Consider the following 115022-nt stretch of genomic DNA (forward strand, 5'->3'; position numbering starts at 1 on the left):
TAGCTCAGCTGGTAGAGCACTACCTTGCCAAGGTAGATGTCGCGCGTTCGAATCGCGTCTCCCGCTCCATGTCACAAGCCGTCCCTCTAGTACTAGAGTGAGCGGCTTTTTTGTTGTTCGTTTTCTTTTTGCTCACTCACTGATTTTTCTCAGTGCCCAAGCCGTCAAACGCGGCAGTACGCGGCCATACGGCGGATACATCGCCCTAACCGGTGAAAGCGTCGGCTCACGGGTGATGGCCCGATGGTGGGAGAAAGCGCGGAAGCTGTATTCGCCGTGATAGCTGCCCTGACCGCTATGGCCGACGCCGCCGAACGCCAAGCGCGGATGCACGAACTGAATCACCGTACCGTTAACCACCAGACTGCCGCTGCTCGTCTGGCGTTCGACTCGTCGTTGTGTCTCAGCGGTTTTCGTGAATAGGTAGAGTGCCAACGGTTTTTCATGGCGTTGGATAAGATCAATGGCTTCATCGAGCGTTTGATAAGTGACGACTGGCAAAACTGGGCCGAAGAGTTCTTGTTGCATCAGCGGCATATCGGGCTGGACGCCGGTCACGAGGGTGGGGGAGATGTACCGCTCGGATTCGTCAAAAACGCCGCCATACGCCAGTTCCGCTCCGGCTTCCTGACTGGCTTTTGTCAGGCCGCGCAGCCGAGTAACGCTCTGAGGATCAATCATCCTGCCGTAGTCGGGGCCGCGCCTCTGCCAGATGGGGCCGCCATACCGGGTTTCGATGGCTTCTCTGAGCCGCTGGGTTAACTCGCTAGCAATGGCCTGATGAGCCAAGACATAATCAGGCGCGATACAGGTTTGTCCAGCGTTCAAGAACTTGCCCCAAACAATGCGCTCGGCGGCCAATTTGAGATCAGCACTTTCATCAACGAGCGCAGGTGATTTGCCGCCGAGTTCGAGGGTGGTACTGGTCAGCGTCTGTGCGGCGGCGCTCAGCACTTTGCGCCCGATAGCCGGACTGCCAGTGAAGAAAATATGATCGAATGGCAGTTCGAGAAGCGCCTCGGCCACGTCTGGGCCGCCCTCTACCACGCTAACTAGACTCGGCGAGAAGGTCGCGGCAATCAGTTCGCTCAGCGCTCTGGCGGTGGCAGGCGCTTTTTCGCTGGGCTTGAGGATGGCCGTATTGCCCGCTGCCAGCGCTCCGATCAGCGGCGTGAGACTGAGATTGACTGGATAATTCCACGGACTCAGAATCAGGGTCACGCCACGCGCTTCCGGCTGCATGGCGCTGCGGCCCCAGCCCAAACCGGCAACTCCGTTGACGTACTGCGGCTGCATCCAGCTTTTCAAATGGCGGCGAGCATACCGAATTTCTTCGAGCAACGGGTGAAGTTCGGTGATTTCCGCTTCGGCCCGGCTCTTGCCCAGGTCTTGTGCCAGAGCGGCGGCCAGTCCCACCCGCCGGCCTTTGACGGCGTCGCTAAGCTGCCGGAGTAGTGCTCGGCGCTCGGCAGCGCTGCTTTGAGCGGCCTTCCAGCGCCGTGCTTGATGCGTCTCGAAGAGCTGATGAAGTTGAGTGAGGTGAGCTGACGTCTCAGATTCAGGAATGGGTGCAATAGGCATCTAGGCTAGCCTCCAAAATAGACGGGGAGAAGTTGAACTCAGTCTAAACGCTCTTCACCTTGCTGAACGCCTTAGATAGACTTCATCCTGACTTTATCTATCCGTGAGGCGGCGCTGAGATTGAAAGTCTTGTTACCTATTGAACAGGGGTCAGTCAGCACATGATGGGGGAGTTCGATGTTTTGTACCTACCAGAAGCAAGCGGAAGGTGTCAATTCGGTGGCGAAACGTGCAACGCTTGCGCCACAAAGAGGTTAATTATGAAAAATACTATGATGTTCGGGATGGGCGTGTTGCTGCTGAGTTCTTGCTCGATGATGGGAATGGGCGCTGGCTCAAAAGACAGCACCATGACCAAAGACGGAGCCGCCATGAAAGACAATGCCATGGCCGATAGCAGCATGGCTGTAAAAACCCCAGTGGTGAACCAGAACACCGCCTCCTACGTCCTCAACCGTCAACCAGCGGCCACCAATATCGCGCCGATGGGCAACGTGGCTGTCACGATGAACGGCGACACGGTGATGACCACCACCAAGCTGACCGGCATGGCCCCTGAAACCTACTACGTGGCTCACTACCATAACCAAGGCACTGTGCCCTCGACTGATCCATGCGCCAGCAACGGCCCGGCGATTTTGCCGAGCATGATGGTTGGCCTCAGCGATAAAGGTGGCAACGTGATCTTGATGGGCAGCGTCGCCAAGAGCGCCATCATGAAAGCCACCTACTACAACGTCCACACGGCCAAAAACGCCGCTGGCGAGCCTGCTGACCCAGGCGTAGCTTGCAGCGCTGTCAAGATGTAAGACTGAGTTTTCGCACCTTCAAAACAGGGTCTGATTTCGGTCAGGCTCTGTTTTGTATTTGGGTCTGCCGTCAAGCCTGCCGCGTGACATAGCTCTGAACCAGATCAATGATCTGTGAGGCAGCAGTTTGGTTTGCCGCTTTGCCCAGCGCTTCTTCGAGCAAGCTGAGTCCCCTGCGGCCTTGCTCAGAGGCAAACTGCTGTGCATAATCGAGGCTGCCGCTTTCCCGAATCCAGTCCAGCACCTGAGCCATCTGTGCCGGGTCTTTGTCCGTTCTGGGGAGCGCCATTTGACTTAGGAAGAAAGCCCGTTGTGTGGCGGGTGCGCCGGAGAGCCAATGCAGCACGATCAAGGTGCGCTTGCCTTCGAGAAGGTCGCCGCCGATTTCTTTGCCGTAGCTGCCTTCGTCTTCCTGCAAATTCAGCACGTCGTCCCTGATCTGGAAGGCCGCGCCCAGCGCTTCCCCGGCGGGCGTAAAGGCGGGGTCGGGGAGTTGTCCGGCGGCCAGCGCTCCCAGCCGCAGGGGAATGACCACTGTGTAATAAGCGGTTTTGAGGCGTACCATCTCCAAGTAATCGGCCTCGGTGAGCTGCCATTCGTGATGGGCCACCCAAGCCAAATCGAGATGCTGGCCCTCAGCCGTGCGGTGAATCATGGTCAGGACTTCCTCGTAAGCCCCTGGCACGCCGGCCTGCTGCACAGCGGCCCACATGTAAGCGTGCAGGGCGTCGCCTGCGTTCAGAGCCAGCGGCACGCCGTGGAGGCGGTGCAGCGCAGGCCGCCCACGGCGCTCTTCGCTGTCGTCTTCGATGTCGTCGTGAATCAGCACCCAATTTTGAAACAGTTCCAGCACCGCGCCGAGCCACAACGCGCTTTGCCACTGCGGGGTGTCTTCCCGCGCTCCGTGCGCTTTGGCGCTCAGCAGCAGCAGTTCGCTGCGTAGGCCTTTGCCGCCGCGCTGAGGGTAGTCGCGCAGCATGGCGTAGAACTGAGCGAGCTCTGGATGCGAGTGGGTACGGTCTGAATCGGTGCTGGGCAGTAGGCCAAAGATAAGGTCGAGCAGATCGGAGCGCATTGGGCATTAGTTTAGCGTGGAGAAGCTCCAACTTGACCGCGCTTCAAAATCCTTTCTAGACCGTAGACCATCAGCTTTCATTGAGCGACCGCTCGGCTTTTCGTTTAATCGGATTGGCGCGGGTCAGCGGCGTTTCGGCCTGCTGGCCTCTCAGGGCCAAGTCGCTGCTGGCCGGCCCCGGCAAGAAGCGGTTGAGCAGCGTCAGTACGTCGGCGCTGAGCTGCGGCGCGAGCGACTGAAACACCCTGAGCAGTTTGGCAGGGCCGCCGATCATCACTTCAGCCTCGCCGCGAATGAGAGCCTGCACGATGCGCTGGGCGGCTTTGTCGGCGTCCAGCGAGATCAGTGGAAGATTATCTAGCGTGGCAAATAAAGCGTATTCGCGGCGGTGCTGCCCCTTGATCTGGGCGTGCCTGGGACTGCCCGTCCGCATCAGACCCGGACAAACGGTGGTCACCAGTACGCCGTCTTGAGCGAGTTCGGCCCGCAGCGCCTGACCCAGACCCACCGCCGCGAACTTGCTAACGCTGTAGCTGCTCAGGTGCGGCACGGCGGCCTTGCCCGCTATGGACGCCACGATCAGCACCCGCCCGCCGCTGGCCCGCAAATACGGCAAAGCCGTGCGCGTCAGGCGCAGCGGCGCAAAGGCGTTGACTTCCATGCTGTCCCTGAACTCTTGCTCCGTTACATTGTCCAGCGGCCCGCTTTGGATAATGCCCGCGACGTTGGCCACCACGTCCAGGTGCCCGTAGGTGCTGATTGCCGCCTCAACTGCCCGCTCCAAGTCGGCTTGCTGGGTTACGTCGCCCACCACGATCTGCACTTGGGACGTTTGGCCGCTGATTTGCCGCAGCGCAGCGGCTCTGGCCCGCAAGTCACTTTCGGCGCGGCGCAGTTCGGCTTCGTCACGGGCCAGCAAGGTCAGGTTCGCGCCGTAGCGCAGCAGCTCGCGCCCCAGCGCCAAGCCCAGTCCCCGTGAGCCGCCACTGATCAGCACGGATTTTCCGGCGAGTGAAAACGGCGCGACAAACAAACGCCGGGCGGCGGTCAAAGCGGCGGCGCTGATGAGCAGTGTGCCGCCGAGGCCGGAGCGGCGCTTGCGGGTTTTGGCATTGAGTTTGGTCGATCTTGACACCGGCTTCATCTCTTTAGTGTGCGTGAAAGTGGTGGCAAAGGCGTTTAGAGTAAAGACATGACCAACGCGCCCACGCTGTTTGAACGCATCATCGCCCGCGATATTCCCGCTGAGATCGTTTACGAAGACGGGGACTACATCGTCATCAAAGACATTGCCCCCAAAGCGCCGGTACATCTGCTGGTCATTCCCAAAAAATTCAGTGCCCGAATTGACGACATCGTAGGCGAAGCCGAGATGGGCCGCTTATGGCTGACCGCCAGCCGCGTCGCTCGCCAGCAGCTCGGCGATTACCGTTTGGTCGTTAACGCTGGAAAAGGCGGCGGGCAAGAAGTCTTTCACACCCACATTCATATTCTGGGCGGCTGGGAAGGCGGGCATCCGGTAGGCTTCGGCCAGTAGCAGCGGGTATTCGTTCATGTTTGAACTCCACTTCGGCTTCCCGGTGCCCGGAGCGCTGCGCCACGCGCACGGCTACACCTTGCGCTGGGCCTCCTGCGCTGTCATGGGTATCGTCAACGTCACGCCCGATTCGTTCTCGGACGGTGGGCGCGGCGCGGAGGCGGCCCTCATTCACGCCGAGCAGCTTCTCCAAGACCAAGCCCTGATCCTCGACATCGGCGGCGAGAGCACCCGTCCCGGCGCTGAGCCGGTGGACGCCGCCACCGAGCTTGACCGGGTGCTGCCAGTCATTCGCGGCCTGAGAGGCAGCTCAGCCGTCATCAGTGTAGATACCCTCAAGCCGGAAGTCGCCGACGCCGCGCTGAGGGCCGGGGCGCACCTCGTCAACGACGTGTCGGGCCTGCGGGACCCGCAGATGCAAGTGGTCTGCGCCCAGCACGCCGCTCCCGCCTGCTTGATGCACATGCAGGGCCAGCCGCAAACCATGCAGCTTTTTGCGCACTACGAAGACGTGGTGGCCGAAGTCTTCGGCTTTCTGCGCTCTCAGGCCGAGCAGGCCAAAGCGGCGGGCGTGCCGAGCCTGCTGCTCGATCCGGGCATCGGCTTCGGCAAAACTTTAACGCACAACCTGACCTTGCTGCGTCACTTGTCTGAGCTGACGGCGGGGGAAAGTCCGGTGTTGGTGGGCGGCAGCCGCAAGCGCTTTTTGGGCACGCTGTCGGGTGAACCGCACGCGGCGGCCTCTACCCGTGACGCGGCCAGTCTGGCGCTGCACCTGCACGCTGCCCGGCACGGCTCGGCGCTGGTGCGCGTTCACGATGTGCGCTCCCATGTCTTGGCGCTGCGGGTGCAGGCCGCTCTCGAGAGTGCATAATCGGCTTTTGTATGAGCGAGTCTTCAGTCAGGCAAAGTTTGGGAAGCAAAGTCGTGCTCAAAGGTCTGGCCTTTCACGGACGGCACGGTGTTTATCAGGAAGAAGCGGTGTTTGGAGCGCGGTTCGTGGTGGACGCCGAGTTACTCTACGATTTCTCCGATATCGGTGATGATCTGACTCAGGCCGTCAACTACGCCGCCGCCTACGACCTGATCGCCTCTATCGTCACCGGAGAGCGCTGGCAACTCCTGGAAGCCTTGTCGGGGCGTTTGGCATCGGCTCTGCTGACCGACTTTCCCCAGCTCAGCGCCGTGACGGTGCGCGTCCACAAGCCCCACGCGCCGCTGCCGGGAGTCTTTGAAGACGTTTACGCCGAGCTGCACCTGAGCCGAGCTGAGCCGTGACGGCTATGACCACCGAAACGGCCCTGATCGCTCTGGGAGCCAACTTGGGCGATCCTGAGGCGGCGCTGAAGTGGGCTGTCCACGAACTCGCCGCTCTCGGTGAGGTGCAGGCCGTCTCGGCTTTTTACCGCACTGCTCCGGTGGGCGGGCCGAGAGGGCAGCCGGATTACCTCAACGCCGCCGCTAAACTCTGCACCCGCTTGTCCCCCGAAGCGCTGCTCGACGCGCTGCTGGACTTAGAAACCCGCTACGGCCGGGTGCGCCGTGAGCGCTGGGCCGCCCGGGTCCTCGATCTCGACCTGATCGCCTACGGCCAGCGCGTCCTCAGCACCCCGCGCCTGACCCTGCCGCATCACCGGGCTTGGGAGCGCGAATTCGTGCTCAGGCCGCTGGCCGACTTCGCTCCCGATTATGTCCACCCGCTGACCGGACAGAGTGTGTCGCAGGCGCTGGCCGAATTAGATCGGGCGCAACTACTCCCTGCTCCTCATCTTCCATGAGCCGCATCTGGCCTTCGGGCGTTCTATACTCCTAAACGGATGGCGCGGATAGACGGCAAATACGAAGTGATAGAACAGCGCTCGCAAAGTGGCGGGCAAACCATTTATACCGTGCAGGCCGATCCGCTTGTGGGCGCAGAAGCGGGAGAGTTGCTGCGGCTGGCGTGGTTTGAAGTGACCACCTCCGACGAGCGCAACGCTTTTCATAAGTACCGCACGGCTCTCAAGTCTCTTGCTCCGGCAGGCCTCGCTGACGTGGTGGCCCGTCCCGGCGCGTACTATGCGGTGTGGAGGGAAGTGCCGGGCGTGGCTCTGGCAGCTTTTCAGGCTCAGCCCATCAAAAATGAAACGGCGCTGAGCAATTTGCGCGAACTCGCGGCCCGCCTCTCAGCTCAGGGCTTCGCGCTGATGGACGCTGAAATCGTGATGGACGGCGACGTTCCGAGGCTGGCTTTCCTGACACCCGCCAGCCGCACCCCAGCCGAGGCCGAGTCGCTGAGCGCTGCCGCCCTGACGCCGATCAGCCAAGGCAAAGTGCGGCGGGTACGGCCACGCGGCAGCGTTTGGTCGTGGATTCCGGGCGTGGCCTGTGTAATCGGCGCGGCCTACTTCGGAGCGCAGGCCGCTCAAATTTATCTCAATCCGGCGCTGGCCGACGTGCCCGCTGTGATGGGCCAAGAAGCCAAAGCCGCCGCAGACAAGCTCAGCGCTCTGGGTTACCGCGTGCAGTACGCCGAGGGCGATCAGCGCGGCGCAGCGCTCGGCGCGGTCATCGCCCAAGAACCGGCCCCCGGCACCACCCTGCACCTTGGCCGCCTGGTGACCCTGACGGTCAACAACCCGCCCACCCTGACCGTGCCGAGATTCGAGGAAAAAACCATTGACCAAGTTAAAGCGACTTTGGCCGAGAATTTTCTCAAGCTCGGCAGCGTCTCGCAGGTCGACGGCGGCCTGAGCCAAACCCCCAAGGGCAGGGTCGTGGCGCAGCTTCCGGCTCCCGGCGCGGTGATTCGGCGCGGCCAAAGCGTGCGTTTGCTGATCAGCAGCGGCGTGGCGGTGCAGCAAACCTGGCTCCCGGATTTGCGCGGCTTGCCGTTTGACGACGCCCGCGATCTGGTGCGGCGAGCGGGCTTGGTGGTCAACTTAACCAAGAAAGAAACTTCCGACTCCGCCGAAAACACCGTGCTGCGCCAGTCGCCGGCTGCTTTCGACAAAGTTGACATCGGCTCGCCCGTGACCTTGGTGGTGGCCCAAACCCGCTACGAAGCGCCCGCCGTAGCAACGCCGCCGCTGCCGGTGCCGCCTTTGCCGCTGCCCCCGCCGACGCCGGAGCCGGTGACCAATCCCACCTTCAATACGGGCGGCGCGGACAACGGTGGGACTGTTCCCAACACGCCGGCTGCCCAGCCTGAATTTGCGCCGGTTTCGCCTGCCACTCCTGCTGCGCCCACGCCCGAAACGGCCCCGAGCCAACCCACTCCCGCCGCGCCCCAGACGCCGAATTCGGCACAACCCAGCACGCAGCAACCCAGCACAGAGCAACCCAACGCGCAGCCGCCCGCCACCGCCAGCCGAATTGTGCCGCTGAGTTACACTTTTCCGGCCAACTTGCCTGCTGGCAAAGTCGAAATCGTGGTGCGTGACGAAGACGGTGAACGCGCCGTGCTGCCGCCTACCGACAGCGCTCAGCTCGCGGGCGCACTGGCCCAGCGTGACGACATCAGCGTGCGCGGCAATTATGTCTTTACCGTGCGGATCGACGGCAAAGACTACGCCACCTTCGGGCCGTGAGTTCCCCCGACTTATGATTTATCTTGATTACGCCGCCACCCACCCGATGACGGCCACCGCCCTCTCGGCCTACGCCCGCGCCGCCGCCGTGCCGGGCAACCCGGCGAGCATTCACGCGGCGGGTCAGGCCGCCCGCGAGCTGCTCGAAGAGGGAAGGGCGGCATTGGCGGCGGCGCTGGGCGTGCATCCGCTGACCCTCACGGCCCTGAGCGGCGGCACCGAGGCCGACAACCAGGTGCTGCTCTCCAGCTTCCCCGGCGCGGGCGGTCACCTGATCACCTCCAGCATCGAGCATTCGGCGGTGCTGGCTCCGGCCCGCTTCCTCGCGGCGCGGGGCGTGGCCGTCACCTTCTTGGAGCCGGACGCCAGCGGCCAGACTGACCCTGAGCAGCTCCGGGAAGCGCTGCGTCCCGACACCAAATTGGTCAGCATTCACCATGCCAACAACGAAATCGGCGCGGTACAGCCCATTGCCGAGCTGGCCGAAATTGCCCACGCAGGCGGCGCGAAGTTTCACACCGACGCGGTGCAGTCGCCCGGCGTGTTGCCCGTCGACTTGCTGTCTTGGAAGGTGGATTACGCCAGTTTCAGCGCCCACAAATGGGGCGGGCCGCTCGGCGTGGGCCTGCTCTATGTTCGGCGCGGCCTCGACTTGCCGCCCCTGCTGCTGGGCGGCGGGCAAGAAAAGGGTCTGCGGAGCGGCACCCAAAACGCTCCCGGCCTTTATGCGGCGGGCTTGAGCCTGCGGGAAGCAGTGGCCGCGCAGCTCCAAACCCACGCCCACCTGCGTGCCCTGAATGACCGCCTCACGGCGCGGCTGTCGGGTCACGCGAACCTGCGGGCCAACCACACCCCAGCGGGCAGCCCCAAGGTGGCGTCGTTCACCGCCCTCGGCGCAGACGGCGAGGCGCTGCTGATGAATTTAGATTTCGCGGGGGTGTGCGTCTCGGCGGGCAGCGCTTGTTCGGCGGGCACCATGCAGCCCAGCCACGTCCTGAGCGCTCTTGGTCTCAGTGACGCCGACGCCCTTGCTACCGTGCGGCTCAGTTTTGGACTTCAGAACACCACCGATGAGATTGACGAAGCCGCTTCGGCGCTGCTCAGGGCGGCAGCGGCCAGCCGCGCTTAGCGTAAACTGGTTTCTTGCGGATGAACCTGGTACTGGGCGAGCAACGCTTCGTGCCAGTGAGACGCCACCTCCACTTTATTTCGTCCGCTGATTTTGGCGGCTTGCAGCGCCCGGTCAGCAAAGCCCAAGAGCTCAACTTGAGCCGCTGGCGGCGTGTCGAGCGGGCCGGCCACGCCGAACGAAGCGGTGACGTGGCCGAATCTGAAGCTGTAGCCAGCCAAGTTGCTGCGGGCCCGCTCGGCCATTAAGCAGGCTTCTGCGCTGCTCAGACCCGGCAAGATCATTAAGAATTCCTCGCCGCCCCAGCGGGCCAGCAGACTCGGTTCGCTGAGGTACTGTCCGGTGAGTTGGCCTGCTTGCACCAGCACCCGGTCGCCTTCCGCGTGCCCGTACTGGTCGTTGATCAACTTGAAATGATCGAGGTCAAACGAAATCAGGGCGTAAGGCTGCTGGGCTCCGTCGAGGTGATCAAGCAGGCGCTGGGCCGCGCGGCGGTTGGGCAGGCCCGTGAGACTGTCGAGGTAAGCCAGCCGCCGCATCTCCTCGTACTGCTGCCGAACGCGGGCCACCACATACTGAATCAGCACGATCAAGACGTTGGACAAAAAGAACTGACTCAGCGAGGCCAGCAAGCGGTCACTGAGTTGCCCGGCTTGCCACAGCGCAGCCACCTGAAACGTGGCGATCAGTAAAGTGATCAGCAGCGTGCCGACGACGATTTGGCTGGCTGTTCTCACTTTCCACAGCACAAACGCCATCATGGAAAGCGCCGGAAACCACATCACGCCCTCGCTGAGCATTTGATGTTCAGGCACGAACGAAGAAAACTGATGGTAAAAAAGAATCACCAAATACAGGCTGATCACCAAATACGTCGCGTCCAGTGCTTGTCCGAGTTTGATCCAGCTGCGGCGCAAGCCGAGCTCCATCATCAGCACCAGCGCAGCGATCAGTGGCAACGCCACTTTGTCGAGCGAATCGACCGAGTCACGTTGGAAAACCAGTGCCAAGACGGCGGCCACCGTCGCCACCGGAGCGAGCAGCCGAAAACCCTGCCTTTGCAGGTGACTGATACTCTCCAAGTGGGTCGGATGACTTAATTCTCTCAAACGCTGCATACTGGCTCACTATTGTAATCGCTCGCCTCCGAGTTGAATATTCTTAATCTAATATTAATCATTTTAGGGTACAGTTTGCTTTTGAACAAAGCCCGGTTCATCTTGGCAAACTGCTAGTCTGAACTTATGTTTTCCCGTCCCAATGCCCGCGCCGCCTTGCCAGACACCGGGCCAAATCGACGCGACCCGGCCAATTTGCTGCGGCTGCTGCACTACGTCAAGCCTTACGTTGCATGGCTGTCGCTAGGCATTTTCAGCACCCTGATTTCAGCGGGCCTGAGCTTGGTGTTTCCCAAATTGTTCGGCAACTTGATCGACGCTTCATTTCTCAAGCGGGCTGGGAGCGGCGTGGCCGACACTGGGCCGCTCGACCGAATCGTGCTGCTGCTGCTGGGGGTGTTCGCGGTGGTGGCGCTGTTTACCGCCCTGCAATCGTTTTTGATTTCGCGGGTGGGGGTGCGGGTGGTGGCCGACCTGCGCCGCGCGGTGTTTTCGCATCTGCTCACGCTCAGTCCGCGCTTTTTTGCCACGCGGCGCACCGGCGAACTCACCAGTCGCCTGACCAGCGACGTGTCCACGGTGCAGACGGTGGTCAGCAGCGCTCTGGCGCAACTGCTCAGCCAAGTCGTAACGCTCATCGGCGGCGTCACCTTGATGGTGCTGACCAGTTTTCAGCTCAGTTTGTTTACGCTGGCGGTCATTCCGCTGATTATCGGCACGGCGGTGGTGATCGGCCTCCAGATCCGCAAAGCCGCCCGCGAAGTGCAGGACAAAGTGGCCGCCGCCAACGCCAGCGCCGAGGAAGCCATCAGCGGCGTGCGGGTGGTGCAGAGCTTTACCGCCGAGGACGTGGAGCGGGAGCGCTACGGTGAAGGCGTCGAGCAGTCGTTCGCCGCCTCGCTGCGCCGCATCAAGCTTACGTCACTGATGGCTGGCATCATGACCTTTTTGGCCTTTGGCAGCTTGGCCGGGGTCCTGTGGTACGGCGGGCGGCAAGTCTTGGTGGGGGCCATCACACCGGGCAAACTGGTCAGCTTTTTGTTTTACGCGCTGCAAGTCGGCATCAATGTCGGCGGCCTGACCGGCATTTTTTCGCAAGTTCAAGAAGCGTTGGGCGCTTCCTCGCGCCTCTTCGAGCTGCTCGACACCAAAAGCGAGTTGCCCGTCAGTCCTGCGCCGCAGCCGCTGGACCGAGTGGCTGGCCGCGTCCAATTTGAAAATGTCTCGTTTCGTTACGGCGACGAAGGCGAGCTGCCCACCCTGTCTGGCCTTAACTTGGACGTATCGCCGGGCCAAACGGTGGCCCTGGTGGGGCCGAGCGGGGCCGGAAAATCCACGCTGGTCAGCTTGCTGCCGCGCTTTTACGACGTGACCGGCGGCACCCTCAAGGTGGACGGTGTGGACGTGCGGCAAGCCGACTTGGAAGAGCTGCGCCGCCAAGTCGGCTTGGTGCCGCAGGAGACTTTGCTTTTTTCCGGCAGCGTGGCCGAGAATATTTTGTACGGGCGGCCCAGCGCCAGCCAAGCTGAAGTGGAGGGCGCAGCGCGGGCGGCCAACGCCGAGGAATTTATCTTGCGCTTGCCGCAGGGCTACGCTACGGCAGTCGGCGAGCGCGGCGTGAAATTGTCGGGCGGGCAGCGCCAGCGCGTCGCCATTGCGCGGGCCATTCTCAAAAATCCCCGCATCCTGATTCTGGACGAAGCCACCAGCGCCCTAGACAACGAATCCGAAGCGCTGGTGCAGGACGCCCTCGAAAAGCTGATGGTGGGCCGCACCACGTTCGTGATCGCCCACCGCCTCAGCACCATTCGCAGCGCCGACTTGATCGTGGTGATGGACGCGGGCCGCGCCGTGCAGCGGGGCACCCACGCCGAACTCATCGCGGCAGGCGGCCTTTACAAAGACCTCTACGACTTGCAGTTTCGCGCCGAGCGCCGTGAGCAAGGCCCACTGGCCGTGCAAGGCGTTTAAGCCGCAATGCTGCGGCCTTGAGCCGTGCTAGCCTCGCTCATGACCCCTACCCTGATCTACTTTGATTTCCTGTGCCCTTATGCCTGGCGCGGTGTAGAACTGGCCGATCTGTTGCGGCGCGAACACGGCCTGATGTTCGAGCTGCGCCACTTCAGCTTGGTGCAGGGCAACCATCCCGAGAATGCCCAGAGCCGTCATCAGCCGGTCTGGTGGCTGACCGACCAAGCGCCGCAGGAAGGCAGCGCGGCCCAAGTCGGCAGCTTAGAGGCCTTTTTGGCCGATCAAGCGGCGGCGCGGCAAGGTGAAGAAAAGCGCTGGGCCTTTGCCCTGGCGCTCTTTAGGGCTGTGCACCGTGACAAAGCCGAGCTGAGTGCTCAGACCATCCAAGCTGCCGCCCAGACAGCCGGACTTGATATGGGCCAGTTCCAAACCGACCTGGCAGAGGATGGGGCCCGCCGAGCCGAGCTGCGAACCGATTTGGCGGCGGCGGCGGAGCAGGGCGTCTTCGGCACGCCGACTTTCGTGCTGCCGGAACGTCACGCCGCTTACTTCCGTTTTGCCAACCTCGTTTCGCCCGGCAAAGCGCTCGAAACGTGGCAGCTCTACGTCTCGGTACTGGAAAGTGACGCCCGCATCGAAACCATCAAGCGGGCCAAGCGGGCCTGAGCTGTGGCGCAAGGTTCAGCGCTGCTTCCTGAACTCACTGCTTTTGCTGCCAAGTTGCGCCGCGCCGGATTTTCTGCTGGCCCCAGCGAGCTGGCCGGAGCGCTGCGGGCCGCTGAAGCGCTGGGCCTGCTGGATCTGGCTGCGCTGCAAACGGCTTGGGGGATTGTGTTCGCCCGCAGCAAAGAGCAGGCTGAGCTCTTCGGGCCGCTGTTTCGGGCACATTTTTTAAAGCCGGACTTGCCCGCGCCGCCTCAAAGCGACGCCGTTCAACCCCAGCCGAGTGAATACGACAGCCCCCCTTCAGGCGACGCCGAACCGCTGCCGGTCCAGCAGCAAGGCGCAGCCGAGGGCGGGCCGCTGTCTCCAGATGTTGAAAATGCCAGCGAAGCCGCCCAGTGGCTGCAAACCCGCCTGAGTCCCCACGCCGGACAGGGAGCGCCGCCTTCCTTGTCTGGCGACGCCCAGCTTTACGCCCAAGCTGCCCGCGCTCTCCTCGGCGTTCGGCTTGGGCATTCGCGGCGGTTTCGGCCCACTCCCCTGGGCAGGCGCATTGATCTGCGGGCCACTTTGCAATCGGCGCGGCAAACTGGCGGCGAGGCGCTCCGGCTGCGCCGCAAAGGTCGCCCGCCCCGCCCGCCCAAAGTGGTGCTGGTCTTGGACGGCAGCCGTAGCATGGCTCCCTACGCCGCGCTGCTGCTGCGCTACGCCGCCGCCCTCTCGGCCCGCAGCCGCTCGGTCGAGGTGTACGCCTTCAGCACCTCGCTGACCCGCCTGACGCCCCTGCTGCGGGCCGGGCAAGTCGCGCCCGCCATTCAATTGGGCCAAAGCTGGGGCGGCGGCACCCGCATCGGTGAGAATCTGGAGCGCCTGCTGCGGGAAGGCAAAGCCGCGCTGCGGCCCACGACCTTGCTGCTGATCTTAAGCGACGGCCTCGATACCGGCGAGCCAGCGCAACTGGCCGGGGCGATCAGTAAACTGCGCCGCCGAGTCGGCGGGGTTATCTGGCTCAATCCGCTGGCCGTCCAGGACGGTTATCAGCCGCTGGCACGCGGGATGGCGGCGGCTTTGCCGACCCTAGACGTGTTCGCGGGCGTTGAGGACGCCACCGACCTGCTGGCCCTCCCCAAAAAAGTGCAGCGGTCACTGCGATAATTTTGGGACGCTGATTTTCGTTTGCGGCTGGGGCGTTCGGGCCATGTAACTTGAACTGCACCCATACGGACTCCGGCCATTCTGTTCTCTTTCGGAATCTGTCAAGGTTTAGTCAAGCGCCGCGCTCTACACTGAGCGCCAATGGCTCCAGACTCCAGACTCCATTTGCCTCTGCGCGACCCTGACGGCGAAGCGGGCCGCCGCCGCATCTACACCGCCACGCTGAGCTTCGGGTTGGTGCTGATGGGCGTCAGCGTGCTTTGGCAACGCCTGACCGGCGCTTCAGATTTGTATTTGATCTACGGCGCACCGACGTTGTGGCTGCTGGGCGTCTTTAACCTGTGGTGGCTGCTGACCAAGCGCTCCTTGGTGGTGTCCGAGCGCCTGGGCATCGGGGTGCTGGCGGCGGCCAACTTGGCACGCATCACCTTGCTGTGCTTTGAATCACCCGTCAGTGGCTCCATCAACAATGGGCCGTACTGGGGCATGGTGGGAGTGTGCACCTTGGTGTTTTTGGCGTTCGTGCCCAGACAGTTTTTTATGTTCAACTTGGCGTATGCCGCGCTGAGTCTGGTTTTGCCCTGGCTCCTGCCGGGATCGGCGGCGCTCCACAACGTCTTCGAGTGGTTGAGGGTGCAGCTCAATGCGGTTGTGGTGCTGTCGCTGATTTGGGGCTTGGCGTGGTTCCGCACGCAGCACGCCGCCCAGGCCGTCACCCAAGAACAGCTGCGGCAGATGGCCTTCACCGATCCCCTGACCCAGCTTCCCAACCGCCGCGCCGTGTATCCGGCAGTCGACGCGCTGCTCAGCGCCGCCGCTCGGGGGCAGACCGGTTCACTGCTGCTGATCGACCTCGACCACTTCAAACGTGTGAATGACGAGTGCGGCCACGGCGTCGGGGATGAAGTTCTGGTCGCGGCAGCCAGAGTGCTGCAAAATGCCGTCACCGAAGTGGGGGCCGCGCCGCCGACAGTGGGGCGCTGGGGCGGGGAGGAATTTATCGTGGTGATGCCGGGAGCCGCCGCCGAGCGTGCCAGGTTCCGTGCCGAGCAGCTCTTGGCCGACTTCCGGGCGCACGCTTGGCCGCATCATCTGCGCCTGACCATCAGCATCGGCATCAGCACGGTGCGCCCCAGTGAGGATTTCAGCACGCTGCTGGCCCGCGCCGATGAGTCCATGTACGCGGCCAAGTCGGCAGGACGCGACCGCGTGGGCGTTGAGCGCGTCAAGATGGATGACGCGGAGGCCGAGTACGGCCCAGCGCATTGAGGCGCGTGCCATACTCGACGGACTATGGAAGCCGTTCCGATTCTGATGGTGATTTTTGGTGGCATCTTCGGCGGTATCGCGCTGATTACCCGCGTCGACGGCCAAAGCAAGCTCCGTATTCTCCAAGAAAAGCGGGCCATCGCCGAGCTGGAGCAAGCCGCCAAACAGCCTGCTGCGTTGCCCGCGCCCACGCCGGCAGACCCCAACGCTGCGCCGGTGCTGGCCCTGCGCTTGCCGGAACCGCAGCGCTCACGGGCGCTGGCGCTGCTGTGCTTGGTGCAGGACGCGCCCAAAACGCTGGACGCCCGCAGCGCCTTTCTGATCAAGCAAACCCAAGCCGACTACCTGCCGCAAACGTTGCGGGCCTTCCTCGATTTGACGGCGGGGGCACGGCAGCGCCTGAGCGCACAGGGCATGGACGCCGAAACGTTGCTGAGCGAGCAACTCGACCTTATAGAGGCGGGCGTCAAAGAAGCGCTGCGCTTAGACCACGCCGCCGCCGATAGGATGCTGACCCAGGGCCGCTTCCTGCGTGAGCGCTTCGCCGCGTCTGAAGCGGGAGAACTGGTATCGTTGGAGAAGGCCTGAGCGGAACGCCCGTTAAACTGACTGCATGTCGCCGGATGCCAACACCAACCCGCAAGATATTCCGCTGGGCCGCTTACACGGCCTGAGCGACGGGGTCTTTGCCATCGTCATGACCCTGCTCGTGTTGGAACTCAACGTGCCTGGAGTGGCCCGCACCCTCAGCCAAGCTGCTCAGAGCGCCGCCGTCAACCAAACTCTCCTCGACCTGATCGGTAAAGTGGGGATTTACATTTTGACCTTTTTGGTCACGGGCCTGAGCTGGCTGAGCCACAACCGCTTGTTCGTCTACGTCAAAAGCGCCGATCAACGTCTGGGGTTTCTCAACGTCGTCCATTTGATGATGGTCTCGCTGCTGCCGTTTACCGCCGCGCTGCTCGGCTCGTACGGCAACGTGGCCGGGGGCGTCTGGCCGTACGCCCTCAACCAGTTGCTGATGAGCCTCACCTATTTGCTTTTGTTGCGGTATGTGCGCCAGCACGCCCTGGCCGAGGCCCACGCGCCCATTCGAATGCTGGCGGTTCGCTCGGTGCTCAACTCGGCTGTTTTTGCCGTTATGGGCATTCTGGCCTTTATCCAGCCGTCCATAGCGTGGTTTGCGCCGGTGCTGCTGGGCATCATCCAGCCTCTGCTCACCCGCTGGAAGCCCAAAAACTGAGCCACCCTACGTCACTTGGCCCGCCCTCACAAACTCGCCTGCTAGAATGCGGCCCGTGTATACCAACCGCCGCGCACATTACGACTATGAACTGCTGGAACGGTTCGAGGCGGGCATCAGTTTAACCGGCAGTGAGGTCAAAAGCATTCGCGCCGGTGGCGTGGATTTCCGCGACGCTTTTGCCCGCTTGCAAGGCCACGACCTTGACCTCGAAGGGCTGTACATTCCTGAATACAAAGATGCCAGCTACAACAACCATACTCCCCGCCGCACCCGCCGCCTGCTCTTAAACCGTGAAGAGATCGGAAAAATAGAACGCCAACTCAAAATTAAAGGGCTGAGTCTCATTCCCACCCGCCTTTATCAAAAAGGCCGCTTCTTTAAGGTGGAAGTGGCGCTGGCACGCGGCAAAAAGCTGCATGACAAGCGCCGCGCCGAGGCTGACAAAGAAGCCCGCAAAGAAATCAGGAACGCATGAAGCCCGGTCTTCAAAGAAGTCTGTTTCGGGATTTGCGCCTGCGGGCCGGACTGCTGGCCGCCCTTTTTTTGCTGGGCGTGGCCGGAGCGCAGTACGCCTACAGCAAGCTGACGCTGGGGGGCCGGGACGCTCAGGCCATCGTGCTGGGCGGAGCCGAGTACGCCTCGCAGCTCACCGTCGAGGGGCTGAGCGCCGTCAAAGTCAGCCGCGAAGACCCTTACGTGCGTGTCAGCGGCCTGGGCCACGAGCTGATCTTGCCGATCGACCAAGATTCCGAGCGGGCCGCCACCGACTTCAACACCGTGCAGCTCGACAGCACCCGCCTCAAAGCCCGCACCGCCACGCTGGTGAACGGCGAAGTGTATTTGCCGCTCGACACCCTGGCACGCGGTCTGGGCGCGGACTACCGCACCGGCGATTTCTCGCTGCCCGCTGCGGCGCTGACCAACGTGTCTTCGCGGGCCGGAAAAGACACTGACCGGATCGTGCTGGATTTCAGCCGCGACCTTCAGTACGCCGCCAATTTCAGCGGCAACACCCTGACCCTGACCCTCAAAGGCGTCAACGCCAATCCGCGCACCTACGCCACGCGCGGCGCGTTCGTGCCGCAGTTTGAGGTCAAGACCGCCCAGGGCAACGCCAGCATCGCCATTCCTCTGGGCAACGGCGCAGGCTACCGGCTGTTCAAGGTGATTCGCCCCGGCAGCGTGCGCCTGGTTCTCGATGTCGGCCCCGGACTGCCGCGCAATATCGCCGCGCTCGCGGATGTGCCGCGCTCGCCGCTGATCGTCCTTGATCCGGCTCCCAAAGGCGGCGGCAGCGTGGATATTCCACTCGAAGTCGCCCGCGCCACCGGTGAGCTGCTCAGCAAAGCGGGCTGGCAAGTCCAGCTCACCCGCAGCTCGGCGGGCCGGCTTCCGGTGGCCCAGCGAGAAAAGCTGGCCCGTCAAAGCCAAGTCTTTGTGACGCTCAGTGTGGGGCGCTTTCCCGGCGCGGGCCGAAAGGGCATCACCCTTTATCAGCCGGTCGGCGACCAAAACGCCCAGATCATCAACGCGTTTCGCAGCGGGGCCGGCGGCAGCGACCTCGTGCGGGCAGCGGTGGGCGACGGCGGCGAAACCAAGCGGCTGGCCGAACTGCTGATGGGCGAACTCGGTTCACGCGGCCTCAAAGCCGGAGCCGAGCAAATCCCGCGCCTCTTTTTGCCGGGTGAGGCTCCGCACGCTTCATTTGAACTCGAACTCGGCTGGCCGCAAAACGCCGGCGACCTCGCCAACCTGATCACGGCCCAGCGCACCGTCAAAGTCTCGGAAGCGCTGGCCCTGAGCGTGGCCACTTTCCTCAAAGCGCGGGCCACCAACCTGACCGGAAGCGGCCAGTGAAGCGCCTCTTTACGCCCATCAACATTTTGGGCTTGCTGCTGTTGGCGCTCTCGCTGGCGGTTCGCAACTGGGTCTCGCAGCCGCCGCCCGCGCCGACGCCGCCTGCGCTGCAACTCGAAGTGGTGCAGCCGATCACCGTCACGCTTTACTTCTCAAACGGCAACGTAGACAGTTTCGTGACCGAAGACCGCAGCGTGAGCGTTGAAGGCCAGTCGCCGGGCAAAGTCGCGCAGGCCGAGCTGAACGCTTGGGCGCGTGGCCCGCTCAAGGGCAAAGGGCTGCGGGTCATTCCGCAGGGCAGCGCCGCGCCGGACGTGTGGGTGCGCGGCCCGCACTTTTATGTCAACTTGCCCAGCAGTTATTCGCAGTTCAATTACGGCGTCAGCGGCGAGCGAATGATCCTTTGCTCGCTGACCCGCAGCCTGCTTGAAAAAACTGGCAAAGACGTGCTGTTTTTAGTGGGCGGTCAAAGTGCGCCGACTCTGCTCGGCCACATGGATTTGACCCGCCCGTACGGCAAGGCGGATTGCCAAGACTGATTGCAGGCCGTGGTTCCTTCTGCTTCTCATTCCAACCCCACTGCCCATGATTGAATCCATCACCCTGCAAGGCTTCAAAAGTTTCGCTGAGCGCACCCGTCTGGACTTCGGCCCCGGCGTGACGGCCGTGATCGGCCCCAACGGCTCGGGCAAAAGCAACGTGGTCGAAGCGCTGCGGTGGGCCTGCCACCAAGCCCGCGCCCGCGAACTCAGGGCCGCCAAAGCCACCGAGCTGATTTTTCACGGCTCCGGCGGCAAAGCGCCGGTGGGCCTCGCGGAAGTGCAAATTGAACTGCGAACCCCGCAGGGCCAGCTCAGTTTCAGCCGCCGGATTTACCGCGACGGCAGCGCCGAGCAAGACCTCGCGGGCCGCCCGGTGCGGGTGCGCGATGTTCAGCAGGCGCTGCGCGGCACGGGCCTCGGCCCCGGCGGGCTGGCGGTCATCGGGCAGGGCGAGGTCAGCGGGGTGGTGCAGGCCGAGGGCAAAACCCTGCTCGGCTATCTTCAGGAAGCGGCGGGCCTGAGTAGGGCGGTGGCTGCCCGCGAGGACACCGAGAGCCGCCTTGAAGGAGCGCGGCGCTCTCTGAGCGAGCTGCAACGCCTTGAAGACGAACTGTCCGCCCGCACCCAGCGCCTCCAGATCGAAGCGGCGGCGGCCCAGCTCGCCCGAACCCTCGCCCTGCGCGAACTGGCCCTTGTCGAAGCGCTATTCCGTCACCGTCAGGAAACGCTGAGGGCCGAACTTCAAGCGGCTCAGGCCTCCGCCGCCCAGCTTGAGCAAGAATCGCTGGTTTTGGCTCAGCGCACCGTGCTGGCGGGCGCTCAGCTCGAAACCGCCCGTGAAGCGGTGCGGGCAGTCCGGGCGGATCAAGCCGGCCACCGCCAAGCCCTAGAGCTGCTGGAAGCCGCCCAGAGTGCCGAGCGCCAGCTCAGCCGCGCCGTGACGCGTCTGCAAGGTGAGCGGGAAAGCTTGGAGCGGGAGCGGTCTCTCCCCGAACTGGCTGCGCCGCCGCAACCCGCCCCCGACGCTTCCGACTTGCAAACCCAGCTTCAAACGACCCGCGCCGAGCTGAGCCAAGCCGAAAGCCAGTGGCGCAGTCTCAGCGCCGAACTCGGACGCGCCCGCCTTTTGGCGGCCCAGCACGCCGAAGCGCAGATCCGCAGCAGCGCTCAGCGCTCCCTGCTGCAAAGCGAGCAAACGGAGCTGGAGCGCCGCCTGAGTGAGCTGGTTCCCGCCCTCCAAGAAGCCCAAGCGGTGCGGGGAGCCGCCGCCACAGAGCGCCAGCAAGCCGAAACTGAGGCTCAGCAAGCCGCCCAGCACCGCGCCGAACTCGAGGCCCAGCTTAGCCGCTCAGAGCGCCAGCTCAGCGAACTCAGGGCCGCCCGTAAGCCGCTGCAAAGCGAACAAACCCGCTTGGAGACCTTGCTCCATTCGTACACCCGCTACGGCGAAGGCCCCCGCAACGCTCTGACGAGCGACCACCCCGGCATCATCGGGTCGGTGGCCGACGTGCTGAGCGTCAGCGCCGAGTACCAAACCGCCGCCAGCGCCGCGCTGGGCCGCCGATTAGAGCAAGTGGTGGTGCAGACTTCAGACGACGCCCGCGAACTGATCGACCTGCTTAAGCAGCGGGGCGGACGCGCCACCTTTTTGCCACTGGATTTGCTGCGCCCCCGCCCGCGCCGCGACTCGGGGCTGCTCGGCGAAACTGGCGTGCTGGGCAACCTCGCCGACCTTTGCCCCAGCGATCCGCCGCAAATCAGCGAGGCGCTGCTGGCCGATACCCTGCTGCTGGAAGACTTGCCCACCGCCACCCGCCTGGCCCGCCGTTTCCAGAGCCGCCCGCGCTTAGTCACGCTCGGCGGCGAGCTGCTGGAACCCGGTGGGGCCCTGACCGGCGGACGCCTGCGCGACGGCGGCGCGAACCTGCTCACCGATCAACGCCGCTTTGAAGACTTGGCTGGTGAACTGGAAGCGTTGCACGTCCAAGAACGAAGTCTAGAAGCCGCTCACGCCGCGCTCAGCGCCCAACGTGCCGCCCTGCCGCTCAGTCTCCTGCCCTCACCCGCCACTCTCCAAGCTGCCGAGCGAGAAGCGGAGCGCCGCGTCACCCAACTCGCAACGGAGCTGAGCGCCGCCCAAACCCGTCAACGCGGCTTGCTCAGCCAACTTCAGCAAGCTGCCGATGTCACTTCAGCGCCCGCCGACCTTGCCTCAGCCGACCCAGAACAGCGCAGCCGCGAGTTGGAAGCCTGCCTTGCTGACCTGCGCCAAACCGAGCGCCAACGCAGTGAACAGCTCGCCGAGGCCCGCCAACTCGCGGCGGCTTGGACGCTTTACCACGCAGCTGCCGAACAGCGCTTGGCCCTGAACCTGCGCCTGAGCGCCAACAGCGCTGCCCTCGCTGAGCAAAGCGCCGAGCAGCAGCTGGCAGGAGCTGAAGTCTCGCGCCGTCAAACGGAAGCCGAGCAGCGCCGCCCAGCGGGCTTAGAAGACGCCGAGCGCCTGCAAGCTGGAGCCAGTCAAAGCTACGCCAACTTGCTGGCCCGCCAAAACAAAGTTCGCGCCGACTTGGAAGCCGCTCAGCTCACCGCCGCCCGCCGCGAAGGCAGCCTCGAACCTCTGACCGACGCAGCACTCCTCCCCGGCACACCCCGCGAGTGGAGTGCCGAGCTGGGCCGCGTGCGCTCGCACCTCGCCGAGCTGGGTTTGGTCAATCCGCTGGCCGAAGCCGAACACGCCCGCGAAGCCGAGCGCCTCGCTGACCTGCACACCCAAAGAGAGGATGCCCAGGCCGCCGCCACTGAACTCAGCGTCCACCTCGCCGAACTCGCTCAGCAAGAGCAGGTGGCCACCCTGGCGGCTTATGGGCGGGTCAACGCCGCCTTTGCCGACTACAGCCGCGAGCTGCTCGGCGGCGTGGGCGAGCTCGAAGCCGAGCGCAACGAGGACGGCAGCCTCTGCGGCCTGCGCTTGGCCGTGCAGCCGCAGGGCAAGCGCACCCGCAGCCTCACCCTGCTCTCGGCAGGCGAGCGCACCATGGCGGGCCTCGGCTTTTTGTTTGCCCTCAACCACGCGGGCACAGAAAGTGCCAGTGGCCTGCCTCTGGCCGTGTTGGATGAGGTGGACGCCCCCCTAGACGAAGCCAACATCCGCCGCTTTACCCACTTCCTCAAAGTCTTTGCGGCGCGGGGCGCACAGTTTGTACTGGTCACCCATCAAAAGGCGACCATGGAAGTGGCCGAGGCCATCTGGGGCGTCACCACCGACGCCAGCGGCGCTTCAAGGGTGCTGAGCATCAAACAGGGCGAAGCCGTTTAGAATATATATAACAGCTTCCCGCTATTCCTCCAAGCCCTCCAACTCCTCCAAAAATCCCCAGCCGCAGCCCTCTTGATTGGCCTCCACCCGCCTGAGGCGCGTCCACGGTATCTCATCTCTGGGCAAGCTCAGGCAGCGCTTCATCAACGTCTGCCACATGCTCTCTAAGCTGCTCCGGGCACTCCCACTCACATCACCGTAGCACTCCATGCAGGCCAGGCCCGCTTCCACGAAGTCCAGCTCAGCGTGAACGAGGGCGGCGGGCGGCGCGAATTTGGCGTAGTGCTGCAAAGCCGTCCGTGCTGCTCCTGTCTTGAGGCTCGGGCACCGCTGGCTTTGCGCCGTGCCAAAAGCCTTTTCAATTTCCTGCGTCACTTTGATTTTCAGGCCGCTGCTGTCGTCCTCCAGCAAAGCGCTGAGCAGCCGTTTGTTGTCCGCGCTGGCCGCGTACATCTGCCGCACCAGTTCGCGCAGTTCAGCCGCTTCAAGTTCTGCCAAGCTTTTTCTCAATTGCGCGGCAGTGAGTACACTTATGGCCCTGTCCTCGAGCGCTCAGCCCAAAAGGCCATCCGGTGCGAATCCAGTGACTCGGCAAGCGGCGTGGGCACGCCTGCCTCACCGCGCAAAAACGCCAGCCAAGCGCTGACCAGGCCAGTGTCGCCGCCACCGTGGTTGCCGCTGGCGTCTACTCGAACTAGGCTCACCGCGCCGCTGACAAAATCGTAAACCTCCACTTCGCCGCGCTCCATCTGCCCGCGCAACTCGCCGTGAGAGCCGAGCAGCTTGAGCGTCCGGGTGTTGTTGTGGGTAAAGGCGCTGGAAGTCAGCTGCGCCGTTACGCCGCTTTCAAAGGTGACGCTCACGGTTTGATGGTCGGCGACAGTGTTGAGGCCCAAATACACGCACTCGCCGTATGGCCCACTTTCCAGCGCTTCTTCTAAGCTCAGCCCGCCCGCCGTCAGCACCGTCACCGGCCACTGATCCACGGGCCGGGAGCGGTAAATCTGCCGGGCGTCGAAGGGGCAGGCCACCGCGCAGTCTACGCAGCGGTCTGCCGCGTCCACAGGCCGGTTCTCGGGCCGGAAGTGATGCAAGCCCCCCTGAGACTCCACCCGCACCGGCGCGGAGGCGGCCAACCAGCGCAGCACGTCCAGGTCATGCACGCTTTTGGCCAAGACAAACGGCGCAGTGGGCGGTGAGCGCCGCCAATTGCCGCGCACGAACGAGTGGGCGTAGTGCCACCAAGCCACGTTTTCCGATAAGGTGATGCCGACGAGTTGTCCCAGCCGTCCGCTGCGCACCACTTCAGCCACCGCCTGAAAAAATGGCGTGGTTCGCAGCACGTGGCAGACCGTGACCTGTCCGCTACTGGCGGCCTCGGCGGCGAGCAAAGTCTCCAACTCCGCTTCGCTGAGGCACACCGGCTTTTCGAGCAGGACTTGATAGCCGAGGGCCAGCGCTGCCAAGCACGGCTCCAGATGCTGATGATCCGGCGTGGCGATTACCACCGCGTCGGCGACTTTGCCCAGCTCGAAAAAGGCGTTCCAATCGCTGAACTGCCGCTGCTGATCCACGCCGCAGCGGGCCGCGACTTCCAAGAGCCGACTGGGGCGGGTTTCCACCAGATGGGTGATTTCTGCGCCCTGCGCCGCCAAATGCCGCGCGTAGACGTCCGCGCCCCGGTTGCCGCAGCCGATGATGGCCACCTTGGTTTTGCCCGCCCTGCTCACACCGGCCACCGCCCGAATCCCAGCAAGCCCGCCTTTAGCCGTTTGCCGTACTCGCCCTCCCCCAACGTCTCCACGCTGACGGCCATCTGCGTGGCGTTGGCGTGAACCATCCGCTCTGCGCCGAGCATCACGCCGACGTGTCCAGCAAAAAATGCCAGGTCGCCGCGCCGCGCCGTGCCGACTGGCCTCAAAGCGGCTTGCTGCTGATCGGCGTCACGCGGCAGGCCGCGCCCAAAGGCGGCGTACACCAGTTGGCTCAGGCCCGAACAATCCAGCCCCCAGGCGCTGCGCCCGCCCCAGACATACGGCGTGTCCACAAATCTCAGCGCCAGCGCCGCCGAGTCCGTGTCTGACAGCGGCTCAGCACAGACGGCCTGTACGAAGCCGCCCTCCACAGCGAGCCACTGCCGCCCGCCCTCGCTCACCATTTCACCGCTGCCGCCCGCCAACTCCGCGCCCAAGCACACCTCTGCCACTTTCTGGGCTTTGATGCTCGGCTGGGCGTAGACGTGCCCGCGCAGCGCCGTGATCTTGAGCGGCGGTCTTTGCAGTGGCGCTACAGACTGCTCAGCCAAGCCCTCTACCCGCGCAAAGCCCAGATAGCCGTCGTGCAAGGTTCTGAGCCAGGCCCAGCCGTCAGGCCGCTGCACGATGATTTCCAGCGCCTCGCCCGGCAGCGCTTCGCTGACCTGCGGGCTGAGGGCGTCAGGCCGGGCCCGCAGGCTCAGCCGCGCCGCGCCGCAGCGGGCCGCCACCGGCTCCACGAACCGGAACGAAGTGTCCAGCCTTCCCAGCAGTGAAAGTTCGGCGAGCCGGCCCACTTCGTCGTAAGCGTGAATCCGGCTGTCCAGTTCGCTCACAGGTTGGCCCCCAGCCACCTCAGCCAGTTGCCGCCCATCACGCCGTCACGCGCTTCATCCGGAAACACCTCGGCCAAGCGTCCCAAGTCGCTGGCCTGATCAATTCCCAGCGGCGTTTTCTCGTTGCCGAAGCCGCCGTCGAGGTCGCTGCCCAGCCCGACTTTGTCCCAGCCGATCAGCTCGGCGTACCGCTCGGCGTGGCGCAGCACCTGCTGCAACTCCACACGCGGGTCGCCCAGCACCCAGCCGCCTTTTAGGAAGCTGTCGACCAGCACCAGCCCGATGATCCCGCCGCGCTCTCCGATGGCGCGGGCCATCTCGTCGCTCAGATGCCGGTTGCCCTCCGCCGAACCGAGCTTCAAGACCGCTCGGCTGTTGCTGTGTGAAGCAAAGCAGCGCGGTTGGAGTTCTACAGCCTCAAAAAAAGCCTGCTCATCGAGATGTGACAAATCCTGAGCCACCCCGAGTTCGCGCATTCCGGCGAGCAGCTCGCGCCCGCGCTCAGTCAGTGGCCCAGCCGCCGCCGTGCCGCCCGCGAAGCGCGTTTTGCCCCAGCTCAGCCCGATGGCCCGCACGCCCTCCTTATGCCAAAACGGCAAGTCGTCCACGTCTCGCAGCGGATCAGCGCCTTCCATCAGCAGCACCACGCCCAGCGGGGAAGCCGCCGGATCGCCCAGGTGTTGGTCATACTTCGCGGCGTGCGCCGAAATCTCGGCTCCGCTGCCCAGCAGCCGAATAAACCCGCCGTCCTGCCAGCGCTGGTACTGCTCCAACTGGCTGATGGCCTGCGCCCGCGCTCCGCGCCAATCGGTGTAGCCGGCGTGGTCATTGGTCTGCGGCGCGGCAAACAGCGTGCCCAAACACAGCCCCACACCAGCCCGCCGCAGCTCCTCAAAGCTGACGGTGGCGGTCTGCCCCTCCACCGGATCGCACGCCCGCAGTGCCCCGAGTCCCAACGTCAAATCCCGTCCCAGTGAAGCGTTGTACGCCAAATCCAAATGCCCATCAATCCACATATTCACTCCTTGAATATATACAAGACCACAAGTATTTAGACTCTCACACCAACTTCAACACCTCTTCCAACTCCCAAATCGCCCCCTCCGCCTGACCGCTCAAGTCCACCAGCTCGGCCCGCATGCCCACCGCCCGCGCCGCCAAGACATTTTCCAGCTTGTCATCCAAAAACAACACCGCCGCCGGCTCGACCTCCAGCACCTGGGCCGCCAGCAAAAACACTTCGGCCTCGGGTTTGTGGACGCCCAGCAAGCAACTGCTCAGCGCCACGTTCACCACGTCGGCCACCCCAATCGCCTGCAAGGTGGGCCAGATGTCGGGCAAGGTGTTGCTCAGCACCCCGGTTTTCAGGCCACGCCGCCGCAGTTCCAGCAGCACCCCACGGGCCTGCGGTGCGGGCTTCATAAAAGCGTGATAGGGAAACTGTGCCACCAGCGCCGTTCCCTGTTCGGCTCTCAGGCCCAGCCCCGCCGCCAGCCGCGCCGCGTAGTCTTGCCAAAAGACCTGCTCATCGCCGAGACTGCGCAGCGCCCACCAACCGCCAAACTCGGTTTCCCAGTGCCGCCGCATGACGCCGAGCACCGTGCGGGCCTCCAAGCCAAACTGCTCGGCGGCCCACTCGGCAGCCTGGTGATACACCGAGGCGTCCATCACGCTGAGGGTGTCGTCGCGGTCAAAGAGAACGGCTTTGATCCTCGTCACAGTTTCCCCAGTATGAACGCCGCCGCCGTCTTGGGCGGCAAACTCAGGTGCAAGTACCCGCCTGAAACGCTCATCTTGGCGCTGCTGAGCGTTTCACCCGGATCGAGAAACAGCCCCCGCGTCAGCGCTTGAGGGGCCAGCGAAGTCTTGACCGAGTAGCTGGCCCGCCCATCGCCGTTATGCCAAACCACCAGCACCCTTTGTCCGCTCTTTTTGTCTTCGCGCAGCAGCACCATCAAGTTTGCGCTGAGGCTGTCCGGCAGGTTCAAGCGCGTCTGTGTTCCCAGCGAAAGCGCTGCCGAGGCCCGCCGCACCTTGATGGCGTTTTTCGTGACTTCAAAAACCTGTTTCTCGGCTGGCGTCCACTGGCTTTCAAAACGCATATCGCGGCGGTTGTCGGGGTCTGCGCCGCCGCGCATGGCGATCTCGGTGCCCTGCCAGATCACCGGCACGCCGCGCAAGGTCATCAGCGCCCGCAGCCCGTACTTGGTGCGCTGAATGCCGGTGTCTTCAAATAAGCTGCCCTGCGCGAAACGCGGCAAGTCGTGGTTGTCCAAAAACAGCGCCACCTCATCCGGCTTGGGTACGCTGTTCAGGGCGTCGAGGGCGCTGGCCACCCGGCTCAGCCCGCTGCCGCCCATGACGCTCTGCTTCATAGCGTCTTGAAGTTGGAAATCGAACAAGCTGTCAAATCCGGCTTTTTGATACTGGGCAACGCTCAGCGCGTCGGCTCCGTAATACTCGCCGAGCGTCCACGTCCCCGCCGCTTTATCACGGGTCAGCAGCGCCGTCAAAAAGTCTTGCGGCACATTCTTGATGGCGTCGTAACGGAAGGCGTCTACTCCCTGGCCGCGCCAGTACGCGTCATTCTGAAACAAAAAGTCCTTCACGGCCGGGTCTTCTTGCCGCAAATCCGGCAATCCGGCCAGCGGGCAGACCACGTCTTTGTTGGTCGCCTTGTCACAGTCGGCTTGCGTGTGAAACCAGCTCGGCTGGGCCTGCACGGCAGGGGCCAAGTACCCGAAGTGATTGATGACCTGATCCAGCACCACCTTAAAGCCGCCCGCGTGCGCCGCCTTGACCAAGTCCTCCCACTGCGCCTGCGTGCCGAAATGCGAATCCACCTTCCTGAAGTCGGCGGGCCAGTAGCCGTGATAAGCGTCGGTGTCAAAGCTGCGGCCCGTTTGCTGCTGATAAATTGGCGTCAGCCACACCGCCGAGACCCCGAGGTCAGTCAGGTAACTCAGCTTGCTGGTCAAGCCCGCCAAATCCCCGCCGTGCCACGCCCGGGGGTTTGCGAGATCCGCATCGCCGTCGTTGCTCGGGTCGCCGTTAAAAAAGCGGTCGGGCATCACCTGGTAAATGACTTGTCCAGCAAATGACGCCGCCGAAAGTGACGCTGCCGAAGCAGGGGAGAGCAGCGCGGCACTCAGGAAAGCGAGTACGGGGAAAGAGCATTTGGCCATGCCCAGCAGTTTACCCGCCCTGCTCCCTGTTATACGCTCCGCCCGTTGCCCGCGCCGCATGCCGTAAACTGCTGGGCATGCCTGAACAGCCCTCACTCCTCGTCATGAAATTCGGCGGCACCAATATGGGTGACGCCGCCGCCATTCGCCACTCGGCGTACCTCTCGCAGCGCAGCTCTAAAGAAGGCGTCAAGGTGGTGGTGGTGGTTTCGGCGATGGCGGGCGTGACCAATCAACTGCTCGGGATCGCCGAAGCCGCTGAAAAAGGCGACATCGCGCTGGCCAACGACCAGATCGCGGGCCTGAGAACCCGCCACTTCACGGCGGCCCAAGACCTCGGCGCGGCTCCTGACAGCGGAGTGGTGCGCGAAATCCGTGAACTGCTCGAAACCCTGCGCCAAGCTGTCTACGGCGTGTACTTGCTGCGCGAACTCACCCCGCGAAGCCGCGACCTTATCGTGGCCTTCGGCGAGCGTTTATCGGCTCCGTTGATGGCGCTGGGGCTGAGTAGCCTCGGAGCGCGGGCCCATCACCTGACCGGCGGGCAAGCCGGCATCGTCACCGACAGCCATTTCGGCAGCGCCCGTCCGCTCAGCACGGCGGCGGGGCGCATCCGTGACCGGCTCAGCGGTCTGCTCGACGCTGGCCTGACGCCGGTGATCGCGGGATTTATGGGCGAAACCGAAAAAGGAGCCATCACCACGCTGGGGCGCGGCGGCACCGACTTTTCGGCGACCATCGTGGGCGCGGCTCTGCACGCTGACGAGGTCTGGGCCTGGAAAGACGTGGACGGGGTGATGTCAGCCGATCCCCGAAGCGTGATGGGCGCACAAAATATTGCCCAGCTCAGTTACGGCGAGGTGATGGAGCTGGCTTACTTCGGAGCCAAGGTGCTGCACCCGCTGGCGGTCACGCCGCTGCAAGAAGCGGGCATTCCGCTGAGGGTCAAAAGCGCCGCTGACCCTGACTTTGCTGGAACTCTGGTCACCAGCGAGGCCCAAACCGACGGCCAGCACCCGGTCAAAGCGGTCACGGCCATTCGCGGGGTCAGCATCATCAACGTCTCCGGCGCAGGCATTTTGGGTGTGCCGGACGTGGTGGCCGACCTCTTCGCGGCGCTGGCCAGAGAAAACATCACCCTGCTGATGGTTTCGCAGTCGAGCAGCATGAGCAACGTCTCGCTGGTGATTTTGGGCAGCGACGAGGAGCACACGCTGGCGGCCCTGACTCCGCCGATGGGCGGCCGGCACCTGCAAGTGGACGTGCAGCGCGGCGTGGCGGTGCTGGCCATCGTGGGCGCGGGAATGCGCGGCACCAAGGGCGTCTCGGCCAAGCTGTTCAGCGCCCTTGCAAACGCGGATATCAATATCTTGATGATCTCGCAGGGATCGAGCGAGCTGAATATCAGCGTGGCGATCGAAGGTGCGGACGTAGAACACGCCACCCGCACCGTGCACAGCGCCTTTGGCCTGGACGCCGAGCCCGTCACCGACAAACCTGTCACCGACACGCGCTGACCAGCCAATTTTTTTGGGCAGGGCGTGGCCACAGTAGCCACGCCCTGCTGTCCTTATGACCTCTGGCTAGGTGTAGGGAGGCGATCCCTAAGCCGAGTGAGCTTTATTCTAAGCCAAAGCGCTCAGCTTATTGCTGCGCCGTCTGGCTGACGCGCTGATCACCTCACAGGCGGATGATAACGGCACACCAAAGGACGGTTCACTCCACCGCCCACAGGGAGCCCGTTATGTTCGCTGATTTCCACCGTCAACACCTGATCGCTCAGGAACGCATACAGTATCTCCGCGAGGAAGCCAGCTGCGCCCGCCTGCTCAGGCAAGCGCCGAGCCAAAGCGCCCCCTGGAGCTTTTGGAACTTCCTGCGTCCCCGTACGCCGCGCCCTGTCTCGGCTTGATGCCCTGCCCACTCTTTAGCTCATTTTCTTATCTTATTGAAAGCGGCGAACCAGGATCAAAGGTTCGCCACATCTTTTTTTGCTTATTTATCCAGCGCTCAGCCGTGCCCGCACAACCGCTCCAAGCAGCTGCGGCAACACTTCAAAAGCATACGGCTGATACACCCGCTCGGCACGCTGATGGTAATCGCGTCCCCACGGGCCGATGTTGACCACCGGTAAGCTGAGCCGCTCGCCTGTTTCTTCTTCTAATCGCATCCGGACTGTCCAAGCCGGGGTGTTGGCCCGTAGCAGTTTTGCTGAGGTGCTCTGAGGATCCTCCTGACTCAAAAAGCTCATGTCCGAGACACCGGGAAAAAAGGGGCGGGCTGTGACCTTGACGCCGAACTGGGCTTCGGCGGCCCGGATGCCCGCTTCCACCGCGCTGAGCAGGGCCAGTGACCCCGCATCCTGGCCGAGTTCCACCGCCGGATACGGCAGCGAACCGAAGCCGATAACGGCGGCTGGGCCGGTGAGGCCTGCTTCCTGCACCGCCGCCAGGGTCAGCTGCTGACACAGGCGCGGGGTGTCCAGTTCGGGCGCGGCCGCTCTGGCCAGAGCTTCCAACCGCCGCAAAGCCGCTGTTCCGCCCCGCTTCTCTACCCGTTCCAGTAACTCGGCATAGGTCAAGGTCGGCATGCCTTCACTGTTCATTTCGGCAGCCGCGCCGCAGGCCCGCGCCCGTTCTGCGATGTTTTCCAAAGCCGCCGTCATCCCGGCTTCCACCGCCGCCCGGAACTGCGCCAAAGCCTGCTCGGGCGTGCGGGAGCGCAGCAGCATGTTAAAGGCGCACCACATCCCCGGCGGCGTGGTCACGTCGTAGGAGGGCTTGAGGTCGCTGAGTTGCAACAATACCGGCGGCGGCCCGGGTTCTGAAGGATGCGGGTCCATCAAATCCGGATGCAGTTCGACGCTCCGCAGCACTTCCGCGAGCAGCAGCGCCGCGCTCACGCCGTCAAACGGCGCTCCGGCGTGGGTCGGGCGTCCCAGCAGCAACGCCGTGGGCAAGACTTTGCCGACGCTGCCCAAAAAGACGCTGCGGCCGAGCTCGCCGCTGCCGCTGTCCACCTCGGCGTCCAAGTTGAGGGCGCACAGCAGCTTGAGTTCATGTATGCGCTCAATGTCCGGCAGCTGCCGCACCAGCGAGCGCATGCCGTGCGAATTCTCTTCTTCGTCCGGCACCGCCACGAACAACAGGTTGCCGCGCTCGCCGCTTTCAGCCCACTCCTCCAGCAGCGCTAGGCCCGCCGCCAGCCCGCTTTTCATGTCCAAGCTGGCCCGCCCGAACAGGTACTCGCCGCTGGCCAAATCCGCTAAAGCCAAAGCATCAGTCTCAGCAGACAAAACGCTGGGCAGCGCAGCGGCCAGTGCGTCCGGCGAGAAGGCCAGCGCCTCCAGCTCGCCGTAATTGCTGACGCTCACCACGTCGTAATGCCCGGTCAGCAGCACGGTCGCAGCGACACGATCTTGGCCGCGCACCAGAGCGCAGACGCAAAAGCGCTCAAAGGGGTCGTGTAAGGTTTTTTCGAGCCAGACTTGATCCGGACGCTCAGCGAAGTACGGCAATTTGAGCAGCTCTCTGCGCAGCCAAGGCCCAAAGGCTCCTTCTCCCGCCGTATTGGTGACGCTCGGCTGGGCCACCAGTTGGCGTGTCCAGTCTTCAGCCCGCCGGCGCATGGTTACGGATACATCCGCGTGAGCATCCTTGGGAAGGCGATCGCCTCGCGGATGTGATCGATGCCGCACACCCACGCCACGAAGCGCTCGAGGCCCATGCCGTAGCCAGCGTGCGGCACGCTGCCGTAGCGGCGCAAATCCAAGTACCATTCAAAAGCGTCGAGCGGCAAGCCCTGCTCGTCGATCCGCTTTTTGAGCAACTGGTAGTCGTGAATGCGCTGAGAGCCGCCGATGATTTCGCCGTAGCCTTCCGGGGCAATCATGTCGTCGCACAGGGCCAGGCGCGGGTCTTCGGGGTCAGGCTGCATATAAAAAGCCTTGATCGCCGCCGGATACTTCTCGATGATGACGGGCCGGTCAAACTTGGAGCCGACGATGGTTTCGTGCGGCGCTCCCAAATCGTCGCCCCACTCGACGGGCTGGGTCTCCGGCGAGACATTGGGCGGCAACTCGCCGGAGGCCAAGGTCTCGCGGATCAATTCCAGCGCCTGCGTGTAGCTCACGCGGGGAAAGTTGCCTTCGGCGGCGGGCTTCAGCTTCTCGGTGTCGCGCCCCAGCAAGGTCAGCTCCTCGCCGCACTGCTCCAGCACGCGGCGCACCAAAAAGCTGACCATCCGCTCTTGCAGCGCCATATTTTCAAGGTGAGTGCTGGGAGCCACTTCCGGCTCGATCATCCAAAATTCGAGCAGGTGACGGCGCGTCTTGGATTTCTCGGCCCTGAAGGTCGGCCCGAAGGTGTAGACCTTACCGAAGGCCAGCGCTCCCGCTTCGGCGTGAAGCTGCCCGGTCTGAGAAAGGAAGGCTTTGTCTTCACCGAACAGATCGATCTCAAAGAGCTCGGTGGAGTCCTCGGCGGCATTGGGCGTAAAAAAAGGCGCGTCGAAGCGGATAAAGCCTTCCGCGGCAAAAAAGTCCACGATCCCGCGCTCGACGGCGTCACGAATGCGCAAAATGGCCCAGGGACGGCGGTGACGCAGCCACAGGTGGCGGTGGTCTTGCAAAAACTCGATGCCGTGTTCTTTGGGGGTAATTGGGTACTCGCCGGAGCCGCCCACCACTTCCAAGTTGCTGACCGAAAGCTCAACCCCGCTGGGTGAGCGCTCGTCGGCCCGCACCACTCCGGTCAGGCGCAGGCTGCTTTCCTGCGTCAGGTGCTTGGCGACTTCAAAAGTCTCCTCACTGACGTCGGGCTTAAATACGGTGGCCTGCACAAAACCGCTGCCGTCGCGCAGCTTGAGAAACTGCAATTTACCTTTGCCGCTCTTATCGGTTAGCCAGGCGTCGAGGGTCACGCTCTGACCGATCAATTGGGGAAGTTCACGAATAGAGGTCATGGACTCAAAGTATAAAGCGCCAAACTCCTCCAAGAAGCGAAACCTGCTGATAGAACCTATTTTCACAAGCTAATTTATAAAATATTTATTTCACAAATTCGGAACCAAAAAAGAGCCGGGGAGATTCCCTCGGCTCCTGACAGGGCGGTTTAAGCTTGCGGCTGGGGCTGGGTGATCTGCACGCCTTCGAGGAACGCGTAATCGTCTTGGAAGTGCATCAGCACGCCGCCGAAGAGGGTGTCGAAGGTTTCTTGGGGCATTTCGGTCAGCGTGGGGTAAAAGCCGACGTATTCGAGCCAGACGTTGCCGTCGTTATCGATGCTGCGGGCAAAAGCGCGTTCGCGGTTGCGCTCGTTGAGAATGCCCATGATCTCGTCTTTGCGCTCGGCGTAGGTCTTTTGGGTCACGCAGGTGACTTCGAGGCGCGAGGTGTTGTTGGGGCCGTCGTTGACGCTGACCAGCACGGCGGCGTCGCCCATCTCAAAGCGCCAGCCCATGCGGATAAAACGCTGGCCATTGTTTTCTTCCATATCCAGCTGGACTTCGCGCTCCTTGAGGTACTTGGCGATGGTTTCCAGCGTGAGCAATGCAGTTTCGGTCATGGGGTACTTCCTCCTGAGAATTGATGCCTGCAAGATTCTATCGCAAATAGGTGCTGTATGGAGCCATCCCCACCATCGCTAAAGAATATATATACATAAAGAGCCATACACATACAGAGGAGGCCAGCCCCTCGCATGAGACTCAGCTCTCCTCCCTATAACACTCCCCCCTTGAAATTTAGTTTTAGGTAAGCCTAAAATCGAAGGTGTGAATATCCGCATGAACAAGCAAGCCAACAAAGAAAGTGGCTGGCGTCAGGAAAGTCTGGGCGAGTCCTTGAGCGACGTCGCCCGCATCAAGGTGGATTACAGCCAGCCGGCTTGGAAGCGCTTTATATCTTTTCTGGGGCCGGGGGCGCTGGTGGCGGTGGGCTACATGGACCCTGGCAACTGGGCCACCTCCATCGCGGGCGGCAGCGCCTACGGCTACACCCTGCTGAGCATGGTGCTCATTTCCTCATTGATGGCCATTTACTTGCAGGCCCTTTCGGCCCGCCTGGGTATCGCCACCGGGCGCGACCTGGCGCAGGCTTGCCGCGACCACTTCAGCAAACCCGCCGCTATCATGCTGTGGCTCTCGGCGGAAGTGGCCATCATCGCCACCGATCTGGCCGAGGTGATCGGCACGGCGATTGCGCTCAATTTGCTGTTCGGGATGCCGCTCGTTCTCGGCGTGTGCCTGACGGTGGCCGACGTATTGCTGATCTTGCTGCTGCAAAACAAGGGTTTCAAATACGTCGAAGCGCTGGTTATCACCTTGATTGCCACCATCGCCGTGGCCTTCCTCTTCGAAATGATCTTTTCCAAGCCTGAGCTTGCGCCGCTGCTGGGCGGTCTGGTGCCTTCCAAGCAGCTGCTCGACCCTGCCGTGCTCTACGTCGGCATCGGCATCCTGGGCGCAACGGTGATGCCGCACAATTTGTACCTCCACTCGGCCATCGTCAACACGCGCGGTTACAGACGTGACCAGGAAGGCAAGCGAGAAGCCATCAAGTTCGCCACCTGGGACTCGAGCATTGCGTTGACGTTCGCCTTTTTTATCAACGCCGCCATCCTGATTCTGGCTGCCGCCGCCTTCCACTACGCCGGGCGCACCGACATCGCTGAGATTCAGGACGCTTATAAACTCCTCTCGCCGATGCTGGGGGCGGGCGCGGCCAGCATTTTGTTCGCGGTGGCGCTGCTGGCTTCGGGCCAGAACAGCACCCTGACCGGCACGCTGACCGGGCAGATCGTGATGGAAGGCTTTGTCAACATCCGCCTCAAGCCGTGGATCCGGCGGCTGATCACCCGGCTGATCGCTATCACGCCCACCCTCGCGGTGGTGCTGATCTACGGCGAAAAAGGCACCGGCAGCTTGTTGATCCTCTCACAGGTGGTGCTCTCGATGCAGCTCTCGTTCGCGGTGGTACCGCTGATGATGTTCACGACCGACAAACGCAAGATGGGCGAATTCGCGGTCAATCCGTTCTGGAAGTGGGTCGGCTGGTTCATTACCGCCCTGATTATTGGCCTGAACGTGTTCTTGCTGGAGCAGACCTTCTTTCCGTCGGCCTGATTCCCGCAACTCAAAAGCAGGAGGCCAGGGTCAACGCTAACCCCGGCCTTCTGCTCTTTGTTAATTACCGCCGCCCGTACTTCAGCACCCGCACGTCCACCGCCGCTATGCCCTGCGAGAGAATGCCCAGCCTGGCCGCCGCCGTGCGCGACAAATCGATGATCCGGCGGCTGTTGCCGAACGGCCCCCGGTCATTGATCAGCACGTCCACGCTATGCCCGCTTCTGAGCGTAACCCGCACCCAAGAACCCAGCGGCAAGGTGCGGTGGGCGGCGGTCATGCGGGTATAAGGATTGTATTTGCCGCCGTAATAAACGGCCTGTCCCGGCACCGCCAGCGCCAAAGAAGCGGACGCCAACACCACAACGAGTATTCCTTGAAGTGCCACTTTCTTGAAGATCAAAACCGCTCCTTGGGACTGTGCGACAGCACCCGCGAGCCTTCGTCTGTCACCAGCACCAGATCTTCGATGCGCACGCCGCCGAGGTGTTCGATATACACGCCCGGCTCGATGGTGATGACCATTCCGGCTTGCAAGACTTCTTCGGAAGTGCTGCGCAGGCCAGGCCCCTCATGGACATTCAGGCCCACGCCGTGGCCCAGCGAGTGCACGAAAGCGTCGGCCAGGTCGTAGCGGCCTAGCACCTCGCGGGCCAGCGCGTCCAGGTCGGCAGTTCTGACACCGGGTTTGATGGCCGCCAGCGCCGTTTCCTCAGCTTCGAGAACCGCCGTGTACATTCGCCGCTGACTTTCACTGACCTCGCCCAGCGCCAACGTGCGGGTGGAGTCGGAGAAGTAGCCGCCGAGCCGAGCGCCGAAATCGATGGTCACCAACTCGCTCTCCGCCAGCACCTTGTCCGAGGCCCGGCCATGGGGCAATGCTCCGCGTACGCCGCTGGCGACGATGGTCTCGAAAGCGGGGCCGTCCGCGCCCAAACGCCGCATGGCACTTTCTAAAGCCAGTGCCAGGTCTTGTTCCCGCGCTCCGGCCTTGATCAGCGGCAGGATTTCGGCGAAGGCGGCGTCGGCAATCGCCTGAGCCTGCTCGATCAGCTGCACTTCCGCTTCAGATTTGATCAGCCGCAGTCCCTCCACCACGCCGCTGAGCGGTGCGGGTTCAGCGGGCCAGTGCGCCTGCAACTCGCCAAGCTCCGCTACCGTCAGGTGCTGCATTTCAAATCCGACGTTCAGGCCCGAGAGGAGCGGCGCGGCGTGCTGCAAAGTCTCGGGCGAGCGGGCGATGAACACCGGAATGGCCGATTCCTGAGCGGCCTGCAAGGTGTAGCGGCCATCGGTATACAGCCACGCCCCGTCCGGCAAAATCAGCGCTTTGGCGTCTTCAGGACTGGAAAAGCCGCTGAGATAGTTCACATTCTCCGGCTGACTGACCCACAGGGCGTCCACGCCCGCTGATTTGAGGGCCGAGCGAACGGCAGTTAGGCGTGCTGAAAAATCTGATTGGTGCTTTGACATGCTTTAACACTCCTTTTTAAGTTCAACGACGTGGTCGTCTTTACTCAAGGACAGCCACGCCCAATTCGGCAAGCTGCGCGGCGTTGACGCTGGACGGGGCCTGCGCCATGAGGTCGCTGCCTTTGTTGTTTTTGGGAAAGGCGATCACTTCGCGGATACTGCTCGCCCCGCTCATCACCATGATAAGGCGGTCAAAACCCCAAGCGACGCCGCCGTGGGGAGGCGTGCCGGAAGCCAGCGCGTCCAGAAAAAAGCCGAACTGGGCGTGGGCTTCTTCTTCGGAAAAGCCGATGGCGCTGAACATCTGCCGCTGCACTTCGGGGTCGTGAATCCGCACCGAGCCGCCGCCGACTTCAAAGCCGTTGAGCACTAAATCGTAAGCTTGGGCGCGGATTTCGCCTTGCCGCTGGGTGCCGAACAGCGCCAAATCCTCGGGGTGCGGCGCGGTGAAGGGGTGGTGCATATACGTCCAGCGCTGATTGTCCTCATCGTATTCGAGCTGGGGAAAATCGGTGATCCAGACGGTTTCAAAGCCAGCAGACGCCAGATTCAAGAGGTCGCGCAGCGCCGTGCGAACCGCCCCAAGTGCCGTCACTGACTTTTTCCACTCGCCCGCCGCGAAGAGGAGCGTGCCGCCCTGCTCGACGCCTGTTCGGCTGAGCAGCTTCCCACTGACTCCCCCCACAAATTTGCTGATGCCGCCGGTGAAACCCTCGCCGTCTCGCCGCAGCCAGGCCAGTCCCCCAGCTCCGTTCTGCTTAGCGACGCGCTCAAGCTCATCAATTTGCTTGCGGGTCAGTTCACCGGTCGCCAGCACCTTGACGCAGGCCGCGTTTGCAAACGCCGCGAACTCGCCGCCCGCGAACAGATCGGTCACGTCTACAAACGGCAAACCGAAACGCAAGTCGGGCTTGTCGGAGCCGTAAGTGTCCATGGCCTGCTGATAGGTCAGGCGCGGGAAAGGGGAGGGCAAGTCCACGTCGAGCGCCGTTTTGAAGACGTGGCGCAGCAAGCGTTCGTTGAGATCGAGAATGTCTTCCTGGTTCACGAAGCTCATTTCAATGTCGAGCTGGGTGAAATCCGGCTGGCGGTCGGCACGCAGGTCTTCGTCTCTGAAGCAGCGGGCCAGCTGAAAATAGCGGTCCACGCCGGCGATCATCAGCAGCTGTTTAAAAAGCTGTGGGCTTTGCGGCAAGGCGTAGAACTCGCCGGGGCTGAGCCGGGAAGGCACCAGAAAATCGCGTGCGCCCTCGGGGGTGCTGCGGGTCAGCATCGGCGTTTCGACGTTGATAAAGCCTTCCGCTGTCAGAAAAGCAGTGATGGCGGCGGAGACTTGCGAGCGGATCAGCAGTTTTTGGAACATCTCCGGGCGGCGCAAATCGAGGTAGCGGTATTTGAGGCGGATGTCTTCGGACACGTCCTCGCCTTTACTGAGTTCAAACGGCGGCGTCACGGCGGCGCTGAGCACTTGGGCCGCATCGGCGATCAGTTCATACGCGCCCAGCCCTTCCTTGCGCTGGCTTTCGGGGCGCAGGCGCAGCGTGCCGGTAAATTCAGCCACGTATTCGCCGCGCATCCGGTCGGCTTCGGCAAAAGCCGGGGAGCCGGGTTCGACCTGAACTTGCAGCAGACCGCTGCGGTCACGCAGGTCAATGAAAATCAGCTTGCCGAGGTCGCGCCGCCGCGCCACCCAGCCCTGTACAGTGACGGTTTGATCGAGGTAAGGTTCGAGGTCGCTCAGGTACGCGGTGCGCTTCATCGGGTCTCCAGTGCTGGTGGGGTGGGTGCGGAGTCTGGGCTTGGCATTTCAGAGAACAAATCGGAGAGCAAAAGGGCATTCAGTTCGGCCACCGGCACTTCGCGCTGAACGCCGCTTGAGAGGTGCTTGAGCATCACGCTGCCGCGCCCGGCTTCCTCGCTGCCGATCAATGCGGCGTAAACGGCTGTGCGCCGCTCGGCTTCTCTGAAGACATTGCCGGGTTTGAGTGCCCGGTAAGCGAACTCGGCGCGGGCGACGGCGCGGATGCCCAGTGCCACGCGGGCCGCCAGATCCACTTGCTCAGCGTCCAGCGCCGCGACGTAGACCAGCGGGCCGGCGGTGAGCGGCCACTTGAGGCCCTCGGCGTCCATGGCAATCAGGAGGCGTTCGATACCGAAGGCCCAGCCCACCGCCGGCGTCTCGGGGCCGCCGAGTTCTTTGGCCAGCCCGTCGTAGCGCCCGCCGCCGCCGAGGGCCGACTTGGCTCCGACGCCCTGGTGGTGCAGTTCCCAGGCGGTGCGGCGGTAATAATCCAGGCCGCGCACGATGCTGGGGTCGAGGTCATATGGCACACCCCAGGCGTCCAGATAGCCGCGCACTTCCTGAAAATGGGCGCTGGCTTCCTCGCCTAAAAAGTTGAGCATCGGCTCGACGTTGAGCTCTACGATCAGGGCCTGGTCATCTCTACTTTTGGAATCCAGAATCCGCATCGGATTGCGCGTCAAGCGGTCTTGCGAATCGGCAGAGAGGCGCTCGGCGTGTGGCGTGAACAGCTGGCGCAAATAAGCGTCGTAGCGCTCCCGGTCCGCCGGGTCGCCCACCGATCCGAGCTTGATCCTCGCGCCGGTCAGCCCGAGTTCCTGCACGACCTGCACCATCAACCAGATCGCTTCGGCGTCCACCAAGCTTAGCGCACTGCCGATCACCTCATAATCGACTTGGTGAAACTGCCGCAGGCGGCCTTGCTGGACATTCTCGGCGCGGAACATCGGCCCGTGTGTCCAGAGTTTTAAGGGGCTGGGAAGCTGCTTGAGGCCGTTTTCCAAGTAGGCCCGCACGATGCCCGCCGTGCCCTCGGGGCGCAGAATATAGCCGCCGTGCTCTCCGGCATAGGTGACGGTAAACATCTCTTTGCGCACGATATCGGTGCTGCTGCCCACGCCGCGCTGCACCAGATCGGCGTATTCGAACAGCGGCGTTTCCATCCACTGCGCTCCGCCGCGCTCCAGCACCCGCGCGGCCGTTTGGGTCACGTGAGAAAAAGCGGAGGCGCTGAGATCGGCTCTTAACTTGGGACTGCCATCCGGCAAGTGGTCTTGGGTGCCTTTGGGACGCTGAAGTGACATAGGGGAGAGTATAGACGGTGAGCGGGGCGCAGGCGGACAGCTTTACTCTGTCCCCTGCGCCCCGCTCACCTCTGCTCACGAACGGCCGCTCTTACTGACTGCTTACGCTAAACGGGAGGCCGGTGCTCTGCCGTCCGTTGACTTCGATATACAGCCAGCTTCCGCCGGCTGGGGCGTTCGCCGGAACGTTGAAGACGATTTCGCTGTCGGTCCACGACACCACCGACGCTGCGGGAATCAGGTAGCCGCCTGAGCCGTTTTCGTCCGCGCCCAAACGGATGCGCCCGGTGGCAGGGCCGCCGAGGTAGCGCCCCTGAATCATCACGGCTGCGCCTTTGGCCGCGCCGGACGAGACTTTGACCAGAACCGGCGTTTGGGTCACGCCCATCACCGTACCGACACGCGGCGCACACGAAGAGAGTGTGCCCACCAACAATAAAGAACCCAGCAAGAATATACGCATGACTTTACCTCCGTCTCCGCAGTCTAATGGCTGGATGAACGCCAAGCCTACCCCCCCCAAACGCGCCCTGCTGATCTTTAATCCCAAATCCGGCAAGGGACCGAGCCCACTGCCGCGCTTTATCGCCGCGCTGGGTGAAAGAGGCTGGCACGTTGACGCCGAGGAACTTCCCCAAAAAGGTGAACTGGAAACCCTGCTGAGCAGCGCCGAGCACTACAGCGCCGTGATCGCGGCGGGCGGCGACGGCACCGTCAGCAGCATCGCGTATGTCCTCAGAAACCGGGGCGTGCCGCTGCTGGCTTATCCGGCAGGCACGGCGAATTTGATTGCTCAAAATTTGAATCTGCCGGAAGATCCGCAGGAGCTGGCACAGGTGGTGGACGAACTCAGGGCTGTGTCTATCGATCTGGGCGAGTTGAGTGTCGCGGGCAAATCGCACGGCTTCGTGCTGCTGGCAGGCGCGGGAGCGGACGCGGCCATGATCGAAGGCGCAGAAGGCCTCAAAGACCGGCTGGGCGTGTTCGCTTACGTGGTCAGCGCCCTCAAGCAGCTGAGTCCCAAGACCACCACCTTTCACTTGACCCTTGACGGCAAAGCGCAGGATGTGGACGCCATGGCGGTGATGGTCGCCAACTTCGGGATGGCCAATTTCCGTTTGCCGATTGCGCCGGGGGTCAGTCCCAACGACGGGCAGTTCGCAGTGCTGGTGCTCAAAGCTGGATCGGTTTTGGAACTCCTGCCCAATTTACTCGACTCGCTGCGGGCCAAGCTCAATTTGGGCGAGCCGGTGTTCGGCAAAAATATCGATGTTTTTTCGGCCAGTGAAGTGGAGGTCAGCACCGAGGAACCGTTCCCACTGCAGTACGACGGCGAAATTCATGATGAAACCACGCCGTTTACCGCCCGCGTTTTACCGAAAGCGGCGCTCCTGCTGACCGGGGCAAGTCAGGAAGAATTGGAGACTTGAGGACGTGAAGCGTTTTTCTTGACTCGCCCCAGCATAACTTCAATGGTTGACCTTAAAACGCTTGCTGGCATTCCCATTTCCTACGTTCTATAATTTCACTTATGAAACCTAAGAGATTCCGTTGACCAGTTCAACCAGTTCTGCTCTCGTTCTGGCTTCTCGCTGGGCTTCGGCGTCTAATCGCCGCCGTGAAGGCCTCCGGGCGGCGCATTCCCAAGATGCTGAAGTTCTTACCGATCTGCTCCACACTTACTTGCGGCTCAAATCCAGCAAAGGCGGTCGCATCAGTGAACTGACCCTGGCGCACTACGCCGAGTCGCTTAGAAAGTTTTTGGCGTTTACAGGGCCAGCCGCGTCGCCGCAACACGCGTTGACTCAACTCGAGCCGGAGGTCTTCGAAGTCTGGCTGTTGGACTTGCAGGCACAGGGGCTGTCGGCATCCAGCGTCAAACGCCACTTCTACGGCGTGCGGAATATGATGCGGGCTTTGGTGTGGGCCGATGTTTTAAAAATCGATCCCAGCACCAGTGTGCGCCCGCCTGCCGAGAGCGAGGCGGCCCACACTCGCAAGTCGGCCCTCAGCGCGGCGACGTTTAGAGCCCTCTTGGCTTTGCCTGCCGCCGAGCATCCCAGTGACCCCACCCGCGCCGCCCGCGATTACGCTTTGCTGCTGCTGGGCGGTCAATTTGGGTTGCGGGCCGCCGAATTGGTCGGACTGAATCTGGACGACCTCGACCTCAGTCTCAGTCACGTGGTGGTGCGCGGCAAAGGCAAAAAGACCCGGCAGGTGCCGCTTACTGCGCGGGCCTTAGAAGCGCTCGGCACTTGGTTGCGCCTGCGCCAAAGCCTGGTGAGCGCTTCGCCCGCGCTGCTGCTCTCGCTGAGTCACCGCAACGCGGGTGGGCGGTTGACCACCAAGGGAGCGCGGGACATTGCCGGACGTTATTACCTTGCTCTTGGGCTTCCACCTGCGCTGTGGGGCCTGCATACGCTGCGGCGCACGGCGGGAACGCAGCTCTACAGAGCCACCCGTGACTTGCACGTGGTGGCCGACGTACTGGGACACGCTTCGGTGAACACCAGTGCGATTTACGCCAAGATGGATACTTCGATTCGGCGGGAGGCTTTGGCGGCAGTTGAAGAGTTGGAGTAAAGACTCTTATATATATTACTGGGTACGGCGGCGGTCGAGCCTGAGTGCGTAGCCGAGCAGCAGCAGCGCGGCGATCAGGGCTGGAACGTCACCCAGACGCATATAAAGGGTGGTGGCGCTCAGGAGCGGATATTCGGCGTGAAGGACGCCTTCGCCTTCGGTGAGGGTTTGTACCGGCTCACCGAGATCATTGATCACGGCGGCGACCCCTTTGTTGACGCTCCGCAGCACGTAACGCCGTGTTTCGATGGCCCGTACCCGGCCCATATCGAAGTGCTGCCAGACGCCCCAGCCGGTGTACCAGCCGTCGTTGCTGACATTGACCAAGACCTGCGCTCCCTGAAGGGCCATCTGACGAGACACGTGGGCCACGATGCTGTCATAGCAGATGTAGACGCCGTAGAGCACGCCGCCGAGGGGAATGGGCGCGTAGGACTGACCAGGAAACTGGGGATTGAAGCTGCCCAGATTCAGCGATTGGTAGATCGAGCTGTAAAGACCGTTGAACGCCCCACTCAGCGGGTAATACTCACCCATCGGCACCGGGTGGGCTTTGTCGAAGCTGCCGGTGATGCGCTGCCCGTCCCAACCGATCGCGGTGTTGCGCGGATACTGATACATGCCGTAGAGGCCGGGCGCGGGGACTTCTCCAATGCGCTCCGGATACAGCAGCGCCGTTTCACTCCAGACGGTCACCTCACCCGCTCGGCGCTGCTGACTGAGTTGGAGTTGAGCTTGCCACTGCTGCTCTAAGTCTTGACCGGTGACTTTGGCAAACGAATCGAGATTGGTGCGGAGTAAGAGCGCCTTGGCGGGCGGCCCCTCCCCTGCCGTGCGGGTGAGGCCGTAGCCGAGGGCCGCCAGCCACAACACCGCCATCAGTGCAGCGGGGCGCGGATTTTTGGTTTGCGCAAGCGTGACCAGCGCCGCTGCCGAAGCGGTCAGGAGCGCCGTCAGCAGCAACACGCCGCCGAGGTCGGCCACCTGGATGAGTGGGGTTCTGAGGAAGGTGTAGCCCAAGCCCGACCAGGGAAAAGCCAGCGCCCCCAGCGTCCTGAGCCATTCCAGAATCACCCAGCCGCCCGCCAGTCCCCACAAGCGGCCCTGCGGCGTTTTGAAGGCGGCGGCGACCAAGAACGCCATCAGCGCCCAGAAGATGCCTTCCAGTACGAACAGCAGCGACAACGTCAGCGCCGAGAGCGGCCACGCCAGTACCGAAGGCAAGCTGCCGTCTTTGGACATCAGGTCTTGCATAAAGACCACCAGCCAAAAGAGCTGGGCGGCAAAAAAAGCGCTGATGGCGATCAATGTCTGCAACGTAAGTTGTTTGACGCTGGGCTGGCGGCTGAGATGCCCGAGTAAAAGGGCGAGGGGGACAACAGTCAAGATGCTCCAAGCCAGCGGCAGACCGCACAGAGCCAGACACACGCCGAAAGCGGCGGATAAAACAGCGGGGGGAAGGCGCGGCATCAGCTTTGAAGTGTAGCAAGGGCCCAGATGTGGAAAAATGGGCATATAGGGAAAAGGTCAAGCCAGGAAGCTGTCAATGCGGCCGCTCCTTGAGGTAATCTGGGCTTACCTTGCGAATTGCTTTTATCAGTGACCTCCACAGCAATATTCACGCGCTGACTTCAGTGCAGCGGTTTTTGAGCGAACATATCGTCAACTCGGTGGTGGTGGTGGGCGATTTGGTCGGCTACGGCGCGTCGCCCGGGCCAGTCATTGACTTCGTGCAGCAGGCAGGCTGGAAAGTTGGCCTTGGCTCGAGCGATTTGCGGGTGTCGATGGCGTTCGGTGAGCGCGAATCGCGGCGTGGGATCGCCGATCAGGTTCTGAACTGGACACGCGAAACCCTCGCACCGGAGCAGCTCGAATACCTGCGCCGTTTGCCGGTGGGCGGACGGATTATGACGCCAGTCGGGCGCATTCGTTATTTTCACGGTGCGCCGCACGACCCCGAGGCCCGCCTCGATTTGATGGCCCCCGAGGCCCAAATGCAGGAACTGGCCGAGCAGCTCAGTTCGCGGGTGGTCGTCTCGGCAGGCACCCACGTGCCGTTTGTGCGCACCATCGGCGACACTATTTTCATTGATCCCGGTTCGGTGGGCTTGAGCCTGAATCACGAACCCGGCGCGGACGTGATTATCATCGACGCCGCTGGCCGCAGACCCAAAGTCAGCATGCACAAAGTGCCGTATGACTACTCGTCGGCGGCCTTCGACATCATGGCCTGGAATTTGCCGCCAATCATTGCCGACGTGATCCGCAGCGGGAAGATGGGGAGTTGAGGGAAGAGGTGTGCGCCAACAGGTACAGTTACATACCCCTTGCTCCTGTCCGAAGGTGTACCGAGTACACTTGTCCAGTCGATACCGACGCCGACTTGACGAAGCTGCGGTAAACTGGTGGTTGAGTGAACAACCAAAAGCGGCTGGGCAGCGCACCTTAAGCGCTCAGTCACAAAGGGGCAACATATGAAAGTAGGCATTAACGGATTTGGCCGGATTGGCCGTTTGGTGTTCCGGGTTCTGGAAGCGCGTGGCGTGGAAGTCGTGGCCATCAACGATTTGACCGACAACAAAACGCTGGCGACCTTGCTCAAGTACGACTCCACCGCTGGGAAGTTTGACGGCACCGTCAGCTACGACGACGACTCGCTGACCGTCAACGGCAAAAAGATTCACGCCTTGGCCGAGCGCGATCCCGCCAACATCAAGTGGGGTGAGCTGGGCGTGGACATCGTCATCGAGTCCACCGGCATCTTTACCAGCCGCGAGGGAGCCAGCAAGCACCTCGCCGGCGGCGCGAAGAAAGTCCTAATCACCGCGCCGGCCAAAAACGAAGACATCAGCATCGTGCTGGGCGTCAATGAGCAGGATTACGATCCCAAAAACCACCACATCATTTCGAACGCTTCTTGCACCACCAACAGCTTGGCCGCGCCGATGAAACTGCTCGACGAAGCCTTCGGCATCGAAAAAGCCATCATGACCACCGTCCACAGCTACACCAACGATCAGCGCCTGCTCGACTTACCGCACTCTGATCTGCGCCGCGCCCGGGCCGCCGCTGTCAACATCATCCCCACCTCGACGGGCGCGGCCAAAGCCGTGGCGCAGGTCTATCCCAAGCTCAAAGGCAAGTTTGACGGTACCTCCCTGCGCGTGCCGACGCCGGTGGGCAGCATCAGCGACGTGGTGGTCATTCTGGGCCGCGACGTGACGGCGGACGAAGTCAACGCGGTGTTTAAGAACGCCGCCGAGGGCAGCCACAAGGGCATCATCAGCTACACCGAAGACCCCATCGTGCTGCAAGACATCGTGGGCGATTCGCACAGCGCCATCATCGACGGCGGCCTGACCATGGCGATGGGCAATCTGGTCAAGTTTTTCAGCTGGTACGACAACGAGTGGGGCTACAGCAACCGGATCGCGGATTTGACGCAACTGGTGAGCGAGAAAGGCGTTTAAGTCAAGCAAATCGAACGTTGAGTCGTGAAGGGTGGGCTATGGGTGAAAACAGCTCATGGCCCATCACCTTTGTAAGGAGTAAACATGAAGAACTTAGATTCGTTAGATGTAAAGGGCAAGCGCGTACTGGTTCGGGTGGATTACAACGTGCCGATCAAGGACGGCGTGATTCAAGACGACACCCGTATCACCGCGTCTTTGCCCACCTTGAAGGCGCTGCTGGCCGGCGGCGCGTCACTGGTGCTGATGAGCCACCTGGGACGGCCCAAAGCGGGCCCCGATCCGAAATACAGCCTCGCGCCTGTGGCCCAGGCGCTGAGCAAGGTGCTGGGCCTACCGGTCAAGTTCATCGCCAGTTTGCCGAGCAGCCCTAAGACATTGGCGGCGGTGCAGGCGCTGGGAAGCGGCGAAGTGGCCCTCTTAGAAAATGTGCGCTTTGAAGCGGGCGAAGAGAAAAACGATCCGGCCCTTGCCCTCAAGCTGGCCCAGTTGGGCGACGCCTTCGTGCTGGACGCTTTCGGCAGCGCCCACCGCGCCCACGCTTCGGTGAGCGGCGTGGCCGGCAAGTTGCCGCACGCCGCCGGAAGCTTGCTGCAAACCGAAGTGGACGCGCTGGATAAACTGATCAACACCCCCGCACACCCGTATGTGGTGATTATCGGCGGAGCCAAAGTCAGCGACAAGATCAAGGTCATCGAGAACTTGCTGCCGAAAGTGGACAAACTGCTGATCGGCGGCGGCATGGCTTACACCTTCATCAAGTCGCGCGGCGGCCAGATCGGCCAGAGCATTCACGAAGACGACCAATTGGCTTTGGCGGGGCGCTTGCTCAGCGAGTACGCCGATAAAATCATGCTGCCCACCGACGTGATTGCCGCCGACGCTTTTGACGAGGCCGCCAACACCAAAGTGGTGCCGAGCGATCAGATTCCTGACGGCTGGCAAGGCTTGGACGCTGGCCCCGAAACCGTGAAGGCTTACATCGCCGCGCTTCAGGGCGCAAAAACCGTGTTCTGGAACGGGCCGCTGGGCGTCTTTGAATTTGCAAAATTCGCGGGCGGCACCAACGCGGTGGCTGGGGCGGTGGCCGAGTTGGGCGCAGATACCTACAGCGTGGTGGGCGGCGGCGATTCGGTCAGCGCCATCAACAAGAGCGGTCAGGCCAGCAAGGTTTCGCACGTCTCCACCGGCGGCGGGGCCAGCTTGGAGCTGCTGGAAGGTCAGCCGCTGCCGGGCGTCGAAGCAATGAAGTAATGATGCAGCGGCAGCCCCTGCTTTGTCTGATTCTCAGCGTGGCCGCGCTGTCGGGTCAGGCCTGCGCGGATTATCTCAAAGGGCAGCAAGCCTACGACGCTGGACGGTATGCGGAGGCCTTGCCTGAATTCCAAACGTCGTTTCGACAAGGCGACGTGCGGGCTGCGGCCAGCTTGGGCGTGATGTACCGAAATGGTCAGGGCGTGCCGCGTAATGTGTACCTTGCCAGGCAGCGCTTTACCCAAGCGGCCCAGAGTGGAAATGCCAAAGCCCAAAACGGTTTGGGCAACTTGTTCAAGGAAGGCCAGGGGGTAAGAGTCAACCGCGCCGCCGCCCTGCGTTGGTATCAGAAGGCGGCGGCGCAGGGGTATCCGCCGGCCATCTACAACGTGGGGCGGTGGTACAGCTCGGCGGGCGACGACGCGGCAGCGGCCCAGTGGTACACCAAAGCGGCGACTTTAAACTATCCCGCCGCACAGATCAATCTGGGCAATCTTTACCTTGACGGCAAAGGAGTCGGCAAAGACGCGGCGCGGGCCGTTGCCTTCTTTCAGGCCGCTGCTGATCAGCGAGCGCCGATGGCATTGATTCGGCTGGGCACTGTCTATAAAGATGGACTGGGCGTTGCGAAGAATTATGCCAAAGCGGCCAAGTACTTTGAGCAGCCCGCCACGCTCGGCGATGTGTACTCACAGGCCAGTTTAGGCTGGCTTTCCTACCAGACCCGGCAATATCAAGAAGCGTTTGTCTGGTCTGATCTGGCCGCCCGGCAGGGAGACAAATACGCTCAGCACACGCTCGGCATCTTGTACGAGGGCGGCTTCGGCACCGCTCGAGATCTCGGCTTGTACGAGGGCGGCTTCGGCACCGCTCGAGATCTCGGCAGCGCCGGGGTGTGGTATCAAAAAAGTGCAGAGCAGGGCTACCCCCTCGCCTCGGCCCGACTCGGCCACCTGCTTTTGGATCAAAAAAAGTATCCGGAGGCATTTAAATACAATGCCTTTGCTGGGCAGCGGGGCAATGCCTATGGGCAAGGCCAACTCGGGTACATGTATGAAGCTGGTCTAGCCACGAGAAAATCACTCGACTCGGCGGTAAAATGGTACAGGCTCGCAGCGCAACAAGGCGATCCGTACTCCATCAGCCGCTTAAAGGAACTGGGGAAATAACCATGAAAAATCTACTCGCGCTCAACTGGAAAATGAACAAGACGCCCTCGGAAGCCGTGCAGTGGGCCAAAGAGTTGCGGGCCGCCTTGCCGCAGACCTCGGCGGAGCTGGCGATTATGGCTCCCGCAATTGCCCTTCAGGGTTTGAGCTTGGAATTAGAAGACAGTCCGGTCAAGCTGGGCGCTCAGGACATCTCGGCGCATGAATCTGGCGCGTACACCGGCGAAATCAGCGCGGCGATGCTCAAAGATGTGGGCGCGATGTACGCAGTGGTGGGCCACTCCGAGCGGCGCGAGTATCACGGCGAGAGCTCACAAATCGTGGCGGCCAAAGCGGCGGCGGCCATTGCGGGCGGCTTGGTGCCGATCATCTGCGTCGGCGAGGGCTTAGACGTGCGCGAAAAAGGCGAGCAGGTGGCCTACACCTTAGATCAGTTGCGCGATTCGCTCTCGCAGGTGCCAGTGTTGGGCGCGGATCAAATCGTGATCGCTTACGAGCCGGTGTGGGCGATTGGCACCGGAAAAACCGCCACCGCTGCCGACGTCGGCGAAATGGCCGACGCGATTCGCGGGGCGCTGGGCGGGCTGTACCGTGAGTACGCCGACGGCGTGCGGATTTTGTACGGCGGCAGCGTCAAGTCCGCCAACATTGCCGAAATCTGCTCCCAGACGAATGTCAACGGCGCACTCATCGGCGGCGCGAGCTTGGACGTCTCCTCGGTGGTGGGCCTGGCTTCAGCGCTGAGCTGAACATGAACGGCGGGGAGAAGTCGGCCCCGCTTTTTGGCGAGACAACAAGTGAAGAAAATCACTTAAGTTTTGTTTTGTGAAATAAAATCCTAAGAATAGACGGCACCTTCAAGAAAGGGGCGCTGCGCCGTTAGACTGCTCAGCATGTTGCAGATGATTTGTGTAGATGTAGACGGCACCCTCGTCGGAACCGGCAATAAAGTGCTGCCGGAAGTTTGGGAAGCGCTTAAAAATGCACGGCTCGCGGGCATCAGAATCGTGTTGTGTTCGGGCCGCCCCGCTGTGGGACACGCGCTGGAGTATGCCAAGCGGCTTGATCCTGACGGCTGGCACGTCTTTCAAAATGGAGCCAGCATTGTCAAGGTGGACACCGGCGAGTCGCGCAGCGAGGAATTGCCGCACGATTTGTTGGTCGGCCTCGTAGAGAAAGCGCGGGCGACGAAGCGAATTTTGGAGACGTATACGGACCGCGAATACGCCGTGGAAGATACTTCGCCAGTCTCGGCGGAACATGCCAAGCTGCTGGGCGTGCCGTTCCAGCCGCGTGATTTGCTGAGCCTCAGCGGGATGGTGGTGCGGGCGCAGTGGCTGATTCCTTACGCCGAAAAAGACGCGCTGCTGAGTGAGGCGCACGAAGGCTTGCAACTTCATCCGGCCAGCAGTCCGGTGATGCCGCAGACCCTGTTTGTCAGCGTCACCCGTGACGGCGTGAACAAAGGCAGCGCCATTCGGAAAGTGGCGGGCTTTTACGGTTTTGATCTGGAGCGCGTGATGATGGTCGGTGACGGCCACAACGACGTGACGGCGCTGGAGGTGGTCGGCTATCCGGTGGCGATGGGCAACGCTGACAAAGAAGCGCGGGCGGCGGCCAAGTACCACGTGGGTGATGTGGACAGCGGCGGATTGGTGGAAGCGGTGGAGCTGGCAATGAAGGAATGAGTGGAAGGTGGCGGTTTTTGCGGTGTTGTCTGCCGCAGGAAAAGCAACCCCCTACTTCCTACTGACCACGATCTGTTCACCTCTTTTACGCCTTGACCATAACGCCATTCTGTTATAGACTAAATCCATGAAACTGAGCGATGTCCAGAAACGACTGCAAGCGCCGTTTCCCGCCCATCTGGTGGGCTTTAAGCCTGCCAGCTTCAGCCGCGATCACAAGCGGGCGCTGCTCTTTGCCCACATCGACGCCCGCGCCGTGCAAGACCGCCTCGACGCCATTTGCCCCGACGAGTGGAGCTTTGAACTGGAAGTCGTGGTGGGCGCGGCCCGTCCCACCGTCAAAGGCCGCCTGACCATTTTGGGTGTAGTGCGTGAAGACATCGGGGAAGGCAGCGAAGGAGAGCTGGGGACTTTGAAGGCGGCGGCGAGTGACGCCCTCAAGAGATGCGCGGTGCAGTTTGGTATCGGGCGCTACCTCTACGATTTGCCCAAACTGTGGGCCGACTGGGACGATGAAAAACGCGCTCCCGTCCACGATCCCGAATTGCCCGAGTGGGCGCGGCCCGACCACGAGCGCACCCCCGGCGGCGCTCACCTGATGCAGGCCATGGAGCAGCTCAAATATGAATTGCCCGATGACTTGGAGTTGCAGCGCGAAATTTACAAGCACCTCAAAGCCGCGCTGATGAGCCTTCATCCCACTGGGCGGGCCGCGTGATCTCGCCGCGTTCGGGCGTGCCGCTCCGTGATCAGGTCAGGGAAGAGCGTGAAAGTCCAGCCGCGCTGATGTTGATCGTCGGCTTGTTGCCGCTGCTGCTGCTGGGCGGCTGGCTGTCGCAGTTCGTATAAAGCTGCTAGCAAAAGAAGCGGGGCACTTGAATTATGTCCAAGTGCCCCACTTCTTTGTCTGCTCACGCAGGCCACACGCCTATTTTCGGCAGCCCTCCACGATTTCGCGTGCCAATGCGCCCACGTCTTCGCCACGGCTGACCGCGTTGATAAAAGCGCTGCCGACCACCACGCCGTCGGCGTCGGCGTCTACCGCGACTTGGCGGGCGGTGGCGGTGTCTTTGACGCCGAACCCTACTGCGATGGGCAAATCGGTGTGCTGCTTGGCGAGGGCCACCAGTGCCGGAACTTCGCTCAGGGCGTTGCCTTCTCTGGCTCCGGTCACGCCGGTGACGCTGACGGCGTAGACGAAGCCGGTGCAGGCGGCGGTGACGATTTTGACCCGCTCAGGAGTGCTGGTCGGGGCGATCAGGAAGGTCAGGGACAAGCCCGCCTGCGCCGCGAGGTCGCGGATTTCTATGTCTTCGTCGGGCGGCAAGTCCGGTAAGATCAGTCCGTCCACGCCCGCTTCCACTGCGAGGCGCATGAATTCACGTGGCCCCACGGCGTAAATAGGATTGATATAGGTCATGACGACCAGCGGCTTATCGGTGTGCGGGCGCAGCGCTTTGATGAGTTCCAAGGTGCGCCGCGTGCTGGTGCCGCCTTTGATGGCCGCTTCGCTGGAACGCTGAATGGTGGGGCCGTCACCGAGCGGGTCGGAGTACGGCAAGCCGATTTCCATCATGTCGGCGTGTTCGAGGAGCTGCAAGGCCACGTCATGAAAGCGCTCGGCGTCGGGATAGCCAGCGGTCATGAACGGAATAAACGCGGCGCGGCGCTCAGCTTTGGCCGCACTGAACGCGGCGTGGATGCGCTCGGCGCTCGGCGTTAAGGGTTGAGTCGTGGTGGTCTGGGTCATGCGTTGGCGCTCCCGGTCAGGAGGCGGGCCACTTCGGCCACGTCTTTGTCACCGCGCCCCGATAAGTTGACCACGATAATTTTGCCTTCGCCGATTTCACGGGCAGTGATGACGGCCTGATGGATGGCGTGAGCCGTCTCCAAAGCGGGAATAATGCCTTCCAGACGGGCGAGGAGTTGCAGCGCTTCTAGGGCCTGCGCGTCGGTCACGGGAACATATTCGGCCACGCCCATGTCGCTGTAATAGCAGTGCTCGGGGCCGATGCCCGGATAATCGAGGCCCGCGCTGATCGAATGGGCTTCGGTGATCTGGCCTTCGGGGTCGTTGAGGAGGTACATCATCGAGCCGTGCAGCACCCCGACTTTGCCTCCGGCGACGCTGGCGGCGTGGAAACCGGTGTCCACGCCCTGACCCGCCGCTTCGGTGCCGATCAAGCGGGGGCGCTGGCCTTCAGGAAGGTAAGCGAACGGCGCGAAGATGCCGATGGCGTTGCTGCCGCCGCCCACGCAGGCGATCACCACGTCGGGAACTTCGCGGCCCTCCAAGTCGGCGAGCTGCCACTTGGTTTCTTCACCGATCACACTCTGAAAGTCGCGCACCATCGCCGGATAAGGGTGCGGTCCCACCACCGATCCGAGAATATAAAAGGTGCCGCGCACGTTGGTGACCCAGTCACGGATGGCTTCGTTGGTGGCGTCTTTGAGCGTCGCGCTGCCGGAAGTGACTTCCCGGACTTCTGCGCCGAGAAGCTTCATTCTGAAGACGTTCAGTGCTTGGCGGCGGATGTCCTCCGCGCCCATGTAGACCACGCATTCCAGGCCCAGCAGCGCGGCGGCGGTGGCGCTGGCCACGCCGTGCTGTCCGGCTCCAGTTTCAGCCACCACCCGCTTTTTGCCCATTCTGACGGCCAGCAGCGCCTGCCCGAGGCAGTTGTTAATTTTGTGTGCGCCGGTGTGGTTGAGGTCTTCACGCTTGAGGTAGATTTTGGCTCCGCCCGCGTGCTTGGTCAGGTTCTCAGCAAAGTACAGGCCACTGGGACGGCCCACGTAGTCGCGCAGCAGGTCTTCAAGTTGCTTGAGGAATACAGGGTCTTGCTTGGCCTCGGCGTAAGAATCTTTGAGGGTATCGAGGGCCGGAATCAGGGTTTCGGGAACGTAGCGCCCGCCGTAGATACCGAAGCGCCCGCGTTCGTTTGGCAGCGGATAAGTGGGAAGTTGCATAGCATTAGAGTAGGACTCCGGTTAAGGGTTTGAATGTGAAACTTAGACAAGTTGTCTAATAGTTATTTTGTTACAATTCTAACACAATGCGGAGGCACTGTGCCGGACTGCCTAAGCAAGTGAGCTCAAGTAAACCGGCAACAATTCCGCCGCTGTCACTTCTTCCGGCACTTCCCAGCCCAGCGAGCGGGCCAACTCGGAAAGGATTTTTTCTGGCGACGCGCCCGTTTCGCGCAGGTCCTTCAGGCTGGGCGCTCCACCGCGTTTGGCGAGGCGCTCACCTTTGTAATCGGTCATCAGCGGCACGTGAAAGTAACGTGGGGTCGCCGCGCCAAGGGCGCGTTGCAGCGCGATCTGGCGCGGGGTGCTGCTCAGCAGATCAGCGCCGCGCACGACGTCGGTGACCTGCATGGCGGCGTCGTCCACCACCACTGCCAAATGGTAGGCGAATACGCCGTCGCCGCGCCGCAACACGAAGTCGCCCACCTCGGTCAGCAGGTTTTGACACAGCGTCTGCTTGGTCCAGTGGTCAGTCAGGCAGATGACGGCGTCGGGAACGTGCCAGCGCAGGGCGGCGGTTTTGGACGGATCGGTGTGTTGATGGCGGCACGTGCCCGGGTAAACGGCTTCGGGGCCGTGCGGGGCGCTGGCGGCGGCCGTCATTTCGGCGATTTGGCGGCGGGTGCAGGTGCAGGGGTAGATTTGGAGGTGCGTTAAGGCGGCTTGGTAGTGGTCTATCCGCTCTGATTGTATATATTCAGTGTCCCAGTTTAGGCCGAGCCACGTTAAATCTCGGCGGATCAGGTCGTAGGCGTAGGGACGGACTCGGCTGACGTCCAGGTCTTCTATTCGCAGCAGGTGCTGGCCGCCGTGAGCGCGGGTGTGGAGCCAAGCCAGCAGCGCCGTGCGGGCGTTGCCGAGGTGCATGGCTCCGGTAGGACTGGGGGCGTAACGGCCTATCACCCCTACAAGTTAGCGTTCCAAAGCCGCTTCGAAGCGCTTCACTAGGCCCGGCGCGTTCAGAATGTCTTCCAAAGCGCTCATTAAAATGCGGTACGGCGCGGGTCGGGCCGCTTCGCCCATCAAGCCGAGCCGCCAGATCAGGCCGGCAGTGGGGCCGAGGCCGCCAGTGATGCTGATCTCGCGCTTGCGGAGTTCTTTTCGCACAGCCGCGTCGTCCAGACCTTCCGGAAGGCGCAGCGCCAGCACCGTCGGCAAGCGGTCTTGTTCGCGCCTGACATAAGGTGAAAAACCCAGCGGCGTGAGGGCAGTGGTAATCGCCGCCCCCATCATTCGCACGCGGGCGGCACGCTCAGGCAAGCCTTCTTCCAGTGCGGCGCGGAGCGCTTCGGCAAACGCAAAGTGCAGATTGACCGGCACAGTGTGGTGGTAGGTCTGCTCCAGCCAGTACCCACGCAGACCTTCAAAGTCGCAGTACCACAGCGGCGTGGGCTGGCGGCGGGCGGCAAAGCGGGCAAAAGCGCGTTCGCTGATGGCGACTGGCGCGAGTCCCGGCGGGGCCGACAAGCACTTTTGCGCTCCGGTGTAGACGTAATCCACGCCCCAAGCCTGCATTTCAAACGGCTCCATGCCAGCGGTGGTCACGGCGTCGACCGTCAGCAAAGCGCCGCTGCGCCGCACGATTTCGGCAATTTCCGGCACTGGATTGAGCACGCCGGTGCTGGTTTCACCGTGAACGACGGCCACCATCTGCGCGTTACCCAACTGGTCGGCCACGTCACCCGGGTTGATGGCTTCGCCCAGGGGAGCGGTGACCAGACGCACGTTCGCGCCGTAGCGGGCCGCCATTTCAGCCATTCGGCGGCCAAACGAGCCGTTGGCGCAGATTAAGACTTCATCGCCTTGTTCGACCAAGTTGGCAAATCCGGCTTCCATGCCCAGCGAACCGGTTCCGGCCAGCAGCGCCGTGAAGGCTCCGGGCGCGGTGCCGTACATCTCGCGCAAGTCGGCTTGGATAGCGCGGTTGAGCTTAAACACTTCTTCATCCATGTGACCCAGCATCGGGCGGGTCAGCGCTTTCATGGCGCGGGGATGAATCGGCGTGGGGCCGGGAGTCAGCAACGTGTGTTCGGGATAGTCGGTTTGGGGTCGGGAGGGTCGGGAGATCTCTAGCAACTTCATAGAGGCAGAATACCATAAAACAATTTTAAATTGCGTCTGCTTTGGGTATAAGAATCTCAAAAGCAATTTTATTGCTCAAATTATAAGAACGGCGCAGGCTTCGTTCAGCGCTGAATCTTTTTTACTCTTAGAGCAGCAGCGTCAGCCACCACAGACACAGGCCGCCGCGCAGCAACCAGACCAGTGTGCGAAACCAGTTGCCGACCACCAGTTGGCGGTGCAGTCGGGCGTCAAAAGCGGCAGACAAGCGGCCATGCAGCGGGGACTGAACAAGAGCGGTGGACAGCCAGATCAGCAAAGTGAGCGCGAGGCCGAGCCAGACACTCCAACTCGGCAAGGGGGGCGGCGGGTGCAGGGCCAGCCACCCCGCGCTGAGCAGTTCGGCGAGCATCAGCGGGCCGACCAGGAACGTGATTCTGTTTTGGTGTTCGCGCTCATACGCGGGCCAAGTCGTCGCGCCCACCCGTGCAAACAGCGGGTAATGCACCAGTTGAACCGTGAGAATCAGCCCGACCAGCATGAAGGTAAGGGCGGCGTGCACCAGCAGCAGCATCTACCGGCCCACCACTTCCTGCGTTTGGCGGGCGATTTCGCCTTCCTCGTCGGTGGGAATGACGAAAGCGGGCCTACTCTGCGGCGTGGTGATGCGCCGCTCTTTCCCGCTGACACGGTTGGCCGCCGCGTCCACTTCAAAGCCGAGAAAGCTCAGGCCGCTCAGCACGTCGGCGCGAAGTTGGACGTCGTTTTCGCCCGCGCCGCCTGTGAAAACCAGCGCGTCTAAGCCGTTCATGGCCGCCGCGTAAGCCCCCACCTGTTTGATGATGCGGTAAGTCATCACCGCCAGAGCGAGGCGGGCCTGCTCGGTGTCTGCGGCCCGCACGTCGCGCAGGTCGTTGGAAACGCCGGAAAGTCCCCTCAGGCCGCTCTCTTTGTTGAGCAGGGTCGAGGTTTCTTGAAGGCCATATTTTTCTGAGAGCCGCAGCACCGCGCCCGCGTCGATATCGCCGCTGCGGGTGCCCATCACCAAACCTTCCAGCGGGGTCAGGCCCATGCTGGTGTCTACGCTTTGGCCGCTTTGCACGGCGGCAGCGCTGGCTCCGTTGCCGAGGTGAAGCGTCACGAGTTTTTCCACACCGCCCAGAATTTCGCTGGCCCGCCGCGAAACATAAGCGTGCGAGGTGCCGTGAAAGCCGTAGCGCCGGATGCCGTCTTGGGTGTAGAGCCGGTACGGCAGAGCGTAAAGGTAGGCTTTCGGCGGCAAAGTAGCGTGAAAAGCCGTATCGAAAACAGCGACGTTCGGCACGCCGGGCAAGCTGGCGAGGGCCGCCTCGATGCCCTGCACGGCGGGCGGGTTGTGCAGCGGCGCGAGGCTGGAGAGCTCGGCCAGAGCGCTGAGGACCTCCGGCGTAATCAAAGTGGCTTGCCGGAAGGCTTCGCCGCCGTGGACGACCCGGTGGCCGACGGCCCGCACCGTGACGTCTTCTGGGAGTCCGGCAAGGATGCGCCTCAGGGCAACGGCGTGGTCGGGGTCTCCCCCAGGCTCGCCGATACGCTCCACTAAGCCGCTCAGGAGACGCTCGGAACCGCTGATCAGTTGGTATTTGAGGCTACTGGAGCCAGCATTGAGAACAAGGACGGCGCTGCGGGTCATGGAGAAGATTTTACACATGGGTGCGGGGTTTCACGGTGACCTTAAGTGGTGAAGAATTTGTTTTTCGCCGAAAAGCGCTACCCTACTCGGCATGGACGAATTTTATTTAGGCCACCGCATCAAAATTGAGCGCCCGCAACTGCCGCAGTTTACCAGTGGGCCGCTGAGAGGCGGCGCGGCGCAGACCTGGAAAATCAGCGTGGACGGGCGCGACGTATCCCGGCACACCGTCAAGCGGAAAATGGACAGCATGGAAGACGCTCTGGCAGCGGCGAGGAAGTACGTGGACCGGCTGGGAGAGCGGCCAGCAGCAGAGGCCTAGAGGAGAAAAGAGAGAAGAAATGCCCCCTCGCCATAAAGCGAAGGGGGCATTTTTTTGAAGACAGGTTTCAGGTTCTCTCGCTCAGCAAAACTTCCAGCCGGTCCACGTAACCGCTCAGCACCTTGAAGGTCTCCTCCACTGGGCGGGCCGTGCTCAGATCCACTCCCGCCGCGCTGAGGGCGTCGAGCGGGTCAAGCCTGCCGCCTTCCGAGAGAAATTGCAGGTATTTGGTGCGGGCCGTTTCGGGATCAGCGTCAAAACCGGCCCGGAGTTGGTGGGCGGCGCTGATGCCGGTGGCGTACTGGTAAGCGTAAAAATTGGCGTAGAGGTGGGTGGAAAATTCGCCCCAGGTGATGCCGCTGCGCTCGCGGTCGACTTGAACGCCCTCACCGTAGCCGTCTTGCAGGAGGTCGGCCATTAGGGTGTTGAGGTCGGGGGCGCTCAGACTCTCTCCCGCTTCTATGCGGCGGTGAATTTCCAGCTCGAAGCGGGCCAGCGTCGGCATAATGAAAAAGTAGCGGTGAAAGTTGGACACGGCTTCTTCAATCAGAGCCACTTCAAACGTAGGATCGGTATTGGTCGCAAACAGGTGGTGGCGCACCATCGCCTGATTGAAATTGCTGGCGACTTCGGCGGCAAACAGCGTATAGCGCGGCACGCTGCTGGCCTGCGCCTGCTGGGCGAGGTGCGAGTGCATACTGTGGCCGATCTCGTGGGCGAGGGTGCTCATGCTGCTGAGTCCGCCCTGAAAGCTCATGAAAATGTACGGCTTGACTCTGGCCCCGCCATTGCTGTACGCGCCTTGACGCTTGCCCGCGTTGTTGGCGTAATCGACCCAGCGCTCGGTGGTCAGGCCCGAGCGCATCTGCGAAACGTAGTCGTCGCCCAGCGGCTGCATCCCGGCGCAGATGGCGTCCACAGATTCCTGGTAAGACAGTGGCGGTGGGCTGACCAGGGGCGCTTTGACGTCGTATTCGCGCAGTTGATCCAGGCCCAACCAGCGTCGGCGCACCTGCCAGTAGCGGTGCCAGATGTGAATATTGGCTTTGTACGTGTCGATCAGGGTGTGAAAAACGGCCGTGGGAATGTGGTCGGACGTCAGGGCAGCTGTCAGCGCGTCGGGGTAGCGGCGGGCGCGGGCCATAAAGACGTTTTGGCGCACGTGCGTCGACAGGGCAGCTGCCATGGTGTGCTGGGCCGACAGGTGGGCGTCGGCGTAGGACTCCCAGGCCTGCTGGCGAATTTGGCGGTCTGGGTCGGCAATCAAGCGGTCGATGTTGCCCTGACCGATTTGGACGCCGCCGACTTGTCCAAAATCTAAATCCATGTTGGCCAAGGCCGGATGAATGCCGCGCTCGCTGGCAAAGGGGGCCTGCACCAAGCCCAGCAGTTCTTCGACTTCAGCGCTGCGAATGTGCGGACGGCCCCGCCAGACGCGCTCGACCATCACCGCAAAGTCCGCAAGGTCGGGACGGGTCAGCCACGGGCGCACGGCCTTTTCGTCGAGGGCCAGCAGTTCGGGGCTTTCAAAAGCGGTCGCGGCAGCAAAGACGCTGCCGAGCGAGGAAGCCCGGTCACGGCGAGCGGCGGCTTCGGTGTCTTTTCCGTCCACGCTGGCGGCCATGCCGGCATACGACATCAAGCGGGTCAGGCGCATCCTGACCGCTTCACAGGCGCTCAGGTACCCGGCGAGCGCTTCGGGCGATTGGCCCAGCGTTCCCGCGTAGCGGCCCAGAGACGCCGCGTCTTGGGCCAGCGCCGCCGCTTCGGTGTCCCAGTCTTGGGGCGTGGCGTAGAGGGCTTCGATGTCCCAGGTTTGCTCGCGGGGCACGTCTTTACGGGCGGGCGGGGTGGCAGTCATGCCAGCAGTCTAGAAGCTGGTGGATGAAGGCAGCGTTGGTAAATTGCTCATCCTTTACTTCATTACAGCCCAAATGGACTCGGCCCGTACATGGCTGAGTCCGTAAGATTAAAGCTGAGTTTAGTTGGCGGCTGCCGGTTTGGTTTTGATTAAACTGACGACCACGCCGCCGAGGAGCAGCGCCAAAGTGACGCTCAGACTGATGGCCGGATCCAGCTTGCCCCAGAGTTGAGAATAAAAGATCTTGAGGCCAATGAAGACCAACACCAGCGAGAGGGCGGGCTTGAGGTAAGCGAAGCGGTGAACCATCGCGGCCAGCGCGAAATACAGCGCCCGCAGGCCCAGAATGGCGAAAATGTTAGAGGTATAAACGATGAACGGGTCTTGGGTGATGGCAAAGATGGCCGGAATAGAATCTACTGCGAACACCACATCAATGAGTTCCACCATAATCAAAGCCAAAAATAGCGGTGTGACGAAGGTTTTCAGCTTGCCATCAACAGTCCTTTTGATGATGAAGCGCTCGCCGTGTAGTTCCTCAGTGATCGGCAAGCGCTTTTTGAGCCAGATCAGCAGCTTGTTATTAGAAAAGTCGTGGTCGTCGCCACCGTCTTTGAGCATTTTGATGCCGGTAAACAGCAAGAACGCGCCAAAAATCCACAAGACCCAATCAAATTGCGTGACCAAAGCGGTGCCGAGGCCAATCATGATGGCCCTGAGGACAATCACGCCCAGAATGCCCCACAACAGTACGCGGCGCTGCAACGTGATAGGAATAGCGAAGAAAGCAAAGATCAAGCTGATGACAAAGACATTATCTAAGGCGAGGGCTTTTTCTAGGGCGAAGCCGGTATAAAAAGCCATGCCGGATTCGCGGCCTAAAGAAAGCCAAAGCCATGCGCCGTAAATGAGAGCAATTGCGATGTAAAAAGCCGAGAGCTTAAGGCTTTGCGCAATCCCCATACTTCCGTCGTCGTCTGGGGCGAGTTTGTTTTTGCGGCGCTTTTCTAAGACGCCTAAATCAAAGGCCAGCAGCGTGATGACCACACCCAGGAACATGATCCACATCCAAGCGGGTTTGCCGAGCCACTCTAGCGTTGTCAAAAAGTCCATTGCCGTTTCCCTTTGCACGGCGCTAACAGCACAGAAATATTCGACACGTCAGCGCGTGCCGAATCTCGCCTATTGTGGATGTGCCGGGGCTATACGCCCGTACTGACGACATCATCCCCTACCTCGGTAGGTGGCTACTCCCTCGTTGAAATAAGTTTAAAACACAGTGGCCATTGGCGCATAAAGCTGGCCTTCATGTTCCGCTGGCACGGTTTGGACGTACCGCTTTGGCTAAAATCAGACTATGCATTTTGATGATTTGCCGGTGTTGCCGACCACGCCCGGCGTGTACATTTTTCGCGGCAAAACCGGCACGCCGATTTATATCGGTAAGGCCAACAACCTGAGAAGCCGGGTGGGTCAGCACTTCAAAGCGGGCGGCAAATCGGGGAGATTCACCCGTGAGGCGCTGGAACTCGAATTTATTTCGGCCAAAAACGAAGTGGAAGCGCTGGTATTGGAAGCCAACCTGATCAAGCAGCATCGCCCTTATTACAATGTGCTGCTGAAAGACGACAAGCATTACCCGTTTTTGAAGCTGACCCACGAGAAGTTTCCGATGCTGGTCATCACCCGCCGGGTCATTAAAGACGGAGCGAGTTATTACGGGCCGTATCCAGATGCTTCGGCGGTTCGGCGGGTCAAACACTTGATCGACACCATGTTTCCGCTGCGTAAGAATTCAGGCTTGCCGATGCAAAAAAAGCCGCGCCCGTGCCTGAATTACCACATGGGCAGGTGTCTGGGGCCGTGCGTGGACAGAGCAGATCCGGCGGAGTATGCGCGGGTGGTCGACGACGTCAAAGCGCTTCTCGAAGGGCGGGCGGCGGGCGTGGTGGCTCAGCTCAAAGTGGACATGAAAGAAGCTGCCCAGGGGCAAGATTTCGAGCAGGCCGGGCGGCTGCGTGACCGCTTACAAGCAGTCGAGAAACTCTTCGGCACCGAGCAGGCCGCCTTGCAGACCAGCAGCGAGGATTTGGACTTTTTGGGCTACGCGCAGGCCGGCGAGTTTGCCATGGTGCAGCTGTTCCGGATGCGCGGCGGGCGGGTGGTCGGGCGCGACAAGCGCTTTTTGACGGGGGCCGACGAAAGTGAAGGCGGCGAAATTCTGGGGGCCTTCGTGCAGGATTACTACGCGCAGGCCACCCACGTGCCGCCGCTGATTTTGCTGCCCGCCGAATACGCCGACGCGCCGCTGTGGACGCAGGTGCTGAGCGAGCGCTCGGGGCGCAAAGTCGAAATGCGGCTGCCCAAACGCGGCGATAAAACGGAGCTGACCGAGATGGCCCAGCGCAACGCCCAGACCGGCTTGGAATCCGAGCTGGCCTTACTGGAGCGCCGGGGCGATCATCCGGGCTTGGACGCGCTGCGCGAGGTGTTGGCCTTACCGGAGCGGCCCTGGCGAATCGAGGGCTACGACAATTCCAATTTGTTCGGCACCAATATCGTCTCAGGAATGGTGGTGTTTGAAGGCGGGCGGGCACGCAAGAGCGAGCACCGCCGCTTCAAAGTCAAAGGATTGGATCATCCCGACGATTACCTGGCGATGCGCCAGACGATTGTCCGCAGGTTTTCCGGCAGCTTGTCGGATAAATTGCCGCTGCCAGATTTGATCTTGATCGACGGCGGGCGCGGGCAAGTCAACGCGGCGCTGGACGCCATGAAGGAAGTCGGGGTCAATGTGCCGCTGGTGGGGCTGGCCAAGCGCGAGGAAACCCTGATTTTGCCCGGACGCTACGGCGCACAGTTTTGGCTGACCGGCGGCAGCGAGGTGGGCGTAAGCCGCGAGCTGCTGCTGCCCAAGACCCATCCGGCGCTGCGGGTCCTGATCGGCGTGCGCGACGAAGTTCACCACTACGCTGTCACCTATCACCGCAAGCTTCGCGGCCAGGACATGCTCAAAAGCGTCTTCGACGATCTGCCGGGCATCGGTGAGAAGCGCCAGTTTGCGCTGATGGAGCATTTTTCCAGCTTGGAAGACTTGGGAGCGGCCAGCCTGGACGATATTGCCCGCATTCCGGGCATGAACGCCCGGGCCGCGCAGAGTGTCAAAGCGTTTTTGGCGGCGCGGGAAGCGGGCGGCAGGCCGATCTGAGCAGGCCGGGCTGGAGCGCGGGTGAAGACAGGAGCGGTCACGACACTTGCGTGGAAGTGGACGGCGGTTCGGTTAAGGGCAAGTCTTCGGCAATGTCGGTAAGGTCCATCGCCCGCAGTTCGGGGGCCAGATAAGCGGTGACGCCCACCACGATCAACGTCACGATGCCGCCGAGCCAAACACTGCGGGCGGTGCCGAGCAGCTTGGCCGCCACGCCGCTTTCAAAAGCGCCCAGTTCGTTGCTCGCACCGATAAACATCCCACTGACGGCATTCACCCGTCCGCGCATGTGATCGGGCGCTTTGAGTTGCAAAGTGGCGCTGCGAATCACCATGCTGATCCCGTCAAAAATGCCGGTGGCGATGAGTGCGGCCACGCTCAGGTAAAAGTTGCGCGAGAAGCCGAACACCATGATGCTGAGGCCAAAGCCGGCGATGGCGCTCAGCAGGATGCGGCCTGCGCCTTTGCCCGGCGGGTGCTTGGTGGCGTAGAGCATCACCGCCAGTGCGCCCACGCTGGGAGCCGACACCAGCACGCCGAGACCGGTGGGGCCGACCTTGAGAATGTCGGAGGCGAAAATGGGCAGCAGCGCCACCGCGCCGCCGAACAGCACGCTGAACAAATCGAGCGCCATGCTGCCGACCAAGACTTGCCGCTGCACCACGAAAGCCAGTCCTTCTTTGATGCTCTGAACAAACGGCTCACCCACTTTGAAGCGGGGAACGGGCTTGGACTTGACGAAAGCGACGCAGCCCAGCGAGACGAGCAGCAGCACGAAGGCGAAGGTGTAGGAGCCGCCCGCGCCGATGCTGGCGTAGAGGACGCCGCCGAGTGCCGGGCCAGCGATGGAAGCCGCTTGACCCGCGCTGGAGCGCCACGCCGAGGCCCGCAGCAACAGTTCACGCGGCACCACCTGAGCCTGAAAAGCGGGCAGCGCCGGATCCGAGAAGCCGCGTGCGAGGCCGAGGACAAAAATCAGGCTCAGCAGCGGCCAAATGCCGGAAGTGGGAGCGTGCGGAGCGTAAAGCGCAAAGCACAGGGCGCAAATGACTTCCACGCTGATGGTGAAGAGGAGAATGCGGCGGCGGTCATTTCTGTCGGCGACCACGCCACCGAACAGAGCGAGGCTGAGCGCTGGGATAGCTTCCACCAATCCCAACAGGCCCAGCGTCAGCGGGTTTTTGGTGATCTGGTAAAGCTGATAGGCCAGCGTCAGGGCCACCGCGCGGCTGGCCAAAGTGCTGGTGACGGCGGCCAGCAGCATCGCGCGGAATTCGGGTAAGTCGAGGACGTTTTGGCTGGAAGGCGAGCTCACGGCGTTAGTTTAGACGTGCGCGGGCGCTCCTGGGCGCAGGACAGCAGCGCTTGTAAGTCAGCTTCCACTTGCGCCCGGGTTTGAATTTCCGCGCCGAGCTGGGTTCTGGCCCACGTCAACTGACGCTTGGCATATTGGCGGCTCTGGAGACTGATTTGAGCGGCGGCTTGGAGCTGGGTCAGTTCTCCGCGTGCAAGGGCCAGCGCAGCCGTGTAGCCGAGGGCTTGCCAAACGGTGGCGGAAGATTCAGGCGAAATTTGGCTGACCAGCCACGCCGCTTCCTCCGGCCAGCCTGCGGCCAGCATGGCGTCTACGCGGGTTTTGATGCGCTGTTCTAAGTCGGGCTGTGTAAAGGCAAAGACTCGGTAAGTGTGGGCGGGCTGGGTGGTGCCGAATTCAACCGGAAATTTTCCAGTGCGCCGCTGAATTTCTAGGGCGCGGACGACTCGGCGCGGATTGCGCTCCATCCTGGCGGCCTCGGTGGGGTTGAGGGCGGCGATTTCGGCCAGCAGAGCGTCTAGGCCGCGCTCACTGAGTTCAGCTTCGATTTGGGCGCGGGCGGCGGGGTCGCTGGGTGGGGTCAGCGGCAGACCGCGCATGAGCGCTTTGAGGTAAAAGCCAGTTCCGCCGACGATCAGCGGGATGTTTTGGCGGCTGAGGACATCGGTGATGGCCGCTTCGGCCCGGCTCAGCCACTGGGCCACGTCAAAAGAGTCTTGGACGTTCGTGACATCGATCAGGTGATGCGGGACTTGTTGTTGCTCGGCGGCGCTGGGTTTGGCCGTGCCGATGTCCAGTCCCCGGTACACGGTGAAGGCGTCAGCAGCCACGATTTCGAGCGGGAAGGCCTGGGCCAGTTTAAGGGCGAGGGCCGTTTTTCCGGCGGCAGTGGGGGCAGTAAGGATGGGGAGCAGCAAAGTGAGGGCAGTTTAGCTTACTTACAGCCAGCGCCTCTCTCAGGTAAAAAAGCGCTTCAAAACCATTGGAGGAGTGCGACGGTGGCCAATCTGCCCTTGCGTAGTGATAAAGCCAGTTATATATATTCCTTGACTCTCCCCTTTTGCCCTTAGACTGCGCTAGTATTCCTGCTTGACCCGTGGCTCTGGAATCCATCCAGCTCGCCCAGGAGGACGCATGAAAGCACACTTGATTACTTACGGCTGCCAGATGAACGAATACGACTCGCATTTGGTTCAGTCTCAACTCGTCTCGCTCGGCGCGGATATGGTGGATTCTATCGACGCCGCCGACTTTGTGCTGATCAACACCTGCGCGGTGCGCGGCAAGCCGGTGGACAAAGTTCGCAGCGTGCTGGGCCAGCTCCGCAAGGAAAAAGCCCTGCGTCCACTGGTGATCGGGATGATGGGCTGCCTCGCCCAACTCGAAGAAGGCCAGCAGATTGCCCGCAAGTTTGAAGTCGACGTGCTGCTGGGGCCGGGCAGCCTGCTCGATATCGGCAAGGCGCTGGAAAGCAACCAGCGCTTCTGGGGCCTGAACTTCAAAGACGAACTCCACGACCACATTCCACCGCCACCGACCGGAAAACTGCAAGCCCACCTGACCATCATGCGCGGCTGCGACCACCACTGCACCTACTGCATCGTGCCGACCACGCGGGGGCCGCAGGTCAGCCGCCACCCTGACCTGATTTTGCGCGAACTCGACAGTTTGCTCGGCGCAGGCGTCAAGGAAGTCACTTTGTTGGGCCAGAATGTCAACGCGTACGGCTTTGACGCGGGCGCAAAACTGGCGGGCTATCCCAGCTTCGCCGAACTGCTCAGGATGGTGGGCGCGAGCGGCATTCAGCGCATCAAATTCACCACCAGCCACCCGATGAATTTTACCGAAGACGTGGCGGCAGCGATGGGCGAGACGCCAGCGGTCTGCGAGTTCGTGCATTTGCCGGTGCAGAGCGGCTCAGACAGAGTGCTGCGCCGGATGGCCCGCGAGTACAACCGCGAGAAGTACCTGACGCACATTGCCCAGATCAGAAAGCACATGCCGGAAGCGGTACTGGCCACCGACATTATCGTGGGCTTTCCCGGCGAAACTGAGGAAGATTTTCAGGAGACGCTGAGCTTGTATGACGAAGTGGGCTACGACTCGGCTTACATGTTCATCTACTCGCCGAGGCCCGGCACGCCGAGTTACCAGCACTTTCAGGACTTGCCGCGCGAAGTCAAAACCGAGCGGCTACAGCGCCTCATTGCCGTGCAAAAAGACTGGAGCGCCAAGAAAAACGCCCGTTTTCAGGGCAGTATTCAGGAAGTCTTGCTGCGTGGCGACGCTTACTCGGAAGGCCACTTGGAAGGCCACACGCGGGGCAACCACCCGATCGTGGTTCCCAAAGCGCTGGGCGCGGTTGGTGCAGGGCTGTATCAAGCGCGGGTGACGGCCACCACGCCGCATATGCTCTACGGCGAACTCGTCGGCGTAGACGGTCAGACGCTGCCGATGGTGCCCAACTTCTTGCCGGAAGCGGCGGCGCTCTCTAGCCCGCTGACGATGCTGTGAAGCGCCTCACCGCCCTGATTTCCGGAACTGTGCAGGGGGTGGGCTACCGCTTGTACGTGCAGCGCTACGCCCGCGACCTCGGCTTGTCGGGCTACGCCGAGAACACCGACGATGAGCGGGTCGAAGTCGTCGCTGAGGGCCACCAAGAAGACTTGGAACGGCTGCTGCACCAGCTTAAACGCGGTCCCAAGCACGCGGTGGTGGAAAGTGTGGACGCCCAGTGGGCCGAGAGCAGCGGCCTGAGCGGGTTTCATATTTACTGAGCGTTGGCTTGACCCTCCGCTGCCCAGCCGCTAGACTACCCGAGTTCTCCAAGCGTGAGAACACTCTTATCCAGAGCGCCTGAGAGATTTGGCTCAGTGACGGCGCAGCAACCGGCCCTCATCGCGGCAACGGTGCTTCATCCAAGGCCCAGCGCAAGCGTTAACGATGACCGCGCAGGGACGACGATAAGGGCAGGGTTTTTTTTCTATTGACTCCCTCCCGATGTAGGCTGGGGGGCTTTTTTATATTGGCTCCCAGCAGTTCTCTCAGCCCACCGGAGGGCCACTTTATGACGTATAAGCACTTTGAAACCCTGCAAGTTCACGCCGGACAAAGACCCGATCCTGCCACTGGCGCTCAGGCCGTACCGATCTACAACACCAATTCGTATGTCTTCGAGTCTACGGATCACGCCGCCAAGTTGTTCGGCTTGCAGGCCTTCGGCAATATCTACTCGCGGATCATGAATCCCACTACCGACGTCTTGGAGCAGCGCGTGGCGGCCTTAGAGGGCGGCGTGGCGGCGCTGGCCGTCTCCAGCGGACACGCCGCGCAGTTTCTGGCGATCACCACGCTGGCACAAAATGGGGACAACATCGTCAGCACGCCCAATTTGTACGGCGGGACGGTCAATCAATTCAAAGTCACTTTGGCAAGACTGGGCATCGAGGTGCGCTTCACTTCCGGCGAGGAAAGAGCCGAAGAGTTTGCCGCGCTGATCGACGACAAGACCCGCGCCGTGTATCTGGAAACGATTGGCAACCCGGCGCTCAATATCCCTGATTTTGAAAGCATCAGCGCTGCCGCGCATGCCAAAGGCGTGGCCGTCATCGTGGACAACACGTTTGGCGCGGGCGGGTACTTTTGCCAGCCGCTCAAGCACGGCGCAGATTTGTTGGTCGAAAGCGCTTCCAAGTGGATCGGCGGGCACGGCAACGGCATCGGCGGAATCATCGTGGACGGCGGCACCTTCAACTGGGGCAACGGGCGTTATCCGCTGATGACCGAAGCGAGTCCCAGTTACCACGGGCTGAATTTCTGGGAGGCCTTTGGCGAGGGCAACGCGCTGGGCTTGCCGAATATGGCGTTTATTTTGCGTGCCCGCACCGAGGGCCTGCGCGACTTGGGCCCGACCCTGGCTCCGCAGCAAGCTTGGAATTTTATACAGGGCCTAGAAACCCTTTCTTTGCGCGGCGAGCGGCACGCCCAGAACACGCTGGCACTCGCCAAGTGGCTCTTGGAGCAGCCGGAAGTCAGCAAAGTCACTTATCCGGGTTTGGAGGCGCATCCACACTTTGAGCGTGCCCAGAAGTATTTGCCGCGCGGTGCAGGCGGGGTGCTGACCTTTGAACTTTCCGGCGGCAGGGCAGCGGGCGAAGCGTTTATTGAACGGGTTAAGCTGGCCCAGCACGTCGCCAACGTGGGCGACACCAAAACGCTGGTGATTCACCCGGCCAGCACCACCCACTCGCAGCTGGATGGAGCCGCGCAGGCCGCAGGCGGCGTCACGCCGGGCTTGGTGCGGGTGTCGGTGGGCATCGAGCACATTGACGACATCAAAGAAGACTTCGCGCAGGCGTTCGTGGGTGTGTTGGAGTCGGTATGACGGCGGTGCAAAGAGAGCCGAGATTTGTTCAGCCGCCCAGCGAAACGCCGGAGCGATGTTCGGTCGTCTTGTTCTGTGACGCTCCGCTGCTGCTCGACAGTGGACAGGTCGTCAGCGACGTGCGGGTGGCTTACCACGCGTATGGGCGGCCCAGTACGGACGCGGTGCTGGTGCTCCACGCCCTGACCGGCGACAGCGCCGTGCATCAGTGGTGGCCTGCCGTGTTCGGGCGCGGCAAAGCGCTTGATCCTGACCGGCAATTCATCATTTGCAGCAATGTGTTGGGCGGCTGCGCGGGCAGCAGCGAACCTGCGGAGCTGGGGCTGGGCGAGCTGACTTTGCGGGATATGGTGCGGGTTCAGCGCGAACTGCTGCGCTTTTTGGGCGTGGAGAAAGTCAGCGTGGTGGGCGGCAGCATGGGCGGCATGCTGGCTTATGCTTGGCTGCACAGTTTTCCTGATCTGATCACCAAAGCGGTGATGATCGGCGCTCCCGCACGGCACTCGCCCTGGGCCACCGGACTGAATACCGCTGCCCGTAGCGCCATTTTGGCGGCTCCCGGCGGCGAGGGCTTAAAAGTCGCTCGTCAGATCGCCATGCTGAGTTACCGCTCACCGCAGAGTTTTGCGCAGACCCAAGCGGGGCCGAGTTCGCGTCAAGCTGGCAGGGCGGCTATTTCCACTTACCTCGAATATCAGGGGCAAAAGCTGGCTGAGCGCTTTTGCGAGCGCAGTTATTTGGCCCTGACTCACGCAATCGACACCTTTGAGCTCAGCGACGCCGATTTGAAGTTGATCGGAACGCCCGCTTTGGTGGTGGGTATTTCCAGCGATCAGTTGTATCCAGCTTCAGAAGTGCGGGCACAGGCGATGAACTTGCAAAATGTGCAGTATTGGCAGCTCGAAAGTCCGCACGGCCACGACGCTTTTTTGATGGACGGCGCAGAGATGAACGAAGTCGTCAAGAATTTTTTGATGAGCTAAGTCTACCCGCGCAGCAACTGACTGAATTCTGTGCCCTCTGAGAGCAGCGGCGGCAAGTCAGCCAAACTTCGCAACCCAAATTCCAGCAAAAAGCGCTCCGTGGTGCCGTAGAGCAGCGGCTGGCCGAGCGCTTCAGAGCGGCCCACCACTTTGATGAGTTCGCGCTCCTGCAAAGTGACGACCGTACCGGCGCTGCCGCCGCGCATCGCTTCGATTTCGGCCCGCATCACCGGCTGACGGTAAGCGATGATGGCCAAAACTTCGAGCGCCGCGCCTGACAGACTCGGCAGCGGCGGCGGGGCGAGCAGGGGCGCAAGTTGCTGGGCCAGTGCGGGCGGCACCACCAAGCGGTAGCCGCCCGCCACGGCTTCGACTTGAAAGCCCAAGTCCGCTTGCTGAACTTCGCCAATGAAGCTTTGCAGCGCCGCAGCGACCTGAGCCTCCGGGAGTTCAAACAGCTTGGCGAGTTCGGCAGCCCTGACCGGACGGCCAGCCGCCAGCAGCGCCGCGCCGATCAAAGCTCTCACCGCTTTGCCAAGAACTGAGCGGTGAAAGTATGAATGACGCTGGCCGGAACAGCTCCTTCACGCAGAATTTGTCCGGTTTGACAGTCCACGACGGTGCTGGGCAGTCCGCCAGGCTCAGTTTCGCCGCTCAGTAGCACGCTGGCCAACCCATAACGCTGCGCCTCAGCCCATGTCAGAGCGCTCGGCTGACCCGCTGGATTGAAGCTGGTGGTCGCCAGCGGGCCTTCCCAACGCTGGAGGAGTTCTTGCGTCAGGGCGTAGCGCGGCACGCGCAGACCCACTTTGCCTTCAAAACTCAACCAAGGCGGGCAAGCGGAGGAGGCTTGGGCCACCAAGGTAAGCGGACCGGGCAGCAGCGTAAGGAGCGCTTCAAAGAGAGGCTGCCCTGACTCAGCGAGGTGGCGGGCCTGCTCAGTATCGGCGCAGCAGACTTGCAAAGCCTTGCCTTCGGGGCGGCCTTTGAGACGCGACAAAGCTTGGACGGCGCTGGGAGAACGGGCATCTGCGCCCATTCCCCAAACGGTTTCGGTGGGAAAGCCGATGACTTGGCCGCTTGCCAAGGCTGCTAAAGCTTGCGGCCACGGCTGTATTAAGTCGGATTTGGGGGAAGGGTTGGGCGGCATGAATAAAGTTCTCCAGTTTGAGTCGGGCCTTGCGGGCGGCTGTAAGTCCAGCGCAAGACTTCACCGACTATACTCACTGCATGCCGGTCTTTGAATACCGCGTGCGTGATCGCAGCGGCAAGATTCTCAAATCCCAAACTGAAGCGGACACCATTGCTCAGGTGCGCGACTCGTTGCGTGCCAAGGGTCTCCTGATCGTCGACATCAAAGCCCCCAAAGGCGGGATGCAGACCGATCTCAACGACCTTAAGATCCCCTTTCTGAGTGACCGCCCACCAGGCCTCAAGCCGATTGCGATTTTCTCCAAGCAGCTCGCCACCCTGATTAATGCCGGGGTGCCGCTGGTGCAATCGCTCACTATTTTGCAGCGTCAAATCGAACATAAGGGGCTGCAAAACGTCGTTCGCAAGGTTCGCAATGATGTCGAAGCGGGGACGCCGCTGTCTGAAGCGATTGCTAAGTTTCCCAAGGTCTTCAATCGCCTCTATATCAATTTGGTGCGCGCAGGCGAAACCAGCGGCACGCTCGACAGCGTGTTAGAGCGAATCGCTGAATTCCAAGAGAAAGATTTGGCAACTCGCGGGAAGATCAAGAGTGCCATGACCTATCCAGTGATTGTTTTAGTCTTTGCGCTCTTAATTACTTATTTTCTGCTCACTACCATTGTTCCGCAGTTCGGGGGAATGTTGACACAGCTTGGTGCAGAATTGCCTCTACTCACTCGGGTCTTGATGGCGATGTCTGACTTCTTGAAGACGAAAACCATTGTGATCGTTCTGATTGTTGCGGCCCTCGTTTTTGCCTACCGCTATTATTACGCGACTAAAAAAGGTCGGCGTGTCGTTGATGATTTCAAATTAAAAATTCCTGTTTTCGGTACCTTGATCCAGCGGAGCGCCATCGCCAGCTTCGCCCGCACCTTTGGCCTACTGATCAACAGCGGCGTCAATATCATTGAAAGTTTGGAAATCACTAAAGGTACGGCTAATAACGCCATCGTGGAAGACACCATCGAAAATGCCAAAAACGTGGTGATGGTCGGCGAACAGATGAGTGGCAGCCTCGCGGCCAGTCCAGTGTTTCCGCCGATGGTGGTCAGCATGGTGGCGATTGGCGAAGAAACCGGTGCCCTCGATACTATGCTTGCTAAAGTCGCCGACTTTTATGACCGCGAAGTAGAAGAGGCCATTGAAGGCCTTACTGCCGCTATCGAGCCGATTATGATTGTGTTTCTCGGGGCCATCGTCGGATTAATCGTGGCCGGGATGTTCCTGCCAATGTTCAGTATTATCAGCGCACTGAGTAAGTAAGGGGGGAATCATAAACGTTGGGCGAATCTCTAAAACAGATTCGCCCAACGTTTATACCTTCAGCGCCGTTTGCTTACTGATTTCTCCCAGTGGCCCTACCTTCTTGGGTTCGCGGAAGGTGATGTTTTCCCACTCGCCTTGTTCAGTGACTTGCAGTGCGGGATTGAGAACTCGGAAGTACTCCACCACAGCCTGCACTAGGTCGTCGGGCGTGCTGGCGGCGCTGCTGATGCCCACCGAACGCACGCCGCTCAGCTCCAGCGCCCGCACATCGTCAGCCGTCTCCAAGCGGTACGTGCGCGGGCACAGCTCCGCCGCCAACTCCAAGAGGCGCATTCCGTTGCTGCTGTGGGTACTGGTCAATACCAAAAAGGCGTCTACTTTCGGGGCAATCCGCTTGATCTCGTCTTGGCGGTTTTTGGTGGCGTAACACAAATCCTCGCTGGGCGGAATGAGGAGGGCTGGAAAACGCGCCTTGAGAATGTCCACCGTGCGGCGGGTATCGTCTACGCTGAGGGTCGTTTGGGTCAGCACCACCAGCTTTTCAGGGTCGGGTACCTCAACGGTGTGAGGATCGCTGAGGCCCTCGCCGGTCTTGCCCAAAACGCCGACGATGATGGTTTGCTGCGGCGCTTCGCCCAGCGTGCCGATGACTTCTTGGTGGCGGGCGCTGTCGCCGATCAGCAAAATGGTGTAGCCTTCGCGGGCATATTTTTTGGCTTCGGTATGCACCTTGGTGACCAGCGGACAGGTGGCATCAATAGTCGAGAGGCCCAATTCACGGGCACGCTGCCGGACTTGCGGCGAAACGCCGTGCGCCGAAAACACCAACGTTTCGCTGCCTGCTGGCAACATCTCTAAGCTGTCCAGCTCTTCTACAAAGTGAACGCCGTGGCCCTCTTCGAGCCGCGAGACGACGGTGTGGTTATGGACGATGCTGTGATAGACCGTCAGCGGCTTGGTTTCGGTTCGGGCGGCCTTTTCGACGGCTCCGATGGCCATCACCACGCCCGCGCAAAAGCCTCTAGGTTTGGCAAGAATAAGCTGTTCAACGCAGGATTGAGGCATCAGGCGCTTAGTTTAACGTCTGTGTCTGACGGGGAGGGTAGCGCGTCTTCCTTAAGTCAACTCCGACGCCGCCTCGGTTTGTCGCTTTTCTCGCTCCTCCCCTCTTCTTTACGGCGTGCCTCGATGACCAAGCTGGCGTCCACACTCCCGAAATCGGTGGGCTGCACCAAACGCAGGAGGCGGTGCGGCGCGGTCAACTCGCTCGCCACATACGCACCGCCAGGGCGCAGATAATAGGTGCGGGCAGCCTGACCCGCCACCTCCGTTACCGGCAGCGGCTGGATATGCACCGCGCCGCCGGTCAGGGCCGCCCGCCAAAGGTGCTCGGGCGCGTCAGGACTCCGCAGAGCCATCACCAGACTGACCGGATCGTAATGAGCGGTGAGCAGCGGCGCGGTGGCTTCCTCGCGGTTTTGGCGCAGGGTAATCAACGCCGCCTCCACGTCGAAGAACGTCTCGAAATGCGGTTTATTGCGCCCGTCGCTCTCGCTGTAGCTTAAACTGGAAAAGTCCGGCCAGTAGCGCGACACCTGCACCTTTCGGATGACCGGTAACACCCCGCCGAAATCGGTTTGCACCCGCGTTTGGTAGCCCACGCCCTGAGCGCCGAACTTCTCCGGCTGGGTTTGCCAGATTTGCTCCCCGGCAAAGCGCCCGCCCAAGGTGAGTGTCAGGCGCAGCGACTCGCTGCCCAACCAGCGGGGACGCTCAGCAGGGGGCGCGGCCTGAATCACTGAATCAGATTCCAGAAGCTCTCGCCGGGGCCGTTCCACTTGACGTTCAGGGCCTCGGCCACCGTCGCGCCGATGTCGGCAAAGGTTTGGCGGTCGCCCAGATGCACCCCAGCACCTTTGCCGGCTGGTCGGTAGGCCAGCAGCAAGCCGTGTTCGCGGGTGTGGTCGGTGCCGGGCCAAGTCGGGTCGTTGCCGTGATCGGAAATCAGCAGCAAGCAGCCATCGGCGGGCACTTCGGCCAAGAGTTGCGGCAGGGCGTCGTCAAAGGCCCGCAGCGCCTGTGCGTAGCCGTGCGGGTCACGGCGGTGGCCATATTTGCTGTCGAAGTCCACCAAGTTGGTGAAGACCAAACCGTTAAAATCTTGGTGCATCCGGGCCACCGTTTTGCGAATGCCGTCGGCGTTGTCGTCGGTGTGGTGCTCTTCGGTAAAGCCCTGATGGTCGTAGATGTCGGGAATTTTACCGATGCCGATTACGTCTTTGCCGGCGTCCTTGAGGGCGTCCAGCACTGTGCGGGGCGGAGTCAGCGAGAAGTCGCGGCGCAGTTCACCGGCCCGCTCGAAGGGATATTCGCCCCGGAAGGGACGGGCGATCACGCGGGCCACTGCGTATTCGCCCTGCAAAATCTCGCGGGCGGCCTGACACCAGGCATAAAGGGTTTCAATCGGCACTTTGTCGAGGTGGGCGGCGATTTGAAACACGCTGTCACCAGAGGTGTAAACAATCGGGTCGCCGGTTTTGAGGTGCTCGGGGCCGTAATCTTTGATGACCTCGGTGCCGCTGTAAGGCTTGTTGCACAGGTAGCCGGTGCCGGTGGCCGCCGTGAACTGATTCATCACAGCGCTGGGAAAGCCGTTTGGAAAGATTTGGAAAGCGTGTTCGAGCTGCACGCCCATAAATTCCCAGTGACCGGTGGAGGTGTCTTTGCCGGGACTGACTTCCCTAAGCCGGCCAAAGCTGCCGCTGGCCTGCGTTGGAGCAGGGGTGGCGAGTTCAAGGGTGGGAACTTGGCCCAAACCCAGCGCGGCGAGGTTGGGCAGCTCTACGCCGCTGGCCTTGAGGGTGTGGTTGAGGGTGTGCGATCCCACGTCGCCAAACGCCTGCGCGTCGGGCAGCTCGCCCGCGCCTACCGAGTCCAGCACGATGATGGTAAATTTCATGCAGACAGTTTAGAGCATTGTCCGGGGCGCAAAAGGCCACGACGCTTGGTGAACGCGCTCACCGCCCTCAATTTTGGCCGTGCTAGGCTGTGCCGCGTGACCGCTGCCGCTCCCCAAGTTGACCTTCACTTTCCCGCCAATGGACAAACCGATTTCGAGGCGAGAGGCCTCAGCAAAACCTACGGCCGCCGCCAGGTCGTGCGCGGCGTGGATTTGCGCGTCACGCGCGGCGAAATCGTGGCGCTGTTCGGCCCCAACGGCGCGGGCAAAACCACCACTTTTTACATGATGGTCGGCTTCGTGCGCCCCGGCGGAGGCCGCATCACCTTGTCGGGTCAAGACGTTACGCGGCTGCCGATGCACCAACGCGCCCGGCGCGGGATCGGCTACTTGCCGCAGGAACCCAGCGCTTTTCGCAAGATGAGCGCCCGCGATAATTTGCTGGCGATTTTGGAATATCAAAACCTCAGCAAAGCGGAGCAAGAAAAGCGGGCCGACAGCTTGCTGGAAGAGTTTGGCCTGACCCACTTGGCGGCTTCGCAGGCCTATCAGTTGTCGGGCGGGGAGCGCCGGCGCTTGGAGCTGGCCCGAGCCCTGACCACCGATCCTGATTTTTTACTGCTGGACGAGCCGTTTACTGGCGTCGATCCCAAAAGCATCCGTGAAATTCAGCGCTTGATCCGTGAGTTGCGTGACCGGCGCGGCATCGGGGTGTTTATCACCGACCACAACGTCCGCGAAACCATTGCGCTGTGTGACCGGGTGTATTTGATGTATGACGGCGAAGTTAAATTTGAAGGCACGCCCGCCGCCTTTGCCCAAGATATCGACGCCCGTAACCACTACCTCGGCGACGACTTCGAGCTGTAAGGACTAAGGCAAAGGCGTGCTACTCGGCTTTCTGATTTTTGTGGTGCTGCTGTCGGGCTTGGTGGCCTACAGCGCCGATACCATTGCCCGCAAAGCCGGGCGCAAACACCTGCGCCTCTTCGGACTGCGGCCCAAGACCACCGCGCTGATCGTGGCAGTGGCCTCGGGCATGGGCATTAGCTTGGCCTCGGTGCTGGCGTTTGGGCTGATTAACCGCAGCGCGATCAACAACATCGTTCAGGCCGACAAACTGCGGGTGGAACTCAAGCAGCTCAAAAAAGACGTGAGCGCCACCACCGCCGACCTCACGGTGGCCGAGCAGGAGCGCGACGCCGCCAATGCCCGCGTGCGCCAGTCCAAAGGGGAAACCGCCGCGGCGCTGGCCGACCTTACGGGCGCTGAAGACAAGCTCAAAACGACCCAAGCCGCCCGCAGCAAGCTGCAAAGCGAAGTCAGCGGCTTGCAGGGCCGAGTGACCGAACTGGCAAACCTCAAACGTGACCTCGAAGCGCAGGCCGCCAAAAACCGTCAGGCGCTGAGCAACTCGCAGCGAGCCCTCGAAGACAGCCGCCAGCGCGAACTGGCTCAAGCGGCACGGGCGAATTTGCTCGGTACACAGATCGTCGACCTCGACAGGCGCAGCGCTTCAGCTCAGCAAGACGCCAAAACGGCTCAGGCCCAAGCGGAAGCATTTCAGGGCCAAGTGCAGGCGCTGCAAGACCAAACCAAGACGCTTGAGGCCAGCCGTGCCAAAGTCGGGACGCAGCTCCAAGCGGCTCAGCAAAGCCGCGATCAAGCGACGCGCGAACTCGGCGCGTTGCGAGAAGAGCGGCAAACCCTCTTGGCCGGAAGGGACGCGGCACTTTCACAGCGAAATGTGGCCAATGCCTTGCGCGACCAAGCCAACGTGGAGCGCAATAAGGCCACAGTGGAGCGGAACAAAGCGGCGGCGGAGCGCGACCTCGCCAACCAAGCCCGCACGGCGGCCACCAAGACCCTCAATCAGGCACTCAGCGCCCGCGACAGCGCTTTGCAGGCCCGCGATTTGGCGCAGGCCCAGCGCGAAAGCCTCGCCGCCGAGCGCGACCAACTGCTTAAGCAGCGCAGCAACCTGACAGCCCAGCGCGACGCGGCCGCCCAAGACCTGAGCAGTATCCGCCGCGAGCTGAGCACTTTGCAAAACATGATTGGCACTTTAGACAGCCAGCGCCAAAATCTGAGCGCCGCCAACGACACCCTTAAAAACAGTCTCAGCAGCGCCCAAGCCAACTTGTCCAAGCTCGAAGTCGACTATTCACGCACCAACAGCGAACTGAGCGCCAACCGCAACACCGATCTTATTTACAGCCGCAACGACCTGGTGTATGCCGGCGTGGTGGCCAGCGTCCGCAACGTGCCGGACTTTTTGAAAGCTGCCGCCACCGCCGCCCAGAAGCAGGGCGCTCGCGGCACCCCCGCCGCGCGGCTTTCGCCGGATGCCCGCGCCCAACTCGACACCAAACTACGCGGCCTGAACACCAACACCTTCGTACAGTGCCGCGCCGCCGTCAACGTCGCTACCGGCTTTCCGGTCGACCTCAACTGTGACGCCAAGCCTCAGACCGTGCTGTTTCGGCGCGGTCAGGTTATCCGCCAGGTCAGCATCAACTTGCAGCGCGGCACCGACAACCTCAGCTCGCAGCTCACCGATTTGATCCGCGATACGGTCTTTGATCTGACCTCCAAAGGCGTGCCGCTGGAATACATCAACGATCTGGGCCTGAGTGACAGCGAACGCCTCGACGTACTGGGCAAACTCGGCGCTCAGAGCGGTGCGAGCGCGGTGGTGGGCCTAGCCGCCCGCGACGACATCCGCCCCGGCGTGCCGGTGGATTTGTATCCGGTGTTGAAGTAGGGGAAGGAGAGGTGATACTGAGCTGTATTGATAGGCTTCCGAATGCCGCTCTAACTCCGTAAAACCAAAAAAGCGCCCCACCACTTTCGGCGGGGCGCTTTGGTCGCTTAATTTACTTGATGTTGCCGTTGATCTCTTTGACGGCACCGTCCAAGATGCTGGTGTAGTTCGGGTTGGCTTTCTGCACGCTCTGGGCCACGGCGTTGCTCCAAGGCCCCCACACCGCGCTCATTTGCGGCACGTTGGGCATCGGGGTTCCGGCGCTGATGGACTTGCCGAAACCTGCCACCACGGGGTCACTCTTGAGCTTGACACGGGCCGACAAGCTCACCGGGATGCGTCCACCGGCTTTGTTGAAGGCCACCTGAGCGTCGCCGCTCACCAGCGCTTTGGCAAACTGCGCCGCCGCCACTTTGTTTTTGCCGTAGGCGTTCATCATTACGCCCTGCACGCCGACGAACGGCGACCACTTGCCGGTGGCTCCGGTGGGCGTAGGCAGCGCAGCGATGCCGTAATCGATGTTGGCTTTCTTGATGTCGGCCATGTCCCAGGGCCCGGTCAGCAGCATGGCGAGGCGGCCCTGCACAAAAGCGTCTTTGGCCACGCCGCCGTCCACGCCTTCGGGCACCAGGTTGTACTTGTAGCGCAAGTCGTTGAGCATCGCCGCCGCTTTGTCGGAACCGGCGTTGGATAACCCCACGTCCTTGACGTTGACGGTGCCGCCAGTGGTTTTGAAGACGTAGCCGCCGTAAGCGCTGAAAATGCCGTAGTTCATGTAAGCGTTGGAAAGGTCAACCAGGAAGCCGAACTTGCCGCTGCCGGTGTTGGCCTGCGCCGCCTTGATAAAGCCGTCCCAGGTGCTGGGCACGCCATTGGGGAGGATTTTTTTGTTGTAGACCACTGCGACGGACTCGGCGAACATCGGCAAGCCGAAGAGTTTGCCTTGGTAGGTCATGGCGCTCACGGCCGTTTTGTCGAGGTCGCTCTTGGAAGTGACGTACTTGTCCATCGGCTCGATCACTCCGGCGGCGGCGAGTTGGCCGAGGCGGTCTTGCGGCAACGTCACCACCAAATCTGGGCCTTGGCCCTTGGGAGCGCTCTGAATCATCTTGTCGGGCAGTTGGTCAAACGGCACGCTGACGATTTGCACCGCGTTGCCGCTGGTCTTGGTGTAGGCGGCGGCTTGTGCTTTGAGCCAGGTCAGTTCGCTGTCGCCAAAGTGAGTCCAGACGGTGAGGCTGGCCGCAGAAGCGCTGCTCAGCAGGGACAGAGAAACGATGGTCAGGGCCGACTTAAACACTTTTTTCATAAATCTCCTCGGGGGCGGATGAACCGCTTCCAGTTTGTTTGTCTCTTTCTGCGCTCTGAAAATGAGAGCAGCGCAGCACTTCAGCGGAGCAGAAAAACGTTAGAAAAAGAATTGTTGTTCGGCAAGCAGTATACGCCTGCTGCTGGGGCGAAGGCAACGCTTGTAAGCCCCCAAAAGCCCATTAGGCCCCCAGCCGTGTGCGGGCAGGTACAATTGCAGGCGTGATCTTGAACACTTTACTCGCCCTGGTCTTCGCTTATTTGCTGGGAGCCTTGCCGGCCGCCGCCTGGATCGCGCGTTCACGCGGCATTGACATCCGCACGGTCGGTTCCGGCAACGCTGGAGCCACCAATGTGCAGCGCACCCTCGGCTGGGGGCCAGGCTTGGCGGTGGCGCTTTTCGACGTTTTCAAAGGCGCGGCTGCTGTCTGGCTGGCCCGCTGGCTGGGTCTGCTGCCCGAATGGGCGGCGATGTGCGGCGCTCTGTCCATTCTGGGCCACAACTACAGCCCCTTCTTGGGCTTTAGGGGCGGCAAAGGCGTGGCCACCAGCTTCGGCACCATCGTGGCGATTGACCCGTTGGTCGGCTTATGCGTCGTTATTCTGGGCGTTTTCACGGTGGCCATCACCCGCTACGTTTCGGCAGGCAGCATGATCGGCGGCGCGGTGGCCGTCACCACTGCTTTCGCTTTGGGCCGCCCGTGGTGGGAAGTGATTTTACTGCTGCTGCTGTGCGTTTTGGCAATCTGGCAACACCGCGAGAACATCAAGCGGCTGCAAGCGGGCACCGAGCGGCACATCGGCAAAAAGGGCGGAGCGGCAAGCTGAATCAGCTCCGTGCTTCGACTTCCACCTGCGCTTTTTCCCAGTGCTCCATGCGGGTCAGGAGTCGCTCCTCCAGCTCGGCGGCCTGTTGTCCCAGTGCGGCAAAGTCAGCGGTAGGAGAGGCGTGGGCCAGCGCATTCTGGGCTTCGTCAAGTTGAGCTTCCAACTGGGCGACTTCCACCTCTAAGCGCTCCACCTCGCGCTTGAGGTGCCACAGGCCCTTGCCTTTGGGATTGGCCGGATTTTGCCTCACGGGCGCGGCCTTGGCTTCCGCTTCTTTTTCAGCGGGGCGGTGCTTTTCGCGGTAATACTGCCAGCCGCCGGGGTACTCGTAAAACTGGCCGTCTTCGAGGAGCCAGATGCGGTCGGCCAGATGCTCGATGAGGCGTCTATCGTGGCTGACCATCAGTAGCGTGCCGCCAAAATCGTCGAGCGCTCCCTCCAGACTTTCGAGCATCTCCATATCGAGGTGATTGGTCGGCTCGTCGAGCACCAAGAAGTTGTGGTCTTCCTGGGCCAGCTTGAGGAGCGCCAGCCGCGCCCGCTCGCCGCCCGACAGCACTTTTACGGATTTGTCGTGGCTCAGGTACGGAAACATATAGGTGCCCAGCAAATCGTGGGCCTCGGCGTCTTTTTCGACGTATTCGCGGGCCTCATGGTAAAGGGTGCTGCTTTCGTCCACGCCCCTGAGCTGCTGATCGTAGTAGCCCACCGTGACTCTGGCTCCGGTGCGGCTCTCACCCCTCGGATCGTCGCTGGGCATCAGGCCGAGCAGCACCCGGAAGAACGTGGTTTTGCCCGCACCGTTGCGGCCAACCAGCGCCACCCGCTCGCCCTGGCGAATTTGCACCTGAACATTTTCAAAGAGGGTTCGCCCGGCCAGGCGCTTGGTGAGGTGGCGGGCGTCGAGGATGATGTCACCGCTGGGCGGAGCGTGAAAGAGAATCCGGGCGGTACGCTCGGCTCTGGGCGGAGCGCTGGCCGCCGACTTCTTGAGGCGCTCCAAGCGGGTTTCCATACTGCTGGCGCGGCGGGCCAACTTGGACATACCCAGCCCCCAGATTTTCATGCGGGCCGCCGACGCGGCGAGGGTGGCCACCTTTTTGGCGTCTTGCTCGGCGCGGGCCTGCTGGCGCATGAGTTCTTCGTCGAGGAGGGTGCGGAAGGCGCTGTAGCCCGCTGGATAGACTTTGACTTCACCGCGCCACAGGTGAGCGGTTTCGTTGGTGGCGGCGTCAAGAAACGCCCGGTCGTGGCTGATGACCAGCACCGCGCCCGGATAGCGTGACAAAAACGCTTCCAGCCACTCCACCATCACGATGTCGAGGTGGTTTGTAGGCTCGTCGAGCAGCAAGACATCGGGATTTTCAACCAGCAGCGCGGCCAAGCCCAGCCGGGTGCGCTCACCGCCGGAGAGCTTGGACGTGGCGTCGTGTTCGCGGCCCCGGAAGCCGAAAGCCAGCGTCACGGCGTCTTTGCGCGAGCGGCGCTCGAAGCCGCCCCGCCGGGCGTAGTGTTCGAGCAGTTCGGCGTGGTGCTGAATGCTCTCGGGCGTGCCGAGATGCATCGCGGCGGCAGCTTCTTCCAACTCGGCTTCGAGGGCGTCGAGTTCGTGAAACGCCGCTTCCATCACGCTCGACACGGTGCTATCCGGCGGGAAGCTGGGGTCTTGGGTCAGGTTGCCCACCCGCACCCCGGGAAAAATCCGGATGGTTCCAGCGTCGGCTTTCTCCGCGCCGAGCAGCAGCCGCAGCAAAGTGCTTTTGCCTGCACCGTTGCGGCCCACCAGGCCGATGCGGTCACCGGGATTGATCTGCAAACTGACATTGGTCAGCACCGGCTGAGCGCCGTAATCTTTTTGAACATCTTCTAAAGCGAGCAGCACGGCGTAAAGTATGACATGGCCGCGTGGGAATACCCACCCCGACTTCAGTCAGTGACCAAATAAGCCCAATCGGTGGGAGCCTTCCCCAGCCCGGAACGGACATTACTGGCGCACTCAGCCGCCCCGGCCCCCCAAAGCACAAAGCTGCGAACTCTCTTCACCCACAGGATTTTAATCTTGAGCAAAACGAGACGGTTAGGCAGCCCACCCGCCTGCATCACCTGTCCACTTCTTCATCGTCAGCGCTCACCCCACCTTGTAAAGTCAGCGCCGGAACACGGAGGCCGCTAAACTGTGGATGTGCGTTTGTTAATTTTTCTTCTTTTTGATTTGATCCTTCTGCTCCCCGAGACAGCCAGCGCTGAAACGGGAGCGCCGCCGACGCTGCAAAAGGTCAGCGGCAGTGTCGAGAGCCTCAGCAGCACTTGGCAAGCCGCCGTGACTGACCAACCCGTTAAGCAGGCGCTACGAATCGGGGTGGGGCGGGCGCAGTTGCAAAGCGCGGGTGGGCAAGTCTTGGCATCAAGCGGGTCAGCGCTGCGGATTTATCAAAATGAACCGGACTTCCAAACGGGGAAGTTTTATTTGACTGGCCAAGTCAGCTTCTTCAGTCAAAAAGCTCACCTCTCGGCAGCCGGCCAAGTGCGCGTGGACGTGACGGCACCGACCCGCCGGGTGGCGGTGATCGCTGGCAAGGCCCGCATCTCGGTGGGCAGCAAGCTCTACACCCTCGGGGCCGGTCAGCAGTACGATTTCGGCACGCAGAAGATCACGGCTTTTGCTGAGCGCGACGCTTGGTACCGCTCGCAGTTCAGCGGCGAAGGCGAAGCGGTCATTGAAGCCGCCACCGGGCCAGTCAGCATTCAAGACGCGCCCGCTCCCAACGCCAGCGCCGCGCCGGTTAAGCGCCCAGTCAAGCTCGGTGAAAAGCTCAACGTCGGCCAGCAGTTGCTGACGGGCGCTTCAGCGTGGGCCGAAATCGGCTTTACCGGCGGCGGCTATCTGCGCCTCCAGCCCCAGAGCGCTCTGAGCGTGCTGAGCATTGACCAAATCGTTGACCGTACGGGCCGGACCAAGCGCCAAGTGGTACTGAAACTGCTGCGCGGCAGCGCTTGGAATGTGGTGGCCAAGCGGCAGGGCGGCTACGAAATCACCACCCCGATTATTACCACGGCGGTGCGCGGCACAGTCTTCCGGGTGGATGACAGCGGCCTCGTGAAAGTCTTTGACGGCCAAGTCGAGCTGCCCAGCAGCGCGGGCTTGCTGCTGCTCAGGGGCCAGCAGCGCACCGCTGCCGGAGAAGTGCAGCCGCTCGTCACCGACGCGGCGGACGCCGCCAACCTCGCGCTCGATACTCAGCGCTCAGGGCCGATTCAACTCGACTTGAGCTTGGCACCGAGTTTGCTGGATTTGGCGCTGGTCGTCCGCAGCCAGCCAGAGAATCGCCTGAGCGTGCAGGTGGCGGGGCGCGACCTTCCCATGATTGGCGACGCCGAGGGCAATTTCAAGCTGCAAGGCGGCGATAGATTGCAAGGCCGCTTGCCCGAAGGCCGCTACGACGTGACCATCCGCGCAGAGCGCGGCGGCCGCCAAAAAACGATTAGCCGCGTCCTGCTGATTGACCGCACCCCACCCCTGCTGCTCGGTGTCCAATCGAGCCGGGCGGGACGGTTGATCCGCTTGAGCGGCCAGATTCAGGATGTGTCCGGCACGGTTGTGCTGAGCGCACAAGTCGGTGGGCGCAGCTACGCCCGCACCCTACGCCTGCCGCAGCAAGCCGACTTCGATTGGACGCTGCCGCTGCCGACACCCGGCGCAGCGGTGACGCTTCAGGCCCGCGACACTGCTGGCAATCTTCGCCGGGTCGAATTCAGTGCCGGCGCTGCGGGCGAGGGCGGTGTGGGTTATGCCGCGCCCTGAGCGCCGCGCTGTTCTCGCTCCACTGGCCGCGCTCCTCGCCGTGGGGCTGCTGATGGGCTTTCCAGAAAATGTGCGGCTGTGGAGCGTCCTTGACCGCACGTTCACCCGTCCCCCAGACCCCAGAGTGGTGGTGGTGGGCATCGACGACGCCTCGCTGCGCGATTACGGCCGGCTGAGCGATTGGAACCGCGACCTCTACGCCCGCGCCCTCGGCACCCTGCGCCAAGCCGGAGCCAAAGCAGTGGGGTTTGACATCTTGTTCGGCGCTCCAGCGGCGGGCGACGCCTCTTTGTCGGCTGCTGTGGGTCAGGGCGGGGTGGTGCTGGCCAGCAGTCCACAACTGCCGCAGGGTGCCCGCGCTTGGAAAGCCCTGTACGGCGTGGCCAGCCTCAATATCGAAGGCGGAGCGGTCAGCCGCTTTCAAACCGCTTACCAAAGTACGGACGGTCAGCTTTGGCCCAGCTTCAGCGCACAGCTTGCTCGGCTGGCAGGAATCAGTCGGACACTCGACACGAGTAAGCAACTGCTGCGCTCACTGCCTGCCGACTCAGGGACGCTGCCTGTCTACTCATTTCGGGACGTGGTGGGCGGCAATGTGGCGTTTTCCGAGTTGCAGGGCAAGGTCGTGCTGATCGGCTTAACGGCCAGCAGCGTTCCCGGCACCACTTTTCCTGATTCACGCCTCGATCCGGTGCCGGGCGTGATCTTGCAAGCGGGGGCCGTCTCGTCGCTGCTGGGTGAGCCGCTGAGAAGCGTGCCGTTTTGGCTCAGCGCCCTGATCTGCGCGGCGCTGGCGGCCTCAGCAGTCTGGCTGGGCGATATCTGGGGCTTTGGACTGGCGCTGGTGGGAGTGGGCCTGAGCGTGCCGCTGTTTTTAGGCAACTGGCTGTTTCCCGGCACTGCCGCTTCACTCTCGGCCATTATTGGCACCGCTTTTGTGGCGGGCGGGCGGTTCTGGACGCTGCGCCGCTTCAAGACCCTCGACCCGCTGACCAGACTGGGCAACCGGCTGGCTTTTACCCGCGCCGCCGAGAACCGCTGGAACCAAAGAGCGGCGCGGCCACTGGGCCTGCTGCTGATTGATCTGGGCGGCTTCCGGCGCGTCAACGAGATGTATGGCCGCGCGGCGGGCGACGAAGTGCTGCGCCGGGTCGCCGAGGTGCTGCGGCAAGGGCGCACGCGGCGCGACATGGTGTTCCGCTGGGGAGCCAGCGAGTTCGCGGTGTTGACTGAACCGGCCGGCCCAGATTTGACGCCGCTGGCCCGGCAGCTTCAAAGCGCTTTGGCCGGCACCAGCTACAAAGACATTGCGCTGCGGGTCAGCGTGGGGCAGGCCGTCAGCACGCCGCAGATGAGTCAGCCGAGCGAACTGATCGAGCAAGCCTCTCAAAACCGTTACCGCATGAAGTACCAGCTCGAAGAGTAGTCGGAAACTTTTACGGCAAACGCCGGTCACTGCTGTGGCCCGGCTTGGCTTTTTGGTCAGGGTGCACAAAATGCACGGCGTGGTTGGCGGCCAGCGCGGCTTGAGCGAGGCCCACACTCAAGAGCTTGAATTCGCCGCCCGTCAAGCTGACATCACCTGCCACGAAGACGCCGGGCAACGCCGTGCGCTGAGCCGTGTCCGCCGGAATGTACTCGCCCTGCCAGCCCAGCGGCCAGCTTTGCAGCGGCGTCAAATCTGGCAAGTGGCCGTTCAGGACAACCACCGTATCAGCGGCGACATGCTGCGGCCCGTCTCCCCTGTCCAGCCACGCGCCGGTTGCGTCTAAGCGGCTGAGTTCGGCGGGCGCGTAGATATGCAGTTGCCCACTCTGCCGCAGGCTTTGGAGTTGCGCGAGCTGGGCAGGACTGCCGCGAAATAGGGCGCGGCGGTGCGTCAGGCTCACCCGTGCGCCGCTGGTTGAGAGCTTCAAAGTCGCCTCCACCGCTTGAGGCACGCCGCCCACGATCAAGACCCGCTGGCCCCCCAGCGTTTGCGGATCAGGCGGCAAAGTCCGCAGATCAGGATGCACGCCGCTGAGCTGAACATCACGCGGCAGCAGCGCCCCCAGCCCCGCCGCCACGATCACGGCGCGGGCCGGATAACTGCCCTTTTGGGTTGCGACTGTCCAGCCTTGGGGAGTCTGGGTGAGCTGTTGAGCGACCTCGCCGAAGCGGAAATTAGGCTTGAAGGGAGCGAGCTGGGCGGCAAGTGCGGTGACAATCTCAGCGGCGCGGATAGCCGGGAGGCCGGGCCAGTCATACACCACTTTGTCTGGGTAGAGGGCGCTGAGCTGGCCGCCGATTTCAGGCTGGGCTTCCAAAAGGCGCACGCTGAGGCCGCGCAGCCCCGCGTAAAAGGCCGCGTGAAGACCCACCGGCCCCGCGCCGATAATCAGCAGGTCGGTGGGTGAAGTGTTAGTGGATGAATGGAGCAAAAAAGACACGCTCCATTAAATCAGGTGTGTGCAGAGCGAAAGGGTATGCGTTGCCTGAAAAGCCTCCCTGAGCAGGCTCAACCGTACCGGGAAGGCAAGGTACTCGTCACCACCCGTATCAATTTCGAGCAGCTCGTAGCCCCGTAAACGCAGCCAAGCTGCCGCTGCGATCAGCACCATCGGCACGCAAACACCCGACTGATGAGCCACCTGACTGACGAAGGGAGGTTCGCGCAGCCCCAGCGTGTGTGAGATGGCCTGTACTTGCCACTCCACCTCGTCCACAGCTTTCCAGTCCACCCGCAAGCAAAGCCACCAACGGCTCAAAACCGGATTGAGCCACCACTCCGGAGGATAGACTTCGGGGTAATCCTGAAGAGCAGCGGCCAAGCTATCAAGTTCGCTGCTGTATTCCGCGTCTTCGGGGCTCCGCCTTTGCCAGCGCTGCCTGACGGCTTGGCAGTGCGGCTCAGCCAACGGTGTCAGCAGCCGTTCCAGCAGTTCATCCACGCCGATTGAACCTTCAGCGCCCGGAGCGAATCACTTCGAACATGGCCCCACGCTCGGCCACTTTGAGGCGCGGACGGCCCGCCGCTTGACCTCCGGCGAGTTCGTGGGCTTCCAAGGTCAGGTGATCGCTCAGCGTCACCACGTCGACCTCCCTAGCGGCCAGCAAAGCGTCGATGGCTTCCCGGCTGCTTTCAGGAGCGGGCGTCAAAGTGCCGAGGTCGGCGAGCAAGGTGTTCACAGTTTCCACCGAGTCGGCTTTGTTGGTGCCGATCACGCCGCTGGGGCCGCGCTTAATCCAGCCGGAGGTGTATTCACCGCTGCGCCCCTCCACCCGGCCCGCCGTGTTGGGAATCACGCCGCGCTTGTCGTCAAACGGGACGCCGGGGAGCGCCACCCCCTGATAGCCCACGCTCCGCAGCACCATCTGCACGTCCAGGGTTTCAAATTCACCCGTGCCCACCGCGTTGCCCTCTTCGTCCAGCCGGTTTTTTTCGAGCTTAATGCCACCGACATGGCCCGCTGCGCCCTCCAGAAGTGCTGCGGGCGACACCAGAAAGCGCAGGTGAACTCTGCGGGGCTTGCCCGCCAGCGGCTTGGCGGCAAACCCGCGCAACACGTCCACATTACGCCGCACCACGTTGTCGGTGATGGCGGCGTAGTCCTCGTCACTCACAGCGATTTCTTCTGGAAGCACCACCACGTCCGCGCCCTCCAGCTCGCCGAATTCGCGCAGCTCTTTGGTGGTGAACTTGGCTTGCAGCGGGCCGCGCCGCGCCAGCAGGTAGACGTCTTTGACCTGCGAGTGTTCCAGCGCCGTCAGCGCGTGGGCGGCGATATCAGAAGTGTGCAGTTCGCCGGCAGTTTTAGCCAAAATGCGCGAGACGTCCAGCGCCACGTTACCCGCACCCACCACCGCCGCGCCAGCCGCGTGCAGCAGCATGGTGCGGGCGGCAGCGTCAGGGTGGCCGTTGTACCAAGCCACGAACTCGGTGGCGCTGAGGCTGCCCGTCAGGTCTTCGCCCGGCACCCTCAGCCGCCGATCTGACGACGCGCCCACCGTGTAAATGACGGCGTCGTAGTGCACCCTCAGGTCGTCCACGCTGAGGTCTTTACCGAGTTCGACGTTGCCCAAAAAACGCACCCGCGTGTCGCTCAGCACTTTCTGGAAGAGGGTGGTCACGCTCTTGATCTTGAGGTGGTCGGGAGCCACGCCGTAGCGCACCAAACCGTAAGGGGTGGGCAGGCGGTCAAAGACGTCCACCTCGGCGGGGACTTGGCTTTGCTTAATAAGCGCTTCAGCGGCGTAAATCCCGCTGGGGCCGCTGCCGATCACGGCGACGCGCAGCGGACGGGCAGGAGTGAAGATGGAAGAAGACATATCACCAGAGTCTACAAGACACGCTCAGCAAAAGCGTACGAAAGAAGCGTAAGCCGCCCCCCCCGACACGCTCTAGCCTTCTTCACACCGCGCCTTCAAAAATCCGCTAATCTGTAAGCTGATGCGCGTTTTCTGGTTGCTGGTGGCGGTGGCTCTGGCCGCTCTCTACTTCACGGTGGGGCTGCGGGCCGGCAGCTTGACCTTCACGCCGCTGTATCTGCTCAATGCCCAGGGCAAAAGCACTTACACCTTTCCCACCTATGACAGCGGCAAATTGGAGCTGACCGGCAGTTGCCAGGGCCAGAGCGGCAACGTCACTTTCCGGTTTTTGGCTCCCGACGGCACCGAACTCAGCGCGGTGCGCTGCCCGCCCGGCAATTTCAGTCTCAATCTCAGCGGCGCGGGCGATCCGGGAACCTTTACCCTCAGCGCCAATTATCAGCACTACACTGGAAAAGTAGAAGTCAACGCCGCACATTAGCGTGGTGTGGCCTCCCTCAGGCCCGCTTGCCTCTATACTGCTGCGCATGGACGATTTGCTCAAAGGACGCCTCGGCGGCGCGGATGGATACACCATCCGCTGCGCCATCGACGGCGATAAGATTGTGGGCCGTGCGGGCGGTAAGCTCAGCGGCAAGGACATTGAACTCGAAATCACCGAGCGCGGCGTGGCCGGAACGGTAGGCGACGAAAGCGTACTGATTGAGCTGCAAGACGGCGAGTTGCGCGGCAACGTGGGCAAAGAAAGCCTGACTCTACGCGGCGTTGACCGGGTCAGCGGCTACCTCGGTGCACCGATCGTCGGCTGGAACATCTCGGCCCAGCAAACCGGTGAGAAGCTCGAAGGCCGGCTCGGCAGCACCGTACTGGGGCGCGAATTCAGCTTCGATCTGGGCAGCGCTCCCGGTTGGGTGGGAACATTGGTGGCCGTCGTCGCCTTTTACGCTTTGGAGCCCCGCGCCAGCTTGAGCCACTAAAACCAAGCCAAAAAAGCCCGCGTCCGTAAATGGAGACGCGGGCTCTTTTTGGATCGTGGCATGCGAGTAAGCAGCAGGGGCCGTTTCCTTTGGGAGGCGGCTCCTGCTGCGCTGACTGTTACTGGTTGCTTCTCGGGTCGAGGACGTCTCTCAGACCGTCGCCGAACAAGTTAAAGCCCAGCACAGTGAGCAAAATGGCCAAGCCTGGAAAGATCATCGTCCAAGCCGCTTGGGTGTAGTATTCACGGCTGTCGGCCAGCATGGTGCCCCATTCGGGGGTCGGCGGCTGAGCGCCCAGCCCGATAAAGCCCAGTGCGGCGGCCTCGATGGTGGCCGTGGCGATGCTGAGCGCTCCCTGCACGATCAGCGGCGTCAGGCTGTTGGGCAGCACGTGCTTGAAGATGGTGCGGCCCTGCCCCGCGCCCAGAGCGCTGGCGGCCTGCACGAATTCGCGCTCGCGCACGCTCAGCACCACACTGCGGGCCAGGCGCAAGTAAATGGGAATTTGCACCACGCTCACAGCGATCATGGCGGTGGTCAGGCCGGGGCGGTTGGAGATGCTGACAATACCGATAGCCAGCAAAATACTCGGAAAGGCCAGCATCACGTCGCTGAAGTAGCCCAGCACCGTATCGATCCAGCCGCCGTAAAATCCGGCCAGCAAGCCCAATAAACTGCCCGTCACCAGCGCCAGCACCGTGGCGAAAATCCCGATCTGGAGGCTGACCCGTGCGCCGTGCAGCACCCGCGTGGCGATGTCGCGGCCCAGATTATCCGTGCCGAACGGATGCTTGAAATACTGAACCTTACCGCTGACGGCGTCGGTGTATTTCTCTTTGGTGTCATTGTCCCACAGCGCGGAAATGCTCGGCGGCGCGAGGCGGAAGCGGTAATCGATGTCGGTGGATGGGTCGTAAGGCTGCAAGACCGGCGCGAGCAGCGCGATCACCACAAAAAACAGCACGATCACGGCCCCGACTTTGCCGGGGGCGCTCTTCTTGAATCTGCGCCACAAGATGTTTTCCTGCTTTTTGCGCTTGGGAACGGCGGCGACAACAGTCATATTGCTTCTCCTGAGCGTGTTTTTCCTGCTTGGACGGCCTTCATCCGTACTGAATCCTCGGGTCAAGGAAAGCGTAACTGAGATCGACCAGCAAATTCACCAAACTGACGATCAGCGCCGCAAAAATGACCCCGCCCTGAATCACCGGATAATCGCGCAGCGCAATGGCGTCGTAAAGCCACGACCCCAATCCCGGCCACGAAAAGATGGTCTCGGTCAGCACCGCGCCGCCGAGGAGCGCTCCTATTTGCAGGCCCACCACCGTGACCACCGGCAGCAGCGCGTTGCGCAGCGCGTGCTTGAGCGTCACGCTGCGCGGGGGCAGACCCTTGGCACGCGCAGTCCGCACGTAGTCCTGGCCCAGCACCTCCAAGAGCGAGTTGCGGGTGATGCGGGCAGTGATCGCCATTGGAATGGTGCCCAGCGCGATAGACGGCAAGATCAGGTGGGTAAAGGCGTCCCAAGCGGCGGCAAATTGACCGCGCAGCAGGCCGTCTAGGACATCTAGGCCGGTGATCGGCACAATACTGTAACCGATACTCAGCCGCGCACTCGGCGGCAGCCAGCCCAGCACCACCGCAAAAAACCACGACAGCAGCAGCCCCAGCCAAAACACCGGCATGCTCACCCCCACCAAGCTGACGGTAGTGGCGAGGTTGTCCCAGGGCGTGTTGCGCCTCAGCGCGGCGACGATGCCGGCTGGCAGCCCGATCAGCAGCGCGAAGAGAATCGCGCCGATGGCCAGTTCGGCGGTGGCCGGAAAGCGCACCTTCAGCTCGCTGGCCACCGGAATCTGGCTCTTGATGCCGTTGCCGAGGTCGCCGCGCAGGAGTGCCCCCACATATTTGGGATACTGCGCGTCAAACAGGTGGGCAGGGTCTTTGTAATTGATGAACCAAGGCTGGTTCAGGCCAAGCTGCTCGCGCAACCGGGCTGAGGCTTCGGGGGTGGCCCGCTCGCCCAGCATCGCCACTGCCGGATCGCCGGGAATCGAGCGCACGAAGGCAAACACCACCACGCTGATGCCGATCATCACCAAGAGCGTTCGGAGGAGTCTGCGGATAAGGTAAGCGGCCAAGTCGGAACTCCTTTAGCACAAAAAGAAAGTGGGCTGTGATGTGCGGGAAAGCAAGCAGAGAGGACGGAGCCGCACCGGCGCTCCGCCCTCTCTCATCAAGCGTTACTTCCCAACGATAGAGATTTTGTTGAAAGCTTCGCTGCCCAAGGGGCTCGGGACCCAGCCCTTGACGTAGCTGCGCTCAGCGGCCAGCGGCTGGCTGTGCACGATCGGCAGGCGGTAGGCCGCTTTGTAGGTGATGTCGTGAATCTGCGAGTAGATCTTGGCTTTGGCAGCCTGACCCACAGCGGCGCGGCCCTGATCGAGCAGGGTGTTGAGTTCGGGCGACTTAAAGTTGATGTCGTTGGCGGCGCTCGGGCCGTAGTAAGCGGCGTAGAAGTTATCAGGATCGCCGTAATCGCCGGTCCAGCCGATCATGTACATATCGAAGCCCGGCTCTTTATTGCGGTCGTCGAGGTACTTGGCCCAGTCCTCAGTTTTGAGGTTAACTTTGATGCCGATGGCCGAGAGGTCGGCGGCCATCGCTTCGGCAATCGGTTTGGGATTGGGGAAGTAGGGGCGGCTGACCGGCATGTACCACAAGTCGAGGCTCACGCCGTTGGGGTAGCCTGCGTCGGCCAGCATCTTCTTGGCGGCGGCGGGGTCGTACTTGTAATCGGCGGGCACGTTCTTGGAGTTGGCCCAGCTCAGCACCGGCGGCAAAAAGCTGGCACTGGAAACACCCAGACCGTTCCAGAAGGCGTCCACGATGGCTTTTTTGTTGATGGCCATGCTGATGGCCTGACGCACCTTGTCGTTCTTGAGGTACTGGTTGGAGTTGTTGAGGCTCAGGAACCCGACATTGAAGCTGGGCTTGCGAACTGCCACCAAGGTCTTGTCGGAGGTGACTTGCTTGAGGCTGTCGGGCGACAGGTCGGCGGTGAAATCAATCGTGCCGGCCTTGAGTTCGTTGAGGCGCTGGCTGGCGTCTTTGATCGAGCGGATCACCAGTGTGTCGACTTTGGGTTTGGCACCCCAGTAAGCGGTGTTGGCCTTGAGGGTGACTCTGTCGCCGGTCTTCCACGACACGAAGCTGAACGGGCCGGTGCCGACCGGCGTGCTGGTGGGGGTGCCGTACTTGGCTCCGTCTTTTTTGATGGCCGCTGGCGAGGCGATTCCGAAGTAGCCCGCGCCGACCACCGAAGGCAGCACCGAGCTGGAGCCGGTCAGATCAAAGCGCACCGTGTAGTCGTTGACTTTGACGATGTCTTTGATGACGGCTCCCTTGTCGCCCTTGAAGCCGCCGAGGAGTTGCCCGACGATTTCGTAGGTACGGCCCTGATCGCGGTAGCCGTACTGGTTTTTGGGATCGAAGAAGCGCTGCCAGTTAAAGACCACCGCGTCGGCGTTAAATGGAGTGCCGTCTTGGAATTTGACGCCCTTACGCAGATTAAACGTCCACGAAGTCGCGTCGGCGTTGGCCTTCCACGAGGTCGCCAGACCCGGAATGGTGTCGGTGGTGCCGTCTTTGAAGTGAACGAGGGTGTCGTAGATCTGGTGCTGCACCAAAATCGAGATGCCGTCGGTGATGTTGCCGGACTCCAAGCTGACCGGGTCGCCGTTGTTGCCGTAGACCAGGGTGGCGGCTTGGGCGCTCATGCCCGCTGAGGCGGCCAGAAGGGCAGTTAAAAGAACGTTTTTCAGGGTACGGTTGTTTCGTTTCATGAATCCTCCAAAAGAATGTGAGTTGAGCGGTGAGCCGCACTATAGCGTGTGCGCTCCGTCTTTGCTCGCTGCTAGTCCTCGCCCAAGTAGGCTTTTCTGACGCTCTCGTCTTCGGCAATGTCCGACGCGTTGCCCGACAACTTGACTTCACCGGTTTGCAACACGTAGGCGTGCTTGGCCACCGAGAGCGCCATCTGGGCGTTTTGCTCCACCAGCAAGATGGTGGTTTTGCGCTTGGCGTTGAGTTCGACGATGATGTCGAAAATCGCTTCCACGAACAGCGGCGAGAGCCCCATGCTCGGCTCGTCGAGGAGCAGCAGCTTGGGATTGACCATCAGGGCGCGGGCAATCGCCAGCATCTGCTGTTCGCCGCCGGACATGGTGCCGCCAAGCTGGTTCTCGCGCTCTTTGAGGCGCGGGAAATAGGTAAAGCCTTCTTGGATGCGCTCCTCGACGACTTTACGGTCAGTGACGGTGTGCGCTCCGATCTCCAAGTTCTCGCGGACAGTCAGCTGCGGGAAAATGCGGCGACCTTCCGGCACGTGGCTCATACCCATCTGCATAATCTGGTGCGCCGGCATGCCCGAGATGTCTTTGCCCTGCATGGTGACGCTGCCCTGCTTGGGCTTGAGCATTCCGCTCACCGTGCGGAGTGTAGTGGTTTTGCCCGCGCCGTTGCCGCCGATCAGCGCCACGATTTCGCCGTCGGGCACCAGCACATCGATGCCCTTGAGGGCGTGAATGTGGCCGTAGTAGGTGTGAACGCCCTTCAGTTCAAGCATTCGCACTCCCTTTAATCACTTCTTCTTTGCCGTACTCGCCCGCCACCGCGCCGCGTCCCAAGTACGCTTCCATGACTTTGGGATTGTTGCGGATTTCATGCGGCAGCCCTTCGGCGATCTTGGTGCCGTAATCGAGCACGGTGATGTGTTCGCTCAGGGTCATGACCAAGCGCATATCGTGCTCGATCAGGCAAACGGTCACGCCCAGATCGTCACGGATGCGGCGAATCAGGCTTTTGAGTTCTTCGGTTTCGCGGGGGTTCATGCCTGCCGCCGGTTCGTCGAGCAGCACCAGTTTGGGACTGGTCGCTAGGGCGCGGGCGATTTCGAGCTTGCGCTGATCGCCGTAAGGCAAGTTGGTGGCCAGATCGTGCCGGAAACGGGCCAGACCGACAAACTCCAGCATCAAATTGGCCACGTCTTCGGCTTCTTTTTCCGATTCGTGAAAACGCTTGGTTCGCAGCAACGAATCGATGTAGGTGGCCTTGAGGCGCGAGTGACGGCCCACCATCACGTTTTCTTGGCTGTCCATCGAGGCGAACAGCCGGATGTTCTGAAAAGTGCGGGCGATGCCTGCCGCCGTAACCTGATCGGGCCGGAGGCCAACCAGATTTTCGCCGTCGAGATCCACCGTGCCGCTGGACGGCTCGTAGATGCCAGTGATCATGTTGAAGAACGTGGTTTTGCCTGCGCCGTTGGGGCCAATGACGCTGACGATGCTCTGGCGCGGAATTTCGAGATCGACGTTGTTGACCGCCGTCAGGCCGCCAAAGATTTTGGTCAGCCCTTTGATGCTCAAGATGTTGCCGGAAGCCGCCAACTTGCCGAGGTTGGGACGCGCAGCAGCCGTCATTGTGTACCTCCGCCGCGCTCGTCGTCGGCCCGGGTCGCCACGCCCGGCGAGTAGACTTCCGCCGCATTCTCGGGATTGAGTTCGCCCGCGATCGAGTCCTGCGGGGTCTGGTTATCGGTCGGGTCGTCGTCTTCGTGCATCATGCGGCGTTGCCGAACGCTGGGCAGCAGGCCCTCTGGCCTAAAGAGCATCATCGCCACCAAGATGCTACCGAACACTAGGCGCTGCAACTGAGCCGGATTAACCTGCGGCGGCAAATTCAGGCTAGCCGTAGCCTCACCCAAAGAAGGCAGCAAGCTGATGTTGAGAATGGTCACGACGGCAGCCCCCAAAATTACGCCGGGAATGCTGCCCAGGCCGCCGAGCACCACCATGCTCAGCACCGAGATGGACTGGTTGAGAATAAACGATTCGGGGCTGATAAAGCCCTGCTTGGCCGCAAAAATCACGCCCATGACGCCAGCAAAGCTCGCGCCGGTGGCAAAAGCGATCAGCTTGGTCTTCACCAGCGGAATGCCCATCGCCTGCGCGGCAATTTCGTCTTCGCGGATGGCGATCCAGGCCCGACCAATTTTGGAGCGGTCAAGCCGCATATTGGCCAGAATGATAATGGCGATGATCGCCAGCACCACGAAATACAGGAAAAACAAATTGTACTGTGCCGGTGAAAAGCCCAGCGCTCCAGCCAGAGAATTAAACCACGGCACCGAGGCCGAGCCGATGGGCGTGATGCCCTGCGAGCCATTGGAATAGGTGCTGAGGTTGTTGGCCAGCACCCGGATCACTTCGCCGAGGCCCAGCGTGATAATGGCCAGGTAATCGCCTTTGAGCTTAAGCACCGGCAAGCCGATCAGCACGCCGACGCTGGCCGCCGCCGCCACTGCCAAAATCAGAAACAGCCAGAAGAAATTGGGGTTGACGCCGCCCGCAAAGCCCGCCGCGTTGGCCGAAGCCAAAATGACGATGCCGCGCACCAACAAAGTCACGCCGGCTAGGAGCCCAAACGCCGCCAGCAAAAACGCCGCACTGGTCAGCGGTGGGCGTTTGCCCTTGACCCGGTTGATGGCCCGCAAGCTCAGCGCGGTAATGATGACCAGCACCAAGCCGCCCAGCGCCACCGTAGGGCCGTTGTTGCCGCCGTTGTCCTTGAAGTAAGTCAGGACTTTGCCGATCTGTCCGCTGCCGAAAATGCCCCAGGTGTACGCGCCCACCGCAAAGAAGGCGATATAGCCGAGGTCGAGCAGTCCGGCGAGCCCCACTACGATGTTGAGGCCCAGCGACAGCGCGGCAAAAATGCCGATTTGGATCGCCAAGTCCAGCACCGAGGTGTTGTCGCGCCCAGCCCAGGGCAAAATCAGAAACAGGCTCAGCCCACCGACCAGCAGTTTGGCCCAGAGGTGGGCTTTCCAGCGGTAAGCGAACAGCAAATTCGCCAAAAAGAGGGTCAGAACCAGCGAGGCGACCAAAGGGTTTTTGAGAAAATTGCTGACGACTGAGGGAAGGGCGGCCAGCCAATTTTGCTCCTGGCTCACCAACAAGAGGGCGCTGCTGATCACCGCGATGACGATCAGCCAAATGCTGCGGTCAGGCGCACTGATGGGCAGCTGCGAACCTGGACGGATGGCGGTCATACTGTCCCCGCGTTCATACTTTCTCCACATTGCTGCGGCCCAGCAGCCCGGTGGGTTTGAAGATCAGGATGAGTACCAGCACCAGAAAGCCGCCGATGCGCTGATACGACGAATCGATGACGCCGAGGTTGGCGATGCCCAGCGCGTCGCCGAGGATGTTGGTCACGCCGATGAGGTTCTGGATCACGCCCAGCACCAAGCCGCCCAGCACTGCGCCGGGAATCGAGCCGATACCGCCCAGCACGGCCGCCGTGAAAGCGATGATGCCCGGATCAAAGCCCGAGTACGCATTGACGGTGCCGAACTTGAGGCCGAACAGCACGCCGCTGACGCCGCCGAGCGCTCCGCCGATCAAAAAGGTCAGGCTGATGATGCCGTTGGCGTCAATGCCCATCAGGCCAGCCGTAACGCGGTCTTGAGCAACGGCGCGGATGGCGCGGCCCAGTTTGGTGAAGTTCACCAGGTAATTGAGGGCGGCCAGCGAGAGCAGCGCCACCAAGACCATCACAACTTCTTTGATCTGGAGACTGATGCCGATTTTGGCCAGCAGACTGCCGACGCCGGAGCAAGTGCTTTCAGGGCCGCAAAACGGAGTGCTGAAGCCCTGCGGCAACTGATACGTCAAATCGAAGCGCCCCTGAAAGCCTTCGATAATGCGGATCAAGTCTTGCAAGATCAGTGAAACCCCGATAGCGGTAATCAGCGGCACCAAACGGGGCGCGTTGCGCAGCGGGCGGTAAGCCAGGCGCTCGATGAGGACGTTGAGCCCGCCCGACGCCGCCATCGCCGCGACCAGCGCGATCAGAAGCTTGAGATACCCGTTAATGGGGTTGTCGGCCAGCACCCGGAAGATCTCGAAGCCCACCACTGCGCCGGTCACGAAGACTTCCGAGTGAGCGAAGTTGATGAGCTGCAAAACGCCGTACACCATGGTGTAGCCCAGCGCGATAATGGCGTAGACAAAGCCGAGCACCAAGCCGCTGATAATCACTCCGACCAAAAATGGCGCGAGTGTTGCAAAATCCAAGTGAGTTCCCCCTTTGCGGCGCACAGGCCGCTTCCACAGTCAGTTCAGCGTCAGGTTTGGTTACTCAAAAAAGGGGCCGGGCACATTGCCCAGCCCCTGTTGCGCGGCCTGTGTTGAAAAGCCGCGAAGCCTACAGGGTTTAGTTGACGGGAGACTTGACGTTGATGGTGGAATCGAGATTGAACTTGCCCGCGCTGATGTTCATGATGTACATCTTGGCGGCTTTGCGGTCGCCCATGCTGTTGAACTGCACCGTGCCGGAAAGCAGGCCGGTGGCGCGGACTTTACGCATGGCTGTTTCGACTTGCTCGCGGCTGGGGAGCTTGTTGCCGTTGTCTTTGGAAGCCAGCAAAATGCCCTGCAGCACCACTTTGGCCGCGTCGTAACCGAAGATACCGAAGCCCTGAATGTCCTTGCCGTAAGCCTTGCTGTACGCGTCGGCGACTTTCTTGGCGGCGGGGAGCGCGTCGGCAGGGGCCGCCACGGTGGTGTAGTAGACGTTGTCCGAGCCTTTACCGCCGATGGTGACCATCTGCTCGCTGTCGAGGCCGTCGCCGCCGACCAGCGGAACGGTGACGCCCGCTTCACGCAGCTGCTTGACGAACACGCCGACTTGGTTGTAGATGCCGCCGAAGTAGATGGCGTCAGGCTTGGTCAGCTTGATTTTCTGGATGATGGCCGAGAAATCGCTCTTTTCTTCGGTGCCTTCGTCGCCGGAAATCTTGGTGTTCTTGGCGAGCAGAGCCTTCTTGACTTCCGCCGTCAGACCTTCGCCGTAAGCGGTTTTGTCATTGAGGAGGTACACGCTCTTGGCTTTGAGCTTGGTCAACATGAAGTTGGCTCCGGCTGGGCCTTGGGCGTCGTCACGCGCCACGATGCGGTTCATGTTCTTGAGGCCGCGGTCGGTGACCTGGTTGGCGGTGTTGGCCGGGCTGACCATAGCCACGTGGCTGGGAGCCAAAGCGGCGCTGGAAGGAATCGCCACGCCGGAGTTGAGCGTGCCCACGACCGCCAGAATGCTGGTGTCGGCGGCAATTTTACGGGCGGCGGCGGTGCCGGTGGCAGGATCGGCTTGATCATCGTAGCCAGTCAGGCTGAGATCGTAGCCGAGTTTTTTGAACTGGGGGACGTATTCGTTGACGGCGAGCTGAGCGCCGTTCTTGATTTGCGAGCCGAGGTCGGACTGGCCGCCGGAGAGCGGGGAGAGGCTGGCGATCTTGAGAGAGGTTTGGGCGCTGGCCGAACCTAAAGCCAAGCTACCGATCAACGTCAGGGCAAGAATACTGGTTTTTTTCATAAGCCTCCAAGTGCCGTCAAAGCGGCAACAGGTTAAGTGGGAACTGGGGACAGTGTATGAGGTACTTAATGCGATGTCAATGTTGGACTCATGGCCTGCCACGCAATTGTCGTTAAATAAACATTGATTGGAAGGTATATTATTGCGAGCTGATCAAGGACTGAGCAATTCTCACTCATTTAACGCTCCAATACTCATCGGCTGGCCTGTTCAGCGCCAAATTCAAAGCTGGCCTCAGACCAATTCGAGGTACTGCCCAATTTCCCAGGGATGAACCACCGAAGCGTAGCTGCGCCACTCGGCCCGCTTGGCCCGCAGGTAGTGCTCGAGGGCGTGTGCGCCCAGCGCCCCGGCGATCACCTCATCGCGCTCCAGGTCGTCGAGGGCGTCGTAGAGGTCACGGGGCAGCTCGCGGACGCGGTGGTGGCGCTTTTCGCGCACCGTCATTTGGTAGATGTTGCGCTGGATAGCTGGTGGCGGCACCGTTTTTTGCGCGATGCCGTCGAGGCCCGCCGCCAGCATCACCGCTAAGGCCAAATACGGATTACAGCTCGGATCGGGCAAGCGGAACTCGGCGCGGGTGGAGTTGCCGCGCTTGGCCGGAACCCGCACCAGGGCCGAGCGGTTGGAAGTGCTCCACGCCACGTTGACCGGCGCTTCAAAGCCCGGCACCAGGCGCTTAAATGAATTGACCGTCGGGTTGGTCACGGCGCACATGCCGGGGGCGTGTTCGAGCAGACCGCCGATAAAGTGCAGCGCGGTGTCGGAAAGCTCGAATTCGCCGGCTTTGTCGTAAAAAGTATTGTCGCCGCCTCTAAAAAGAGAGAGGTGAACGTGGAGGCCGCTGCCGTTGACGCCCGCCACCGGCTTGGGCAAGAAGCTGGCCAGCAGACCGTATTCCAGCGCCACCCGTTTGACCACGAACTTGAAGGTGCTGATGGCGTCGGCGGCGGCCAGCGCGTCTTGATAGCGGAAATCGATCTCGTGCTGGCCCGGCGCGGCTTCGTGGTGAGCGCCCTCGATTTCAAAGCCCATCTCGACGAGTTTGTTGGTGATTTCGCGGCGGATACGCTCGCCTTTGTCGATTGGGGCTAAGTCGAAGTATCCGGCCTGATCGTTGGTCAGGGTGGTGCCGCGCCCGCCCTCGCCGCGCTCGAACAAAAAGAATTCCGGCTCGGTCCCTGCAAAAAGCTTCAACCCACTTTCGGCGGCTTTGGCGATCTGGCGCTTGAGGACGTGACGCGGATCGCCGGTAAACGGCTCGCCTGACGGCAGCAACACGTCGCAGATGATCCGGGCGACTTTGCCGCGCTCGCCTTCTTCGCGCGAGAACTGCGGGTAAATCAAAAAGGTGGAGAGGTCGGGCGAGAGCAGCATGTCGGATTCTTCGATGCGGGTAAAGCCCTGAATGGAAGACCCGTCAAACATCACGCTGCCGGAGAGGGCTTTTTCAAATTGGCTGCGCGGCACCTCGATATTCTTGACGGTGCCCAGCACGTCGCTAAATTGCAGGCGCAAGAAGTTGACGTGGCCATCGTGCAGCCGCTGCAAGATTTCGGCTTGGGTCGGTGAAACGGATTCGGCTGAGTTCATAAAAACCTCGCAGCGAGTAAAAGGAGGTGAGGGTGGGGGAAACGGGGATGAAGGTGAAGGCTCCATTATTTTAGCCAACTGGCCTGCTGGGGGCGCTCAGGCTCTTGGCCGCCAAGTTGATCAGGGGCGCTGAAAGCCAGCTGCACCTTGCAAAATGTAGCAACAAAGCTGTCCCAATGTTCGGATTCAAAGAGTCAAAACGCGCTAAGACTTGAATCAGCACAGAGAAACGAGCCGGAAAGAGGCAAGTTGTCTGACAAATCGTTGACGCCATTTTATGCTGTCCTTTATACTCACACGAAGCCGGAAGACGTTGCGACCTTTTACCCAAAAGCGCGACTCCTTTCCAGAAAGGCTCAGACCTGCTCAGTCCTGCATCCTCAGCACCGCACCCAAGGAGAACGCATGAATCAAGACTTTGAAGTCGTCGCCGCCGCCCGCAACTGGCGGGTTGACGTTGAGCAGCATTACAGCCCCAGCCAAGTGATGAGCGAAGTGTTCGGTTCAGATGTTCTGACGCTCGAAACCCTGCGCCAGCGCTTATCGAAGCCGATGTTCAGGAGCCTGCAGGCCACCTTGGAGCGCGGCGAGACGCTGGATTCCAAAATCGCCGACGCGGTGGCGCTGGCCATGAAAACCTGGGCGATGGACAAGGGAGCCACCCACTACACCCACTGGTTCCAGCCGCTGACCGGCGGCACCGCCGAGAAGCACGACAGCTTTTTGACGCCCAGCGGTGACGGCACGGCGCTGGCCCAGTTTTCCGGCGGCGAACTGATTCAGGCTGAGCCCGACGCGTCCAGCTTTCCTTCGGGCGGCCTACGGGCCACCTTCGAAGCGCGGGGCTACACCGCCTGGGATCCCTCCAGCCCGGCCTTTATCATGCGCCACGCCAACGGTGCGACCTTGTGCATCCCCACAGCCTTCGCGTCGTGGACCGGCGAAGCGCTCGACCTCAAGACCCCGCTGCTGCGCTCCATAGAAGCGCTCAACAAAGCGGTGGTTCCGGCGCTCAGTTTGTTCGAAAAGCCGGTGAGCCGGGTCAGCAGCAGCCTCGGCGTGGAGCAGGAATACTTTTTGATTGACGAAGACTATTTCTACCGCCGCCCCGATTTGGTGATGACGGGCCGCACCCTCTTCGGCGCAAAGCCCCCACGCGGCCAAGAACTCGAAGACCATTACTTTGGCGCAATTCCTGACCGGGTGCTGAGCTTCATGACCGATTCGGAGTTGCAGCTCTACGCGCTGGGCATTCCGGTCAAGACCCGCCACAACGAAGTCGCGCCGGGCCAGTTCGAGATCGCTCCGGTTTACGAGCACAGCAACGTGGCCGCCGACCACCAACAACTGATTATGCAAATTCTGCGTAACACCGCCCGCAAGTACGGCTTGGTGGCTCTGATGCACGAAAAACCCTTCGCGGGCATCAACGGCTCCGGTAAGCACTGCAACTGGAGCATGGGCACCGATTTGGGCGACAATCTTCTTGAACCCGGCGCGACCCCGCACGAAAACTTGCAGTTTCTGTTTTTTTGCTCGGCGATCATCAAAGCGGTGGACGAACACCAAGACCTCCTCAGAATCAGCGTGGCCTCAGCCAACAACGATCACCGTCTGGGTGCCAACGAAGCGCCGCCTGCGATTATCAGCATCTTTTTGGGCAGCGAACTCACTGAAATCTTGGACAGGATTTCCAGCGGTGTGGGAGGGCGCGGCGCAGCAGCGGGCTTTTTGGGCCTGGGCTCTAATGTGTTGCCGCAAATTCCGCGCCACGCTGGAGACCGCAACCGCACCAGCCCGTTTGCCTTCACCGGCAACAAGTTCGAGTTCCGCGCGGTGGGCAGCTCGCAGAGTGTTTCCTTTCCAGTCACGGTGCTCAACACCGTCGTGGCCGACGCGGTGCAGGCGCTGAGTGCCGAACTCAAAGCCAAGCTCGATGGCGGCATGGACCTTCAGGCGGCGGTGGGCGAATTGGTCAAGGCGACTTACGAAAAGCACAGGCGCATCGTCTTTAACGGTGACGGCTACGCCGACGAGTGGCACCAAGAAGCCGAGCACGAGCGCGGCCTGCTCAACATGCGAACCAGCTTGGACGCCATCGCGCATTTGACCGACGCCAAAAACGCAGAGCTGTTTGCCAAGTACCAAGTTCTGAGTGACCGCGAACTGGCCGCACGCCAAGAGATCATGTACGACATCTATTTCAAGAGCGTCAACATCGAGGGCGAAACCACCGAGTCGGTGGCCGCCACCCAGATCATGCCCGCCGCGCTGGCGTACTTGGCCGAGCTGAGCGGCATCAAGCAGGGCAGGGCCGCCGCCGCCATCTCTGAAGAAGTGGCCGCCGCCGCCGACGAGATGTATGACGCCGTGTGCAAGTTGCGCGTGGAGAATGCGGCGGAGGGCGGCGAAGAAATTCAAGACAAAGCCCACCACATGCAGAGCAACGTGCTGCCCGCCATGCAAGCGGTGCGGGTGGCTGCCGACAAACTGGAAAAAGTCGTCGCCGCCAAACACTGGCCGATGCCGACTTATCGGCAGATGTTGTTTGTCAAATAGGGCGGACAAGTAGAACGAAGTTGGAGGCAGGGTGCCGACTTACAGGCAGATGTTGTTTGTGAAGTAAGATTTTAGCGTTAATGGGGCCACTAGAGGAAAGCTTGGCGGCCTCTTTTTGGTGCTTGGCTCGGAGCTTGTCGCCTTTACGGAAAAGAACTGAAACCAAACCCCTTAGGGCTTGGCCATTTCTTTGGCTTTTTGACTGGCGACTCACTCCCGCTCATACGCCGCTTTCGCCTCCCGCTTTCCGCGCTAAACTGCTGTTTATGCTCAACATGCTGCGCCGCCCGCAAGTCACGCCCGCCATGCTGGCCGAGGGGCTATCGGCGCTCGGGCTTGACGGCACTCAGCACGCCATTGTCCACGCCAGCCTGCGGGCCTTCGGGCAAGTCGAGGGCGGAGCGCCCGCGCTGCTCGGCGAACTGATGCGCCGCACGGCCACTCTCAGCGCACCTTCGTTTACTTACGCGACTTTGCTGCGTGCGCCGACCTCGACCATTTATGCCCATTTTAGCCGCGAAAGCCGGGTCAGCCGCGACATCGGGCGGCTGCCGCAACTGCTGGTCGAGCGGCCCGACGCCCTGCGCTCTTTTCATCCGGCGCTGAGCTTCGTGGCGGTGGGCCAAGAAGCCCGCGCCGTCGTGGAAGCCCAGTCGCTGCTCAGTCCATACGGCCCGATTGGAGCGCTCTACGACCTCGACGCGGTGGCTCTGCTGCTCGGCGTGGATCATTCCAGCAACACCACTTTGCACTACGGCGAGTATTTGGCGGGCGTGCCGCTGCTGACGCGCTACGTGCCGCTCAGCGGCCAGGTGGTGCCGACGGCTTTTCCCAATTGCTCGGCAGATTTTGAAAATATCGCGCCGCATGTGCAGGGCCACCACGTCACGGTGGGCCGCGCCCAGCTCAGCGCTTACCGCGTGCGCGACTTGGTGGACGGCGTACAGGCATTTTTGGCTCGGCATCCCGAGGGCATGCTCTGCACTTATCCGTCTTGCCGCTGCCAAGAAGTGCGCCGGATGATCCGTGCTGACGGTCTGACCCCCAGAACGCAACTGGGACGGGCAACCGGAACGCTCGAAATCGCGGGAGACTGAACCACGCAAGACTAGAGGAGGAGAAGGTGAACTGGACGCTTGAAGTGGTGGTGGTTCCCGTGAGCGATGTCAGCCGTGCCAACGCTTTTTACTCGGAGCAACTCGGCTTCCGGGTAGATCACGACACCCAAGTCAGCCCGACTTCCCGCGTGGTGCAGTTGACGCCGCCGGGGTCGGGCTGTTCGGTGGTGCTGGGAAACGCTCTTCAGCAGATGGCCGCTGGCTCACTCAAGGGACTGCAATTGGTGGTCAGCGATCTCCGCATCGCCCACGCCGAGTTGACCCGGCGCGGCGTGAAGGTCAGCGAAGTCAGCGTCATCGGTGCGGGAGGGCGGCGCACTGCCCAAGACGGCGAGGCGCTGAACTACGTCGGCTTCATCTTCTTCAGCGATCCAGACGGCAACGCTTGGGCGGTTCAGCAAATCGATTCGCGTCAGTAAATCATCTGCGCTGAGTCATCCGCGCTGCCCAGCGCTCTAAATCTCGCCCGAATCGATGAGTGCTTTGGCCCGCTGAACGTGGGTTTCGAGGTCGCCGCCTTCCACCGCGACTTGGTCGGTCACGTCTACGCCGTCCACCTTGATCCAGCCCTGCGGCCCGTCATCTCTGCCACCCCACGAGGAGGGAAGCGCCACGTCCACTTGATCGGCTTGGATCAGGCGGCCTTTGTATTCGGTTTGCATGGCCCTAGCCTAGCGTGAGCGCCCTGACCAGACCTAAAAAAAGATTGGCCCAGCATTTACATTTACCAACGGCCCCCGACTCGTTTTGCCTCCCCCACCGGCCCCCAGCTTGAACTCACCCTTATACTGCTGAAATGATTTCATCTTCCCCCACGTCTCAAGTGCCGGTACCGGGAGCGGGCGGTGTGGTGCTGCGCGGCCGCCGGGTGCTGCTGGTGCGCTACAAAAGCGGTGACTGGGCTTTTCCCAAAGGTCACCTCGAAGCGGGCGAAAGCGCCCAGCAAGCCGCCGTGCGTGAGGTGCGGGAAGAAACCGGCGTGCAGGCCAGCATCGCCGGCGAGTTGCCCACCACCCACTACACCAATGACCGGGGCGAGGCCAGAGCCATCACTTGGTTTTTGATGGAGGCCAGCACCGAAGCGGGCGAACTCGAAAGCACGTTTATTGAGGGCGGTTTTGTAAGCGCCGACGAAGCGCTGAGCACGCTGAGCTTTGATGAAGACCGCGAGCTGCTCCGCGCCGCTCTCAAGCAAGCTGGACGTGAAGGATGAGCCTGCACAGTTTGGAAGGCTTTACGCCGCAGATTGACGAATCGGCGTTTATTGCCCCCAGCGCCGACGTGATCGGGCGCGTGGTGATCGGCCAAAACGCCTCGGTGTGGTTTGGCGCGGTGCTGCGCGGCGATTTGGAGGCGATCACAGTGGGAGAAGGCAGCAACGTGCAAGACGGCGCGGTGCTGCACACCGACCCCGGCTTTCCCTGCACTCTCGGCCAGAACGTGACGGTAGGCCACCGCGCCATCGTTCACGGCGCGGTCTGCGCAGACGGCAGCTTGGTAGGGATGGGCGCGGTGATGCTCAACGGCAGCCGCCTCGGCAAGGGCGCGGTGCTGGGCGCGGGGGCGCTGCTCCCCGAAGGCCGCGAAGTGCCGGACGGAATGCTGGCGGTGGGCGTGCCGGCCAAAGTCATCAAGGCCGTGGACGCAGCAGGCAACGCCGCCAACTACGTCGCCAATGCGGCCCGCTACCGTGCTGAACTGAAGAGTGCTAACTCAGCCAAAGCCCAAGGAGACGGCTCCCGTGACCAATAATCCTCAGCCAGAAGGTGAAGGCAAAGACGCCAAGCGCCGCACAGCCCCGCGCCGCAACGCGCCCGAACAGCCCCTCACCGAAAAAACACCGCAGCCCGAGGCGGAAAGCGGCGAAAGCAGCCTGGCGGGCTTGCTCGACGGTTTGATTTTGCCGGAAGACCTGCTGGTGGAAGGCCGCGAAAGCAGCGCCAAGTCCCCTGTAGACACGGACGGCAAAACAGAGCTGCACCTCAGCGTCTCGCCCCAGACACAAGCGCAGGCGCAAGTGGGGAGCGCAAGCGCCATGATGGTCACGGCGCTCACACCGATGTTTCCCGGCACCACGCCGTTTCTGGCCCGCTTTCTGCCTGCCGTGACGCCAAGCCACACCGGCATCCAAACAGGATTTTGCAACTTACACGACTTCCTGCGCTTTTTGCACGACCAGAATTGGTACGGCTTTTTGCACGCGGGCCTCGGCGAGCAGGCCGCTTACGTGCTGGTCTACGAAGGCCGCACCGTGGCGGCGGCGGGCCTGAGCAGCACCGGAGAGCAGGCGCTGGGCGAACTGCTGCACCTCTACGACCAGGGTGCGCCGCTGTCGGCTTATCCGCTCGATCAGCGCCTCGCCCACATTCTCAGCGGGGTAGGCAGCCGGGCGTGGAAGTTCAATCTCACCGACGATTTTACCGGGCTGCACTCGCGCCCCGGCGAAGCGGTGTTTTACGATCAGGGGCAAGTGGTGGCGACCTTACCCGCCGGCCTGTCGTATGAGGGGGCTTTTCCCGCGCCGCTGCGCCCACAAACCCTGATTTTGCCGCGCAGCTTGGCCGGCTGGGCGCATCACGGCTACGTAGCGACTTTGCGCGGACGCGACGCGGTCAACGCCATTACTGCCGCTTACCAGAGCTTCCGCGCCCGCTATGGCCAAGATGGGCTGAGTTTCCAAAAAGCCTTGGTGGACGGCCTGACTCCCGCCGAATACGCCCTGCGCCGCGACGTTGCCCTGCACGATCTGGAAGCCCTCCTCAAAGAACTCATCGGCGCTGGATATTTGAAAGAGGACTGAATAAGGCGCTGCATGTTCTTAACCAACAGCACTCACCGAAGGCCCCAACCCAAATGAACTTATCTCCTGACCCCATTACCCTTGCCATCGAAACGGCCACGCCTTATCTGGCGCTGGGATTGCTGACGCCGCACGGCGAATTTTGCGAAGTGCGCCAAGTCGGGCGTGCCCACGCCGAGCAGCTTCCTGCCGCTCTGGAAATGTTGTTCGCGGCAGCCAATCTGCCAAAAAGCGCCGTGCAGCAAATCGTGATCGGCACTGGGCCGGGGTCGTATACCGGCGTGCGGGTGGGGGCCAGCTACGCGCTAGGACTGGGCCGCGCCATCGGTGCGCCCGTGCTGGGCATCGGCACCTTGGAGAGTTTGATCGACGCCCAGCACGAGGGAGAGCAGGCCGTCTCGCTGGACGCCCGCAAAGGCCAGCTTTACGGCGCGGTGTACCGGGTCAGCGGCGGCAGCATCGTTCAAACGCTGCTGCCCGCCGCCAAGTACGACCAAGCCGACTTTGCCGAGCGGGTCAGCGCTTATGTGTGGCGGCAAGACCCCGCTCCCGACGCTGCGGCTTTGGCCCGCGCCGGAAGGCTGAGCGGCGCGGCGAAATGGACCCTACAGTATTTGTGAAAGCCGACTTGTTCGAGTCCACTTTTTCTGATGAGGCTGTGAGTATGAGGCGCACTCGGCTCATCACGCAGACCTTAGAATGAGCGCTGTGATTCTGCGCCGCCTCGCTCAAATTTTTGCTGTGTTGCTGGTGGCGGCGCTCCTGCTGATCGCGTTTGGCCCGGCCCTTTACGGCCCAGCCCTGCTGGCCAGAGTGGGCGGACCTTATCAGCTTTCGGCGGCGTCCGTCAGCGGGCCGCTGTGGAACGTCTCGGCGCAGGGTTTGAGTGTCAAGGGGCCGGGGGTGAGCGTACGGGCCGAGCAAGCCCAAGTGGGCCTCGCGGCGCTGAGCCTCGGCGACAAAACGGCGCGGCTGAATCTGGCCCTCAGCGGCGGCGTCATCAATTTGACACTCAAAGACCTGTTCAAGAAAAGCGCGGGGGCAACGCCCAGTTTGCCGCTGACTATCTTGCCGGGAAACGTCTCCATCAAAGATGTGCGCCTCAACTTCAACGGAAAGGGAATGGAGATTCCCAACGGGCACTTTGCCGTGTCGGGCAGCAGCACCGGCGACAATCAGGGCCAACTCAAGCTCAGCGGGCAAACCGACTACGGCGACGTGAACGCGGCCCTGAACTACGCCGAGAAGAACGGCGAGCTGAGTGGCAAAGCCGACTTTACAGCCGACGCCCGCTTGGTCAATTTTTACTGGCGGCCCGGCGGCGTTACGGCGGGCCGGGTCACGGGGCAGTACCGGCTCAGCGGCGGCCAGTTGGAAGGCGATTTTAAACTGGTCGGCGGCGCGGTGCGGGTTCCTGAAGCCAAGTTCGTGGAAATTGGGCCGGTCTCAGGCCGGTTCACCCACCGGGGCGACGTGATTCAGGGGCAAATCAGCGGGCAAGGCTTGGGCGGCCCCGTCACGGCGCAGGCCAAAGTGGATCTGGCCGCCCAGCGCTTTGAGGTCAGGGCCCAAGCCAGCCCGACCTTGACCGCTTTGGGCAAAGCGCTTAAGTTGCCTGCCAGCGGCGCAGTGCAGCTCTCGGCGCAGGTCAGCGGCTGGAAGACCGTGAAGGCCAGCGCCCAGCTTAAGAGCGCTCAGGGCCAATTCGTCAATATTCCTTACCGTGAGCTGGGAGCCGATTACGCTTTCGCCTTTGCCAAAGGGCACATCCAGCAAAACACCTTGCGGTTCGGAGCGCAGGCCCGTTTGTTGGGTGAACGCCAGCAGATCGCGGGCAACTGGACCTTCAACAAAAGCGGCGCAGTGACGCTGAGCGGCCGCCTGGCCCAGAAGCCGCTCAACTTGAGCGGCCAGATCAATGCCAAAAACAAACTGACAGTGGCGGGCACGGGCCTCGGCGGGCCGGTGGAAGCCAGTTATCAACTCACCCAGCGCGAGCTGAGCGCGACGCTGCGCCCCGACGTTTACACCCTGACGGGCCGGCTCTCGGTGGCGGGCAAAGTCAACGATTTGGCGCTGAGCGCTTCGCAACTCAAAGTCGGGCCGCTGACGTTCAGTGGGCGGGGCCGCCTGAACGAAAAAGGCTTACAGGCCAGTTTGGACGAATCGGCGGGCGGCTCCGTCTCGGTGGAGACTGACCGCCGCTTCGTTGGAACGTGGCAGGCTGACGGGTTGGGCTTAGCGAGCATCAAGGCGGATGGCAGCGGCGCGATTGATCTCATCAAGGGACTCAGCGGGCAACTCAGCGCCGAGGTGACCAGCGTCTCCAGTTCGCTCAGCGGCCCGGTCAAGCTTAATTGGCTGACCCGCACAGGCACTTGGCAAGCTGGAGATCAACGCCTGACCTGGAACGGTGAAACGTTTGGCGTGATCGCCAGCAACTTAAAAGCCGCAGGCCTGATTGTCAACGGGGCGGCCAATTACCGCACCGACACCCGCCAAGCCAGCATGCAGGCCACCACCAACTTGCTAGGCGAAGTGCAGAAGCTGGCGGGCCAGTGGACGGCGAATCGGGGGGGACGTTTTAGCCTCGTCGGGCAACTTCTCAAGGAACCTTTGAATTTGAGTGGGAAACTCGGCGCGCAAAATCAAGTGAGCTTACAAGGTCGGGCCATCGGCGGGCCAGTTCAGGCCAACTTCAATCCAGCCAGCTTGCAGCTCAGCGCTCAGCTTGAACCCAGCCTTTACGGCGTCACCGGCAAAGTCGCGGTCAGCGGCCAGCCGAACGACTTGGCGATCAAGGCCCAAGCGGTCAAGGTCGGGCCACTGACCCTGAACGGTCAAGGGCAATTCAAGCAAGGCCGGGTGCAGGCCAATTTCAGCGAAACGGGCGGCGGCGTGCTGGGTGTGAGTGGGCCGCTCAACGATCTGACGTTCAAAGCTCAGGGCGTCAAAATCGGGCCATTGACGTTGGCGGCGCAGGGCAAACTGAATGATTCAGGCTTGCAGGCCAGTGTGGACGAAGCGGGAGGCGGCACGCTCTCCGTGAGCACCAACCGGCAATTTGTGGGAACGTGGCGAGCTGACAGGTTGGGTTTGGTGGGGATCAGCGCCAACGGCAGCGGGGCGATTGACCTCACCAAAGGCCTCAGCGGACAGCTCAGCGCTCAGGTGCCCAGCGTCTCCAGTGCGCTCAGCGGCCCCGTCAAGCTCAATTGGCTGACCCGCACAGGCACTTGGCAAGCCGGTCAGCAGCGCCTGACTTGGAACGGCGATACCTTTAGCCTCAAAGCCGACCACCTGAAGGTGCAGGATTTCAGCATTGGCGGCCAAGCGGCTTACCGCCTGACCGACCGCCGCGTAACGGGGCGACTGACCGCCAGCGGCAACGGCGTCAACGTGGTGGCGACGGGCCAAGGGCAGCAAGCCAGACTCAGCGGCACCGTGCGCGGCGTGGGGGTGCAGGCGCTCAGCGATTTGCAAGCGCCCTTCACGACGCGGGTCCAAGTCAACGGGGCTGACCTCGCGGGCAAGCTGAGTCTGAGCAGCACAAACGGCGTCAACTTCAATTTGCAATCCGGCAAGCAGAGTGCTCAGGGCAGCCTCGAGGGCCAAAACTGGAACGTCACCGGCGGAGTGGATTTGGCGGCGCTGCGCCCGCTGCTCGGCGTGGGCACGCCCGCACTCAGCGGCAACCTCCAGCTCAATCTGGCCGGACTCGGCGGCACGGCCAAGCTGCAAGCCAGCCTCGCGGGCGCTCAGGTCGGCGGCACCTTGACCCGGCAAAACGGTGCGGTGTCGGCCAACTTGAGCGGCCAGCTCAGCGACCTCACGGCGCAGCTCAGCGGCCAAGTCTATCCGCAAGTTCAGCTTTCCGGCCCAGTGACTTGGCGCGGCGTGGGCGGCCCGCAAACCGTGAGCGCCCAGCTCAGTGGTTCTTACGGCGACCTGCGGGTGCGGGCCTCCGGTCAAACCAGCGCCATCGACACCGGCAGCGTGGCCCTGCCGTCTCAGGCGCTGCGGCTGGAAGGCAGCCTGACCCCCACGCTGGCCCTCAACAGCAGTTGGGGCGACCTCGGCCTGATGTACAAGGGCGGCGAAGTCTCGGCGCGGGGTCAGCAGACGCTGAGCGCGGCGGGACAGGCCGGGCAAGTCCGCGTCGACGCCACCTGGAAACCGGATTACAGCGGCAACCTCAGCGCAGCCGGCCAGCTCGGCGAGTACGCCTTCAGCGCCTCCGGCCCTTGGACGGCCCTGAAGGTCAACCTCAGCGGCGCAGGCCTGACGGCCACAGGCCGCGCCAACGCCCGCACCCTCGATTACGTTTTAGATGTCGGCGGCTTGTTAAGCGGCGTGAATGTCAGCGGCCAAGTGCGCGGCCAAAAAGCGGCCCTGATCGGCACACTCAAGGCCAGCGACGGACAAGGTGGACAGGCCGACATCAAAGTCAACTCGCTGAACAGCTTCACGCTGGACGCCCAAAACTTCAAAGTGGCGGGCCAGACTTTGCAGGGCAAACTGAGTGCCAAAAACGGCCAGCTCAGCGGCTCGGCCAAGCTGGGGCCGCTTGATGTGAAGGCCAAAGACGGACGGTTCACGGCCTCCGGCACGCTCTATCAACACCAAATCAACGCCAGCGGGCGGCTGAACTTGCCCACGGCGCTCAGCGATCTTAAGCTCAAGGTGGACGGGCCGTATCTCAGCGCACAGGCCAGCGGCAGCGGCAGCAAGCTGCTGGGAAGCGTGCGGCTCAAGGCCCAGCAGTACGGCAGCGGAGCGCTCAGCGCCCAACTTCCGGCGCAGGACTTGCCGCTGGAGGCGTCGCTCTCTCCCCTGTCGGTCAAGGTAGGCGGACTGCGTTACGCGGGCGCCAACTGGAGCGGCGACACCCGCGTGCGCTACTCCATCAATAAAAAGCCCAGTTCTTTGCGCTTGATCGGCAATGGAAAGACGCTCAGCGCCGCGCCGCAGGGTACACTTTTGGCGGGTCAAGTCAAGGTCTTGCCAGAATTTGGCGGCACACTCAAGGTGAATTTGGCCGAGTTGGAAGCCGCGCTGCCGCCCACTTTGTTGCCCGCCAGCGTCAAAACCAACCTCGTGCCGGGCGTGCTGAGTGCCCAACTCTCCCTGAGCGGTGCGGCGCTCAGCCTCAGCGGTGGGCGCTGGCAAGGTGAAGTGCTGGGCCTGAGCGGACAGGTCGGCTGGAGCGGGAAGCTCACCGCCAAAGCGCTGCTGACTTTGCCGACTTCGCGGCTGCCGATCAGTTACGACGGACAAGACCTGCGCCTGCAAAACGCGGTGCTGGACGCTCAAGCTCTCAGGCCGGTCTTGGAAACTTTGAATGCCTCTTTGGCCGACTTAAAAGGCCAGCTCCGGGCCGACGTGACCGTGCCCGGCCTTGACTTTGCACGGGCCAGCGGAGAGGCCAAGGTGGATTTGAGCCTCAATCAGCAGGCCGCACGGGGCCAACTCAATCTGCGTGGGGGCCAGCTCAGCGCCGCGCTCCGCAGCACCTTGGGCGGGCAAGCGCTTTCGGTCACAGGGTCGCTGTACCCACAGGCCGACGCTACTTTTGAAGTTGGCGGCGTGCGCGGCACCGTCACAGGGGACGCCCGCAGCTTGGACGCCAACACCAGTTGGATGGCCCAAGCCGCCGGAACGTTTACCGCCGGCCCCCTTCAGGGCCGTTCAGTGACAGCAAGAGCCAGCCTCAGCCCCCAGATCGCCAGTCTCAGCGGCGTACTGGACGGCCTGAATCTCGATTTAAGTGCTCAGAAGGCGGCGAGCGAGTGGACGGTGGAAGGCACCTTCAACGCCGCCGATCTCAAGCCTCTGACCGGACAAGTCGGCCAAGTGGCCGGAACGCTTTCCGGCACGCTCAGCAAGCTCACGGCGCAGGCCAGCGGCGACTTTGCGGGCGTGGCTTTTGAAGTCCCGGCCACCTATCAGAGCGGCGTCGTCACTCTTCAAGACGCTCAACTGAGCCGCCCACTCGGCAACTCACCCAGTGACGGCTCAGCGCGGGCCAGCCTCAGCGGGCAAGCTTATCCGGCGCTTGATTTGAGCGGCAGCGCCACCCTAACGGCCTACGCCCCCGGCACCTACAGCCTCAGCGCGTCGGGAGCTTACGCGGCTCCCCGACTGGCGCTCGGCGGCGTGCTGACTTCGGACGTGCTGGGCTTCGGCCTGACTGGAACGCGCTTGGATGCGGTGTTAAAAGGCCAAGACTTCGTGGTGACGGCGCAGGGCGGGCCGCTGGCCGGAGTGGCGCGGGGCCGCACCGACGCGCCCAATTACCTTCAGACTGCCAACCTGACTCTGCACGCACCATACCGAAACGGCGACACCAAATTGCAACTCGATGGCCCGCTGAGCTGGAACGCCAAGACCGGCTGGGGCGGAGCGCTGAGCGTGGTGGGTGACGCGCCGGGCGGAGCTTTAAGCGCCCAACTCAGCGGCAACGGCCCGCTGAAGGTGCAGGCCAGCCTCGGCCCAGCTCAGCTCAGCGGCCAGTTTTCAGCCAGCTTGCCCACTTCGCCCAACGGCAGCCTCAAACTGGCTTCTCTGGACATCGGCGCGTTTTGGCAGCGGCCACAACTCCTGCGCCTCAGCGGAATAGCCGACCTGGGCGGCTCCAGTTGGGCCGACCTCAGCGCTCAGTTCAGCGGGCAACTCGAAGACGCCGACGGGCAACTCAGCGGCGACCTCAGCGGCGAGTATGCGGCGGGGCAAGCCAAGCTCAGCTTAAACGGCCAAGCCCTTCAGGGTTCGGCAAAGCTGAGCGGCGCTGAGTTCACGGCCTCGCTGAACGCGGCTGGGGTCACGCTCTCGCGCTTGCTGCCGCCCTCGCTGGGGGTCGGCTCGCTGCGCTTGTCTGGTACGGCGCAGGCCAGCGGTTCCACTTCGGCAGGTCTGATCAGCCTGAGCGCTCAAAACCTCTCGCTCAGCGGCCAGCAAAGCGCCGTCGGAGACTTCAGCGTCAGCGGCTCAGCCCGCTACAGCGGCGGAGTGGCGCGGGCCGATTTGACCGGGCGGGCTTACGGCGGCGATCTCAGCGCGACCGGCAGCTTTCAAAATGGCCTGCGAATCAAAGCCAGCGGTCTGACTTTAAAACAGTACGGCGTCACGGCGGCCAGCGGCGACCTCGTTTTGCGCGGCGATTATTCCAATCCCACGCTCAGCGGCGTGCTGCGGGCCACGCGGCCTGAAGGCGAGGCCACGGCCACTGTGTCGGGCCAGTTGCAAGACCCGCAAATTCACCTCAAAGCTGCTCTGACTGGCCCTTACAGCGGCACGGTTTATGCCGACGCGGCGCAGCTCAACCTTGCCCAGCAAACAGCTCAGCTTCACCTCTACGGCAATGTGACGCAGGCCAAAACGGACAGTGCCCAAAAAGGCAGCAACTGGCTCAACCTCGATCTGCGCGGCGTCTGGCCCAAGCTCAGCGGAGAGGCCACCGCCCGCCTCGTCAGTTTGCGCCAACTCGGGTTCAACGAACCGGTCAAGCTGATCGGCAGCGGCGACGGCTCGTACCAACTCAGCGCCGGCAGCCTCGGCAGCGGGCAACTCAGCCTTACTGGCCTCAACCCTGTGGTGAAGGCCAGCGCCACCCTGACACCGCTCGCCCTGATCGGCGCGGAGGGCAACGGACAACTGAACGCCAGCTTGAGCGGGCCGCTGACCGATTTGCGCTTGGTGGCCAGCGGCACCTTCAGCAAGCTCAGCCGCAGCGGGGTGAGCCTCCCCACCACCTCGCTGAGCCTTTCCGGTTCGCTCACCGCACTCCGGGGCGAGGTGCGCCAAAACGGCGCGGCAGTCGGCAGCTTCGACGGCCAGCAACTGCGGTTCACCAATCTCAAAGCGGCGGCAGCGGGCCTTGATCTGACCGCCAGCGGCAACGCCAACCTGAGTGGACAGAACAGCGGCGAAATCAGCGCCCAAGTCAGCGCAGCGGGCGCGGCCAACGGCGCGGCCAAGCTGACCTACGGCGCGGCGGGCCTCACGGCGGCGGGGCAACTGACGGCGGCAGGCTTTGCAGGAGCGTTCGACGTAGCGGCCACTCAAAAAAGCGGTTGGAGCGGCCAGGTCTCGCTCAGCGGCGGGCCGGTCATCAGCGGGGTGGGAGCCGTGCTGAGCGCGGGCACGCCGCTGAGCCTCTCGGGGCCGTTTGCCGCCCCGAGGCTCAGCGGCACACTGGGTTTGGTGGGCGCACAAGCTCAACTGACGGCCAGCAGCGGCGGCGCACGCCTCACCCTTCAGGACGGCCCCACCACGCGGGCCAGCGGTAGCCTGAGCCTACTCAAAACAGGGAGTGGCTATGTCTGGGAAGGCGAAGGCCGCCTCATCCGGCCGGAAGGTGAACTGGACTTGGGCCTGAGCGGAGAAGCGGCCAACCCGCAAGCCCAGCTCAGCTTCCGGCGCGGCGAGTGGACGGCGCACGGCGAGGGCAACTTGAAAGGTGCTCAGCTCCAATTGTCAGACGGCGTGAAGAGCGGCAATTTGAGTTATGACGGCCAGACTTTCAGAATCAGTGCAGAGCAGCTCGATCTGGCCCGCCTGCACATCGGCGACCTCAGCGGGCAAGTCAGCGCGGTGGGGGCACTCGACAACAAACTCAGCGGCTCGGCCAGCCTCAGCTTCAGCAATCTCAGCAGCGGAGCAGTTTTGCCTTATTTTGAGTTGCCGCTCACCGGTTCCGGCTCTGCCCAAGTCAAATTCGCCAACGGCAAAGGGCAAGTGCAGGCCAATGTCACCGCGCCTTACGGCCAAGTTGTGCTCAGCGCCGAGCAAAAT

99 protein-coding genes, 1 pseudogene and 1 riboswitch (1 of these 101 running past the window's edge) are annotated in these 115022 nt (G+C 62.1%); of the genes and pseudogenes, 51 read left to right on the forward strand and 49 right to left on the reverse strand.

The genetic code is table 11. The annotated features are described in order from the left end of the window. Nucleotides 1-132 precede the first annotated feature (132 nt). Entirely contained in the window at nucleotides 133-1581 is a 1449-nt protein-coding gene (locus FNU79_RS09150) for an aldehyde dehydrogenase family protein (RefSeq protein WP_143720556.1), read from the reverse strand. A 260-nt stretch (nucleotides 1582-1841) separates the two neighbouring features. Between FNU79_RS09150 and FNU79_RS09155 the strand changes: the two genes are divergently transcribed. Next, the gene (locus FNU79_RS09155) at nucleotides 1842-2390 is read left to right on the forward strand and encodes a superoxide dismutase (RefSeq protein ID WP_143720557.1); all 549 of its coding nucleotides are present in this window, start codon (nucleotides 1842-1844) and stop codon (nucleotides 2388-2390) included. Nucleotides 2391-2460: 70 nt separating this feature from the next. On the opposite strand, the gene FNU79_RS09160 is transcribed toward FNU79_RS09155, so the two are convergent. Together FNU79_RS09160 and FNU79_RS09165 are read right to left on the reverse strand one after the other, a co-directional pair. After that, a complete protein-coding gene (locus FNU79_RS09160; RefSeq protein WP_143720558.1) occupies nucleotides 2461-3465 on the reverse strand; it encodes a polyprenyl synthetase family protein in 1005 nt (334 codons plus the stop codon). 70 nt (nucleotides 3466-3535) lie between these two features. Further along, nucleotides 3536-4609: an SDR family NAD(P)-dependent oxidoreductase gene (locus FNU79_RS09165; protein ID WP_143720559.1), complete on the reverse strand. Its 1074-nt coding sequence runs from the start codon at nucleotides 4607-4609 to the stop codon at nucleotides 3536-3538. A gap of 48 nt (nucleotides 4610-4657) precedes the next feature. Here FNU79_RS09165 and FNU79_RS09170 point away from each other — a divergent pair, with 48 nt between their 5' ends. Genes FNU79_RS09170 through FNU79_RS09195 form a run of 6 tightly spaced genes read left to right on the forward strand, consistent with a single transcriptional unit; the run spans nucleotide 4658 to nucleotide 9700 of the window. Beyond that, nucleotides 4658-5002 (forward strand): histidine triad nucleotide-binding protein, encoded by a 345-nt coding sequence (locus FNU79_RS09170; RefSeq protein ID WP_143720560.1) that lies wholly within the window; start codon nucleotides 4658-4660, stop codon nucleotides 5000-5002. 16 nt (nucleotides 5003-5018) lie between these two features. Further along, nucleotides 5019-5876 (forward strand): dihydropteroate synthase, encoded by an 858-nt coding sequence (folP, locus tag FNU79_RS09175; protein ID WP_143720561.1) that lies wholly within the window; start codon nucleotides 5019-5021, stop codon nucleotides 5874-5876. Between the two features lie 11 nt (nucleotides 5877-5887). Next, nucleotides 5888-6280: a dihydroneopterin aldolase gene (gene folB, locus FNU79_RS09180; protein WP_143720562.1), complete on the forward strand. Its 393-nt coding sequence runs from the start codon at nucleotides 5888-5890 to the stop codon at nucleotides 6278-6280. A gap of 5 nt (nucleotides 6281-6285) precedes the next feature. Next, entirely contained in the window at nucleotides 6286-6780 is a 495-nt protein-coding gene (gene folK, locus FNU79_RS09185) for a 2-amino-4-hydroxy-6-hydroxymethyldihydropteridine diphosphokinase (protein ID WP_143720563.1), read from the forward strand. 39 nt (nucleotides 6781-6819) lie between these two features. Beyond that, the gene (locus tag FNU79_RS09190; RefSeq protein WP_143720564.1) at nucleotides 6820-8571 is read left to right on the forward strand and encodes a PASTA domain-containing protein; all 1752 of its coding nucleotides are present in this window, start codon (nucleotides 6820-6822) and stop codon (nucleotides 8569-8571) included. A gap of 13 nt (nucleotides 8572-8584) precedes the next feature. Continuing rightward, complete coding sequence (locus FNU79_RS09195) at nucleotides 8585-9700, forward strand: cysteine desulfurase family protein (RefSeq protein ID WP_143720565.1); 1116 nt, start codon at nucleotides 8585-8587, stop codon at nucleotides 9698-9700. Here the strand turns inward: FNU79_RS09195 and FNU79_RS09200 are convergent. Further along, on the reverse strand, nucleotides 9697-10818 hold the full coding sequence (locus tag FNU79_RS09200) for a GGDEF domain-containing protein (RefSeq protein WP_143720566.1): 1122 nt from the start codon (nucleotides 10816-10818) through the stop codon (nucleotides 9697-9699). The genes FNU79_RS09195 and FNU79_RS09200 overlap by 4 nt on opposite strands. A gap of 126 nt (nucleotides 10819-10944) precedes the next feature. Between FNU79_RS09200 and FNU79_RS09205 the strand changes: the two genes are divergently transcribed. The 10 genes from FNU79_RS09205 to FNU79_RS09250 all read left to right on the forward strand — a co-directional run bounded on the left by FNU79_RS09205 (nucleotide 10945) and on the right by FNU79_RS09250 (nucleotide 22840). Next, nucleotides 10945-12789 carry an ABC transporter ATP-binding protein gene (locus FNU79_RS09205; protein WP_143720567.1) on the forward strand — a complete coding sequence of 615 codons (1845 nt, stop codon included), beginning with the start codon at nucleotides 10945-10947 and terminating at the stop codon, nucleotides 12787-12789. A gap of 39 nt (nucleotides 12790-12828) precedes the next feature. Further along, nucleotides 12829-13455 carry a DsbA family oxidoreductase gene (locus FNU79_RS09210; RefSeq protein WP_143720568.1) on the forward strand — a complete coding sequence of 209 codons (627 nt, stop codon included), beginning with the start codon at nucleotides 12829-12831 and terminating at the stop codon, nucleotides 13453-13455. A 3-nt stretch (nucleotides 13456-13458) separates the two neighbouring features. Beyond that, nucleotides 13459-14607, forward strand: a complete 1149-nt coding sequence (locus tag FNU79_RS09215; RefSeq protein WP_143720569.1) for a VWA domain-containing protein — start codon at nucleotides 13459-13461, stop codon at nucleotides 14605-14607. Between the two features lie 141 nt (nucleotides 14608-14748). Beyond that, nucleotides 14749-15876, forward strand: coding sequence for a GGDEF domain-containing protein (locus FNU79_RS09220; protein WP_143720570.1), 1128 nt, complete (start codon nucleotides 14749-14751; stop codon nucleotides 15874-15876). 24 nt (nucleotides 15877-15900) lie between these two features. Next, a complete protein-coding gene (locus FNU79_RS09225; protein ID WP_143720571.1) occupies nucleotides 15901-16464 on the forward strand; it encodes a hypothetical protein in 564 nt (187 codons plus the stop codon). 25 nt (nucleotides 16465-16489) lie between these two features. Further along, nucleotides 16490-17119 carry a TMEM175 family protein gene (locus FNU79_RS09230; protein ID WP_143720572.1) on the forward strand — a complete coding sequence of 210 codons (630 nt, stop codon included), beginning with the start codon at nucleotides 16490-16492 and terminating at the stop codon, nucleotides 17117-17119. A gap of 46 nt (nucleotides 17120-17165) precedes the next feature. Next, nucleotides 17166-17597: an SsrA-binding protein SmpB gene (gene smpB / locus FNU79_RS09235; protein ID WP_124867631.1), complete on the forward strand. Its 432-nt coding sequence runs from the start codon at nucleotides 17166-17168 to the stop codon at nucleotides 17595-17597. Beyond that, nucleotides 17594-18979, forward strand: a complete 1386-nt coding sequence (locus FNU79_RS09240) for an N-acetylmuramoyl-L-alanine amidase (protein WP_225429991.1) — start codon at nucleotides 17594-17596, stop codon at nucleotides 18977-18979. The genes smpB and FNU79_RS09240 overlap by 4 nt, the downstream gene beginning before the upstream one ends. Then, nucleotides 18976-19518: a GerMN domain-containing protein gene (locus tag FNU79_RS09245; protein ID WP_225429992.1), complete on the forward strand. Its 543-nt coding sequence runs from the start codon at nucleotides 18976-18978 to the stop codon at nucleotides 19516-19518. Before FNU79_RS09240 ends, FNU79_RS09245 begins: the two co-directional genes overlap by 4 nt. A 46-nt stretch (nucleotides 19519-19564) precedes the next feature. Continuing rightward, nucleotides 19565-22840 (forward strand): AAA family ATPase, encoded by a 3276-nt coding sequence (locus FNU79_RS09250; protein WP_143720573.1) that lies wholly within the window; start codon nucleotides 19565-19567, stop codon nucleotides 22838-22840. Nucleotides 22841-22861: 21 nt separating this feature from the next. On the opposite strand, the gene FNU79_RS09255 is transcribed toward FNU79_RS09250, so the two are convergent. Genes FNU79_RS09255 through FNU79_RS09280 form a run of 6 tightly spaced genes read right to left on the reverse strand, consistent with a single transcriptional unit; the run spans nucleotide 22862 to nucleotide 28615 of the window. Next, nucleotides 22862-23338 carry a hypothetical protein gene (locus FNU79_RS09255; protein ID WP_143720574.1) on the reverse strand — a complete coding sequence of 159 codons (477 nt, stop codon included), beginning with the start codon at nucleotides 23336-23338 and terminating at the stop codon, nucleotides 22862-22864. Nucleotides 23339-23370: 32 nt separating this feature from the next. Continuing rightward, complete coding sequence (locus tag FNU79_RS09260; RefSeq protein WP_225429993.1) at nucleotides 23371-24570, reverse strand: Gfo/Idh/MocA family protein; 1200 nt, start codon at nucleotides 24568-24570, stop codon at nucleotides 23371-23373. Beyond that, nucleotides 24567-25430, reverse strand: a complete 864-nt coding sequence (locus tag FNU79_RS09265) for a C40 family peptidase (protein WP_143720575.1) — start codon at nucleotides 25428-25430, stop codon at nucleotides 24567-24569. Before FNU79_RS09265 ends, FNU79_RS09260 begins: the two co-directional genes overlap by 4 nt. After that, on the reverse strand, nucleotides 25427-26446 hold the full coding sequence (locus FNU79_RS09270; protein WP_143720639.1) for a dipeptidase: 1020 nt from the start codon (nucleotides 26444-26446) through the stop codon (nucleotides 25427-25429). The genes FNU79_RS09265 and FNU79_RS09270 overlap by 4 nt, the downstream gene beginning before the upstream one ends. 43 nt (nucleotides 26447-26489) lie before the next feature. Then, entirely contained in the window at nucleotides 26490-27149 is a 660-nt protein-coding gene (locus FNU79_RS09275) for an HAD-IA family hydrolase (protein WP_225429994.1), read from the reverse strand. Further along, on the reverse strand, nucleotides 27146-28615 hold the full coding sequence (locus FNU79_RS09280) for an alpha-amylase family glycosyl hydrolase (protein WP_143720576.1): 1470 nt from the start codon (nucleotides 28613-28615) through the stop codon (nucleotides 27146-27148). Before FNU79_RS09280 ends, FNU79_RS09275 begins: the two co-directional genes overlap by 4 nt. A 77-nt stretch (nucleotides 28616-28692) precedes the next feature. Here FNU79_RS09280 and FNU79_RS09285 point away from each other — a divergent pair, with 77 nt between their 5' ends. After that, on the forward strand, nucleotides 28693-30132 hold the full coding sequence (locus tag FNU79_RS09285; protein ID WP_225429995.1) for an aspartate kinase: 1440 nt from the start codon (nucleotides 28693-28695) through the stop codon (nucleotides 30130-30132). Nucleotides 30133-30614: 482 nt separating this feature from the next. Here FNU79_RS09285 and FNU79_RS09290 read toward each other — a convergent pair whose 3' ends face one another. The 3 genes from FNU79_RS09290 to FNU79_RS09300 form a co-directional block, all read right to left on the reverse strand. Continuing rightward, on the reverse strand, nucleotides 30615-32243 hold the full coding sequence (locus FNU79_RS09290) for a M20/M25/M40 family metallo-hydrolase (protein ID WP_143720577.1): 1629 nt from the start codon (nucleotides 32241-32243) through the stop codon (nucleotides 30615-30617). Between the two features lie 2 nt (nucleotides 32244-32245). Continuing rightward, nucleotides 32246-33577 (reverse strand): asparagine--tRNA ligase, encoded by a 1332-nt coding sequence (asnS, locus tag FNU79_RS09295; RefSeq protein WP_143720578.1) that lies wholly within the window; start codon nucleotides 33575-33577, stop codon nucleotides 32246-32248. A 149-nt stretch (nucleotides 33578-33726) separates the two neighbouring features. Further along, on the reverse strand, nucleotides 33727-34179 hold the full coding sequence (locus tag FNU79_RS09300) for a YbjN domain-containing protein (RefSeq protein ID WP_143720579.1): 453 nt from the start codon (nucleotides 34177-34179) through the stop codon (nucleotides 33727-33729). A gap of 208 nt (nucleotides 34180-34387) precedes the next feature. Here FNU79_RS09300 and FNU79_RS09305 point away from each other — a divergent pair, with 208 nt between their 5' ends. Then, nucleotides 34388-35737, forward strand: coding sequence for an Nramp family divalent metal transporter (locus FNU79_RS09305; RefSeq protein WP_225429996.1), 1350 nt, complete (start codon nucleotides 34388-34390; stop codon nucleotides 35735-35737). A 64-nt stretch (nucleotides 35738-35801) separates the two neighbouring features. Here FNU79_RS09305 and FNU79_RS19650 read toward each other — a convergent pair whose 3' ends face one another. The 5 genes from FNU79_RS19650 to FNU79_RS09330 form a co-directional block, all read right to left on the reverse strand. Further along, the gene (locus FNU79_RS19650; RefSeq protein WP_318636138.1) at nucleotides 35802-36140 is read right to left on the reverse strand and encodes a septal ring lytic transglycosylase RlpA family protein; all 339 of its coding nucleotides are present in this window, start codon (nucleotides 36138-36140) and stop codon (nucleotides 35802-35804) included. Next, nucleotides 36137-37210 carry a M24 family metallopeptidase gene (locus tag FNU79_RS09315; RefSeq protein WP_143720580.1) on the reverse strand — a complete coding sequence of 358 codons (1074 nt, stop codon included), beginning with the start codon at nucleotides 37208-37210 and terminating at the stop codon, nucleotides 36137-36139. The genes FNU79_RS19650 and FNU79_RS09315 overlap by 4 nt, the downstream gene beginning before the upstream one ends. Nucleotides 37211-37250: 40 nt before the next feature. Continuing rightward, entirely contained in the window at nucleotides 37251-38969 is a 1719-nt protein-coding gene (aspS, locus tag FNU79_RS09320; protein WP_143720581.1) for an aspartate--tRNA ligase, read from the reverse strand. Next, entirely contained in the window at nucleotides 38966-40315 is a 1350-nt protein-coding gene (hisS, locus tag FNU79_RS09325) for a histidine--tRNA ligase (protein ID WP_143720582.1), read from the reverse strand. The genes aspS and hisS overlap by 4 nt, the downstream gene beginning before the upstream one ends. Nucleotides 40316-40406: 91 nt before the next feature. After that, the gene (locus tag FNU79_RS09330) at nucleotides 40407-40778 is read right to left on the reverse strand and encodes an IPT/TIG domain-containing protein (RefSeq protein ID WP_143720583.1); all 372 of its coding nucleotides are present in this window, start codon (nucleotides 40776-40778) and stop codon (nucleotides 40407-40409) included. Between FNU79_RS09330 and FNU79_RS09335 the strand changes: the two genes are divergently transcribed. Further along, nucleotides 40777-41745, forward strand: a complete 969-nt coding sequence (locus FNU79_RS09335) for a diacylglycerol/lipid kinase family protein (protein WP_225429997.1) — start codon at nucleotides 40777-40779, stop codon at nucleotides 41743-41745. The genes FNU79_RS09330 and FNU79_RS09335 overlap by 2 nt on opposite strands. Nucleotides 41746-41866: 121 nt before the next feature. Then, on the forward strand, nucleotides 41867-42898 hold the full coding sequence (locus tag FNU79_RS09340; protein WP_143720584.1) for a tyrosine-type recombinase/integrase: 1032 nt from the start codon (nucleotides 41867-41869) through the stop codon (nucleotides 42896-42898). A 15-nt stretch (nucleotides 42899-42913) separates the two neighbouring features. Here FNU79_RS09340 and lnt read toward each other — a convergent pair whose 3' ends face one another. Then, nucleotides 42914-44368: an apolipoprotein N-acyltransferase gene (lnt, locus tag FNU79_RS09345; RefSeq protein WP_143720585.1), complete on the reverse strand. Its 1455-nt coding sequence runs from the start codon at nucleotides 44366-44368 to the stop codon at nucleotides 42914-42916. A 110-nt stretch (nucleotides 44369-44478) separates the two neighbouring features. Between lnt and FNU79_RS09350 the strand changes: the two genes are divergently transcribed. The 8 genes and pseudogenes from FNU79_RS09350 to FNU79_RS19655 all read left to right on the forward strand — a co-directional run bounded on the left by FNU79_RS09350 (nucleotide 44479) and on the right by FNU79_RS19655 (nucleotide 51328). Beyond that, on the forward strand, nucleotides 44479-45186 hold the full coding sequence (locus tag FNU79_RS09350; RefSeq protein WP_143720586.1) for a metallophosphoesterase family protein: 708 nt from the start codon (nucleotides 44479-44481) through the stop codon (nucleotides 45184-45186). A 150-nt stretch (nucleotides 45187-45336) separates the two neighbouring features. Then, nucleotides 45337-46368 (forward strand): annotated as a pseudogene (gap, locus tag FNU79_RS09355) (type I glyceraldehyde-3-phosphate dehydrogenase); the annotation flags it as partial. Nucleotides 46369-46452: 84 nt separating this feature from the next. Continuing rightward, a complete protein-coding gene (locus tag FNU79_RS09360; protein ID WP_143720588.1) occupies nucleotides 46453-47622 on the forward strand; it encodes a phosphoglycerate kinase in 1170 nt (389 codons plus the stop codon). Continuing rightward, a complete protein-coding gene (locus FNU79_RS09365) occupies nucleotides 47622-48791 on the forward strand; it encodes a tetratricopeptide repeat protein (RefSeq protein ID WP_143720589.1) in 1170 nt (389 codons plus the stop codon). Before FNU79_RS09360 ends, FNU79_RS09365 begins: the two co-directional genes overlap by 1 nt. 2 nt (nucleotides 48792-48793) lie before the next feature. Beyond that, nucleotides 48794-49540 carry a triose-phosphate isomerase gene (tpiA, locus tag FNU79_RS09370; RefSeq protein WP_143720590.1) on the forward strand — a complete coding sequence of 249 codons (747 nt, stop codon included), beginning with the start codon at nucleotides 48794-48796 and terminating at the stop codon, nucleotides 49538-49540. 144 nt (nucleotides 49541-49684) lie between these two features. Beyond that, nucleotides 49685-50479, forward strand: a complete 795-nt coding sequence (locus FNU79_RS09375) for a Cof-type HAD-IIB family hydrolase (protein WP_143720591.1) — start codon at nucleotides 49685-49687, stop codon at nucleotides 50477-50479. A gap of 127 nt (nucleotides 50480-50606) precedes the next feature. Beyond that, on the forward strand, nucleotides 50607-51197 hold the full coding sequence (locus tag FNU79_RS09380) for a Rad52/Rad22 family DNA repair protein (RefSeq protein ID WP_143720592.1): 591 nt from the start codon (nucleotides 50607-50609) through the stop codon (nucleotides 51195-51197). Beyond that, entirely contained in the window at nucleotides 51194-51328 is a 135-nt protein-coding gene (locus FNU79_RS19655; RefSeq protein ID WP_263862368.1) for a hypothetical protein, read from the forward strand. Before FNU79_RS09380 ends, FNU79_RS19655 begins: the two co-directional genes overlap by 4 nt. A 79-nt stretch (nucleotides 51329-51407) precedes the next feature. Here FNU79_RS19655 and trpA read toward each other — a convergent pair whose 3' ends face one another. From trpA to FNU79_RS09410, 6 genes are all read right to left on the reverse strand, one after another. Beyond that, nucleotides 51408-52229, reverse strand: a complete 822-nt coding sequence (gene trpA / locus FNU79_RS09385) for a tryptophan synthase subunit alpha (RefSeq protein ID WP_143720593.1) — start codon at nucleotides 52227-52229, stop codon at nucleotides 51408-51410. Continuing rightward, nucleotides 52226-53449 (reverse strand): tryptophan synthase subunit beta, encoded by a 1224-nt coding sequence (trpB, locus tag FNU79_RS09390; RefSeq protein WP_143720594.1) that lies wholly within the window; start codon nucleotides 53447-53449, stop codon nucleotides 52226-52228. Before trpB ends, trpA begins: the two co-directional genes overlap by 4 nt. Before the next feature lie 111 nt (nucleotides 53450-53560). Next, entirely contained in the window at nucleotides 53561-54412 is an 852-nt protein-coding gene (gene gluQRS, locus FNU79_RS09395; protein WP_143720595.1) for a tRNA glutamyl-Q(34) synthetase GluQRS, read from the reverse strand. Nucleotides 54413-54421: 9 nt separating this feature from the next. Continuing rightward, nucleotides 54422-55591, reverse strand: coding sequence for an alanine--glyoxylate aminotransferase family protein (locus FNU79_RS09400; protein WP_143720596.1), 1170 nt, complete (start codon nucleotides 55589-55591; stop codon nucleotides 54422-54424). A 127-nt stretch (nucleotides 55592-55718) separates the two neighbouring features. After that, complete coding sequence (locus FNU79_RS09405; RefSeq protein ID WP_143720597.1) at nucleotides 55719-56144, reverse strand: hypothetical protein; 426 nt, start codon at nucleotides 56142-56144, stop codon at nucleotides 55719-55721. Then, nucleotides 56145-57242 (reverse strand): acetate/propionate family kinase, encoded by a 1098-nt coding sequence (locus FNU79_RS09410; protein WP_143720598.1) that lies wholly within the window; start codon nucleotides 57240-57242, stop codon nucleotides 56145-56147. 91 nt (nucleotides 57243-57333) lie between these two features. Here FNU79_RS09410 and FNU79_RS09415 point away from each other — a divergent pair, with 91 nt between their 5' ends. Further along, on the forward strand, nucleotides 57334-57564 hold the full coding sequence (locus tag FNU79_RS09415) for a hypothetical protein (protein WP_124867693.1): 231 nt from the start codon (nucleotides 57334-57336) through the stop codon (nucleotides 57562-57564). A gap of 67 nt (nucleotides 57565-57631) precedes the next feature. Here the strand turns inward: FNU79_RS09415 and pepF are convergent, their stop codons facing one another. Further along, the gene (pepF, locus tag FNU79_RS09420; RefSeq protein ID WP_143720599.1) at nucleotides 57632-59425 is read right to left on the reverse strand and encodes an oligoendopeptidase F; all 1794 of its coding nucleotides are present in this window, start codon (nucleotides 59423-59425) and stop codon (nucleotides 57632-57634) included. Nucleotides 59426-59545: 120 nt separating this feature from the next. Beyond that, nucleotides 59546-60538, reverse strand: a complete 993-nt coding sequence (locus tag FNU79_RS09425) for a TerC family protein (protein ID WP_143720600.1) — start codon at nucleotides 60536-60538, stop codon at nucleotides 59546-59548. A 244-nt stretch (nucleotides 60539-60782) separates the two neighbouring features. Here FNU79_RS09425 and uvrC point away from each other — a divergent pair, with 244 nt between their 5' ends. Next, complete coding sequence (gene uvrC / locus FNU79_RS09430; RefSeq protein ID WP_143720601.1) at nucleotides 60783-62633, forward strand: excinuclease ABC subunit UvrC; 1851 nt, start codon at nucleotides 60783-60785, stop codon at nucleotides 62631-62633. 37 nt (nucleotides 62634-62670) lie between these two features. Here uvrC and FNU79_RS09435 read toward each other — a convergent pair whose 3' ends face one another. Together FNU79_RS09435 and miaA are read right to left on the reverse strand one after the other, a co-directional pair. After that, nucleotides 62671-63948 (reverse strand): MFS transporter, encoded by a 1278-nt coding sequence (locus FNU79_RS09435; RefSeq protein ID WP_225429998.1) that lies wholly within the window; start codon nucleotides 63946-63948, stop codon nucleotides 62671-62673. After that, a complete protein-coding gene (gene miaA, locus FNU79_RS09440) occupies nucleotides 63945-64865 on the reverse strand; it encodes a tRNA (adenosine(37)-N6)-dimethylallyltransferase MiaA (RefSeq protein WP_143720602.1) in 921 nt (306 codons plus the stop codon). The genes FNU79_RS09435 and miaA overlap by 4 nt, the downstream gene beginning before the upstream one ends. A gap of 217 nt (nucleotides 64866-65082) precedes the next feature. On the opposite strand from miaA, the gene miaB reads away from it, so the two are divergent. The 4 genes from miaB (at nucleotide 65083) to FNU79_RS09460 (ending at nucleotide 69315) form a co-directional block, all read left to right on the forward strand. Beyond that, the gene (gene miaB / locus FNU79_RS09445; protein ID WP_143720603.1) at nucleotides 65083-66462 is read left to right on the forward strand and encodes a tRNA (N6-isopentenyl adenosine(37)-C2)-methylthiotransferase MiaB; all 1380 of its coding nucleotides are present in this window, start codon (nucleotides 65083-65085) and stop codon (nucleotides 66460-66462) included. After that, complete coding sequence (locus FNU79_RS09450) at nucleotides 66459-66725, forward strand: acylphosphatase (protein ID WP_124867707.1); 267 nt, start codon at nucleotides 66459-66461, stop codon at nucleotides 66723-66725. Before miaB ends, FNU79_RS09450 begins: the two co-directional genes overlap by 4 nt. Nucleotides 66726-66788: 63 nt before the next feature. Then, nucleotides 66789-66898: riboswitch (SAM riboswitch) on the forward strand. A 117-nt stretch (nucleotides 66899-67015) separates the two neighbouring features. Beyond that, nucleotides 67016-68332: an O-acetylhomoserine aminocarboxypropyltransferase/cysteine synthase family protein gene (locus FNU79_RS09455; RefSeq protein ID WP_143720604.1), complete on the forward strand. Its 1317-nt coding sequence runs from the start codon at nucleotides 67016-67018 to the stop codon at nucleotides 68330-68332. Then, nucleotides 68329-69315, forward strand: a complete 987-nt coding sequence (locus FNU79_RS09460) for a homoserine O-acetyltransferase family protein (protein ID WP_143720605.1) — start codon at nucleotides 68329-68331, stop codon at nucleotides 69313-69315. The genes FNU79_RS09455 and FNU79_RS09460 overlap by 4 nt, the downstream gene beginning before the upstream one ends. A 2-nt stretch (nucleotides 69316-69317) precedes the next feature. Here FNU79_RS09460 and scpB read toward each other — a convergent pair whose 3' ends face one another. Both scpB and FNU79_RS09470 read right to left on the reverse strand, forming a co-directional pair. Beyond that, nucleotides 69318-69842: an SMC-Scp complex subunit ScpB gene (gene scpB / locus FNU79_RS09465; RefSeq protein WP_143720606.1), complete on the reverse strand. Its 525-nt coding sequence runs from the start codon at nucleotides 69840-69842 to the stop codon at nucleotides 69318-69320. Then, entirely contained in the window at nucleotides 69839-70465 is a 627-nt protein-coding gene (locus FNU79_RS09470; protein WP_143720607.1) for an L-threonylcarbamoyladenylate synthase, read from the reverse strand. Before FNU79_RS09470 ends, scpB begins: the two co-directional genes overlap by 4 nt. Before the next feature lie 80 nt (nucleotides 70466-70545). On the opposite strand from FNU79_RS09470, the gene FNU79_RS09475 reads away from it, so the two are divergent. Continuing rightward, the gene (locus tag FNU79_RS09475) at nucleotides 70546-71775 is read left to right on the forward strand and encodes a type II secretion system F family protein (protein WP_143720608.1); all 1230 of its coding nucleotides are present in this window, start codon (nucleotides 70546-70548) and stop codon (nucleotides 71773-71775) included. A 51-nt stretch (nucleotides 71776-71826) separates the two neighbouring features. On the opposite strand, the gene ispH is transcribed toward FNU79_RS09475, so the two are convergent. The 3 genes from ispH to FNU79_RS09490 are packed head-to-tail and all read right to left on the reverse strand — an operon-like array spanning nucleotide 71827 to nucleotide 74737. Continuing rightward, nucleotides 71827-72843 (reverse strand): 4-hydroxy-3-methylbut-2-enyl diphosphate reductase, encoded by a 1017-nt coding sequence (gene ispH, locus FNU79_RS09480; protein ID WP_143720609.1) that lies wholly within the window; start codon nucleotides 72841-72843, stop codon nucleotides 71827-71829. 56 nt (nucleotides 72844-72899) lie between these two features. Beyond that, on the reverse strand, nucleotides 72900-73577 hold the full coding sequence (locus FNU79_RS09485; protein ID WP_318636139.1) for a hypothetical protein: 678 nt from the start codon (nucleotides 73575-73577) through the stop codon (nucleotides 72900-72902). After that, nucleotides 73574-74737: a phosphopentomutase gene (locus FNU79_RS09490; protein WP_143720610.1), complete on the reverse strand. Its 1164-nt coding sequence runs from the start codon at nucleotides 74735-74737 to the stop codon at nucleotides 73574-73576. Before FNU79_RS09490 ends, FNU79_RS09485 begins: the two co-directional genes overlap by 4 nt. A 96-nt stretch (nucleotides 74738-74833) precedes the next feature. Between FNU79_RS09490 and lptB the strand changes: the two genes are divergently transcribed. After that, entirely contained in the window at nucleotides 74834-75607 is a 774-nt protein-coding gene (gene lptB, locus FNU79_RS09495) for an LPS export ABC transporter ATP-binding protein (protein ID WP_143720611.1), read from the forward strand. Nucleotides 75608-75623: 16 nt separating this feature from the next. After that, nucleotides 75624-77501 (forward strand): DUF3084 domain-containing protein, encoded by a 1878-nt coding sequence (locus FNU79_RS09500; protein ID WP_143720612.1) that lies wholly within the window; start codon nucleotides 75624-75626, stop codon nucleotides 77499-77501. 112 nt (nucleotides 77502-77613) lie between these two features. On the opposite strand, the gene FNU79_RS09505 is transcribed toward FNU79_RS09500, so the two are convergent. Next, nucleotides 77614-78810 (reverse strand): sugar ABC transporter substrate-binding protein, encoded by a 1197-nt coding sequence (locus FNU79_RS09505; RefSeq protein ID WP_143720613.1) that lies wholly within the window; start codon nucleotides 78808-78810, stop codon nucleotides 77614-77616. A 221-nt stretch (nucleotides 78811-79031) separates the two neighbouring features. On the opposite strand from FNU79_RS09505, the gene plsY reads away from it, so the two are divergent. Continuing rightward, nucleotides 79032-79637 (forward strand): glycerol-3-phosphate 1-O-acyltransferase PlsY, encoded by a 606-nt coding sequence (plsY, locus tag FNU79_RS09510; protein ID WP_143720614.1) that lies wholly within the window; start codon nucleotides 79032-79034, stop codon nucleotides 79635-79637. 1 nt (nucleotide 79638) lies between these two features. Here plsY and FNU79_RS09515 read toward each other — a convergent pair whose 3' ends face one another. Further along, the gene (locus FNU79_RS09515) at nucleotides 79639-81519 is read right to left on the reverse strand and encodes an ABC-F family ATP-binding cassette domain-containing protein (protein ID WP_143720615.1); all 1881 of its coding nucleotides are present in this window, start codon (nucleotides 81517-81519) and stop codon (nucleotides 79639-79641) included. Between the two features lie 300 nt (nucleotides 81520-81819). Between FNU79_RS09515 and FNU79_RS09520 the strand changes: the two genes are divergently transcribed. Next, nucleotides 81820-83439 carry a FecR family protein gene (locus FNU79_RS09520; protein ID WP_185974659.1) on the forward strand — a complete coding sequence of 540 codons (1620 nt, stop codon included), beginning with the start codon at nucleotides 81820-81822 and terminating at the stop codon, nucleotides 83437-83439. Then, nucleotides 83426-84865 (forward strand): CHASE2 domain-containing protein, encoded by a 1440-nt coding sequence (locus FNU79_RS09525; protein ID WP_143720617.1) that lies wholly within the window; start codon nucleotides 83426-83428, stop codon nucleotides 84863-84865. Before FNU79_RS09520 ends, FNU79_RS09525 begins: the two co-directional genes overlap by 14 nt. A 10-nt stretch (nucleotides 84866-84875) precedes the next feature. On the opposite strand, the gene FNU79_RS09530 is transcribed toward FNU79_RS09525, so the two are convergent. Genes FNU79_RS09530 through FNU79_RS09540 form a run of 3 tightly spaced genes read right to left on the reverse strand, consistent with a single transcriptional unit; the run spans nucleotide 84876 to nucleotide 87747 of the window. Continuing rightward, entirely contained in the window at nucleotides 84876-85868 is a 993-nt protein-coding gene (locus FNU79_RS09530) for an NAD(P)/FAD-dependent oxidoreductase (protein WP_225429999.1), read from the reverse strand. Between the two features lie 6 nt (nucleotides 85869-85874). Then, entirely contained in the window at nucleotides 85875-86369 is a 495-nt protein-coding gene (locus FNU79_RS09535) for a DUF6630 family protein (protein WP_143720618.1), read from the reverse strand. A 13-nt stretch (nucleotides 86370-86382) separates the two neighbouring features. Then, nucleotides 86383-87747 (reverse strand): FAD-dependent oxidoreductase, encoded by a 1365-nt coding sequence (locus FNU79_RS09540; protein WP_143720619.1) that lies wholly within the window; start codon nucleotides 87745-87747, stop codon nucleotides 86383-86385. A gap of 121 nt (nucleotides 87748-87868) precedes the next feature. Between FNU79_RS09540 and FNU79_RS09545 the strand changes: the two genes are divergently transcribed. Together FNU79_RS09545 and FNU79_RS09550 are read left to right on the forward strand one after the other, a co-directional pair. Continuing rightward, the gene (locus FNU79_RS09545; protein WP_143720620.1) at nucleotides 87869-88228 is read left to right on the forward strand and encodes a hypothetical protein; all 360 of its coding nucleotides are present in this window, start codon (nucleotides 87869-87871) and stop codon (nucleotides 88226-88228) included. A 46-nt stretch (nucleotides 88229-88274) separates the two neighbouring features. After that, nucleotides 88275-88724 (forward strand): hypothetical protein, encoded by a 450-nt coding sequence (locus tag FNU79_RS09550; protein WP_124867743.1) that lies wholly within the window; start codon nucleotides 88275-88277, stop codon nucleotides 88722-88724. A 118-nt stretch (nucleotides 88725-88842) separates the two neighbouring features. On the opposite strand, the gene FNU79_RS09555 is transcribed toward FNU79_RS09550, so the two are convergent. The 9 genes from FNU79_RS09555 to glnA all read right to left on the reverse strand — a co-directional run bounded on the left by FNU79_RS09555 (nucleotide 88843) and on the right by glnA (nucleotide 99752). Beyond that, complete coding sequence (locus FNU79_RS09555; protein ID WP_124867745.1) at nucleotides 88843-89787, reverse strand: ABC transporter permease; 945 nt, start codon at nucleotides 89785-89787, stop codon at nucleotides 88843-88845. Nucleotides 89788-89827: 40 nt separating this feature from the next. After that, nucleotides 89828-90865, reverse strand: a complete 1038-nt coding sequence (locus FNU79_RS09560; RefSeq protein WP_143720621.1) for an ABC transporter permease — start codon at nucleotides 90863-90865, stop codon at nucleotides 89828-89830. 102 nt (nucleotides 90866-90967) lie between these two features. Beyond that, on the reverse strand, nucleotides 90968-92569 hold the full coding sequence (locus tag FNU79_RS09565; RefSeq protein ID WP_404825782.1) for an ABC transporter substrate-binding protein: 1602 nt from the start codon (nucleotides 92567-92569) through the stop codon (nucleotides 90968-90970). A gap of 71 nt (nucleotides 92570-92640) precedes the next feature. Beyond that, nucleotides 92641-93351, reverse strand: a complete 711-nt coding sequence (locus FNU79_RS09570) for an ABC transporter ATP-binding protein (RefSeq protein WP_143720622.1) — start codon at nucleotides 93349-93351, stop codon at nucleotides 92641-92643. Beyond that, entirely contained in the window at nucleotides 93344-94204 is an 861-nt protein-coding gene (locus FNU79_RS09575; protein WP_143720623.1) for an ABC transporter ATP-binding protein, read from the reverse strand. Before FNU79_RS09575 ends, FNU79_RS09570 begins: the two co-directional genes overlap by 8 nt. Continuing rightward, nucleotides 94201-95835 carry a branched-chain amino acid ABC transporter permease gene (locus FNU79_RS09580; protein ID WP_143720624.1) on the reverse strand — a complete coding sequence of 545 codons (1635 nt, stop codon included), beginning with the start codon at nucleotides 95833-95835 and terminating at the stop codon, nucleotides 94201-94203. Before FNU79_RS09580 ends, FNU79_RS09575 begins: the two co-directional genes overlap by 4 nt. Nucleotides 95836-95848: 13 nt before the next feature. Further along, the gene (locus tag FNU79_RS09585) at nucleotides 95849-96862 is read right to left on the reverse strand and encodes a branched-chain amino acid ABC transporter permease (RefSeq protein WP_143720625.1); all 1014 of its coding nucleotides are present in this window, start codon (nucleotides 96860-96862) and stop codon (nucleotides 95849-95851) included. 139 nt (nucleotides 96863-97001) lie between these two features. After that, a complete protein-coding gene (locus tag FNU79_RS09590; RefSeq protein WP_143720626.1) occupies nucleotides 97002-98159 on the reverse strand; it encodes a branched-chain amino acid ABC transporter substrate-binding protein in 1158 nt (385 codons plus the stop codon). A 234-nt stretch (nucleotides 98160-98393) separates the two neighbouring features. Continuing rightward, entirely contained in the window at nucleotides 98394-99752 is a 1359-nt protein-coding gene (glnA, locus tag FNU79_RS09595; RefSeq protein WP_124867759.1) for a type I glutamate--ammonia ligase, read from the reverse strand. A gap of 405 nt (nucleotides 99753-100157) precedes the next feature. Here glnA and FNU79_RS09600 point away from each other — a divergent pair, with 405 nt between their 5' ends. From FNU79_RS09600 to FNU79_RS09610, 3 genes are all read left to right on the forward strand, one after another. After that, nucleotides 100158-102311 (forward strand): glutamine synthetase III family protein, encoded by a 2154-nt coding sequence (locus tag FNU79_RS09600; RefSeq protein WP_143720627.1) that lies wholly within the window; start codon nucleotides 100158-100160, stop codon nucleotides 102309-102311. A gap of 266 nt (nucleotides 102312-102577) precedes the next feature. After that, on the forward strand, nucleotides 102578-103408 hold the full coding sequence (locus FNU79_RS09605; RefSeq protein WP_143720628.1) for an AAC(3) family N-acetyltransferase: 831 nt from the start codon (nucleotides 102578-102580) through the stop codon (nucleotides 103406-103408). Nucleotides 103409-103434: 26 nt separating this feature from the next. After that, nucleotides 103435-103848: a VOC family protein gene (locus tag FNU79_RS09610; protein ID WP_143720629.1), complete on the forward strand. Its 414-nt coding sequence runs from the start codon at nucleotides 103435-103437 to the stop codon at nucleotides 103846-103848. A gap of 36 nt (nucleotides 103849-103884) precedes the next feature. Here the strand turns inward: FNU79_RS09610 and FNU79_RS09615 are convergent, their stop codons facing one another. Further along, nucleotides 103885-104091, reverse strand: a complete 207-nt coding sequence (locus FNU79_RS09615; RefSeq protein WP_124867767.1) for a hypothetical protein — start codon at nucleotides 104089-104091, stop codon at nucleotides 103885-103887. Nucleotides 104092-104225: 134 nt separating this feature from the next. Between FNU79_RS09615 and FNU79_RS09620 the strand changes: the two genes are divergently transcribed. From FNU79_RS09620 to FNU79_RS09640, 5 genes are all read left to right on the forward strand, one after another. Beyond that, nucleotides 104226-104642: an NUDIX hydrolase gene (locus FNU79_RS09620; RefSeq protein ID WP_143720630.1), complete on the forward strand. Its 417-nt coding sequence runs from the start codon at nucleotides 104226-104228 to the stop codon at nucleotides 104640-104642. Continuing rightward, the gene (locus tag FNU79_RS09625; RefSeq protein WP_143720631.1) at nucleotides 104639-105181 is read left to right on the forward strand and encodes a gamma carbonic anhydrase family protein; all 543 of its coding nucleotides are present in this window, start codon (nucleotides 104639-104641) and stop codon (nucleotides 105179-105181) included. Before FNU79_RS09620 ends, FNU79_RS09625 begins: the two co-directional genes overlap by 4 nt. Beyond that, a complete protein-coding gene (locus FNU79_RS09630) occupies nucleotides 105171-106229 on the forward strand; it encodes a hypothetical protein (protein ID WP_225430000.1) in 1059 nt (352 codons plus the stop codon). The genes FNU79_RS09625 and FNU79_RS09630 overlap by 11 nt, the downstream gene beginning before the upstream one ends. Nucleotides 106230-106282: 53 nt before the next feature. After that, nucleotides 106283-106849 (forward strand): tRNA (adenosine(37)-N6)-threonylcarbamoyltransferase complex dimerization subunit type 1 TsaB, encoded by a 567-nt coding sequence (gene tsaB, locus FNU79_RS09635; protein ID WP_143720632.1) that lies wholly within the window; start codon nucleotides 106283-106285, stop codon nucleotides 106847-106849. A gap of 79 nt (nucleotides 106850-106928) precedes the next feature. Beyond that, nucleotides 106929-115022, forward strand: partial view of a hypothetical protein gene (locus tag FNU79_RS09640; RefSeq protein WP_143720633.1) — the 5' portion only. Its footprint extends 2526 nt past the window's final position; only the first 8094 of its 10620 coding nucleotides appear in the window; the start codon lies at nucleotides 106929-106931; its stop codon lies beyond the right edge, outside the window.

This window comes from Deinococcus detaillensis (assembly GCF_007280555.1).
Classification (GTDB): domain Bacteria; phylum Deinococcota; class Deinococci; order Deinococcales; family Deinococcaceae; genus Deinococcus; species Deinococcus detaillensis.

Coding starts and splice junctions, on each gene's coding strand:
- FNU79_RS09150 (WP_143720556.1), bottom strand. CDS start 1,581: ATGCCTATTGCACCCATTCCTGAATCTGAGACGTCAGCTCACCTCACT.
- FNU79_RS09155 (WP_143720557.1), top strand. CDS start 1,842: ATGAAAAATACTATGATGTTCGGGATGGGCGTGTTGCTGCTGAGTTCT.
- FNU79_RS09160 (WP_143720558.1), bottom strand. CDS start 3,465: ATGCGCTCCGATCTGCTCGACCTTATCTTTGGCCTACTGCCCAGCACC.
- FNU79_RS09165 (WP_143720559.1), bottom strand. CDS start 4,609: ATGAAGCCGGTGTCAAGATCGACCAAACTCAATGCCAAAACCCGCAAG.
- FNU79_RS09170 (WP_143720560.1), top strand. CDS start 4,658: ATGACCAACGCGCCCACGCTGTTTGAACGCATCATCGCCCGCGATATT.
- folP (WP_143720561.1), top strand. CDS start 5,019: ATGTTTGAACTCCACTTCGGCTTCCCGGTGCCCGGAGCGCTGCGCCAC.
- folB (WP_143720562.1), top strand. CDS start 5,888: ATGAGCGAGTCTTCAGTCAGGCAAAGTTTGGGAAGCAAAGTCGTGCTC.
- folK (WP_143720563.1), top strand. CDS start 6,286: ATGACCACCGAAACGGCCCTGATCGCTCTGGGAGCCAACTTGGGCGAT.
- FNU79_RS09190 (WP_143720564.1), top strand. CDS start 6,820: ATGGCGCGGATAGACGGCAAATACGAAGTGATAGAACAGCGCTCGCAA.
- FNU79_RS09195 (WP_143720565.1), top strand. CDS start 8,585: ATGATTTATCTTGATTACGCCGCCACCCACCCGATGACGGCCACCGCC.
- FNU79_RS09200 (WP_143720566.1), bottom strand. CDS start 10,818: ATGCAGCGTTTGAGAGAATTAAGTCATCCGACCCACTTGGAGAGTATC.
- FNU79_RS09205 (WP_143720567.1), top strand. CDS start 10,945: ATGTTTTCCCGTCCCAATGCCCGCGCCGCCTTGCCAGACACCGGGCCA.
- FNU79_RS09210 (WP_143720568.1), top strand. CDS start 12,829: ATGACCCCTACCCTGATCTACTTTGATTTCCTGTGCCCTTATGCCTGG.
- FNU79_RS09220 (WP_143720570.1), top strand. CDS start 14,749: ATGGCTCCAGACTCCAGACTCCATTTGCCTCTGCGCGACCCTGACGGC.
- FNU79_RS09225 (WP_143720571.1), top strand. CDS start 15,901: ATGGAAGCCGTTCCGATTCTGATGGTGATTTTTGGTGGCATCTTCGGC.
- FNU79_RS09230 (WP_143720572.1), top strand. CDS start 16,490: ATGTCGCCGGATGCCAACACCAACCCGCAAGATATTCCGCTGGGCCGC.
- smpB (WP_124867631.1), top strand. CDS start 17,166: ATGCGGCCCGTGTATACCAACCGCCGCGCACATTACGACTATGAACTG.
- FNU79_RS09240 (WP_225429991.1), top strand. CDS start 17,594: ATGAAGCCCGGTCTTCAAAGAAGTCTGTTTCGGGATTTGCGCCTGCGG.
- FNU79_RS09250 (WP_143720573.1), top strand. CDS start 19,565: ATGATTGAATCCATCACCCTGCAAGGCTTCAAAAGTTTCGCTGAGCGC.
- FNU79_RS09270 (WP_143720639.1), bottom strand. CDS start 26,446: ATGTGGATTGATGGGCATTTGGATTTGGCGTACAACGCTTCACTGGGA.
- FNU79_RS09280 (WP_143720576.1), bottom strand. CDS start 28,615: ATGGCCAAATGCTCTTTCCCCGTACTCGCTTTCCTGAGTGCCGCGCTG.
- FNU79_RS09285 (WP_225429995.1), top strand. CDS start 28,693: ATGCCTGAACAGCCCTCACTCCTCGTCATGAAATTCGGCGGCACCAAT.
- FNU79_RS09290 (WP_143720577.1), bottom strand. CDS start 32,243: ATGCGCCGGCGGGCTGAAGACTGGACACGCCAACTGGTGGCCCAGCCG.
- asnS (WP_143720578.1), bottom strand. CDS start 33,577: ATGACCTCTATTCGTGAACTTCCCCAATTGATCGGTCAGAGCGTGACC.
- FNU79_RS09300 (WP_143720579.1), bottom strand. CDS start 34,179: ATGACCGAAACTGCATTGCTCACGCTGGAAACCATCGCCAAGTACCTC.
- FNU79_RS09315 (WP_143720580.1), bottom strand. CDS start 37,210: ATGTCAAAGCACCAATCAGATTTTTCAGCACGCCTAACTGCCGTTCGC.
- aspS (WP_143720581.1), bottom strand. CDS start 38,969: ATGAAGCGCACCGCGTACCTGAGCGACCTCGAACCTTACCTCGATCAA.
- hisS (WP_143720582.1), bottom strand. CDS start 40,315: ATGTCACTTCAGCGTCCCAAAGGCACCCAAGACCACTTGCCGGATGGC.
- FNU79_RS09335 (WP_225429997.1), top strand. CDS start 40,777: ATGACTTTACCTCCGTCTCCGCAGTCTAATGGCTGGATGAACGCCAAG.
- FNU79_RS09330 (WP_143720583.1), bottom strand. CDS start 40,778: ATGCGTATATTCTTGCTGGGTTCTTTATTGTTGGTGGGCACACTCTCT.
- lnt (WP_143720585.1), bottom strand. CDS start 44,368: ATGCCGCGCCTTCCCCCCGCTGTTTTATCCGCCGCTTTCGGCGTGTGT.
- FNU79_RS09360 (WP_143720588.1), top strand. CDS start 46,453: ATGAAGAACTTAGATTCGTTAGATGTAAAGGGCAAGCGCGTACTGGTT.
- FNU79_RS09365 (WP_143720589.1), top strand. CDS start 47,622: ATGATGCAGCGGCAGCCCCTGCTTTGTCTGATTCTCAGCGTGGCCGCG.
- tpiA (WP_143720590.1), top strand. CDS start 48,794: ATGAAAAATCTACTCGCGCTCAACTGGAAAATGAACAAGACGCCCTCG.
- FNU79_RS09375 (WP_143720591.1), top strand. CDS start 49,685: ATGTTGCAGATGATTTGTGTAGATGTAGACGGCACCCTCGTCGGAACC.
- FNU79_RS09380 (WP_143720592.1), top strand. CDS start 50,607: ATGAAACTGAGCGATGTCCAGAAACGACTGCAAGCGCCGTTTCCCGCC.
- trpA (WP_143720593.1), bottom strand. CDS start 52,229: ATGACCCAGACCACCACGACTCAACCCTTAACGCCGAGCGCCGAGCGC.
- trpB (WP_143720594.1), bottom strand. CDS start 53,449: ATGCAACTTCCCACTTATCCGCTGCCAAACGAACGCGGGCGCTTCGGT.
- FNU79_RS09400 (WP_143720596.1), bottom strand. CDS start 55,591: ATGAAGTTGCTAGAGATCTCCCGACCCTCCCGACCCCAAACCGACTAT.
- FNU79_RS09405 (WP_143720597.1), bottom strand. CDS start 56,144: ATGCTGCTGCTGGTGCACGCCGCCCTTACCTTCATGCTGGTCGGGCTG.
- FNU79_RS09410 (WP_143720598.1), bottom strand. CDS start 57,242: ATGACCCGCAGCGCCGTCCTTGTTCTCAATGCTGGCTCCAGTAGCCTC.
- FNU79_RS09415 (WP_124867693.1), top strand. CDS start 57,334: ATGGACGAATTTTATTTAGGCCACCGCATCAAAATTGAGCGCCCGCAA.
- pepF (WP_143720599.1), bottom strand. CDS start 59,425: ATGACTGCCACCCCGCCCGCCCGTAAAGACGTGCCCCGCGAGCAAACC.
- FNU79_RS09425 (WP_143720600.1), bottom strand. CDS start 60,538: ATGGACTTTTTGACAACGCTAGAGTGGCTCGGCAAACCCGCTTGGATG.
- uvrC (WP_143720601.1), top strand. CDS start 60,783: ATGCATTTTGATGATTTGCCGGTGTTGCCGACCACGCCCGGCGTGTAC.
- miaB (WP_143720603.1), top strand. CDS start 65,083: ATGAAAGCACACTTGATTACTTACGGCTGCCAGATGAACGAATACGAC.
- FNU79_RS09455 (WP_143720604.1), top strand. CDS start 67,016: ATGACGTATAAGCACTTTGAAACCCTGCAAGTTCACGCCGGACAAAGA.
- FNU79_RS09460 (WP_143720605.1), top strand. CDS start 68,329: ATGACGGCGGTGCAAAGAGAGCCGAGATTTGTTCAGCCGCCCAGCGAA.
- FNU79_RS09470 (WP_143720607.1), bottom strand. CDS start 70,465: ATGCCGCCCAACCCTTCCCCCAAATCCGACTTAATACAGCCGTGGCCG.
- FNU79_RS09475 (WP_143720608.1), top strand. CDS start 70,546: ATGCCGGTCTTTGAATACCGCGTGCGTGATCGCAGCGGCAAGATTCTC.
- ispH (WP_143720609.1), bottom strand. CDS start 72,843: ATGCCTCAATCCTGCGTTGAACAGCTTATTCTTGCCAAACCTAGAGGC.
- FNU79_RS09490 (WP_143720610.1), bottom strand. CDS start 74,737: ATGAAATTTACCATCATCGTGCTGGACTCGGTAGGCGCGGGCGAGCTG.
- FNU79_RS09505 (WP_143720613.1), bottom strand. CDS start 78,810: ATGAAAAAAGTGTTTAAGTCGGCCCTGACCATCGTTTCTCTGTCCCTG.
- FNU79_RS09525 (WP_143720617.1), top strand. CDS start 83,426: ATGCCGCGCCCTGAGCGCCGCGCTGTTCTCGCTCCACTGGCCGCGCTC.
- FNU79_RS09540 (WP_143720619.1), bottom strand. CDS start 87,747: ATGTCTTCTTCCATCTTCACTCCTGCCCGTCCGCTGCGCGTCGCCGTG.
- FNU79_RS09545 (WP_143720620.1), top strand. CDS start 87,869: ATGCGCGTTTTCTGGTTGCTGGTGGCGGTGGCTCTGGCCGCTCTCTAC.
- FNU79_RS09550 (WP_124867743.1), top strand. CDS start 88,275: ATGGACGATTTGCTCAAAGGACGCCTCGGCGGCGCGGATGGATACACC.
- FNU79_RS09555 (WP_124867745.1), bottom strand. CDS start 89,787: ATGACTGTTGTCGCCGCCGTTCCCAAGCGCAAAAAGCAGGAAAACATC.
- FNU79_RS09565 (WP_404825782.1), bottom strand. CDS start 92,569: ATGAAACGAAACAACCGTACCCTGAAAAACGTTCTTTTAACTGCCCTT.
- FNU79_RS09570 (WP_143720622.1), bottom strand. CDS start 93,351: ATGCTTGAACTGAAGGGCGTTCACACCTACTACGGCCACATTCACGCC.
- FNU79_RS09575 (WP_143720623.1), bottom strand. CDS start 94,204: ATGACGGCTGCTGCGCGTCCCAACCTCGGCAAGTTGGCGGCTTCCGGC.
- FNU79_RS09580 (WP_143720624.1), bottom strand. CDS start 95,835: ATGACCGCCATCCGTCCAGGTTCGCAGCTGCCCATCAGTGCGCCTGAC.
- FNU79_RS09590 (WP_143720626.1), bottom strand. CDS start 98,159: ATGAAAAAAACCAGTATTCTTGCCCTGACGTTGATCGGTAGCTTGGCT.
- glnA (WP_124867759.1), bottom strand. CDS start 99,752: ATGAACTCAGCCGAATCCGTTTCACCGACCCAAGCCGAAATCTTGCAG.
- FNU79_RS09600 (WP_143720627.1), top strand. CDS start 100,158: ATGAATCAAGACTTTGAAGTCGTCGCCGCCGCCCGCAACTGGCGGGTT.
- FNU79_RS09605 (WP_143720628.1), top strand. CDS start 102,578: ATGCTCAACATGCTGCGCCGCCCGCAAGTCACGCCCGCCATGCTGGCC.
- FNU79_RS09615 (WP_124867767.1), bottom strand. CDS start 104,091: ATGCAAACCGAATACAAAGGCCGCCTGATCCAAGCCGATCAAGTGGAC.
- FNU79_RS09620 (WP_143720630.1), top strand. CDS start 104,226: ATGATTTCATCTTCCCCCACGTCTCAAGTGCCGGTACCGGGAGCGGGC.
- FNU79_RS09625 (WP_143720631.1), top strand. CDS start 104,639: ATGAGCCTGCACAGTTTGGAAGGCTTTACGCCGCAGATTGACGAATCG.
- tsaB (WP_143720632.1), top strand. CDS start 106,283: ATGAACTTATCTCCTGACCCCATTACCCTTGCCATCGAAACGGCCACG.